The sequence below is a fragment of the Asaia bogorensis genome, from assembly GCF_900465345.1.
In the GTDB taxonomy this organism is placed as follows: Bacteria; Pseudomonadota; Alphaproteobacteria; order Acetobacterales; family Acetobacteraceae; genus Asaia; species Asaia bogorensis_A.
The window spans coordinates 172889-288231 of the sequence record NZ_UEGO01000012.1 but is presented as its reverse complement, the minus strand read 5'-3'; the positions used below and the strand labels follow the sequence as shown (position 1 = coordinate 288231).

The window sequence follows — 115343 nt, the reverse complement described above, 5'->3', positions numbered from 1 at the left end:
ATCGGGCAGAACCGTGGTGAGAAAGACATCCGTGCCGATCGGCACGCGTGTCGCTACCACCTGCAACACGACGGCGGCCAAGATGGCACCAATCGGGTCATTGATGATGGCTTCCCAGCGCAGATAGGCGGCAACACGAGGTTGCAGCTTGTTATGTCGCAGCAATGGCAGCACGACCGTCGGGCCGGTGACGGTGATGATGGCGCCAAACAGCGCCGCCACACCCCATTCCATATGCGCAATATAGTGCGCTGCCGACCAGCCCAGAACCCAGGAAATGGGGAGAGCCAGCATGGTCAGGCGCGTCACCCCCTCGCCTGCCTCGCGCAGCTGGCGGAAGTCGAGGAGCAAGCCGCCTTCGAACACGATGATGGCAACCAGAAGGGACACAAGCGGGCGGAAAATCCACCCGAGCGCCGCCGAGGGATGAAGTATTCCAAGCCCCGGCCCGAAAATGAGGCCAAGAGCAAAAAGGAGCACAATGGCGGGAAGGCGGAACTTCCACGCCACCCATTGCGCCCCGATCCCTGCTCCCAGTGTCAGAAGCAGCCCGATAAACATTGCTAGCGCCATGATAACCCGTTCATCCCTGCCCGGTCGTATGATGAGACGATCTGGAAAACCTTAGCCGGCCCTGCGCTGGAGCACGGCGGCAAAGAATCCGTCCGTCTCGTCACGCAAGGGGGTCAGGGCAAAACCGGATTCACCGCGCAGCTTTTCGGGAAGCATGTCACCCCCCGCAGCGACACGCTCGAACTGGTCATTGCGCGCCAGGAACGCAGCAACCTGCGCTTCGTTTTCCTCGGCCAGCAGCGAGCAGGTTGCATAGACCAGACGCCCGCCGGGTTTGACCAGTGTCGAAGCGCGATCGAGAATATCGGCCTGCTTGGCCTGCAATTCGATGATATCCTGCTCCACGAGCCGGATACGGGCGTCAGGGTTGCGGCGCCAAGTCCCTGTGCCCGAACAGGGGGCATCCACCAGCACACGATCAAAGGCGCCGGCACGGCGCTTGACCCATTTATCACCGCTGGTCAGCAGATGGCGCTCGACATTATGGACGCCCGCTCGACGCAGACGCTTGACCGCGCCTTCAAGCCGGGGTGCCGATACGTCACAGGCCACGATCTGGCCCTTGTTTTCCATGCCCATGGCGATGGCAAGCGTCTTGCCACCCGCACCCGCACAGAAATCGACAACGCGCTCACCCGGCTTTGCGTTGAGTGTTCCAACGATGAGCTGGCTCCCTTCATCCTGTATCTCGATGATGCCTTCACGGAAGCTCTGCGTGGCGGTCACGTTCTGACGCCCCGGCAGGCGAAGCCCCCAGGGAGAAAGCGGCGTGGGTGATGCCTGGATCTGCTCGTTTCTGAGCGCCCGGATGGCCTCGTCGCGATGTCCCTTAAGCAGGTTCACGCGCAGATCGAGAGGGGCCGCGTTGTCAAGCGCAGCCATTTCCGCCTCCAGCGTCTCACCGAAGGCGCGCTCGAGATAGGGCTGAAGCCAGTCAGGATATTCCAGACGCACCGGCTGGGGCATATCGGGATGATTAAGCTCCCGCCCGCCGAGGGCAGCAAGGGCGGCATCCTCACGTGATGTCAGATGTGACTGGGCAAAGCGCTCACCGTTGAACAGGTTGCGCACGGTGCCGATTTCCTCACCGCCCAGAATGAGCGACGCCGCACAGAGCGTGCGGGGTGAAGGGCCACCGGGAATGTCACGCAGATGCCAGTGCAGGCGGCGCCACTGTCGCAGCACATCCCATATGCGCGCAGAGATGACCCGGCGATCACCGCCACCAATGTAGCGGCGTTCGCGGAAATAGTTATTGGCCGTTGCATCGGCAGGACGGCGGGGAGCAGCCTCGATGGCGCAAAGCAGATCGATGGCAGCAGAAAGTCTGGCGGCGGGAGTCATGCTCCCGCGCTTACAAGTTTTTGTCAGTCCTGGCGATAGTTAGGTGCTTCACGCGTGATGGTCACGTCATGGACGTGGCTTTCGCGCAGACCAGCATTGGTGATGCGACGGAACCGTGTGCGCACCTGCAGATCGGCCACGGTTGCCGAGCCGGTATAGCCCATACCGGCCTTCAGGCCACCAACGAGCTGATGCACCACGGCCGCCATGCTTCCCTTGTAAGGCACCTGCCCCTCGATCCCTTCCGGCACGAGCTTGAGCGAGTCCTTGACCTCGGCCTGGAAATAGCGATCGGCCGACCCACGCGCCATGGCCCCCAGCGAGCCCATGCCACGATACGCCTTGTAGGAACGTCCCTGATGCAGGAACACCTCGCCTGGGCTTTCCTCACAACCGGCCAGCAGCGAACCGATCATGACCACATCCGCCCCGGCACCGATGGCCTTGACGATATCGCCCGAGGTGCGGATGCCACCATCGGCAATGGCGAAGATACCAGCTTCGTGACAGGCGGCTGACGTTTCCATGACGGCTGAGAATTGCGGCACACCTACACCAGCCACAACGCGCGTGGTGCAGATCGAGCCAGGACCGATACCGACCTTGACGCAATCGGCGCCGACATTGGCCAGGGCAAGGGCGGCCTCCGGTGTGGCCACATTGCCAGCAATGACCTGAATACCGGCATGGCGGGATTTCAGGGTGGCCACCGTGTCGAGCACGCCGCGCGAATGACCATGGGCGGTGTCAACAATCACGATATCCACGCCAGCCGAGACCAGCGCCTCGGCACGGGCCAGCCCGTCGGCACCAACACCGATAGCGGCGGCGCAACGCAGGCGGCCAAACTGATCCTTGATCGCAAGGGGATGGGCCTCAGCCTTGTCCATATCCTTGACCGTGATCAGACCGATGCAGCGGTTCTGGTCATCCACCACCAGCAGCTTTTCGATGCGATGGCGGTGCAGCAGATCCTGAGCCACAGCGGCGTCAGCTCCGTGACGGACGGTCACGAGGTTTTCGCGCGTCATCATGTCACGCACTGGCGTGTTCAGATCACTCGTGAAACGCATGTCGCGATTGGTGAGAATACCGACGAGTTCACCGCTGCCCGGCAGCACAACCGGCAGACCGCTGATGCCATGCTGGGCCATGATGGCATGCACATCGCGCAGGGTCTGCTCAGGCCCGACCGTGACAGGGTTTACAACCATGCCGGATTCGAAGCGCTTGACGCGGCGCACGTGCTCCGCCTGCTCCTCCACGGACAGGTTCTTGTGGATCACGCCCATGCCGCCCTGCTGCGCCATGGCAATGGCCATCGCATCCTCGGTCACGGTATCCATGGCAGAGGACAAAAGCGGAATATTCAGTTCGATCGACCGCGTAAGGCGGGTGCGTGTGGAAGCCTGAGCAGGCAGCACGTCCGATGCGGCAGGCTCAACCAGCACGTCATCGAAAGCGAGGGCTTCGCGGATACGGTCATGAGACACGCTGCGCGAGGCAAAGTCACCAACCCGTTCGCCAGCCATTCCGGTTGGTGTTTCATTGGTCGTGGTCATGTGCCGCAGCCTCCCCGCATATCAATCAGGAAAGCCCGCGGCTTTCCCACCGTTGGCGCGTCCTCATAGACCAAAGCGGTCCGTGTTGAAAACAGGAGAATGCGTGAGCCTTTGCAAATTTAACCTGTTTGCCATCCAGGACGAAGCATACCGGCAGCACTATCGACGGCGCACCAGCCCGGATTCAGCATGGTTGATCCATAGTCATGCGCCGGGCCAGGTTCAGGCGGCTGCGATGGCACCGACCGGCGAAGCCTCGCCACGAAGAAAGTCCCGGATCGTCTGTGCGGCTCGGAAAGAGGCGCCGCGTCGGGGCTGCGAGCCGAAAGTCTCCTGAATCACGCGTTCCTGACGCGCCTTGTAAAGCGCATGACGCGATTCCGCCTGTGCCAGCGCCTGATAGATATCCTCCGGACGCTCTACCACGTCCCCCAGTGTCCAGTGACGAAAATGGGGATTGTTCCGCCACGCCACCCCATGGGGATTAAGAAAAACACAGGGTCGCGGGGTGATCAGGAACTCGTAAACCTGGGAACTGACATCACCGATATAGAGTGACGCCCGCGCAGTGTGGGTCATGTCGAGCATTGAGGAGGAGGCTGTATCGAGACGTACCCTCCCCCCCACAACTTTCTCGAATTGCCGGCGGCGACGTCCGAAATCCTTGTGGAAAATCTTCACATGGGGCGCAACGAGCAGGTCGTATCGGTCAAGACGATTGATGGCCTCGACGAGCGGCGTGAGATAATCACGATACGACGAGAGGCCCTTTTTATAATGGGGATTATAAAGGGCCAATGGTCTCGTGCAGCTATCAGGGGCACGATGGACCCTATCACCGCTTACCGCATCGAATTTCGGATAGCCAATGATGCGGGTCTGGGCAGCCGTCGCGAGCTTCTTGGCCAGAAACGCTTTGGCAATCTTGGGTCCGGAAACGAGAGAGAGGTCAAACTGGCGTATGAGATGTTCATCATTGACCTCACGATCCCCCGCTCCATGCTGAATCAGGATCAGAGCAGGTCGTGCGAGACCCATCTCACGGAGTAGCCCGGCCGAATATTCTGTCGCCACAACGGCATCGAATGCTTCCAACTGGGCGACGTTGGCACGCATCACGAGTTCGCGCTCGGCATCAAGACGGCGCAAACGGCGCAGCAGCGTGGCCCGCGCGGGCATCCTGAGTGTCCCGCGCACAATATGACCACCCAGCTTATTCGTTTCACGGATACGGTCGAGATGCTTTGCTGTCTCGGGAAAGCTGACGAATTCCGTCACCTCGACATTCGGTAGCTGGGACAGGGCGGAGGAAACAGCGGCCACGTGATAGCATTGATAGGGCTCAGCCACGTATAGGAACGCTATCTTCATCCGGGGGCCCAACTCCTATGGCTTCGACAATAGAACACCGTCATACGACAGAATTTCATAACATTGAGTAACAATGTAATTCTCGAATTGACCAGATTATGGCGCCTGAAGGCAGACTGAGGCGAAACGCCGAAGATCAGACGTGAAACAAGAATAGAAATGTAATATATCTTGTGTTATTCACGGATTTTCAAATTCTTTACTTACCATCGCGCATTATCATACGTTATATCGTATAGTCACTTCACATTGTACGCCATATTGACAGCGTGGGACCGCTTCTGCATTAGGTCGACACGCAAGGTGGCAATGATACGCGTTTTTTTTGTTACATTTGTCGAATTGCGCACTTGCTGGAGCGGGTTGCCTTGAAACAAGGCCACGCTTCCTGTGTTACAATTCAGTGACAAAACAACCGGGGTATCAGGCGGTGAGACGGCCGGCGATTACGCTACGATGGTCCACACCCGCCCCCAGCGCCGCGAACTGCTCGCGATCCGTCCCGGTCAGGAACACCTCGAAGGCCTGATCGCTTAGATAACCCAGCAAGCCCTCCCGCCGCCGGGAGTCAAGATGAACAAGAGGTTCATCAAGCAGGATAAACGGGGCTCGGCCTGTCCGAGATGCTGTCAAACCGGCATGGTTAAGAATGACATGAACCAGCATGGCCTTTTGCTGACCACTGCTGGACAGGGCTGCAGATCGACCACTGGCCGCATCCTGAAGGCCAAAATCGGTCCTGTGCGCGCCGACACTCGTGGTACTGCGCTGCGCATCCTCGCCGCGCGCTGCAGCCAGTTTCCCCCGCAGGCCATCCTCAACCAGAAGCGCCGGCCTGCGATGCAGTTCAGCCGCAATCTCGCACTCCAGCGCCACCCGCGCGACGGGAAACCCCGTATCATCTGTAAGCGCAGTCGCGTTCATCGCATCGACAAGAGCCATGCGCGATGCGGTCAGCGCCACCGCATGGCGCGCGATGCTGTCCTCGAGGGCATCGAGCCAGCTTTTCTGATCCGGACGAGTCGCGAGAAGCCGGTTGCGTTGGGTTACGGCACGCTCATGCGCTGCGCTTTCGCGCGCATGATTGGGATCGAGGGCCAGTACAAGGCGGTCGAAGAACCGTCGTCTCCCGGAAGCCGGGTCGCTGAACAGGCGGTCCATCTGTGGGGTCAACCATGTGACTGCGCAGTAGGGCGCAATCTGCCCCTGATTGCGGATCACCTCGTTATTAAGGCGGAAAACACGTCTGACAGGGTTGGCCGGGTCGGTACCGGTGGCGAGGTCCATGCCCTCACCCGCCACATCATTCAGGCGGGCCACAACGCCCCATGGGCCACCATCCTGGCGCTGAATCTGGGCGTTGGAAGCTGCCCTCAATCCACGCCCTGGGGCAAGAAGCGAGAGCGCCTCAAGCAGATTGGTCTTGCCCGCCCCGTTCTCACCCGTGAGCACAACGAGGCGGCTTTGCGGCGTCCAGACCAGACGCTCGTAATTGCGAAAATTCGTGAGAACGAGCCTATTGATACGCAAGAAGGCGGCCCGCTCCCGAATCAGACGCGCATGGGCATCAGCACGTAAAGCGCTGTCGGCAGGTTGGTGTCGCGCACGAGGGTCGGTGCCGCACTATCGGCAAAGGCAAACTCGGCCTCGACATCAATCTGGTCCGTGATGTCATTGAGATAACGCGCCTGGAAGCCGATCTCCAGTGTTGGGCCATCATAGGAAACGCTTGTCTCGTCCAGCTCTTCCTTGGCCATGCCCTGATCCGGACTGATGGCGGAAAGGGTGAGCAGGTTGGTCTGCACGGCAAGCTTGACCGGGCGCGAGCGCTCCTGACTAATCGCCGCGACACGGGCCACAGCGTCTGCAAAGGCCTGCTTGTTCACCTTCAGGAAACGGTCATTGTTTTTGGGAATGACGCGCTCGTATTCCGGGAACGTTCCGTCAATCAGCTTCGAGGTCAGCATCACAGCGCCAACGCGGAACTGGATGCGGGTATCGGACAGGCTGACCTGCACCGTGCCAGCGCCCTCATCGAGAAGCTTGCGAAGTTCGGCCACGGTCTTGCGCGGAATAATGACGCCCGGCATATCGGCTGCCCCGGCAGGCAGATCGGTCTCGACGCGGGCCAGACGATGGCCATCCGTTGCGACAGCACGCAGCTTGCTCGTCTCGCCATCCTTCGCGACATGGAAATAGATGCCGTTGAGGTAGTAGCGCGTTTCTTCGGTCGAGATAGCGAAGCGGGTACGATCAACCAGCCCACGTAGCACCGCAGCCGGGATGGAAAATTCGCAAGGCAGATCGCCGGCGACCATTGAGGGAAAATCCTCAACGGGAAGCACATTCAGGCTGGTAGCATAACGTCCGGCGCGCAGCGCCAGCGGGGCATCACCGCCACCGTGATCAAGTTCGACCACCGAGCCGTCCGGCAGCTTGCGCACGATCTCGTAAAGGACACTGGCCGGGGCGGTCACTGCACCGTCACGGGCGCCTTCGGCAGCCACTTCCTCGACGACCGCAATTTCCATGTCGGTAGCGGTCAGACGCAGAAGATTGCCCTCGATGGAGAGCATGACATTGGCCAGGATGGGGATCGTGTTGCGCTTTTCCGCAACGCTCTGGATATGGGCAAGGGCACGGATCAGCGTTGTGCGGTCAGCCTGGAATTTCATATGATCGTAGACCCTCGAACACCCGAAAAACAAAAAAACAGTCTAGCAGAGCCGCTTGCCGCGGCAAAGATCAGCCCTCGAGCATACGACGCAGCAATTCCACGTCTTCTGCAAAGGCAACATCACGCTCCATCAGTTCCTGCACGCGCGAGACAGCATGCATGACCGTGGTATGGTCACGGTTGCCGAATTTACGGCCGATTTCCGGCAGGGAGCGGCTGGTAAGCTGCTTGGCAAGGAACATGGCGACCTGACGCGGTCTCGCCACGGCGCGTGCACGACGGGCCGACGACATATCGGTCAGGCGGATATTCCAGTGCTCCGACACCTTGCGCTGGATCTCCTCAATGGTCACACGACGATCATGCGCCTTGAGGATGTCATGAAGCACGTCCTGCGTGCTTTCCAGCGTGACAGGGCGGCCAAAAAGATTGGCGTGGGCGATCAGGCGATTGAGGGCCCCCTCAAGCTCGCGCACATTCGAGGTGATCTTGTGGGCCAGAAATTCGAGCACCTTGGCAGGGACGGCAACTCCGGAGGCAAGCGCTTTTGCTTCCAGAATGGAAATACGCAGCTCGAACGTCGTCGCGTGAATATCCGCCACCATGCCGCAACCAAGACGGGTACGCAGGCGATCCTCAAGCCCCGAAAGGTCGGAGGGCGACTTATCGGCACTGACCACAATCTGACGGCCTGCATCAACCAGGGCATTGAACGTGTGGAAGAACTCTTCCTGCGTATTGTCCTTGCCGATCAGGAACTGCAAATCGTCGATCATGAGCACATCGACCGAGCGCAGCTGCTCCTTGAATTCCATCGTCGATTGCGAGCGAATGGCCGCAATGAAGCGGTACATGAATTTCTCGGCCGACATATAGGCGACTGAGACACGCCCACCGCTCGTCAGCTCTGAACCAATGGCGTGCATCAGGTGCGTCTTGCCCAGACCGACACCGCCATAGAGAAAAAGCGGGTTGAAACCGGGGCTGGATGGCTTTTCAGCCACTCGGCGGGCGCAGGCATAGGCAAACTCGTTGGGCTTGCCCACAACGAAGCTGTCGAAGGTGAAGCGCGGATCGAGTGGCGCTGCCAGATCGTGTCGCGCGTCCTGCACAGTGACAGCCGGAGCCGCAGGGGCCTCGATCTCGACCACTGGGGCCGCAGCCTCGACGGCAACCGGCGTTGCAAGCCCATCGCCAACGCGCTGGACCTGCAGCTCGACGTGGTGAACGGCGCGGTTCTCGTTGCGCCATAACTCCTGCAGGCGGTCGCCATACTGGCCACGCACCCAGTCACGCAGAAAGCGCGTTGGCAGAAAGAGAGTTATTTCATCCTCTTCCAGCGGGCCGAGCACAATCTGCTGCAACCAGGTACGGTACTCGACGTCACCGACCTCGACACGCAGTCTTTCGCGCACCTTGACCCATTGGGAGGCAAGGACAGGATCGGTTCCGCTGGTGCAGGAAACCGTTTCCGTCACTGCAGGAAGATCCGTATGAGACCCTTCGTCTGCCATCACTCCCCCGAGTTGTAACAAAAGACACGACAGGAGCCATCACGTGCAATGAGGCATGACCTTCCTGATCCCCGGCTAAAGGGCGGACAGAATAGGGCAAACAGCGCGCGACAGGCAAGCTTAACCGGATGTCATAAAGCGGGACGACCGGCGAAAAAAAAGAACGGATATGGTCGCGTGACCACACCCGTTCTTCCTGTAGGCTCAGACCGGGGAGTGCCTCAGAAGAGGCACCACCCTGTTATCTGATCAGGCCGAAGCCAGAGCCTTGATGCGAGCCGAAAGGCGCGACAGCTTGCGGCTGACGGTGTTGGCGGCGAGAACGCCCTTGCCAACAGCGCGCTGCATTTCCGGCTGGGCAGCACGCAGAGCGTCGTTTGCTGCAGCCTTGTCACCCGAAAGGATGGCGCTCTCGACCTTCTTGACGAAGGTACGGACGCGGGACATGCGGGAAACGTTACGCTCACGGCGACGCTCGTTCTGACGGATGCGCTTGCGCGCAGAGGCGGTGTTAGCCATTTCTACTCTTCAGCCCTGTTCTGTTCGGCTTGTTAGGTCGTCTTGCAACGACAATAAAGCATACCGGCCAATCATCTCCAAAAGAGACGCAGAGCCAGCGGAGGGCTCGCCTTTAGTCCAGTTTCACGCTTCCAGTCAAGCGTCCTCTAAAGAAAGTGGCAGCTGACGCCGCGGACAGTAGAAGCTTGACCGTCCTGCCTGCACCAGACGACGGATTCCCCCGCACGCCGGAAAGCCCGGACATTCGGGACAAGGCTCCCCTTCGCGGCCATAAACCTGATGCAGATCCTGAAACGCCCCTTTTTTCCCATCGGCATCCACATAATCACGCAGCGTCGACCCCCCCGCGCTGATTGCCTCGCGCAGCACGGCGGGGGTGATCTCTGCGATACGGGCAATCTGCGTTTCATCCAGAGACGAGGCCAGACGCTCAGGGTGAATTCCGGCGCGGAAGAGGATCTCACACACATATATATTGCCGAGCCCGGCGACGACATGCTGGTCGAGCAAGGCTGTCTTGATGGGCGCGCGCTTGCGATGAAGCTTTTCATGGAGATAGGCAGCATCAAAGCCAGATTGAAGCGGATCAGCGCCAAGCTGTCGCAGTAAGGGATGCTCCCGCTCCCGCCCTGCATCGGCCAGCAAAAAGCAACCGAAACGCCGTGGGTCGACAAGGCCGATATGTGTCCCATTATCGAGCCTGAGCGTGACATGCTCATGGCGCAGGGGCTGATAGGGCTTACCCTTCGCTGATCCGGGCGTGATTCTTATCCGCCCGCTCATACCAAGGTGTATCAATATGGTCGGGCCACGCATGAGGGCAATCAGCATGTATTTGCCCAGGCGCGTTGCATCACGGATCTTCTTGCCATCCGCCCGGATCGAAAGATCATCGGGCACCGGCCAGCGCAGATCGTGACGCACCTCGGTGCTGATGATACGGCGACCGGCAAGCGCCGATCTTAATCCATTCAGGATGGTTTCAACTTCTGGTAGCTCTGGCATCTTGGGTGCCGACACTATATCCAGAGAGACATGACCGACAACGCATCATTTCCCCCTCCCGAATCAGCGCACGCCGACAGGGACGAAACCACCGATTTCGGCTACCGCTCTGTCCCGCGGGCTGAAAAGAAACCTCTGGTGCGCGCCGTGTTCGACAGCGTGGCGGGTCGCTATGACGTCATGAACGATGTGATGTCGCTTGGTATCCACCGCGTGTGGAAGCGCATTTTCATCAACACGCTCGCACCGCGCCGCGACCTGAAGCTGCTCGATCTGGCCGGAGGCACCGGCGATATCAGCTTTGGCTGGCTGCGCAGCAATGGCGGCCCTGTCCTGCTGACAGACATCAACGCCTCGATGCTCGAGGTCGGCCGGTCACGCGCTGCCAGCAAGGGATATCTGACAGATATCGAGTTCTCGGTTGTCGATGCCGAGGCCATTCCCCTGCCCGATCGCAGCGTCGATCGCGTTTCCATTGCTTTCGGGCTGCGAAACTGCACCGACAAGGATGCTGTCCTGCGCGAGGCCCGCCGCGTCCTGCGTCCGGGTGGCAAGTTCTGCTGCCTCGAATTTTCCCATGTGCAGGTGGCGGCTCTGGCCCCAATCTATGATGCCTGGTCGTTTGGCGTTCTGCCCAAGATGGGCCAGATCATCGCCAAGGACTCCGAGAGCTATCAGTATCTGGCGGAAAGCATCCGCACCTTCCCCGAGCAGGAGGTGCTTGCCGAGATGATGCGCAATGCGGGCCTTGAAAAGGTCAGCTACCAGAATCTCTCTGGCGGTATCGCAGCCATCCATTCCGGCTGGAAGCTCTAATTTTCCATGCGCGCCCGGGTCATCCTGATCATTGGCGGTGGTATTGCTGCCTATAAATCACTGGAACTGATCCGGCTGCTGCGCCGGAGCGACATCGCGGTCGAATGCGTATTGACGCAATCGGCCACGCATTTCGTAACGCCGCTCGCTGTGCAGGCTCTCTCGGGGGCACCGGTGCATACCGAGCTGCTTTCCCTGGCCGAGGACAGCCAGATGGATCACATCGCGCTATCCCGCAGCGCCGATCTGATTGTCGTCTGTCCTGCAACTGCCAATATGCTGGCCCGCATGGCGAACGGTCTGGCAGATGATCTCGCCACGACACTATTGCTTGCCACCGATACCCCGGTGCTGGTCGCTCCGGCGATGAATGTCCGCATGTGGCAACATCCGGCGACGCAGCACAATCTGGCCACCTTGGGTCAGCATGGTTGCCTCTTTGTCGGGCCGGATGACGGCGAGATGGCCTGTGGCGAGTTTGGTCCTGGTCGCCTGAGCACGCCGGAGACCATTCATGCGGCGATCGAGGCCGCTTTGTTTCCTCTTACGCTGCTCGCCGGCCGTCATGTGCTCGTCACGGCGGGGCCAACCCATGAGCCGATTGATCCCGTTCGGTTCATCGCCAATCACTCATCGGGCAAGCAGGGCTACGCCGTGGCAGAGGCCTGCGCGCGGCTTGGTGCGCGGGTCACGCTCGTCAGTGGGCCGACAAACCTGCCCTGCCCGGCCTCTGTGACGCGCATCGACGTGCAGACAGCACGCGAAATGCTGGCGGCCTGCGAAGCGGCCCTGCCAGCCGATGTCGCAATCTGCGCGGCTGCGGTGGGCGACTGGCGCATGGAAGACATCGCCACGCAAAAGCGCAAGAAAATACCCGGCCAGCCCCAGACACTCGCCCTCGTCGAAAACCCGGACATACTGGCGACACTCTCGGCGACCAGACCGGAACGCCCGGAACTTATTATTGGCTTCGCTGCCGAAACAGAACACCTTGAACACAATGCCATCAGCAAACGGGCGCGCAAGAACTGCGACTGGCTGCTGGCCAATGATGTTGGTGCGGATCACCGCATTTTCGGAGGGGATCGCAACAGGATCCTGTTTCTGTCCGATGCTGCGCCCGATTACTGGCCCGAAATGAGCAAGGGCGATGTCGCAGCGAAACTCGCCGCTCTGATCGCCGACCATTTTTCCTCTGCCTCAAGGTAAGGTTTCATGTCTCCGCTTCCCGTTGAACTCGTCAGGCTTCCTCATGCCGAGGGGCTCGACCTCCCCCATTATGCCAGCAGCGGGGCTGCGGGCATGGATCTGCTGGCCGCCATCGAATCGGATATGATTATCCGCGCCGGGGAACGCGCCCTCGTGCCGACAGGTCTCAAAATCGGCCTGCCCGCTGGCTATGAGCTGCAGATACGCCCGCGATCAGGTCTTGCGCTCAAACATGGCATTACCCTGCCCAACACACCCGGTACGATCGACGAGGATTATCGTGGCGAGATCGGGGTGATCATCCTGAACACTGGCCGCGAGGATTTCGTCGTGACACGTGGCATGCGCATTGCCCAGGCTGTTCTCGCTCCCGTCATTCGTTTGACATGGGTCGAGGTTTCCGAGTTGGATGAGACGGCACGTGGCACCGGGGGTTTTGGCAGCACAGGTATCCTGCGCGCACCCTGACATCACCAATACGCCTCTGACGCGAGGAAGGAGAGCATGTCGCCATTTCAGGCGCGACGCGGCACACGCGGGCCGGATCGTAAGGCAGGACTGACAGCATCGCTTGTCGGTATCCTCGTCGTGGTGGCGGCGCTGGCCCTCATCTCGCGCCTGGTTCCCGCGCAGCTGGCGGCCTTCCAGCATCACAGCATGACAACGCCCCATTTCCGCTCTCTGGCCGGACTCGGGGTATTACTGGGCGATCTGGGTCATACGACGCTGCGGATGATAGCGGCCACCGTAGTCGGCGCCCTGCTGGGTGCCTGCCTGGCCCTTGCCGCAGCAAAGACACCGCCTGTGCGCGGTGCAGTGCTTACCGCGCTGGGCGGTATGCATATGGTTCCGCTTCTCTGCCTCCTTCCCTTTCTGCATCTTCTCGGCTTCGAGGTTTCCGCTATCGGGATCACCGCGCTTTGCCTTGCTGCCCCCATTGCCAGTGCAGCCCTAGGCGCCTGGAGCACCATTCCCCGCGCCCTCGATGAAGCGGCCAGGGGGCTTGGTCTGACAAGCTGGCAACGTCTCTGGCGGCTCGAAGCCCCTTATGCCATCCCGGATTGTGTGACGGCCCTTGCCCGCACCATGCCGCTGGCCTGGTCGCTTCTGATGGCTGCCGAAATGCTGCCGGTAAACGGCACATTGCCGACACGCCCCGGGCTTGGAACCCACGCGGCGCAGGCCGCGGCTCTGGGGTCGTTCTGGGAGTGCCTGCTGGCGGCCGGGCTTATCGGTGTTCTTGCCTTCCTCTACGATAGCTGCCTTGTCTTTCCCTGGCAGATCTGGGCGGATCGTTATCGCCTGCGCCCGGTTTTTGAGCATGTTGCCGATCCCTGGATGCTCAAACTCTGGCGCCGTACCCGCCTGCTCAAGATCGCGGGGGAGCATATGCGGCGCTGTCTTGCATGGCTGGGCGATATGCCGATCGGCCGTCGTGGCTTCCGCCCTTCTGGCGCGACAAATCCGGCCTCACCGCTGATCGGACTCTCTTCGCTCGCTTTTGCCCTGCTGATCGTGATGGGCTTTTTCTACCGCCATCATGCGCTTGGGCTGCATGATCTCGTTGTCGTGGCCGAGCAGAGCCTTGTCTCGGCCCTGCGTATGACGCTCGCCCTCCTCCTTGCTCTTGCGCTGTGGCTACCGCTGGGTGTCTGGCTCGGCCTGACGGCACGGCGCGCCGAGATCGCGCGCGTGGTGACGCGTTTTCTGGCGCTCTATCCAAAAAATATCCTGTTCCCGCTGCTGTGCCTCGGCCTGACATTGCTTGGGTTATCACGCTTCGTCTGGCCGCTTGTTCTGTGCTTCTTCTTTATCCAGTGGCTCCTGCTGGCCCAGATCCTGCGCGGTATGAGAAGCTTTCCGGTGGATCTGCTGCAAGCCGCCCAGAACATGCAGATTCGCGGCTGGCTATGGTGGCGCAAGATCATTCTGCCCGGCATCGCCCCCATCCTGCTTGAGGCCGTCAGCGCAGCCTCGATGACGGGTTGGACCATTCTGATCCTTGCCGAACGTTCGTCATGGGCGTTGCACGGCGAAGATGGCGGCGGCATTGGGGCTTATGTGGCCAGAGCCATCGAGAATGGGGATCTGCCACGCGTCGTGCTCGGGGCGGCTGTCATCACCCTGTGCATTGCGCTTGGCGAATTCATGGTCTGGCATCCCATCCGCCTGCAGATCCGCCGCCGTATCCCGTCATCCCTGAGCCCGCCCGTCAAATGAGCATGGAGCCCGTCATGCAGGAAAGCCTGCTCTCGATCCGCAATTGCCTGCAGGTTTATCAGAAGGATAGCAGCACAGACCTTCCCGTGCTTGAGGATGTCAGCTTTGACCTCCATGCGGGTGAAATCGTCGGGCTCGTCGGGCGTTCAGGCTCGGGAAAATCCACGCTTTTGCGTATTGCCTCAGGACTGATCCCGCCCAGCGCTGGAGAAATTCTCTGGAAAAACCAGAAGCTGACCGGGCCGACACCCGACATCGCCATGGTCTTTCAGTCCTTTGCGCTGTTTCCCTGGCTCACGGTTCAGCAGAATATCGCGCTTGGGCTCGAAGCCAAGCGTCTGCCGCGTCTTGAATGTGAACAGCGCTGCGATGACATGATCGATCTCATCGGCCTCAATGGCTATGAGAACGCGTTGCCCAAGGAGCTTTCCGGGGCTATGCAGCAGCGCGTGGGGCTGGCCAGGGCTCTGGTCATGCAGCCAGACCTGCTGCTGATGGATGAGCCTTTTGCTTCGCTCGACATGCTCACCGCAGAAAACTTACGGACGGACCTGATCGAGCTCTGGTCGGAGAAAAGACTGCCGACACGCGCCATGATGCTCGTGACCCATAACGTGGAAGAAGCCGTGTTGATGTGTGACCGCATCCTGCTTTTTTCATCCAACCCGGGGCGAGTCTCGCATGAGCTGACGGTACCGTTTCCCCATCCGCGCAACCGTGACGACGCCGCATTCCGGCACTTCGTCGATCATATCTATACCCTCATGACACGCAGGGCGCCCCTCATCTCGGAAGCCAGTCTTGAAAGTGGCACCGCTGCGCCCCCCCCCCATCCCATGGCACTGGTCCTTCCGCCCATCCCCATCAATGTCCTTGTCGGCCTGCTCGAATCGCTGGCAGCCGCCCCGCTCAACGGACGAGCCGATCTGCCCCACCTTGCCGAGCGCCTTCAGATGGCGCTCGATGATCTGTTTCCGCTCGGTGAGTCCCTGCAGCTTCTCGAACTGGCCGAGCTCGAGGATGGTGACATTCTCATCACCGAAGCGGGCGCCCGTTTTGTCTTGGCCGATCAGGATGAGCGTCGGGAAATCATGCGCACGGCGCTGCTTCATCATATCCCGCTCATCCGTTCGATACGCGCCGTGCTCGATGAACGCTCCGGGCATCGCACCGGGGCGGATCGCTTCCGGGAAGAGCTGGAAACCACCATGTCGCCGGGCTACGCCGAGCAAACGCTCATGACGGCGACCAACTGGGCACGCTACACCGAGTTGTTTGATTTTGACGAGGAAGCCGATCAGTTCATGCTCGATCGGGAGGCCACCGGGTACTGAACGACCACCATCAGGTTGGTTCCGGCGACACCCGGCGCCGTGATGATTTACCGCTTGAGGCCCGCAGTACGAGGCGCCAGCCCGGCTCGCCATAATACGCGAGCCGGTTGAGTCAGATGACCCTGATCAGGCCTTCAGGCGATCGCGATACATCTTCCGGGCTTTTGCAACCTTCGGGGCAACCACAGCACTGCAATAAGCTGTCTCGGGATTGCGCGCGAAGTAGTCGTGATGCTTTTCCTCGGCTTCCCAGAACACGGCTGGGCCGGCAATTTCGGTCACGATCGAATCCGGCCAGATTCCTGAAGCCTCGATTTCCTGCGTAACGTCGCGGGCAATGGCGTCCTGTGCTTCATCCAGCGCAAAAATGACCGAGCGATACTGCGTCCCGATGTCATTGCCCTGACGGTTGAGCTGGGTTGGATCGTGGGTGGTATAAAACACGCGCAGGATGTCGCCATAGCTGATTTCCTGCGGGTCAAACACGACTTCCACCACTTCCGCATGGCCTGTCGCGCCCGAGCACACCTGCTCGTAACTCGGGTTCTCGCGTCGGCCGCCAGCATAGCCGGGCTGAGCGGACTTGACCCCGCGCAACCCGGTGAAGATCGCTTCGGTGCACCAGAAGCACCCGCCCCCGATCAGGGCTTTTTCCACAACTGCCTCGCTCATGCGCGCCTCACTGGTTTACAACTGGAAGATAGATGCTGCTGGCCTGAGCCCCACCGTGAGAGATGGTCTGCGTTGCAGTCTTGTAGTCTGCCGCCTTGGCATCGAAGATGTTCGAGACATAGGTTTGAGGGTTGCGATCGTAAAGGGGGAACCAGCTCGACTGGATCTGCACCATGATGCGATGGCCCGGCAGGAAGACATGGTTCACCGCAGGCAAGGTGAACTTGTATTCCTCAACCTTGTTCGCAGGGATCGCCTCGGGATGTGCGAAATCATGACGGTAGCGACCACGGAAGATATCCATGGAGACCGCCAGCTCGTAGCCGCCCATTTCGGGACGATCCGCCGTGACGCCGGGATAGACATCGATCACCTTCACCACCCAGTCGGCATCCGTCCCTGTTGTTGCAGCGAACAGATCCGCCGTCGGCACGCCTGATACACGCACCGGATGATCCAGAACCGGTGTCTGATAGGTCAGCACATCGGGGCGGGATTCCGCAAAACGCTGATCGCTGACCAGCCAGGGCTTCCAGCGCGCGCCATCGGCAAAGCTGTACGGCCGCGTCATGAATGGCACCGGGTGGGATGGATCGGACACATAGCTGTCGGTACCGGGCTTGGCACGCTCGAAGCTCAACCCGTTTGCCTCGCCCAGATAGAGGCGCTCACCCGTACCTGCGCAGCTCTCACCGCAATTTCCCAGCCAGCCACGCAGGTGATCCCAGCGGTTATCGCCCGTATTATAGATGATGGCGTCGTCGAAATTGACCTTGGCACTGCCGGGCTTGAGATACTGGTCAAAGAACGGACGCATCACATGGCTGCGATACCAGAGCGCCGTATCGCCGTTGAAATGCAGCGGGCCGAGCGTTGAGCCATCGTAATTTACGCCGCTATGACGCCACGGCCCCATGACGAGGATATTCGGCACCTTGGGATGGTCCTTGCGCAGCATCATCCAGCTATGGATGGCACCCCACATGTCCTCCTGGTCCCAAAGCCCCTGCTCCCAGATGGTCGGTACGGTGAGAGGGTGCTTTGCCAGAAGCTTGTCGAGCGCCTGGTCCTGCCAGAAGGCGTCATAAGCCGGATGAGCCTTGGTACGCTGCCACCACGGAAACTGGTCGAGCCCCGCCTTGGTGGCAAAGGCGCCGGCCGATCCGGCTTCGAGGAAGTTCGTGTAGTCATCGACGTTCTGGCGGGGAATACCGTCGCCCTCGCCCTTCTTCGTCATCTGCATGGTGAAGTAGTCGAAGCTACCCTGACGAAAGGCGCCGTAATGGAACCAGTCATCACCCATCCAGCCATCGACCATAGGGCTTTCCGGAGCCGCAACCTTAAGCGCCGGATGGGGGTTGAGGAGCGCCATCACCACGGTCCATCCTTCATAGGATGATCCGGTCATACCCACACGGCCATTGCTCTGCTTCACGTTCTTGATCAGCCAGTCGATCGTGTCCCATGCATCGGTGGTGTCGTCGGTCTTGCTGGGGTTGAGCGGGCCGATGGGCGGGCGCGTCATGACATAGTCGCCCTCCGACCCATATTTGCCACGCACGTCCTGAAAGACGCGAATATAGCCGCCATCGACAAAGACGCCGTCACCCTGTGGCAGCACGTTGCGCATCTCGGCAGCGCCCGAGACACGATCAGCGCGCTCGGAAGCATGATAGGGCGTGCGCGTCAGCAGGATCGGAGCTTCATGGTCCCTGGCTGCTTTCGGAATGACGATAACCGTGTGCAGCTTCACACCGTCACGCATCGGGATCATGACATCCTGCTTGATATAGTCGCGCGCCGTCTCTGGCATCTGGACATGGGCAGGAATATCCGAGCCGCGCTGCACCATATCAGGCGTGACAGGAAGACCGTTTCCTCCCTGGGCCAGGGCTTGCGAGGCCCCTAGCAGGCAGGAGGTCACAAGAAGCAGGGATCGGGTCAAATGGCCAACGCGCACGCGGTTTTTCCTCTGGTTCAATGACAAGCGGCGCGATGATTGAACAGACTTCCCCTTGCGGCAAGCGATTGGCCACGTTATTTCGCACAGGGTAATAAAAATACTCGTGCGGGCTCGTTGCTATTGCATTTCATGCGCAACACGCCCCCTCACTCCAGCTTTCCCGGATCAGTCTCATGCCTGCCTATCGTTCCCGCACCACCACCCACGGCCGCAACATGGCCGGTGCCCGCGCGCTCTGGCGTGCGACGGGCATGACGGACAAGGATTTCGGTAAGCCCATCATCGCGGTCGCCAACTCCTTTACGCAGTTCGTGCCCGGTCATGTGCATCTCAAGGATATGGGGTCGCTGGTCGGTGGGGCGATTGCTGAAGCCGGTGGCATTGCGCGCGAGTTCAACACCATCGCAGTGGATGACGGCATCGCCATGGGCCATGGGGGCATGTTGTACAGCCTGCCCTCGCGCGAACTGATCGCCGATTCAATCGAATACATGGTCAATGCCCATTGCGCCGATGCGCTGGTGTGCATCAGCAACTGCGACAAGATCACGCCGGGCATGCTCATGGCCTCGCTGCGTCTGAACATCCCTGTGGTGTTCGTCTCGGGCGGGCCTATGGAGGCCGGCAAGCTGGATGGCCCTGGTATCAACCGCAAGCTCGATCTCGTGGATTCCATGGTTGCCGCCGCCAACCCGAAAGTATCGGATGCGGAATCGGAAGCCATCGAGCGCTCTGCTTGCCCGACCTGCGGGTCGTGCTCAGGCATGTTCACCGCCAATTCCATGAACTGCCTGACCGAGGCACTCGGTCTTTCCCTGCCGGGCAATGGCAGCCTGCTGGCCACCCATGCTGATCGGCGTGAGCTCTTCCTTGAGGCCGGGCGTCTGGTCGTTTCGCTTGCCCGTCGCTGGTACGAGCAGGATGACGCAACCGCCCTGCCGCGCAGCATTGCTACCAAGGCAGCTTTCGAGAACGCCATGACACTCGATATCGCCATGGGCGGCTCGACCAATACGGTTCTGCATCTTCTGGCTGCCGCGCGAGAAGCTGGCGTGGATTTCCACATGGCCGATATCGACCGTCTGTCGCGCAAGGTGCCCAATCTGTGCAAGGTCGCGCCTGCGAAGAACGACGTGCATATGGAAGACGTCCATCGTGCAGGTGGCATCCCGGCCATTCTGGCTGAGCTTGATCGCTGTGGGCTGATAGAGACGAGCGCCCATACGGTGCACGCTCCGAGCATGAAAGACGCGCTCGCGAAATGGGATATCCTCGCGGGTGACGAACAGGCCAAAACCCGCTTCCTCGCTGCGCCAGGGGGTGTGCGCACCACGGAAGCCTTCTCGCAGTCCAGCCGTTATTACGAACTCGATACCGATCGCGAACACGGTGTGCTTCGTAACCGCGCTCATGCTTTCTCACAGGATGGCGGACTTGCGGTGCTGTATGGCAATCTTGCCGAGGCGGGCGCCATCGTGAAGACGGCGGGAGTGGTGGACAGCCTTCTCACATTCACGGGCCGCGCTCGGGTGTTCGAGAGTCAGGAGGATGCCGTTGCGGGTATTCTCGGCAATCAGATTGTGGACGGTGACGTGGTGGTAATCCGTTACGAGGGCCCCAAAGGCGGCCCCGGTATGCAGGAAATGCTGTACCCGACCAGCTATCTGAAATCGAAAGGCCTTGCCGAGACCTGTGCGCTGATCACAGATGGCCGGTTCTCGGGAGGCAGTTCGGGCCTCTCGATCGGTCATATCTCGCCGGAAGCGGCCGAGGGCGGCCTTATCGGTCTGCTTGAAGACGGCGATCAGATCGAGATTGATATCCCTAACCGAGTGCTGCGCGCACTCGTGGAGGACGCTGTCCTGGCCTCGCGTCGTGAGGCAATGGAGGCTCGCGGCGCTGAAGCCTGGCTCCCGGACCGTGTGCGCGAAGTGTCACCCGCCCTGCGCGCCTATGGTTTGCTGACCACAAGCGCCGCCAATGGTGCCGTGCGCGACATTGGTCAGATTTCACGTCGATCCTGACCGATGGCGGGAGGGGAGCCCCTCCCGCATGCGACATCTGTCCGTCTGGATGCCTCTCTCATGGCTTGCCTCTTGAAACCGTGCGTTATGTCATGGAGAATTCATGCCCGGATACATGTCATCGTGAGAAGAGGCATTTTGTACCGATACCCTGCCCGTACATTCTGATTGACATGACTCCGAGAGAAGACGATGCCCCTGAGACAGCCGGCGCGGCCCGGATCCTCCCCAGGCCGCCGAACAATCCTCGCCGGTGGTGCCGCCAGCCTTTGCGGTCTTCTGACGATGGAAGCCGCCGAGGCATCCCAGCCGGAAGACGATCAGCCATGTTCCCCGGGATCGGCCACGCGCGGGGGTGAGCGCCTCGGCAAGTTCGACGAGACCGGAAAAGTCAGCGTGTGGCCAGGGAATACGATAATCTGTCCGTTTCCGGTCGAGCATCCGCTGGCGCAGGCCATGCTCGCGATGAATCGCATGATTGCGAGCGATTATTCGACCTATATGACCACAACACCACCATCAAGCTATCACATGACAATTCTGGGTGGTGTCGATCCGGAGCAACGTCAGAAGAACAGACTTCCTATCGGCATCACGGCGGAGATGCCGCCCGAAACGGTTAATGAACGACTCACGGAGAGGCTTTCGAGGGCAGTCTTCGATATTCCCGATCCCATAGAGATGCAGATCGATCCGGACCGCTACCATGCGCCGATCACCGGTACGCCGCTCAGACCGGCAAACGCCGCCATCGCAAGCGGACTTTATGATCTGCGTCGTCAAATCGCCGAGGTCCTGCAGTTTCAGCCCGACGACCTCACGCATTACATGTTCCATGCGACATATGCCTACCGGTTCCGCAGCATCCCGTTTGGCGTGAAGTGGGGTCTTCGCAAGGCGGTGCATCAATGGCGTCGGAATGCTGCCGACAGATTGGGGAGTTTCACAATCCCTGGTCCCGTTTTCTGCAGCTTCGAGACAATGTTCGCTTTCAAGCCCCTATTACCTTTGCGCAGTCATGGTCCCCGGCCTCACACCTCATCGCAAGGACATGACATCAATTGCGAGGGGGAATGCCCCGGATAAGCCATGAGGATCATGTAACAGTGGCAGTATCGGGATGCAGGCTTTGCATCCCATGCCTGGTGTCCGCTCAATCACCCTGACGCTATGGAGGCGCAGCGGCATGCTGCGCCGTGAAGGCCTCGCAAGACTGGCGCAGTATTGTCTCGAAAATCTGAACCGCTTGCGTCGGCTGTGTCTCGGCAACGGCCATGGCTATGGTTGCACGCGGTACGGCTCCGTCGATTGGATGGAAGCTGACACCATCGGTATGGATCTGACTGAGGTAAGCCGGGATAATTGTCACCCCCATGCCTGCCGCGACCATCGGGATCGTTGCAACAACCTGCGGGGCAGACTGGCCCAGACGGGGCGAGAACCCCGCCTCAAGACAGGCTGAAATGATGGTGTCGTAAAAGCCTGGCCCCAGATGACGCTCGAAGAGGATCAGAGGATCATTGGCGATATCACGCAGATGGATACCCGCCGCGCCTGACAGACGATGAGATACCGGCAGGGCGACAACGGTCGGTTCGTCCAGGAGAGGCCTGACGACGATATGCGGGTCTGGTGCCGGCGGCCGCACAATCGCCACGTCCACCTGACCGCTGCGCAGAGCGGCGCAAAGTGCGGGGGTGTTGCTTTCCTCAAGCGTGACCATGATATCCGGGCGTGCCTGACGGAAAGCCTGTATCGCCGCCGGGATGAGTGGAAGCAGGGTAACGCCCCCCGCCATGCCGATGCGCAGGCTCCCTTCGAAACCATCGGCCAGCCCGCTGGCAAATGACTTGAATTCCGCCGAAAGCGCCAGAATGGTCCTTGCGCGATCGACCAGAAGCGATCCTGCGGATGTGAGCACAGCGCCCTGACGGGAACGATCGAACAGACGCACACCCAGTTCCTCTTCAAGACGGCGTATCTGCTGGCTGAGTGGAGGCTGGGCGATGTTCAGGCGTTCCGAAGCGCGGGTAAAGGTTCCACACTCCGCGATCGTCACCAGATAACGTAAATGACGCAAATCCATGATCATATCTTTCAGATATGGAAACTGCCCTGAACATATATTGGATGTCTTTCAAAGTCAGTCATAGGATCCGCTTCAGGGACTTCCCGTATCATGACAGGAGCTGATGACGATGACATTCACGGTAGGCCAGTATCTTGCCGAGCGTCTTTCACAGATTGGGATCAGGCAGCATTTTGCGGTTGCGGGTGATTACAATCTCGTGCTGCTGGACCAGCTTCTCACGCGGGAAGATACTGAGCAGATCTATTGCTGCAACGAACTCAACTGCGGGTTTGCCGCAGAGGGCTATGCACGTGCCCGTGGTGCAGGCGCCGCCGTGGTGACGTTTGGAGTTGGGGCCCTTTCAGCACTGAATGCCCTCGCTGGCGCCTATGCTGAAAACCTGCCTGTCATACTCATCTCAGGCGGCCCGAACGCGAATGATCGTGGAACAGGTCGTATCCTTCATCACACGCTTGGCAAGACCGATTACGATTTCCAGTTCAACATGGCGCGCGAGGTTACCTGCGCGGCAGAGAGCATCAATGAGGCCGCCAGTGCGCCAGCGAAGATAGACCATGTCATCCGGTCTGCCCTGCGCGAACAAAAGCCTGCCTATCTCGATATAGCCTGCAACGTGGCGAATGCGCCCTGCTCCAGACCGGGTCCCATCGCGGCTTTGCTGACTCCCGCATGCGACCAGTCCAGTCTCGACGCGGCCCTTGAGAGGACCGTGTCGTGGCTCAAGGGCAAGAAAGACATTGTCATCCTTGTGGGCAGCCGCATTCGTGCTGCCCAAGCCGGCCAGAAAGCGGCTGATCTGGCAAGCCATACAGGCTGGCCAGTCACCATCATGGCGGCGGCAAAGAGCTTCTTCCCCGAAACGCACCCATCATTCAGAGGTCTGTACTGGGGAGAAGTGAGTGACCCTGGCGTGCAGGACCTGGTGGAGAACGCCGACGCACTGCTATGTCTTGGTCCTGTCTTCAATGATTACAGCACAGTGGGATGGCATGCCTTGCCAGAAGGCCCCCGAGTACTCATCGCTGACCCCGATCAGGTGACTGTCGATGGCATGTCGTTCAGTGGCGTCACGCTGGGCGCTTTTCTGGATGGTCTCGCAAGAACACTACCCCGCGCAACGCCACCTGTCCCGAAGCTGGCAGTACATCGCTTCTCCCCTGCCCCAGCAGATCCTGCGCTTGCACTGACCAATGACGAGATGATGCGGCAGATACAGAAACTGGTTACGCCCGAAACAACACTTACTGCCGAGACGGGTGACTCGTGGTTCAATGCGTTGCGACTGGGCCTGCCCGATGGCGCGCGCATCGAGCTCGAAATGCAATGGGGACATATCGGCTGGTCGGTACCCAGTGCATTTGGGAACGCAATCGGGTCACCGGAGCGGCGTCATGTCATCCTGGTCGGCGACGGGTCGTTCCAGCTTACCGCGCAAGAAGTTTCCCAGATGATACGACACAATCTTCCGGTAATCATATTTCTTGCCAACAATAAAGGGTATACGATAGAAATAGCCATCCATGACGGCCCGTATAATTACATAAAAAACTGGAACTATGCCGGACTTATGGACGTATTCAACGCTGAGTCTGGGCACGGCCTGGGTTTACACGCTGGAACCGGCGCTGAGCTGGAAGATGCCATAGGAAAAGCCCTCGCGAATACTGATGGCCCAACATTGATCGAGTGCGCACTTGACCGCGAAGACTGCACCGAGACCTTGCGGCGATGGGGCAGGATTGTCGCAGCAACCAATTCCACGGCGCCTCGCACAGCATGATATCGCGGACGCCATTATTATGAGATCGACCGAACCAGACAGATGGTGAAGCCGATGCCCGGTCACGCAACCGGAAAGACTGGATAGCAAGACATGATCATATCTGCCCCGACTGATTACCGGAAAGCCGCGAAACGCGCTCTCCCCCGGTTTCTTTTCGACTATATAGACGGCGGTGCTGTTACCGAGAGCACCATGCATGCGAACCATCGCGCCCTTCAGCAGATCAGGTTTCGCCAAAGGGTGCTCTCGGGCGTCGGCACACCGGATTTTTCAACGGATATTCTCGGACATACATGGTCACTCCCCTTCGCTCTTGGTCCGGTCGGAGCGACCGGAATGTATGCCAGGCGCGGTGAGGTACAGGCGGCCAGGGCGGCCAGACGAGCAGGTGTTCCCTATACGCTTTCCACAGTCTCTGTCTGCTCCATCGAGGAAGTAGCCCGCGATGCAGGGGGGGATCTCTGGTCGCAGCTCTACGTCCTGAAAGACCGTGGTTATATGAAGAATTCACTGGAACGCGCGTGGCAGGCGGGGATGAAGACGCTGGTTTTCACCGTTGACATGCCTGTGCCCGGGTCACGGTATCGCGACCGTCACTCAGGTATGTCAGGTCCGCTTGCCTCGCTGCGTCAATATGCCCAGGCCGTTGCACATCCCCGCTGGGCATTCGAGGTCGGGCTTGGCGGTCGTCCCCTCTCATTCGGTAATATCGAGGCCTATACCGGACATCGCATGACCATGTCGGATTACATGGGCTTTATCGGTACAAATTTCGATCCGTCCATCCGGTGGCAGGATCTGGAATGGATACGCGAGAGCTGGAAGGGTTCCTTGATCATCAAGGGTATTCTTGACCCAGAGGATGCACGCGACGCGCTCCGTATGGGGGCGGACGGGGTGATCGTATCAAATCATGGCGGCAGACAGCTGGATGGAGCCGCTCCGACCGCCTGGGCCCTCCCGGCCGTCGCAGAGGCTGTCGGAGACCGGCTGACGGTTCTGGCGGATTCGGGTATACGCTCGGGCCTCGACGTTGCGCGCATGATTGCACTCGGGGCAAAGGGCGTCATGCTGGGGCGTGCCTACATCTATGCGCTGGCAGCCGATGGCGAACGCGGTGTGCGGCGTCTGATGAGCCTCATCGCAGCCGATCTGAAAGTAACGATGACTCTCATCGGAGCGGGTTCCGTGGCGGAAATCACTCGCGACAAGCTGGATGAACTGGTGCGCAGGGCATAGCGCAGATCCCTACTTCCGGGCAGCGGCTGCCAGATAATCGGAGGTTCTGACAGCCGTCTTCCACAAGACAAATCCCGACCATGATGCAAACCCGGTAAACAACACGTCCTGGCCGGGAGGGAGAGAGTGTTTCAGAAAACGTCACGCATGTGACTTTCCATTTCTATTCTGTCTCGATATGAGCCTATTGCGAATGATTATCATAATCGGAATGGAGCATCATAACCGTGCGACGCATGCTATCCAAGCGACGCCTCCTCCACAGCGGCGCTGCGTTGAGCGGGTGCCTTCTGTGCTTTGGACACGACCATCTGGTGCATGCAGCCCCAGTACCTGGCTTCGCCAATCAGCCCCAGTCCAGCCAGCCTTCAACAAAATCACACTCATCCGCCAAACGCGGTCGGGTGAAGCATACTCATGATGGGCAAACGGCGCGCGCAACCAGTTCATCAACACATCCCTCTCATGCCACGACGGCCCTCTCCGGCAATGATCCTGCCACACGACAGGATCACGCCCGCCTCAGACCGGGCGATCATGCCGGAAGCGAACAGATCAACGTCCATGCCCGTGCCTGGGAAAAAGGCAGCTATACGATTGGTGAGACGCGCACATCGACAGGCCTCCCTCTGAGTTTGCGCGAGACACCGCAAACCGTGACCGTCATCTCCCGTCAGCTGATGGACGACCAGCAGATCAACACGCTTGACGATGTGCTTGGTACGGCACCCGGCATTTCATCCTATTCCAACGATAATGCGGGCCGTACCACCTATCGGGCGCGCGGGTTCGACATTACCAATTATCGCATCGACGGCATGCAAATCGATGCATCAGCGAGTTTTGGCGGCGTCGGCTCCTCCATGAACATGGATCTCTACGAGAATGCGCAGATCGTGCGGGGTGCCAACGGTCTTCTCGGCGGCACGGGCGATCCATCGGCTACCATCTATCTGCAGCGCAAGGCACCCATGAAGGAATTCACGGTGAATGGCCTGCTCAGGCTGGGAAACTGGAACGAACACCGTGTGATGGCCGATGTGAATGCGCCTATGAACCACTCGGGCACCATACGCAGCCGATATGTCTTTTCATGGGACGACACCGATACATTCCGCGTACGCGAGCATGTCAATAGGTTGGGCGCGTTGGCCAACTATGCCGTCGATCTCTCGCCGCGGGATACACTGAATTACGGCTTCCAGTATGAGCGCACACGCAATGACGGTGCCTCATGGGGATCGAATGTCCCGATATGGTTCGCCGATGGCAAGACGGCCAATTTGCCGCGCAGCACCAACCCGGTCGCCAACTGGAGCACCGCATTGCGCGACCAGTACACGGCCTTCGCCAATTACGACCACAGTTTTGGCGGGGAATGGCACCTCAAGATCGGCTACATGCGTACCGAGGGAGGGTCTTACAACAATCTTGGTGTTGCCAAGATCAACAACGCTTCCAGGAAAACAGGCGGCTATGCCGGATTCTGGAACGAGGACGGGACCGGGGGCTATCTCAACGCGCTTCATGCCGAATATGCCGATTCACGCGATAATGCCGACGTGCATATCGGCGGGCCTTTCCGCGCTTTCGGTCATACCCATCAGCTCGTCTTTGGCTTCAATGGCTATAATGATACGCTGACGACCTGGAGCTTCAGCAATGCGCTTGGCAATTGTTCGATTGCCGGGGTCGTTCCCTATAATGCCTGTCAGTATCGCGCAACCGGATTGCCCATTGCCAATTGGCGTAGCTGGAACGGCGACTACCCCGATTTCCAGACCCATCGCACCCATGCACGGGAAGTCGATGTCACGCGCAATTATGGTGCCTATACTTCCGGGCGTTTTGTTCTCGCCAAGGGACTGTCACTGGTTCTGGGCGGCCGCGTCAGTACTTATGAGGCCTATAGCGGCACCTATACAATGGCCAATGTCTACTCAGGCCAGACCGGCACGGGGCGACAGAATGCCGTTCTTACACCTTATGCCGGCGCTGTCTGGGATTTTACACGGAACCTGTCCCTGTATGGCAGTTACACCAATGTCTATACGCCGCAATCCCAGCTGCGCGATGCAGACAACCAACCCCTGTCGCCGGTCATGGGCAAAAGCTATGAGACAGGCATAAAGGGCGCCTTTTATGGTGGGCGATTGAACACCACCCTCGCCTTCTATCTCAACCGTCAGAACAATCTTGCCCAGGCGACGGGCGCCACCAATCTGCAAACGGGTGAATCCGTTTACGAGTCAGTCAATGGGGTAAAGACCGAGGGGGTGGATTTCGATGCCTCGGGGGAGATACTTCCGGGCTGGAATGTGTTGTTTGGCTACAGCTACCTCAACGAAAAAGGGTTGAGCTACCGTCAGGACCCGCAACATCTCGTTCGTCTGACCACGAGCTATACCTTCCACGGCCGCCTGAAACACCTGACCATCGGTGGAGGGATTTCAAGCCAGACGAGCACACAATGGGCAACCAATCCGGGGCGGCCATTGGGGCATGGGAAATACGATGCCTCCAATCTGACGGTAAACGGTTATACGCTGGTCAATCTCATGGCACGTTATCGCCTGCTGAGATGGCTGGACCTGACTGGAAACATCACCAATCTGACCGACAAGACCTATGTCCGTCAGGCAGGGTTTTACGATGGTATGATCTATGGCCAGCCCAGAACCTTCAGCTTTACGCTAAGGGGCCATTACTGACGAAATCCCCTTCACAGGCTGACATCAGATCTGATGCCAGCCTGCTGTTCCGTCATCGCTCAGGCTGCGGAGAGGCGCGAGAGAGCCGCTTCGAGGCGCGTTTTGTCGTGGCTGAAGCTGCTCAATCTCTCACGGTTTTCCTCGACCACCTCCGGCTTGGCGCGTGCCACAAAATCGGCATTGCCCAGCTTGCGTTCGACCTTGTCGATTTCCTTGGCCAGACGATCGATTTCCTTTTCCAGACGCTGGATTTCAGCCCCGATGTCGATCAGTCCTTCCAGCGGAAGAACGAGTGTTGCCTCATCGATCACCGTCAGCGCGGCTGCCTTGGGGGGCTCGCCCGCCAGAGCGGAGACCGAAATTACGCGCGCCATGCGCCCGATCACCGTGGCCCAGCGCTCGGCACGTTCCAGCGTTTCCGGGGTGGCATCACGCAGCAACACAGGCACCATCTGCGCCGGCGGGATGTTCATTTCTGAGCGTAGTGTCCGAATCTCACTGATCAGACGGATCACCCAGTCCATCTCATGAGACGCGATTTCGGCTCCCTGCGGCGGAACGAGCGTCGGCCAGGCGGACTGTGCCACACTCCCGCCAAACCCGAAGGATTGCCAGAGCTCTTCCGTCACGAACGGGATGACGGGATGCATCATCTGCAGGATAGCGCCGAGAACATGAGCGGCGACCGCACGGATTTCATCCTGCTCCGGCGTGTTCTCGGCAGCAAAAGAAGGCTTCGCGAGTTCGAGGAACCAATCGCAGAACACGTTCCAGACAAAGCGATAGCAGGTGCCGGCGAACTCGTCGAAACGATAGGCGTCCAGCGCTGCCTTGGCACTCGCAACGGCCTTCGATGCCTCATCGAGGATCCAGCGCCCGAGCACGCTCTGCACGCTAACCGGGTCGAAACCGTTCACAGGCTTGACGCCGTTCATTTCGCAAAAGCGCGCTGCATTCCAGATCTTGGTGATGAAGGTGCGATAATCTTCCACCCGCTTGCGGCCGAACTTGATATCGCGTCCCGGACCCGTCAGGGCGCAGATTGCCATACGTGTCGCATCTGCGCCGAACTCGGCCACGAGATCGAGCGGATCGAGGCCATTGCCCTTGCTCTTGGACATCTTCTGGCCGCGCTCGTCACGCACCAACCCATGAATCAGGACCGTGTTGAATGGCACGTCATCCATGAAGTGCAGGCCCATCATCATCATCCGGGCAACCCAGAAGAAGATGATGTCAAATCCGGTGACAAGCACACTCGTCGGATAATAGCGCGCGAGTTCCGCCGTCTTGTCTGGCCAGCCGAGCGTTGTGAAAGGCCAGAGCGCCGAGCTGAACCAGGTGTCCAGCACGTCCTCGTCACGTGTCAGGCTGACATCATCGCCGAACTGCGCACGTGCCTGAGCAAGGGCTTCTTCCTCGCTACGCGCCACAAATACGCTTCCCTCCGGGCCGTACCACGCCGGGATACGATGCCCCCACCAGAGCTGACGGCTGATACACCAGGGCTGAATGTCACGCATCCACGCGAAATAGGTGTTCTCCCATTGCTGGGGCTCGAAGCGGATGCGCCCCTCCTCCACCGCCTTGATGGCAGGCTGGGCAAGGGTTGCCGCGTCGCAATACCACTGCTCGGTCAGGCGCGGCTCAACAATGGCACCGCCGCGTTCGGCGTAGGGCACCTGAAGCGTATGCGGCTCGATTTTCTCGATATGCTCGAGACGTTCCAGTTCCTCCACGATACGCTTGCGCGCCTCGAGACGGTCCATCCCTTCGAGCGACCGCACAAAGTCTATAGAGGAAAGTCCTTCGATCTCCTGCAGCTCTGACGCGATTTCATCCAGCCAGATTGCTGCCGCCTCGTCCAGGATGCTCGGCATAGGCAGATCATGCCGCTTGCCGACCTCAAAATCGTTAAAGTCATGTCCGGGCGTGATCTTGACCGCACCGCTCCCTTTCTCGGGATCGGAGTAGGTATCGGCCACGATAGGAATGCGACGGCCCGTGAGCGGCAGCGTCACGAACTTGCCGATCAGTGCGGTGTAACGCTCGTCTTCAGGATGGACGGCCACGGCGGTATCGCCAAGCATGGTCTCGGGGCGTGTGGTCCCCACGACAATGGTCCCGCCACCCTCGACCGGATAGCGCAGATACCACATGGAGCCCTTGGTCTCCTTGTTCTCGACCTCGAGATCGGAAATGGCGGAGCGGAACGCCGGGTCCCAGTTCACCAGACGCTTGGCACGGAAGATCAGGCCCTGCTGATGCAGGGTGACAAACACATCCCGAACAGCGCGTGACAGGCCCTCATCCATAGTGAAGCGCTCGCGCTCCCAGTCGGCCGAAGCACCGAGCGTACGCAACTGCTTGATGATCTGGCCACCAGATTGCTCTTTCCAGGCCCAGACGCGTTCAAGGAATTTTTCGCGCCCCATCTCCTTGCGGCTGACACCCTCCTTGTCCAGCACGCGCTCCACAACCATCTGCGTGGCGATGCCAGCGTGATCCGTACCCGGCTGCCAGAGGACATTACAGCCTTCGAGGCGCTTCCAGCGGATCAGAATGTCCTGGAGAACAAAGTCGAGCGCATGGCCGAAATGCAGCGTGCCGGTGACATTCGGCGGCGGAAACATGATCGAAAAAGCGTCGCCCCCTTTTTCGGGATGCGCCGCAAAAAGACCTGATGCCTCCCACTGGGCATAGAGGCGGGCTTCACATGCCGCGGGGTCAAAGGTCTTCTCGAGCATTGTCTTCCTGTCACCTGTCTTGCCATATCCGGGCTCCTGACGGGCCGGGTATGAATCGAACGTTCATGACAGCACTTTACAGTTTACACCGCGCCTCGCCAAACCCCTGTTTCGCAGACAACCATACCAACCGGATCGGTGATGAACACAGACCGGAGGTGAGCGTGCTTGCCCGGCGGCGCCGACAAGCACTCAGTGCTTCGACGAGCAAAGGCGCCAATGCCCTCACCCAATTCAGGTGGTCAGTGCAGGATCAGCGACCTGGCTGGCTGACTGCATAATCGTTGATCCCCCACAAGCGATCCTTGACGGCCTTGTAATAGGCTTTCTCATCATAGATCGGCACATCCAGTTTGAGGTCGGCTGCGGTCAGTCGACCCATGGCCGCGGCCACGGCGTAGGATGACTGGACCAGCCCCGCGAGATTCTGCACAAGCGCCGTTTGTGCCTGAAGCAGTGTCTGCTGCTGCTGAAGGACCTCCAGGGTCGAACTGGTGCCAACGATGGCCTGACGCTCAACGCCATCAAGCGCGATGACGTTGGCAGCGATAGCAGTCCGGTTGCTGGTGATGGAATCGTTATAGGCGCGAAATTGCTGCCAGTTGGAAGATGCATCCTGCGCCGCGGCACGACGGGCAATCTCGGTGGCCCGACGCGCAGCAAGATACTGCTGTCTGGCCTGACGCACTGCTGCATACTCCGACCCGCCCTGATAAATCGGCACATCAAAATTGATCATGCCATATTTATTGTCAGTGACCATTTTGCCGTAACCCTGGTTCTTGACATAGGAGTAGCCAAGGGTAGCGGAAATTTTGGGCAGGATCTGGGCTAGCTGAACCGAAAAATTATCCTTTTGCTGCGCCTCGACGAAAAGCGCGTTGATGATTTGCGGATTATTGCACGTCGCTTCCGCGACTACATCCTTCTCCGCTTTTACAGGGAGAGCGAGTGGCTGAGGCGCAACAAGATTTGGGGCCGGAGGAACACCGACGATCTGTTGATAGGTTGCCTGGGCGGCACGCAGGGTTCCTTCGCTTTGCTGGCGGGTCGCCTTGGCCGTAGCCAACGCAGCCTGAGCCTGCGCCACATCAGTACGCGTGATTTCACCCTGCTGGAAACGATCCTGGGTTGCCTTGAGCTGCTCCTCAAGAACATGTTCGTTATTGATGTTGATCTGAAGCAACTGCTCGCTCCGGATCACCCCGAGATAAACATTCACGACATCGTTGAATACCTGCTGCTCGGTCTCGATCAACTGAGCACGCTCGGCCATGACAGTGTTGACTGCCTGATGCGTCTGCGCAGTCGTCTTGCCACCCGTATAAAGGTTTTCGGTGATAGTGACGCCGCCTTGGTAGCCCGGGGTGGAATAGGTGCGGCTATAGGCAGGGGTTCCGAAATTGGAGCCAGGCTCCGGCCCCTGAGCGCCGTACATATTGGCCCCTCTGTAATAGGTCAGGCCGGCCTGACCACGTATCTGAGGGCGCCAGCCAGCGAGCGCCGAAGGAACCTGCTCGTCAGTGGCACGCAATCTGGCCCGCTCCTGGCGCAGGGTCGGATTGGTCAGATACGCCGTTGCCAGTGCTTCTTGCAACGTATGGGGAATGAATTCGGGAGAGCCTTTGCCGTCATAAGTCTGTCCCAGCGCCGTCGTGCTGTTCAGGAATGCAATCAGACCGACGCTGAGCGAAGTATAGGCTTTTATTTGATCCGTTTTCATGGATGCCCTTTCGATTGACGGCAACGCTGCAACGACATGCTGACATATTCATACGCTGGTGTTGAGGTGCTCTTGACCGCTCCTATGCCATAACTCGAACCATTCGGAAATTTCTTCTTATTTCTCGATGTGGTGCCTTACCCCCTTGACCAGCGCGTCTCCAAGAGAGATATAGCCCACACACCAGCCGGTCCGGTGGCAGAATGGTGATGCAGCGGACTGCAAATCCGCGTACGTGGGTTCGATTCCCGCCCGGACCTCCATATTTCACAAAACCTGACAATATGGCGCTCTTCGAGCAACTTGGTAGTTCTCTCTGATCCTGCTTGAAGTGCCTCGTATCCCGGCATCTCGTTGCTTAATGCTCGACTGTATTGTTACATATTGCAGGTGCAGTGATGAGCATTAATCGTGACACCCTGATGTCGTGCGCAGCCTACCCCGGAAATCCCTCGAGCATTTGACGTTGGTCTGCGCCAGGCCTTTCAGATGTCCTGTTCCAGATCCTGATAGGTTGTGGGTTGAGTGTTGACTGGCAGCTTGAGACAACAAGACATGTCCTTCATGTCCACTTGCAGTCCATCGGTGCAAAAATGGGATCATCGGGAGGATTTGGATCGATCGTGCATGGGCCTTGCGAAGAAAATTCCGCCTGATCTGATAATCAACGGTGCTATCTGGGCTTTTCCCTTGGGCAAGAAGTGAAAAGCCGGATGGCTGAGCCTCATACGCCTCGTCACTGATGCCCGCCCCTGATCACGGAGCCATACGGACTGATCAGAGCCATGACAGCCGCACTCTCTGCCAGGATTTTCCGATCCGCGATATCCTTCAGGTTCGCTCACTAAGCAGAGGCCACAATGACAGCATGAAACAGACTGAAGACTGACGGCGTCACTCGGGCAACAACCGCATCGCGGATCCGAGCATCGTTGCCATCAGCTCAAGCAGTACCTGCCTATCTCAGTCCGAGAGGACCAAGCCGCCTCTTCCTTTCCAAGCTCCCTCAACCGCATCGACAAGGCTCTTGATACAGTCTTTTGTCCGAGCCGGGGGAAAGGCACTCAAAAAGCCGGAATGACACCCTAGGGAACAGGTCTGTGCCAATCGACCCGAACACTCGAAACAAAACTTTCGGACAAAAATGACTCAGTTCGTGACTTACCCGAGCGGGCAGCCGTACAAATTTGATAATTGTCTTTCATCTCTCCATCGTCACTAGACTGGAGATTCTGGATTTCACAGGGCTTCATCTCCATGAAGATGAAGCCCTGTGAACGGCATTTACCTCTCGGCGCGTAACAACGCTCAGACCATCTCCTCATCCGAAGTCTCTGACAAAACCTTGGCGCGGGTCAGAGGATCGAGGAGAGCCAGCCAACCGGCAGGCCACATCGAAGTCCAATACTGATCTATGAGCGATTCCCCACCGTGATCAGGCTGGGACACCAGAAGTTCTGTCGCGCCATGGCCGCTTGCATCCATGCGGTGCGGGAAACCGGCCAAAAGCCTTGCCTCTTCCTGGCTGGGGCTCGACAGAATACGGTTCCAAACCTGTGCCAGTAACGGTGCGAAGTTCCAGCTTTGTAGATCATCTGGCAGTAATGGAATGGCATCCTGCGCAAATTCGAGTGCAGACGAATGAGCCAGGTTGAGAAAATGACGCTGATCTGCATCGTAGGCGTCGGTTCCACGCACAACCTGGGGTGTCTGATCGTGAGAGTCGCGTTGCAGCCTGATCGCCGATGGGCAGTTCTCACTGAGCAATATCTCCATGAGGGACAGTGAAGCCCCATAGATAACATGCGGCTGCTTGGCCGAAGGAATGCCGTTAGGCGCCGCACAACGCGGCCATTTATCTTCAAAAGAATAAGCGCGATGCGAGATATTGGCAGGAATGATCTCGTTGGCCTTGGGGGTAAGGCCGAAGAAATATGAGAGTACTTCTGCGCCAGGTGATATCTCGGTAATGATTTTGTGCAAAGGCTCGACGATCGTACCGGACCAACCCAGATCCACAACGCCCACGCGTCTCTTATATGCGAGCGCTCCAGCATCCTCGTAATACTGCGATTTCAATCGAGCCGCCTCTTGAGACTTGCTGAGGATCATCGGGGCAAGCTCGCGAATCACATCATTGAGCAATCGTCTCGCTTCATGGAAATCGCCCGTCGGTGAGAACTGCCATAGGAGCGGGCGATCCAGATGGGTGATGCCCGCTCTGGATGCTGCCTCGGCGATTTCATCAGCTGAGAGCAGGAATATGTCGAAATACTCAGTGATCGTCGTGCTCTTTGAGAAGCCGATGCTGCGTGAAGCAACATCAATCAACGATTCCGCATCTGAAAACATGCGATTGTAGAGCATTCGTCGCGACGCCGCCACATACCGGGATTCGGGCAGGAACGACTTCGTGTCTCTCAGCTTCCGATATATCTCATCAACCAGAAAACCGTCGCGCGCCAGAAAGAGGACACGATCAAGATTATCAGCCTGCGCTCTGGAAGCCACCCACCCGGCAAAGGCCAGCATTGTCGGCCCTATTACCTCGTAACCGAGATGCCTTGCGAAACGCTCATTGAACGAAATCTCCTTTGCCTCGACCTTGAGGCGGTGAGCATGAGCAAGCCCACATCCCACGGAGACCGCTACATTAGAGATATCCAGTCCGGCAGAGGCGGAAAGCTGCACCGCGTAAGGCTGGTCGTTGGCGCCTTCTAGAAACTGAAGTCCACGCCAACCTGCCTGATCCGCATTACGCTTGTCAGAGTGAGCATTGTCACCGACATGCAATATGCGTTCCGGGTTTGTCTTGAGGTCTTGTGCGACGATTCCGAAAAGCCTGCAATCCCACTTGCCCGCCTTGAACTCATTCGAAACGTAAACCTCAGGGTCCTCGAAGCCAGAATCAGCCAGAACCGAGGCAAGAAATTCACTCGGCAGATACATATCGCTGACGAAAACAACTTTCTTGCCGATCGAACGAGCATAGCGATACCAGCGCAACACGTGAGGATTAGCGACAAGGACCTCACGCTCTATCGCAAGTTCCATCTCGTAGAGTTTGAGGCGAAGTTCATCTTCGAGTTGAAGGTCAGCCTGGATCTCATCATAGATTGATGACAGGCTGATTTCGGTTGTGGTGCCTGCCTCATCCGATTTTCTCCGCGCTACGCGCTCGGCCCAGAAGCGGATATCGGCCAGATGCGATAGTCGGATATCTAGCTGTCTGGCCCGATCTTCCAGAATGTCGAAAACAGAAGTCGGATGCGTCACGCGCCGCAGAAGCGCAGTATCGAAAATATCGAAAGACAGCACATCGGATTTTTCCAGTAGCGCGTAAAACTGATGCTCGCTTGTCGACGGAAAATGCGCTCGCCCTGGCGGTGTGTACAAAGTCGGCATCATCGTCGGCACATCACCGAATGTCACCGACGAGCGATACCAGTTACGGGGAACGTTGCTATCAATGATCGGTGAGCCAACATCCCCGGATGCGAAAACTTCCAGTGGGCTGGCACCGCTTTCGACGAGCCACGGGTTGTTCTGAACAACCCAATCCGTGCTGAAGAGAGGATGCGGGTCATATCCTTCACGCCATCCTTGACTGGCGTAGTGCTCAAATGGATCTATCCCGCTATCAGCCAGCCATGGCAATTGCGAGGAATAGTAATCGGGATCGAACCAGCCCTGAAACACTGCGTCTGGGGCAGAGCATTTTTCGATGTTTGCAGGCGCTGGAATGGAAGGCGGGAGTGCTGTCGGGGCAGCCGGGGAAATGACAACCGGTAAGGGAGACAGATTTTCGCTCTCGCTGATTGCGGCCCTGCGTGCACGGATAAACTGTATGCGCTGGGGAATACGATGTGGTGTCATGAGCCACCACATGGCTTTGGCCGACCGTCTGAAATGCCTCCTGCTAGACGCTGGGATCTTGCTTACCATCCCCCTTAGTGGCGCAGTTACACGCCAGAACGTGCTCCCCTCGAGCGCCTGGATTTTTGAGGTCGCATGATGGTACAGCAGCCCCAGATTATAATGCGCAGTCATTTCGCTACGGAGCCGCGCTTCAGTGTTCGACAAGGCACTCTGCAAAGCAGCAATATTTGCGTGCAGGGAGGCAAGTTTTTCTTCCGACAGAAGGTCTGCCTGAGTGTTAGCCGGCGGGATCTTCTGGTTTGGCAATTCGGCTCTGAGCGCCAGTTGTGCCCGTAGTTCCTCGGTCTCTGAACGCGCATCTTCGAGGAGAGCTACCGCGGAATCAGCACGAACGTTCGAGTGCCGCAATGCAGAAGTCAAGCGCTCGATCTCTGCTGCTTGTTTGTTGGAAGCCTCGATCCTCGAAGCCTGCTCCGACGCTCTCTCTGCCTCTATACGGCTTATTTCGCCCTGTTGGACTCTATAAGCACTGCATATCCTGGAATACTCCCCATTCAGCTTTTCGAGTGCCTCGCCTTGCGCCGCAAACTCCCCTTGCAATTTCTCAAAATTATTCTGAAGAACAGCTTTTACTTGGTCATTAGCATCCTTTGAGAGTTGGAGTTCTGCCAACTTACCGTGCAAATGACCGACTTCAGCAGCTTTTGTGGCTGCCTCTGTCTGCATGGCTTCCTTCAGGAAACGGACCGTAATCGCGCCCCCCAGAGCAGCATAAGCCAATTGAAGGCTCTGTACGCTCTCTACCTCCCCACTGAGAAACCTGATGACAGGCTCGGGCGCATTAGGACCGACACAAAGTACGCCAAGCCCGTTACCATGCGGAAATTCGATGGACGGGTATTGCGGGGAAAGCTCCTTCCACAGTTTCCAGACACCAAAATCATCGCGCCGCACGTTGGTGTCGTGAAATAAGACAACACCCCTGCCTGAAAGTTTCGGGAGCCATTGCGTATAGTCTGCGAGAACGTCCTCGTAGGTATGGTGACCGTCAATATGGAGAAGATCTACCTCACCATCCTCAAAGAATGGCAGAGCCTGGTCAAACCTGCTTCTGATAAGCGTGGAAAACCCTCTGTAGTTCTCTTCATTGGTTATTCTGAGAGATTCGTATACATCATTACTGTAGAATCCAGCCTGATCGTCACCCTCCCACGTATCTACCGCGTAGCACCGTGTGCTTAGACCGCAATTCTGCACAGCCTGGCAGAACGCCAGATATGAAAATCCATGATGCGTTCCGAGTTCGACCAAAGTTCGAGGCTGGAGCATCTGAACGATGCTAAATGCAAATGGCGCATGCTCAAGCCAGGCGGAAATACATATATGCTTCGGCACCCAAAAAGCCGCAACAGGGAGCTTTCCTAGAGAATCACGGTACAAAGGATCTGTTTCCATTTAGCAGATGACCATGGTAATCTATCGTAACATTAGTGAATTCAAAAGTCCCATATTTTGGCGGGAAGTTTTCGTATGAGAGTCGAAGTTATGCAAGACGTTGCGCTGACAGCCGATCAGGTCAGCCCTCACCCCCTTCTCGACCTCACCTGGATCAGACAGGCCACAGGAAAACCTGAACTATCGCTTAAGGAATGTATGCAGGCGCAGGATCGAGTTGGTCCCAATGCGCTACTGGACGTTGAATTTTATCGAAAATCCTATGGAGGCGAAATTCCCCAGGGAATGAGTTGTCTCGAGCATTTCTGCCGCCAACGTCGTGACAGACCGTACGATCCCAATCCGCTCTTCTCCATGAGACAGTGGCATGAGACTCTCGGTTGGCGCGTACCTGCGGACAAATCCTGGCGCTCCGAACTCTTCTCAGGCCTTGGAGCGGAGGCACGTTTCGCCCGGGTCGAAATGAATCGCCAGACAAGCAGGGAGGTTATTCTCAACCGCTCCATATTGTCGTCCCCCCCTGCTGAAAACGAGGATATCTGTCTATTCGTTCACTACGATGCGCAGGATAATGTACAGGACTATGTGTATGACTATCTTCGCGCATTAAAAGATCAAGATGTGCGTACTATCTTCATGACGAATAGCCATAATCTATCTTCCGAGGCCATCGGGCGACTTAGGGACTATGTGTGGCAGATAGTATATTGCGATAATAGGGCTTATGATTGGGGACTATACGCCATTGGCGTCCAATTGCTGAAGGATACGGGCTTCACAGATCACTCAATCCTTCTCGCTAACGATAGCGTGATCGGCACCATGAATGACCTGACCCCACTCTTCCAACAGGCTCGCAGCGGTCCGTTCCAGATCACAGGTGCGGTCGATAGTCTCCTCCATGACTGGCACCTGCAGTCATTCTTCATCTATTGCCGTAAAGACCTTGTTTCCAGCCCGGCCTGGGATGGCTTCTGGAAGGCGTACCGACCCGCTTCAGACCGCTGGTTTGTCGTGAATGGCCAGGAAATGGGATTCTCCAGATGGATGACCCGGAGTGGTGTCACGATTGGTGCCGCATGGGAGTACGAGACCCTCCTTGACCGTGGAGATAACGGGTCTGGTTCGGAGTGGCGGCGTGAGATCTTCAAGAGGCGACAAGTTACCAACCCCACTATCGAGCTATGGGATGTTCTACTTGAAGCCGGATTCCCATTCCTCAAAAAAGCGCTTCTGACGACGCCTCTCATGGCCGGTAATATCTCTCGACTCTCCAACCTCATAAGGCCGCAAGTCAACCGCGCCAGTTGATAAGTCAATAGATTACCGAAATGTCGCACGTAATAACGCGAAAAGAAGGCATCTCAGGATGCCGTCAGATGTCTGAGGACAAGTCGCGACCATTATCATCAGGAAGACATCAGATTCTGCTCAGAAAAGAGGCCTCTACTCTGGGCAGCAATCCGATTTCGAGCTCAGAAAAATAAAACCAAACATCGCGAGATGGAAACTGCACCAGATGTGTGACGCCGTGTCGTACAGCGTCGTCGTTATGAACGATCTGAGGCGCATCATTATCCTGGAGCCGGATCTTCCGATACAGGTTGCGATCAGTGCCCGCCAAGCACACTAAAGATCTCCCGTACGCGATTGATGCGGCGCAACGTCTCTCTAACGAGCAGCCGATCCTACCGGGGATAAGTCCAGGCGTAGGGCAACGCAGGGCCGCCAAGACGTCCTAGCGCGATGGCGGGGATTTGTTTCAAGGCATGGCTCTAGCTCAGCCTCCAGAAAAAAAATGGGCTTCCGCGATGAAATCCGGGTTTCGACGCACTTACTACGCCATTACGGGCATTGCGCCTCCATGAGCATCGTCAAAAGCCTTTCGCTGCGCGAGTCACTCTTATCTGAGCGGCTATATGGCTCGGTCGGCGATCGTCATTTTCAGCCATGAGCCAGACGCCTTTTCATATCAGGCAAAAGCCGCGGCAAAGCCGTCGTCCAGGACAAATCTATCTTGCGAGAGAGAGATAAAAGCGGGCAATTGGCAAGCATTCCGGAGTGAGCCGAGAGATCCCGGTGCCGTATGATCTGGACTGCAACCCGGGCAATATGACCCATCGAAGGTCGACACCCATCTCCATCATGTTATCGAATGCGTCCGCAATAGACCCTGCACAAGAGACGCGAATTTCGTTGATTTTGTCGGGTCGGAAGGATGCACCAGCTATACAGGAAGAAGACCAAGTTGAGCGGAGATAGCCTTACCAAGAACCGCCTCACCACACGGGTAAAGTTTCGTTGTATTTTGGAAAAATGGCGGAGGGGATGGGATTCGAACCCACGGTACGGCTTGACACCGTACAACGGTTTAGCAAACCGCCGCCTTCAGCCTCTCGGCCACCCCTCCGCCTAGAGGGACGCAGTTTTCACGGCGTTTGCAGAACTGCTTCTAGGGGGATTTGCGCGTCGCGTCAAACCCCCCTTTGGCAGATTTTTTACTCTGCGAGCAGCTTGACCAGCAGCTCGTTCACCATGGCCGGATTGGCCTTGCCCTTCATGGCTTTCATGGTCTGCCCGACAAAGAATCCGAACAGCTTGTCCTTGCCGCTCTTGTACTCTGCGAGCTTGTCGGCATGGGTCTGAAGGATGCCGCGAATCTCGGCTTCGATAGCCCCGGTGTCGGTAACCTGACGCAGCCCCTTGCGCTCGACGATGACCGAAGCCGAATCACCGGTCTCGAACATGTCCTCAAGCACTTCCTTCGCGATCTTGCCGTTGATCGTCGAATCCGTGATCAGCGCCAGCAGCTCCATGAGTCCCTCAGCCTTGACCGGGCTTGTTTCGATCGTCGCACCCGTCCGGTTTAGTGCTGCGAAGAAATCACCCAGCATCCAGGTGACCGCCAGGCGCGGGTCACTGCCCTTGGCCACGGTCTCGTAAAAATCGGCAATCCCCTGCTCTACCGTCAGGACGCCCGATTCATAGCGTGAAATACCGTAGGTTCTTTCCAGGCGCTCGCGCTTGGCCTCGGGCAGTTCCGGAAGAGCGGCGCGCAGGCTTTCAACCCAGTCGCGCTCGATAAGAAGCGGCAGAAGATCCGGATCGGGGAAGTAGCGATAATCATGCGCGTCTTCCTTTGAACGAAGCGAGCGCGTCTCACTACGCACGTGATCAAACAGTCGTGTTTCCTGATCGACTGTGCCACTGGCTTCCCAGATCTCGACCTGTCGTGCTGCCTCGACTTCAATCGCCTGCATGACATAGCGGATCGAGTTCACGTTCTTGATCTCGCAACGCGTGCGATATTCCTCGCCCGCCTTGCGTACCGAGACGTTCACATCGGCACGCATTGAGCCTTCTTCCATGTTGCCATCACAGGTGCCGAGATAACGCAGGATCTGGCGCAGCTTGCGCAGATACGCCCCTGCCTCTTCCGGCGAACGGATATCGGGCTCGCTCACAATTTCCATGAGCGCCACGCCGGCACGGTTCAGGTCGATGAAAGAGCGCGTAGGGTCCTGATCGTGCATCGACTTGCCAGCGTCCTGCTCGAGATGCAGGCGCGTGACACCGATATGGCGCACAGAGCCATCGGCAAGTTCGATCTCGACCTTCCCCTCACCCACGATCGGATGAGCGAACTGGCTGATCTGATAACCCTGCGGCAGATCGGCATAGAAATAGTTCTTGCGATCAAACCGGCTCATCAGATGAATCTGTGCATTCAGCCCCAACCCTGTCCGTACGGCCTGAGCCACACATTCCTGATTGATGACCGGCAGCATGCCGGGAAAGCCTGCGTCGATCAGGCTGACTTGGGTGTTGGGCTCTCCGCCATATTCGGCCGAGGCACCAGAGAACAGTTTCGCGTGGCTGATGACCTGAGCATGGACTTCGAGCCCGACCACGATCTCCCAGGGGCCTGTTGTGCCTTCAATGATATAGCCGCTCATGCGATTGCTCCCGCATGCAAAGCAGGCCTGTGCGTGAAGCCCGCTGCCTTTTCCATGACACGTCCGGCGGCGAACAATGTCTCTTCCTCGAAATAGCGGCCAATCAACTGCAAGCCGAGCGGCAGACCGTCATGGTCCAGCCCGGCTGGCAGAGACAGCGCAGGCACGCCTGCCATGCTGGCTGGGACGGTGAAGATATCGTTCAGATAAATCTGCACCGGATCGGTCGGACGTTCAGAATGGGCAAAGGCTGCCGAAGGCGCGGTTGGTGTCAACAGCACATCAACGTTCTCGAACGCGTTGAGGAAGTCACGCTGGATGAGCGTACGCACCTTCTGCGCACGCAGGTAATACGCGTCGTAATAGCCCGAGGAGAGCACATAGGTGCCCATCAGGATACGACGGCGAACCTCCTCACCAAAGCCAGCATGACGCGTGGCTTCGTAAAGTTCATCGAGTGTACCAGCGTCAACGCGCTCGCCGAAACGGACGCCATCATAGCGTGCCAGGTTCGAGGACGCTTCGGCCAGCGCCACGATATAATAGGTCGGCAGGCCGTATTTCGTGTGAGGAAGCGAGACATCGACAATCTCGGCGCCGGCGTCACGCAGCCAGGCGATACCCTGATCCCACAGGGCCTGAATGTCCGCTGGCAGCGTATCCGGGCGATACTCGCGCGGAATACCAACCCTGAGACCCTTCACCCCACGCTCGAGCGCATCCTCATAACGCGGCACCGCGCGATCGACGGAGGTGCTGTCTTTCGCATCGAACCCGGCCATGGATTCCAGCATGATGGCGCAATCTTCCATCGTGCGCGCCATCGGCCCGGCCTGATCGAGCGAGCTGGCAAAGGCAATCGTGCCAAAGCGCGAGCAGCGGCCATAGGTCGGCTTGATGCCCGTAATACCGCAATAGGCTGCGGGCTGACGAATGGAGCCACCCGTATCCGTGCCCGTCGTGCCGAGCACAAGGCCAGCGGCAACGGCAGCAGCAGACCCGCCGGAAGACCCACCGGGAACCAGCTTGTCATCAGAGCCCTCGCGGCGCCACGGATTAACCACCGGACCGAAAGCCGACGTCATGTTGGTCGACCCCATCGCGAACTCGTCGAGATTGGTCTTGCCAACGAAGATCGCCCCGTCGGCCAGCAGGTTTGACGTGACCGTGCTTTCATAGGGTGGCACGAAATTGCGCAGGATATTGCTTGAAGCCGTTGTGCGCACACCATTGGTGCAGAACAGGTCCTTGATACCCAGCGGCAGGCCGCAAAGCGAGGGCGCATTGCCCGTGGCCAGCAAGGCATCAGCCGCACGGGCCGACGCGCGGGCCTGATCTGCTGTCACGGTAACAAAGCTGTTGACTTCACCGTCAAGCTTGTCGATCGCGTTCAGGAAATGATCGGTCAGTTCGACGGCAGACAGGCGACGCTCCCTGAGGGCCTTTCGCGCAGAGGCGAGGGTCAGATCATGCATCACTCAACAACCTTGGGAACAGTGAAATAGGGACCAACAGAGTCGGGCGCGTTGGACAGCACAGCGTCGCGCTTGTCGCCATCGGTCACAGCGTCTTCACGCAGGCGCGGCATGGCCAGACCGGTGCCGATCATTGGGGGCACATCGGTAATGTCGACTTCGTTCAGTTGCTCGACCCAGCCCAGGATGCCACTCAGCTCCTGGCGCATGGCTTCACATTCCTGGTCACTCAGGCCAATTCTGGCCAGTTTTGCTATGCGCCTGACTGTGCGCGTTTCCAACGACATAAAGGATCGACTTTCCTGAAAGTGAGCGGATAATCCCGACGGTCCAGAATTTTGCGAGATCATAACGCCTTCCCATGAGTCTGTTCAATCCATACGCCCTGCGCGATGCCCTCCCCCCCGGCTCCCGGCTACTCGGGCTCGATCCCGGCCAGAAGACAATCGGGCTGGCCCTGAGCGATGTGACGCTCATGCTCGCCTCGCCCTATCTGAGCCTGAAGCGCCGCAAATTTGGCGAGACCGCCGAAGAGATCGGCCGCATTGTGCGCAAGGAAGGCATCAGGGGGCTGATATGCGGGCTGCCGCTTTCGCTCGATGGGTCGTTCGGCCCAGCGGCCCGCTCCGCACAGGACTGGATGACAGAGCTCTCAACCCGGCTCGATTTGCCGGGCTGCTGCTGGGATGAGCGGCTTTCTTCCAGCGCGGTCAATCGCTTCCTTATTCAGGAGGCCGATATGACACGCAAACGCCGGGCGGAAGTGGTGGATAAAATGGCCGCAGCCTACACGCTGCAATCCTGGCTGGATGCTACGTCACCACAACCTGAGTTCGACTGACTGGGGGCAGAGGCGTGCCTTGCACAAAGGCACGCCCGGGGCACATTCTTGCTTCAGATCCCAAGCACACGTCCCGTCTGTTCGCGTATCCGGCGGCAGGCGGATTCATCCTTGCGCAAATCAAGACCATAACTCGGTATGATGGCCTCCAGGCGCGTGCGCCATTCCGGTAGGCGGGAAGCGAAATTCTGCTGGACCACCTTCAGGGCCACGGAAGCCGCAATGGAGGCGCCGGGAGAGGCTCCAAGAACTGCGGCGAGGCTGTGGTCCTGCGTGCTCAACACTTCCGTTCCGAATTTCAGTGTCCCACGCCCGTTCTCGCGCTTGATGATCTGTACACGCTGCCCAGCCACGGCGACGCGCCAGTCATGCTGTCGGGCTGACGGGTAGAAATCCTGCAGTGCTGCGAAGCGCGAAGAGGGTTTTTGCAGAACCTGCCCGATGAGATACCGCACGAGGTCGCGGTTATCGACCATCACGTCGAACATGGCGCGTGCATTGTCAGTCGTGATCGAGCGCGGCAGATCCGTCCAGCGGCCGGATTTGAGGAATTTCGTCGTGAACCCGGCATAGGGACCAAACAGCAGATAGGGCCGCCCGCCAATGATGCGCGTATCCAGATGCGGCACAGACATGGGGGGAGAGCCCACGGCGGCCTTGCCATAAACCTTGGCCGTGTGACGCTGGCACAGATCGAGATTATCAGCATGCAGGAACAGCCCGCTTACCGGGAAGCCCGCATAACCATGCGCCTCGGGCAGATCGGCACCCTTGAGCAGTTCGAGCGCAGCCCCCCCTGCCCCGACAAAGACGAATCCGGCCGAGACCGTGCGCGTCTCGCCCGTCTCGGTATTCTGCACGCTGACACGCCAGCGCGGGTTGCTGCCTGTCCCGCGGCCCTCGCGGTCAAGCGCGGTCACCTTGTGGCGGTAATGAACATCGATGCCGGGCTCGTTGCGCAAATTATCGAAGAGGGTGCGCGTCAGTGTGCCAAAATCGACATCGGTACCCTGTTCGACGCGTGTGGCTGCCAGCGTCTCGCCGGGACGGCGGCGCGTCATCATCAGCGGCGCCCACTTCGCTATCTGGGCCGCATCCTCGCTATAGGCCATGGTGTCGAAGCAGTGATGGCGCACCATGGTCTCGTACCGCGCGCGCAGAAAGGCAACATTCTCCGCACCGCGCACAAAGCTCATATGCGGACAACGACGGATGAACGACGACGGATCAGTGATCCAGCCTTTCTCAACCAGATGCGTCCAGAGCTGGCGGGACAGATCGAACTCCGTGTTCACGTCCAGCGCCTTGGCCATGTCAATGCTGCCATCGGGGCGACGCGTGGTGTAGTTCAGCTCGCAATAGGCAGCATGACCCGTACCCGCATTATTCCACGCTTCGGAACTCTCCTTGGCGCAGGAATCGAGCGCTTCGAAAACGCTGATCGTCAGGCTTGGGTCAAGCGACCGGATGAGGGCTGCGAAGCTCGCGCTCATGACACCGGCACCGATAAGGACGATATCGGGGCGCTCTTGGCAGGTCTGGGACATGAGGCAGCTCTTCCAGTCTTGTGAGGACGTATCGGGCGCATCCAGGCGAGCCCGCGAGGCCAGCAAGGAGTGCGAACGCTCTTCAAACACAGCTTGATAGCATCAATCGAGCCCCCAGGGGCCGGATCAGCCGGAGTTGATCATCCGATACAACGATTATCACATGGTTTGCGATACGTCCTGAACGCGCTGACAAGCTCTATGATCCCCGAGAGTGCATTTTCCAACCGGGTTCTGAGCGACGCGAAGTCCGGGGATGGACGTATTGTGGGCTCATCAAGATAGAGCCGACGGCTGATTTCGACCTGGATCACGTGGACCTGCCGATCAGGTGTGCCATAGCGCTCAGTAATGTACCCTCCGGCATAAGGCCGGTTCCGGCCAACCGAAAACCCCTGCGCACCCAGCAGATGCGCGAACCCCTCGACAATTTCAGGTGCACAACTCGTGCCATGCAGGTCGCCCAGAATAATGTCCGGCAGACGGAGGTGGGGAATGGTCGGCATCGAGTGAAGGTCCAGCAGGACGCAGGTCCCGAACCGGCTTTTGCATCTTTCGATCATGCCCTCCAGCGCCTCGTGGTAGGGCAACCAGCACGACGCGATTCGCTGCGACGCCTCAGACACCGGCAACTGATAACGGTAGATCCCCCGCCCTGGCCCCGCGATACGCGCCATCATACCGAGCCCACTGCGCACCTTGGCTGTGTTTGTCAGACTTCCCTCGGGCAGACGCTCGCGAAACATGCCGGGATCGAGCTCCCAAGCGTAGCGGTTTACATCGCAATAGGCCCGGGGAAACTGGGCACAGAGCAGCGGTATCCCCCGTGAGGGGGAGGCCTCGAACAGCAGATCGACATACGCATCCTCACTGCGGCGCAGGGATATAAGATCTAGGCGGGACTGCCTGAGAAAGCTCTGAGGATAAGCACGACCGGAATGGGGCGACGCCAGAATGAGTGGCGCCACGGGTTCGGCCACATCATGAAGCAAAAAACTGTTGGAAAGACAGAGCTCTGGCTCCCACGACGCGCTCTGGATCATTTTTTTTCCGCTACGGTGATTTTTTTAGAAAACCCATCTTGCCAGCCCCGTCAACGCCCGCTAAAACGCCGCTCACGGACCGGATGGGCGCATAGCTCAGCGGTAGAGCACTACCTTGACATGGTAGGGGTCACAGGTTCAATCCCTGTTGCGCCCACCACCCGGTCCGTCGAATTCCCCGAAAAATTAGCGATTTTCGTATGAAGAGTGATAGCGCTCTCCTCGAGGCAAGCCCCCAGATCGCTCGATCACTGCGCGACCTCTGCAAAGAGGCCAAAAGATCCAATATGTCATTCCCGGTTAAAGCGCCTTGACGATGGCGAGCGAGGCAATGCGCCTTCAGTCCCGGCTGCACTGGAGATCATGACCTGATCTCAACAGAGGAAATTTCACGCAAGATCAGGGTGATGCCGGGAAGCCCGAGGCCTCATCAGGCCAGCAAACAGCGTCGACGCAGATATCATACCCCTTATCAGCAATTTTATCGCAATGTACTGAGGTCCGGTTCGCGTATTGCTTGCCGCTCCATCAATCGCGCATCTGATCCGGCTCAAGGCTGGGGAATGGCATGGGATCACCTGCCATTCCCCTAACATGGTCGACAACCCCGCATCAGTCCTTCGTGTTGCGACCGGTGATCAGAGCGGCTTCCCGGTTGTCGGCCACCCACTACCGCCATGCGGCCTGATCATGCCGACCCGCCGGAAGAGAGACCATAGAGCCTCTCCCCGATGCAAGATAGCAGGTGCGCGACGCGCGTATTCCGTGACATGCAACATGAAGTGTCCAGCAGCACTGGTGCTGTTCATTGCCTGTAGTTCTGAGGATAGCCGCGCCGATTTCTGTTCCTGTGCTCCGGCGCAATGAGCAAGAAAGCTGAGGCTGACAGGTATCGCCCGGGTGTTCCCGCTGCGAGCCAGTCGTTCATCATATATTTTCCAGCCAACGCGCATAACACGACGACAGACCTCAGGCAGTAGCGCTAACGCCCCCCCAAATTACGCAGCGACGTGGCCCCACATCCGATCCTTACGTCAAATTAACAAAGATATGTCCCTTAATTAATCATCGCAGGCAATTTTCGCATTGAACAAGGCAGTTACGAATCCGTTACTCCGGAAATGACCAGACATAGTTCGCCGGCAGCTCATTGGGGGAGACAAGGAACGCGCTACGCCTTCGCGGCAGGTGCACTCATCCTGACCAGTTGTCCAACGGCTCAGCCGTCAGATTAGTGTTAACATTTCGATGTCATAATCGTTTGCAAGATGACGCGCAGTAAAAGCTGCACCGAACATCGAGGGCTATATGACGAGAAATAATCGAGACGGAAATAGAGCAATATCGCGCAGGCAAAGCGTTGCCGCAAAAATTTAATCTTTACTCGATCGAAAAGACTTGCATATCCATCGTCAAAATCCGTTAAATACGAAAGGCGCCGCAGTGTTAAGAAAAATAACGATCCCAAGGCAGGTCCCATGTTGAAAAGTTCATTCGCCATTCTGGCCGCGCTCGTCGCGTGGGCTGCGTCATCTCTCATCGTTATTCTGGGTATGCCAAATCTGGCTTCCGTGACTGATGGGCTCGATCTCCTTGGTGAGGTCCTGTTTACGTTGGGTATCCTGTTGATGTTCGTGCGTATGGGACTCAGTGCCTATCGCAACGGCGATACTTCACGCAGCGCAGTCGGTTCGACAAAGCAGGGCTGATCCCTGCTGGCTCGGCGAAAGCCTTGCGCGCATGGCAGTATGGACGCTGTGCTCTCTCCTGCACCGTGTCGAAATGCTGACGACCGTCTCAAAAGCCGCATCTGACCTGGCAGGGTTCCTGAAGCCTCATGCGTCGATGCAGCCGGTAACCCTGTACTCAAGAAAACCTGATCCCCTCCGAGGTCACGCTCACGCTATGTCGCGAGCCAGCGCGGGTTAGATGCGCTAGATTCTTGCCATGCCTCGCGCGACGACCGTGGGTGATCACCGGGCATGGTTAATATGGATGCCCCGCATTGTCCCCCGTTACTCAAACGAGGCCACACCGCACTTCCGCGATGACGCCCCTCTGGCGCGTCAGTCACGTGATGCAGGCGGTCTTGAATGAGAACGGAGTTCGAACGGCCCATGTCCAGCTACGCCCGCTATAATCAAGATAAAAACACGAAAACACCGCTCGAAAGCGTTTTTCCGGATCACCACGGCTTGATGCGCGCGCTCGTCGCAAAGGCATCAGAACTCGGTCCCGTGCCTTATGCTGTCGTCTGGCCATGCAGCGCCCATGCGCTTGGAGGAGCGGTCGAGGCCGCACGTCATGGGATCATCATACCACTCCTGGTTGGCGACCGTGTTGAGATCGAGCGAACGGCACAGGCAGCGGGGCTCGAGATTTCAGGGATGCACATCGAACAGGCCGATGACCCCGAAAGCGCCGTGAAGAGAGCCATAGCCCTCGTTCACGCAGGCGAAGCACAGGGGCTGACAAAAGGCAGTCTTCACACTGATACCTTCATGGCGGGCGTGATCAAGCAGGAGAGCGGGCTGCGTACGAAGCGACGCATGAGCCACGTATTCTGTATCAACGTGCCTGATTATCCTGAACTTCTGCTCGTATCCGATGCTGCGATCAACATTGCGCCGGATCTGGTGACCAAGCGTGATATCGTTCAGAACGCCATTGATCTGCACCATGCGCTTGGCCTGGGTATACCGCGCGTGGCGCTGCTCTCTGCCGTCGAGACCATCAACACCAAGATCCAAGGCACATTGGATGCCGCAACTCTGTGCAAGATGGCTGACCGCAAGGAGATAACAGGTGGAGTCCTCGATGGCCCACTGGCCATGGATGTTGCTGTGAGCAACGATTCGGCCAGGATAAAGGGGGTTACCTCCGATGTGGCCGGGCGTGCGCAAGTTCTCATCGCGCCCGACCTGGAGTCAGGAAACATCCTCGTGAAAAGTCTCGCTTTTCTGGGCAAGTCAGCGACTTCGGGCATTGTAATGGGAGCCAAGGTGCCGGTTCTGCTGACAAGCCGGGCAGACGATGCCACTGCCCGCCTGGCCTCCGCCGCCATCGGTGCCCTTTACGCTCGCTATCTGGACGCAGCCCGCGAGAAATAGAACGGCTCCTATAAGATCCTCCCCCGGCTCCTAACGCAGGGCCGGGGGCATTCTTCATAGCTTGTGAGCCAGCCAGTTTTCCTGCGGCAGGCTGAACCCGTGCCAAGCGGCGGCACCCATTTCCATGCTGTTATGGGGCACGTATTTCATGACCATCAATTTGCTCCCCTTAGGCAACAGCTTTGCCAGCACATCGCGCAGATCGGCGATGATCAGGTTTGAGGCGATAAGCCAGAAATTATCGATTTCGTGAAATCCCTCGCTGAAGCTCGCCAGCTTCTGTTCAAGCGCTGCGTAATCCTGACCCGGCAAACGCTCATAGGCGACGATATAAGTAGTCAATCTGCTGGTGTCCTTGCCTTGTGGACCGGGCGAAATCCGGTCTCAACGTCACTTTTTGCGGGACGGTAACGTTTCCCTCACAAAAACATGACAGTTACGTGAAACATTTGCCACAACCCTGCCGTGTTCGACGTATGTGTGCAGCATCGAGGAGTGAGTTCAATGACGATTTTCGAGTATTACTGGCAGAGCGTTAAAGCGTGGCTACAGGGCCTTTTCATGACAGGTCTGCGCCTCCCCGGGGCGTGACGCTGCCAGGCCCCATATATGAGCCCGGTGGTGGGCGGTCGATGGGTGGCGATATGGCATCGGCGCTGGGCCAGGCCTCCTCACCCGGACGCGGCGGCACCATCGCAAAGCGCGAGCGAGGCAGCGCCTCGGGGCACTCCGCTCTCATGCGCAGAATGATCTTTTCGCGGATATCGCAACGCAGATCCCAGCTCTGCAGCGCATTGCGTGCACTGGCGATGATACGAATCTTCAATGTCTGCGCATCGCAATCCGCGACCTGACAATCGAACACCTTCCCGTCCCACAGCGGACACGTCTTGATGATCTCGGCCAGGAAGCCCCTGATTGTCTCGATGGGCGCTTCGTAATCTACATAGAGAAAAACCACACCGATGATGGCAGCAGAGTTGTGGGTCCAGTTCTCGAAGCGGTTCTCGAGAAAATAGGAGATGGGCACGATATGTCGCCGCCAGTCCCATACACGCAGCACGACATAGGTCGAGGTAATTTCCTCCACCCATGCCCAGTCGCCATTGATGATAATCAGATCTTCCATTCGAATGGGCTGGGTGATGGCAATCTGCACACCGGCAAGAAGATTCGTCAGAAGGCCACGCGCTGACAGGCCGACGATCAGCGATGCTGCACCGGCCGAGGCAAACAGAGAGACGCCATACTGACGGACCGAATCGAAAGTCATCAGTGCTGTGGCGACCGTTACAATACCCACCAGAATTTCGGTCAGGCGCCGCAGGACCCTGATCTGCGTCTGGTGGGTACGGATCATGATGTCATCGACATGATCCCGCGCCGTGATTTTCTGAAGATAGGCCTCGGTCATGATGCGGAAGGCAACGATGGCCGCATAACCCACCATCAGGATGCCAATAAAGAGAAGCAGCTTTTGCAGAAGCTGTGTCGTCTCCCAGGTGAATCCCGAGGCCGCAGGCAGAGCCGAGAGCAGAACCGCCAGCACAACCATCACGCGCACCGGGCGACGCATGGCCAGAATGATCTTACGGAGTACCGCCTCTTCACGGTGGCCAAAGATACGCAGAATGATGACCGAGACGAGCTTGCTGGCATAAAACGCCACGGTAGCCAGCACGACAAGCATGAGAATGGAGACAAGCTGTGCAGGCAGCCAGTCGAAATAAGCGCGCAGGGCGAAAAGAGAGCTTAGAAACTGCTGCTTCAAAGTGGATATCCAGATCCTTGAGAGGGATGAGGAGCGCCGAGCCAGCCGCCCCGGCACCGTGGGGCAACCCGTCGATGCACCATGCCACAGACTGCCCATCGGGTAAAAACACGATCGGCGCAAAAACCTCCCGGCAGAGTGTTGACACATCCGCCCAACCCTTTTAATTCCACGCCCACCGGTCGCGATGGCGGCGTAGCTCAGCGGTAGAGCAGGGGAATCATAATCCCTTGGTCGGCGGTTCAAATCCGTCCGCCGCTACCATCCGACCGGTGATTCCCAACATGGACTTCCATCAGCTTCCTGCCTAAATGACGCTTATGAAAGCGCCACTCGCAGCGGTTACGATGGTTTATAACGAGCCGGTTTTTCTGCCGGTCTGGCTGCGCCATTATGGCACTATGGTTGGCCCGCAGTGCTGCTACGTGATCGATCATGGGTCGGATGATGGCTCTACAACCTCGATAGGTGCCAATCGCCTGCAAATCCCGCGTTCTGCGCAGGATGATGCCAGACGTGCGCGCGCCATCAGCGCTATCTGCGCCGGGCTGCTCGAATGGTATGATGCGGTTCTGTATTGCGATGTCGACGAGATAATCGTAGCAGATCCCGCTTGTTTCGGCTCTCTTATGGACCTGTCAGAAGCCCGTCAGGCCCCATGTCTGACCGCAACGGGGTTCGATGTCCTGCACAAGGCCGAGAGTGAGCCTGCGGCCGACTTTACGCGCCCCATCTCGGCGCAACGCCGTCTGCTGCGCTTCTCAGCTGCGATGTGCAAACCTTGTCTGATCAGATCCCCCGTGACATGGTCTGCGGGCTTTCACAGCGTAAAAGAAACCCTCCCCAAGCCCGATCCGGCCCTGATGCTGTTTCATCTGCGCTATAGTGATCTGGATGCCGGGCTGGACCGACTGCGTCGAACCCGCGCCCAACCGTGGTGCAGCGATGATGCGGGGAGCCATCAACGTATGGAAGATGACGCCTGGAAGGCAATGCTGGCCTCCATGGCGGGCCTGACAGAAGAAGCGGCGACACTCGATAGCAATGATGCCGCCTTGCGTGCATGGCAGGAGAGGATCAGCCACGAGGCGTTTGAACGGGCCAATGACCCCTACCCTATAGACCTGAGTCTGTCGGGCGATCATTTATGGCCCCTGCCAGAAAGGTTCAGGGGCCTGTTCTAAACGGATCGAGCCAGGATTACTCAGCCGTTTCCTCGACTACTTCTTCACTCTCGCCCTCGGCACCCGAATCATCGCCCTGACGACGGTCGTCATGATCCTGCTGGGCGCGGGCGCGCTGCTGGTGACGCTCCTGGCGTTCCATCTGACTTTGCTGCGCTGCCTGGGTCATGGCGTTGAGAATACGGAAATAATGCTCGGCATGCTGGAAATAGGCTTCTGCGAGAATACGGTCACCCGTGCCCGTCGCATCGCGGCCAAGCTGAAGATACTTCTCGAAAAGCTGCTGGGCCGTACCGCGCACACGCATATCGGGGCCATTGCTGTCGAACACGTGGTTACGGTTCAGGGGCGTCTGGCCATTTGAATGACGCGACCCGCCACCGCTCGGACGGTGGTGACGGCTTCTCATACGTTTCATATTCATGGGTCCGCGTAGCACTTTCGTATTCGCAATCCCGACCCGGCAGAGCTCGGATACGGCGCGATTGCAGGGAATGAATGACCCTTGGTTTGTCTCTTGCAGGCCGGATTACAGGATCAGGCCCCTACTCCGCACAGCCTGATCACAAGGATCATTGCGAAATCGCGGAAAACGGTATGTTCTGCCGATGAATACACCGGTGAGCTTAACAGACCGATCAACGCAAGTTAGCAAGTTTGGAGCGCACTGCCAATGGTTTTTCCTGCAAGGCCGCTAGAGTAATCAGACATGCTCGAAGCAAAGGGCACGAATGATCCCGCCGAGGTCTCGTCTCGCCTCACGCAGCGACAGGCCCTGCTCTGCCCCAAGCGCCGTAACGTCATCCTCCTGCCCTTGCCCGATTTCCAGAACGAGCAACCCACCCGGTGCAAGATGACGCGACATCTGAAGCATGATCGCCCGATACGCCTCCAGCCCATCATCGCCCCCCACCAAAGCGCGCACAGGTTCATGATCACGCACTTCTGGCATCAATCCGGCAATATCAGCCGCCGGAATATAAGGCGGATTGCTGAGGATGATATCGAAACGGCCCGTCAGTGCATCGGTCCAGCTGCCAGCCAGAAAGGCGCTGCGTTGCACCAACCCGTTCCTGCTGGCGTTGCGCTGTGCCAGGGCGGCAGCATCGGGCGACAAATCCACCCCGACGCCAAAAGAGGCTGTGTATTCACTCAGTGCCGCCAGAAGCAGACATCCGGTACCTGTGCCTAGGTCCAGCAAGTGCTGCGGCTTGTCCCGGTCGGGTCTCAGATCGAGCAAGGCCTCGATCAACGTCTCGCTGTCACCGCGCGGGATGAGCGTGTGGGACGACACCTCCAGCGTCAGGTTCCAGAACCCGGTCTCTCCCTCGATCAGCGCCATCGGCACCCGTGCGCAACGGCGCATGACGCCCGATTCTAGTCTGGCCATAGCGGATGGCGGCACGAGGTCTCGTGTCAGGAGCGCAGAGGCGTCACAGCCAAGCGCCCAGCATACGAGCCGACGCGCCTCCATCCGTGCCGACTCGATCCCGGCGCTGTCCAGCCGCCTGGCGGTCTCATCGAGAACTTGTTTGAGAGGGGATGGATTACCGCTCACTGCCTACTCCTGAAACAGCTTATGATACGGGGATGAAAAAGATCATGCCCCTGCTGACCGTCTTCGTCATGCTTAGCCCAACCATCGCACTGGCCGAGAGCTTCACTGTTACCGATGACCGCGCGCCCATAGAGGTGTCTGAAGTTTCACGCCTCTATATCGACGGGTCACTCGCCGCGACCTTCCGCCTCGATGACAAGACGCCCAGCCTGACAAAGAAAATCGAAATCCCTCTGGGCCGCGTCAATCACGACTATGCGCTTTGCGGCCAGATCACGGTCATCAATGCCGAAGGCCGATCGGAAACCCATCAGGTCAGTAGTCAGGGGACGCTTCATCACCCCGAGGGGCATCACCTGCTTGCCCTGGGCGATGAAAACTTCACTGATTTTTTCTTGCGAGAGCCGAATGATCCCGAGATTGCCAAGCATCACCCCGGTCATGCCGATATCTGCGCTTCGCCTGTAAGCTGAGGCTGCAACCAGCGCCTTTCTTTTCGCGTCAGTTGAGCCCTTCCGCCGCCAGAAGGGCCGTCTGCTCCTCCTGCGTCAGCGCATCAACAATTTCGTCAAACTCGCCCAGCATGACCCGATCTATCTTGTGCAGGGTCAGGTTGATGCGATGATCCGTCACCCGTCCCTGGGGAAAATTATAGGTCCGAATGCGCTCCGAGCGATCGCCGGTGCCAACCTGGGATTTGCGATCGGCCGCACGGCTGGCATGCGCCTGGGCGCGCTGCATTTCGTATAGGCGTGCCCGCAGGATCTTCATGGCCTTGGCCTTGTTTTTGTGCTGGCTCTTCTCTTCCTGCATGGCCACCACAATACCGCTGGGCATGTGGGTGATACGCACCGCGCTCTCGGTCTTGTTGACGTGCTGTCCACCGGCACCTGAAGCTCGATAGACATCGATACGCAGATCACCTTCATCAATGGCCACGTCAACCTCTTCCGCCTCGGGCATGATCGCCACAGTCACGGTAGAAGTATGAATACGGCCCTGACTTTCCGTAGCCGGAACACGCTGCACACGATGCACGCCGGACTCGTATTTCAGGCGGGCAAATACCGATCGCCCCGAGATGGTGGCGACGCCTTCACGCAGCCCTGACAGGTCGCTCTCGTCATACTCCATGACCTCAAAGCGCCAGCCATGCAGATCCGAAAACCGTTTATAGGCTCCGAAAAGCTCGGCCGCGAAAAGCGCCGCCTCGTCTCCACCCGCCGCCGGGCGTATTTCGAGAATGGCACTGCGTTCATCGGCCTCGTCACGCGGCAGCAGCGCAAGCCGTACCTGCTGGTGCAGCCCCTCCAGTTGCCCCTCGATCTCCATGATCTCGCCTTGCGCAAGTTCACGCATCTCGGGGTCGTCCAGCATGGCCTGAGCGTCCTTATGGGCGCTTTCCGCACGACGATAGGCAAGGATGGATGACACGACGGGCTCGAGCTCGGCAAACTCACGCGAGGCCCGCACGAATTCCTCACCCTGTATCTCGCCACTCGACATGAGGGCCTGTAGTTCATCCGACCGGGCGACAATACGCTCCAGCCTGTCATCCAGTGCCACGATTACTGTGCTTTCAGGAAATGATCCGCGAGGGCGTCCAGCGCAATCTCGGTCTGTTCACGCTTGCCCAGATCGCGCACGGTCACGGCACCACGTGCTAGCTCGTCCTCACCCACCAATACCATATGGGCCGCGCCAGACTTGACCACACGCTCCATGCGCTTTTTCAGCGAGGAACGGGTCTCGATCTCGGCAGCAAAACCGGCATTGCGGAGAGTTTGCGCGGCTGTGATGGCGGCAGCAAGCGTCGCCTCACCGGTGGGGAGCACCGCGACAGGACGCGGATGTACGGGGGCGTCCTCGATCAGCAGCGCCAGACGTTCGATTCCGCCTGCCCAGCCGATAGCGGGCGTGGCAGGACCACCCATCTGCGCGACCAGCCCCTCATAGCGCCCGCCGGCCAGAACAGTGCCCTGCGCGCCCAGACGATCGGTGACGAACTCGAACGCCGTATGGCTGTAATAATCGAGTCCGCGCACAATATGCGGGTTCTCGACAAAACCGACGCCAAACAGATCGAGCTTGCGACGCAGATCGTCCCAGAAAACCCGCGATGCCTCGTTCAGATAGGTGCCGAATTTCGGGGCATTTTCAAGAAGCGCCCGATCCTGCGCTGATTTGCTGTCGAGAATACGCAGCGGGTTGGCTTCAAGGCGGGCGCGGCTCTCATCCGAAAGCGCGCTCTCATGAGCCTTGAAATAGGCCACAAGGGCTTCACGCCAGGCCTGTCGGCTATTGAGATCACCCAGCGTATTGATTTCAAGCGTCACGGCATCGCCCAGACCCAGCGCCTTGAGTATGGCGTGCGCCATAGCGATGGTTTCGGCATCCATCAGCGGATCAGTGGCGCCGAGAAGCTCGGCCCCTATCTGATGGAACTGGCGGAAGCGCCCCTTCTGCGGGCGCTCATAGCGAAACATCGGCCCGTTATAAAAGACGCGCTGCGGCAGGGCCTGCGTCAGACCATTGGTCACGAAGGCACGGCAGATTGCCGCTGTTCCTTCAGGGCGCAGGGTCAGGCTGTCGCCGCCGCGATCCTCAAAAGTATACATTTCCTTGGTGACGACATCCGAGGTATCGCCAAGCGTGCGGGAAAACACGCGCGTATCCTCGAATATCGGCGTCGACCACTCTTCGTAGCCATAGCGACGCGTGATCTCACGCGCCGTATCCACCACATGGGCGTGGCGGCGCGCGGTATCACCAATCAGGTCATGCGTGCCGCGAACCGGCTGCAACTGGCTCATGATCTCAGGCGCCCGCCAGCGCGGCCTCGGCCTTTTCGGCCTCTTCCTGCGCGGCCTTTTCAGCTTCGATCTTGGCCACGCGTTCTTCCACGAGGTCGACGATATGCTCGATCATGTCCTGACCCTCGTTCAGGCGATGATCCTGCTTGCCCGCCGAATAGACCATGTGACGGCCAGCGCCACCACCGGTCACGCCCAGATCGGTCATCAGCGCCTCACCGGGACCGTTCACGACACAGCCAATGATGGAGAGCGTCAGAGGCGTCTTGATGTGCTGCAAGCGGTCTTCGAGGGTCTGCACCGTCTCGACCACGTTGAAACCCTGACGCGCACAGGACGGGCAGGAAATGATTTTCACACCACGATGACGCAGGCCGAGCGACTTGAGAATATCCCAGCCAACAAGCACTTCTTCTTCCGGAGGCGCAGAAAGCGAGACGCGCATCGTGTCACCCACGCCCGCCCAGAGCAGATTGCCTAGACCGATGGAAGATTTCACGGTACCAGCGCGCTTCGATCCGGCTTCCGTGATGCCGATATGCAGCGGGTGATCGCAGACTTCGGCAAGCTGCTGATAGGCAGCAACCGCCATGAACACATCAGACGCCTTCACGCTGATCTTGAACTCATGAAAGTCATGATCCTGAAGGATCTTGGCATGCTCGAGCGCGCTCTCGACCAGTGCGTCGGGGTTGGGCTCACCGTATTTCTCGAGAAGGTGCTTCTCAAGCGACCCGGCATTGACGCCGATACGGATGGAACAGCCATAGTCGCGTGCGGCGTTCACGACTTCACGCACACGCTCTGCGCTACCGATATTACCCGGATTGATACGCAGGCAGGCCGCGCCCGCCTTGGCTGCTTCAATCGCACGCTTATAATGGAAGTGAATATCTGCCACGATCGGCACGTTCACCTCACGCACGATCTCGGCCAGAGCGGCGGTGCTCTCCTCATCGGGGCACGACACACGAACAATGTCCACGCCGGCAATTTCCGACAGACGGATCTGCTCGATCGTCGCCTTGGCGTCCGATGTGAGCGTGTTGGTCATTGTCTGGACCGATATCGGCGCATCACCGCCGACAGCGACCTTGCCAACATGAATCTGACGGGACTTGCGACGTTCGATATACTGGTAAGGGCGATATCCGCTCATAATCTCGTCTCCGTATCGGTTGATGGACCCCATTGGGCGGCGTCAACCGGGGGCTTCGCCGGAACCCTGTTCCAGAGCGCAGCCCCGTGTCTGTGTCATGTTGGCCAGAACAAGACGCCCTGAGGCATCGGCTTCTGCCCGTCTCCTGTGAGCACCATCCGCCTTTTGCGGCGTCAGGCCTCGTTAGTCGTCCATAGTCTTCTGCAGCAATGCGCGTCGGGAAAGAGGCGAACCCCACGCCCGACAGGCATTGGTGGTGGTGCTTTAACGCGGCTGCGCCGTCTGTTCCAGTTGTCGTGCGTTGAGGCGGTCAGTTTCCGACTCATGCGACGTGCTGGCGGGCGGGCTCGCGCGATGCACCGGTGCCGTAACCTTTGGGGTCGCGACAGTGTTTTTCAAGTCTGCCGGAGCACTGCCGGCATCGTTGGCATCAATGTGCGTTACCGGGGCCACAGGCGCAGCGCTCGCGGCAGTGCCACTGCTATCCTGCCCGAGCTGCCCATTACGGATCGCATCGGCGGTCACGACAAGATTACGCCGCACCGCCCCAACACGCCCAAGGGCCGACGTTGTGACATCACCAGCCGAAAGCGTAAGGCCACCCGCATTGCCGAGTGTCATGTGATAAGGTCCGGCATCGGCAGGGCCCTGCCAGGTTTCACCGGATTTGAGAACCCGGCTGAAAACGGTCGCACCATTCCTGTCACGTATCGACACCCAGGCGTCCGCAGCGGCATGAAGCCCGATCATGTTGGCAGCCACGACGGAACTCGGCGCCGTTGCACCGCCTGGCAGAGGAACTGCGGTCGATGCAGCGTTCTGCGTCGGGTTACCATGCCCTGTCGTGCCTTGATCAGGTGCGGTCTGGGGGCTTGCGTTCGACCCAGAGCCGATCTGGCCCGGCATGGGAGCGGGAGCAGTCGAAGCGGGCTGCGTCTCGGCGCCCGAGGCGGACGGCACTTGACCGGTCATGGTCACGTTGGCAACAGGGGTCTGGCCGTTTACCCCCTGCTGTACACCAGTACCGACGGGCGGTTGCGACGTCGCGGCTGAAGATGCTGTTGGCGCAGCGCCTGTCACCTGGGATGACGAAGTCTGGGGTGATGGCGCAAGCCCCTGCTCTGGCATGACCGCTGCGATCTGCGGCGACGTCGTACCATGCTGCGTCACACCGGGCATGATCTCTGCCACAGGTGGCATCTGGTGCGCCGGCGCGGGCTCCGAACCAAAGAAATGATAATAGCCGATATAGGTGCCGACCAGAACGGCCAGCCCTGCCCCCACCCAGAGACCCACAGGCACCCCGCGCTCCGAGACTGGCTCGGGGAAACTCAGTTCGGTCTTGCGGTCGAAGGCACCGCGGGTGTCGTGGCGAAACCGTGCGACGGCCTGATCGGGGTCCATGCCCACGGCCTGGGCGTAGGTCCGCAGAAAGCCCAGGGCGTAGGCGCTGCCCGGGAATACCGCCATGTTCCCTTCCTCAAGGGCCAGCAGATAACTCTCGCGGATACGCAACCACCCGGCTACGTCAGGCAGAGCCCATCCGAGTTCCTCACGGCGGGCACGCAGATCGAGCCCGACGCCGCGTGCACCCTCACCCGCGCTACCCTGCCATCCGGGAATACGGTCTGTGGTCTTATCTGGCATGATTACCCGACTGCAAACTCTGAGGGTGCAGGATGCCCTGTACGGGCGTCTCTTGCAACCAGCGCGTCGACCGCCTGCTCAACCAGATCATGCAGGATCTCGGCAACCGGGCGAATGGCCTTGACCATGCCAACGGACTGACCGGCCATCACCGAGCCTTCCTCCACATCCCCCTCGATCACGGCGCGGCGCAGTGCGCCAGCCCAGAAATGCTCGATTTCGAGCTGGGCTTCTTCCTTGGTCAGTTCGCCCGAGGTGAAGCGGCTCAGCGTCGCCGCCTGATGGGCCATGAAACGGCGCGTGCCAGCATTATTCAGCCCGCGCACCGGAATGACCGGGAAGCGTTCGTCAATCTGGTTGGATGTTACGGCATCACGTGCCGCCGCTCGCACAAAGGCTTTCTTGAAGGCCTCATGCGCGATGCTCTCGCTGCTGGCGGCAAAAAGCGTGCCCAGCTGCGCACCGGATGCGCCTTGCTCCAGATAACCCAGAACGGCATCCCCGCGCGCCAGGCCACCTGCGACGAAAACAGGCACGTCTTGGATATGGGGTAGGATCTCCTGAGCCAGAACATTCAGGGACACCGGCCCGACATGACCGCCCGCCTCTGAACCCTCAATGACCAGCGCCTCGATCCCCTGCTTGACCAAACGCTTACCCAGCGCCAGAGCCGGCGCAAAACCGATTGCCCGTGCACCACCATCCCGCACCTGCTTGATGGTGGCCCCGCTCGGTACGCCACCAGCCAGCACGACATGACCGACCTTCGCTGCGATGCAGACATCGACCAGCTTATCGAGCTCGGGGTGCATCGTGATGAGGTTCACACCAAACGGCTTGTCTGTCAGAGCCTGCGTGGCCGCAATTTCCTCGGCCAGACGGTCGGGCGTCATGGCCCCGCAGGCAATCACGCCAAACCCGCCAGCATTGGAAATAGCCGAAACGAGATTGCGCTCACTCACCCAGGACATCGCACCGCCCAGAATGGCGGTTGGCGTGCCGAGGAACTGGCAACCCGGGGCCCAAAGCCGGTCAAGCGTGGCGCGAGCCTTCTGGCGGACTGGATCGATGCTGGTGTCGGTCATGCTCATTCCCCGTCCAGACCATAGGCCGTGTGCAGTGCGCGCATGGCGAGTTCCATATATTCGGCGTCAATCAGCACAGAGATCTTGATTTCGCTGGTGGAGATGACCTGCACGTTGATCCCGCGATCCGCGAGGGTCTGGAACATCGTGCTGGCCATACCCGAATGTGAGCGCATGCCGATGCCCACAACGCTGATCTTGACCACGTCATTGGCTGTATGGATCTCGCCATACTGGATGTCGGCCCGTGCGGCCTCAAGTGCGGCGAGCGCGCGCGCCTGATCACCCTTGGGCACGGTGAAGGTCATGTTGGTCGAGCCGTCAGAGCCGACGCTCTGCACGATCATGTCCACATTCACCCGCGCCGCGGTCAGCGGGCTGAAAATGGCAGCGGCGATACCCGGACGGTCCGGGATTCGGCTCACCGAGATCTTTGCCTCGTCCAGAGAATAGGCGATCCCCGTGACCAGTTCCTTTTCCATCATCTCGTCCTCATCCACCACCAGCGATCCCGAAAGCTCTGTTTCGGGTTCAAAACTCGACAACACGCGCACGCGCACTTTTTCTTTCATAGCCAGCCCGACAGAGCGGGTCTGGAGTACCTTGGCCCCTACCGAAGCGAGCTCAAGCATCTCCTCAAAGGTGATGCGATCCAGCTTCTTGGCCTTTTTCACGATACGCGGGTCGGTGGTGTAGATACCATCGACATCGGTATAGATATCACAGCGATCGGCCTTGATGGCAGCCGCCACAGCCACCGCCGAGGTGTCAGAGCCACCACGACCCAGCGTGCTGATCCGCTCTCCCGGCGCGACGCCCTGGAACCCGGCAATGACCGGCACTTCGCCCTGCTCCATGCAGGCAATCAGCGCAGCGCCTTCAACATCGCCAATACGCGCCTTGCCGTGGGCATCGTCAGTACGGAACGGAATCTGCCAGCCCTGCCACGACCGTGCTGGCACACCGAGCGCCTGTAGCGCGATGGCTGTCAGCCCGCTCGTGACCTGCTCGCCACTGGCCACCACAGCATCATATTCGCGTGCGTCGGCCATGGGATCGAGCGCACTGACATACCCGACCATCTGATTGGTCACGCCAGCCATGGCCGAAACCACGACGGCAACCTGATGGCCTTTTCCCCGTTCCTTACGCACACGCTCGGCCACCGCGCGAATACGATCGAGATCGGCCACTGAGGTTCCGCCGAACTTCATGACGATCCGGGTTGGGCACTGGTCTGAAGACGTCATAATTGTGCACCTGGCTCCGTACGTAGCAGAAAGCGTTCAATCACAGCGTGCCGGGAACGGATTTTCCAGCCTGCGATGTTGCGCAAGGAAAGGCGGGTCACATACTAAGTCCAGATCGCGCCGTCCAGATACTCTGGAACAACGGACCCATTTCTGTATGCCTGGAAACAACATGCCGGATCACGCAGCCTCTTCCGTCTCAGATCGCGAGATCGCCCATTTCGACCAGCTTGCCGCGACCTGGTGGGACCCGAAGGGGCCCATGAAGCCCCTGCACGACATGAACCCCATGCGTACCGAATGGGTCAATGCGCATCTCAAACGCCTGCAAGGATTGCGTGGCGGCAGGCTCTCCCTTCTCGATATCGGCTGCGGAGCCGGACTTGCGAGCGAGGCCTATGCCCGTATGGGCCATGACGTTCTGGGCCTCGACGCCTCGCCCGAAGGCATACGTGCGGCGCAGGCCCATCTGGCAGATCATCCCTTGCCGGACGATGCTGGCCCTCTGATCTATCGCAACGGCAGTGCTGAGACGCTTGTCCGCGAAGGGCAGAGCTTCGATGCCATCTCTGCACTGGAGGTGATCGAGCATGTCAATGACCCACAGGAATTCCTAGCGCTGCTCCATTCGCTGACCAAGCCGGGTGGCCTTGTTGCGGTATCAACACTCAACCGCACGCTACTGTCGCTGGCTGTCGCGAAGATCGGTGCCGAATATATTGCCCGCCTGCTGCCTGTCGGTACGCATGACTGGCAGAAATTCATCAAGCCCGAGGAACTACACAAAATGGGTCGCGCCGTTGGCATGCGCATGATCGATGTTGCCGGAATGAGCTACCGGCCGATGCACTGGCGCATCACGCGCGACACGAGCATCAACTATATCACGATGTTCGTACGAGACTGATAGCAAAGGCCTGACAGATTATAGGCTGTCAGGCTCTTCGCCCTGTTGAGTGGGCGTGTCGTACCCCGGACCCAAGCCGGAGGTACGGCAGGCCAGAAAGGCACGAAATTCATCGGTGCCGTAACTTTCAAGCGTCTGAACGAGGCTTTATCAGCCCTGTGGCAGCCAAAGGCGCTTCGCCCGCGAGCGCCCCCTCATCTCCGCCCCGGCCCCTCTCTGGTCCGAGGGCAGAGAAACTCTGCATCCGCCGGTTTGGATCAGACTTCCGTATCCATGAAGGCGAAAGTGGTGGGGCTTCCGACCGGGGTAAAGTTTTCGGTAAAGCCGAGCTGTCCGCTCGCCTTGTCGATCCTGAATGACGTCACGGCATCGCTGCGCTGGTTGGCACAGAACAGGAAGCTACCCGACGGGTCAAACATCATGGCGCGACCGTAATCGGCATGCATCCAGGCCTCATCCTGCAGGGTCAGGGTGCCATCATCACCCACCTTGAACACGGCAAGGGAATCACCCAGACGGTTCGAGGCATAGACAAAGCGGTCATCAGCCGAAATCAGGATTTCAGCTGCAAGCGTGCTGCCACGGAAATGCGATGTGACGGTGCTGACCGATTGCAGATTGTTGATCGCCCCTGTCTGCGGGTCAAAAGCACTGACGACAATTTTTGAATCCTGCTCACACAGATTGTACATGAGCTTGCCGGAGCGATTGAACTGGAAATGACGTGGCGCGCTGCCTGGCGTCATGTCGTAATAAGGCGTCTTGGCCGGGACCAGCTTGCCTGTTTGCAAATTGAGCGTCCAGACATAGACGCGATCAAGACCGGCATCATCCGCAATCACGAACTTGCCGCTCGGATCGCTCTGGATCATGTGCGGATGCGACCCTGAGTGATCGGATACCGCGAAATTTCCCTGGGGGTTGTCTGCCGCACGCTCAGGCTGGCGTGGCCCGGTATTGTGCACGACATCCGTCGCCGGACCGAGCGACCCGTCTGGCCGGATGGGCAGCACAGCCACAGAGCCCCCCATGTAGTTGGCTACGAGAACATAACGCCCTGAATGATGCACACTCAGATGCGCAGGCACAGCCCCGCCGGAGCTGACGGCGTTGAGCTTCTTGAGCGAGCCGGTCTTGCGATCCACCGCAAAAGCGGTCACCGAGCCGTCGCCATCCTTGTTGAAATCGTCGATTTCGCTTAGCGCATACAGAAAGCGCTTGTCATGCGACAGCGTGATGAAGGACGGGCTGGCGATATCGGTAAAGGTCGTGACAGGCGTCAGGACGCCGCTCTGACGGTCCATTTCGAAAACGGCAATACCCTCACCATTACCGGCACCACCCGGGGGTGCATGCTTGGTATACCCCCCGACAAAACAGATGGTCTTGGAGACCGCCTTGGGCGGGGGTGGCGGCGCAGCCGGGGCCTGATCTGCAGCATCCTGCGCCATGGCCGTGCCGCAACCCAGCAGGCCAAGGGTACCCAACGCAAAGCTGCGGCGGGAAATCGTCGTCTTCATGTTATGCTCTCAAGCTCCTCAAGCGACCATTCGGCTCAAGGCAGTTTGCATTCAGGACCGATCTTGCCGCGATAACGGGTCCATGTCTGCGTCTTGCCGAAAAGGGGGATACCCAGAATGAAACCGCGCAGCTTCAGCACCTCGGGTGATTCGGCATGGATACGGGCGTCGTAGGTACGCCCTGTCTCCGGGTCGAGGATATGCCCCCGCCACACGTTCTCATCACTGATTAATCGGAAATCGGTCAGCATGACCAGCCCACATTGTGAACGTCCCCACACATCCTTGGGAACAGGGCCGTCATACTGCATACCGATCAGCCTGCCGCAGAGCGTATCGCCGCAATGACCGATCAGGAACACGCCATCGTGATCCTGCGCAAGCCACAATCCCTCCTCGGGAGCAGGTGGATTACCGCGTGTCTGTGCCTGCCCCGGCTCGCTCGCGAGGAGCATGACGGCAAGGGCCGCGAGCATGGCAGCTGCACGCGGGATAAAGCAGCCGCCTCGCCTGGGGCCTGTGGCACGCAGCACCCCGGCGCTCTTACGACTCTGTTTGGTCAAGCCAGGGTATCGGGGAAAAATCCACGCCTTCATCTTCAAGCCTTTCCCTGTCAGAGTCGCTCATCGTGCCGTAAATGCCACGACCGGTCTGGCTGTTCTCATTGTAGCGTTCATCATGACGCCTCAGCGCCTCTTCGGCAAACCGGTCACCCACATCGTCACATTGCGCCTCGACTTCACGCCTCAGCGAATGGAGCACCATTCTCAACTGGTCGTGCTGCGTGATGTGCATCGTGGGAACAGGCGACGCCGAATGACCTTTGCTCGTGCTCTGACGCGCGATGGCCGGGGCCATTAGGCTTTTCTCAACCGCACTCACACCACATTGCGGACAGGAGACAAGGTTATGAGATTTCTGGCGCTCGAACTCCGCACCGTCGGGGAACCAGCCCTCGAATTCATGCCCCGCCTTGCAATGCAAACGAAAGCAGATCATGCCTGCGCGAGCAACGCGTCCAGCTTGCCAGAAGCATCAAGCTGCATGAGATCGGTGCAGCCGCCCAGACACTGCTCCCCAACAAAGATCTGAGGAACGGTCCGTCCACCGCCCGAGCGCCTGATCGCATCTTCGCGCGCCTGCGTGCCGTGTGGGGCATTGATCTCTTGAAACGGTACGTTCTTCGATTGCAGGATCTGCACGGCGCGCACGCAGTAAGGGCAGCCAGGCTGGGTATAGATTTCTATGTTGGACATATTCACTCCTGAGTGCCGCCTTGGTGATCATGATCGCCGGCAAGTTTGACGGTACGCGTGGCCACCAGAAGGTCGACACACTGCGCTCCCGCGCCGAGCAGTTGTTTTGCGCAGATGGAGGCGGTTGCGCCGGTGGTCAAGATGTCATCAACCAGAACGACATGCTGACCCTCGATTGATCGCTTTATCCGGTCCCGCACATGAAAGGCCGCATCCAGCGCTTGTTCGCGCGCCTCGGGGGCCAACCGAGCCAGCGTGGCTGTGGAGCGATGACGCACGAGCGCATCGGGCAGAAGACGCCAGTGTGGGGAGGAGCGGACGATATGACCCGCCAGCAGGGCCGCCTGATTGAAACGCCTCTTCCAGAAACGCTGTCGGTGCAAGGGGACAGGAACGAGCAACCGGCGTTCAGCGCTTTCATCGCGCATCATGCCCGCCATAACGCGGCCCATAAAAGGCGCGATATCTGGTCGGTCCCCATATTTGCATTGAAGGACCAGCCGGCGCGCCGTGCCGTCATAAAGATAAGCAGCGCGTGCTGCCCTCCAGGGGTATGGAGCAACGGCGCATTTGGCACAGCTTCCATCTGATCCCAGATAGGCTGCCGATGGTAACGGAAGCGCGCAATGACTGCAGGCGAGCCCGATTGGTGTCAGCGAACAGAAGCACGAGGTGCAGAGGAGACCGCTTGTCATGGTCTCAGCGCCGCATGAGAGACATGTCGGCGGCAATACGAGATCAAGAGCTCGAGGGAGGAAAGCTGCGATCTTCAGCGCAACACCATCATGCTGGAACCATCATTCCACAAGGCATTCATTCGATAACAACCAGCTCGATGAGTGCCGTGTTCACCAGAACTTTTCCCTGATGCTCGAAATTGATCGTCACGCGCTGACCGACAACACTCTGTATCTGCCCAACGCCCCACTCCGGACATTGGGGATGAGTGACAAACTGACCCGGCTCGTAGAAGCTGTAATTCGGGGTCACGCCTTCCCTCCGCCCGCTCCATGATCGGTGTTGCCCCCGATATCCTGTTTCAACCCTTCAGGGACAGCGACACCTGAGTGCAGAAGCAGACCTGCCAAGGTCTCCATCATGGCGCGACATGCCACCTCATCATTCCCCTCCGCACGCGCAACGAGGGCTGGCTGGGTGTTTGAGGCACGCAGAAGCCACCAGCCTGTGGCCTCATCCACCCTGACGCCATCAATGAGCGTCATTCCCATATCTCTCTCGCGGATTTGGGCGATAACAGCGTTGATTACATTGAATTTTTGATCATCCGGACAATCGAACCGTATCTCGGGCGTCGAGACAGCATGGGGGAGCGACGCAACGAGTGCTGATAAAGGGGCCGTCTGCTGCGACAGCAAGTCGATCATGCGTATCGCGGCGTATAGCCCGTCATCAAAACCGGGCCAATTATCGGCAAAAAAGAAATGTCCGGACATTTCACCTGCGAAGACGGCACCCGTCTCTCGCAATGCATTCTTGACGTGTGAGTGCCCGCTTGGACACATAAGGCCCTTACCCCCTGCCCTTTCGATGCCCTCGAAAAAGATACGGGACATTTTGACGTCGCCGAGAACCGTCGCTCCGGGCGTGTTACGCAGGATGGATTGCGCCAGAAGCAAGCTCAAACGATCCGCAGCGATTACTGTGCCCTGCTCATCCACCACACCAAGCCGGTCCGCGTCGCCATCAAAAGCAACGCCCAGATCAGCACCATGCTGGCACACGGCAGTCTGTAGCTGCACCATGGCCTCCGGCAGGCTCGGGTCCGGATGATGAGCCGGGAAGCGCCCATCGATTTCGCCGTTCAGAACGATATGCCGCCCTGGCAGAGTCCGGATGAGCGCTGCGAGGATATCACCCGCTGAGGAGTGGCTATTATCCCACACTACCTTGAGTGGCCGCCTGCCAGTGCGCAGGCCGGCACGCAGGGCGTCAACATAACCTGCTGCGCTCTCCAGCCTGTCCTGTTCTCCCTTGGCACCGTCATTCAGGGTAATGCCCGCTCGCAGCAAATTCGCGAGGTCGAGAAGACCCTGTCCGAAAACGGGGCGGTTCCGCTGAACGATCTTGAAGCCATTATAATCCAGCGGATTATGGCTGCCAGTGATCATGATCGCCCCGTCCGCCTCATGACGGCATGACGCATGGTAGAGCTGCGGGGTGGGGCAACAGCCAATGCGACGTACTGTCGCACCCCCAGTGATCAATCCTTCGACCAGCGCCGTCTCGAGTGCGGGAGAGGTGAGCCGCCCGTCATGACCGACCAGGATCGTGGCCGAACGACCGTTACACAGGCCAGATGCAAAAACGACGCCCAAAGCCCGGGCGTCGTCCTCACCAAGCGTCTTTCCCACGATCCCGCGTATGTCGTACTCACGCAGGATCGTGGGATGGAACTCATGTCGAAACAGAATATCCATCAGGCATTGGCATATTTCTTGATGAAGCCGCGCATCGCCTCGCGCAGGTCCGGGCGCTCGAGAGCAAAAGCAATCTGCGCTTCCAGATATCCGGCCTTGTCGCCGCAATCATAGCGTATGCCTTCATAGCGCAGCCCATGGAATGGTGCATTACCGATCATCTTTGCCATTGCATCGGTCAGCTGAACCTCGCCGCCAGCGCCACGCTCAAGCTTGGAGAGATGCGTCATGATCTCGGGAAGGAGGACATAACGACCGATGATCGACAGGTTCGACGGGGCATCTTCCGGCTTGGGCTTCTCGACAAGGCCCTTGACCTCGACCAGCTTGCCATCATCCTTGCCAACATCGAGGATACCGTAGCGGTTGGTGTGCTCCTTGGGCACTTCCGAGACTGCAACCACATTTCCGCCAGTCTGGTTGTAAACTTCAACCAGCTGGGCGACGCAGCCCTTCTCGCCCTGAACGATATCGTCAGGCAGAAGGATCGCAAACGGGTCATCACCAATGAAGGAGCGTGCACACCAGATGGCGTGACCGAGCCCCATCGGCTCCTGCTGACGCACCGCTGCGAGCGAGCCTGCCTCGATCGAGCTGGGCTGAAGCGTCTTGAGCAGATCGTTCTTGCCGCGCTCGCGCAGCGTTGTCTCGAGCTCGAAAGCCACATCGAAATAATCGATCAGGCTGTCCTTGCCACGACCCGTGATCAGGCAGAACTGATCGATTCCTGCCTTACGTGCCTCGTCGATCGCATACTGGATGAGCGGACGGTCAACGACAGGAAGCATCTCCTTGGGCATCGCCTTGGTGGCAGGAAGAAAGCGCGTTCCCATACCTGCGACGGGCAGTACAGCTTTTCTGAGAGGCTTGATCACGTTATCCGACCTTTAGATCTATTTGAGTACGCAGCGTGTCCTGAGGGTATTCACACAATCTACGTCCCCAGAACTGCCATGCAGCCTACACGATGACTGGCTGCCTGAAACCGGGTGATACACGGCAAGTTCGGCAAAGTGATGGCGCGCGCACAAAATTTCACAAATGACACCAGAGATTAATTCGGATCATTAATGAAAGTTCACTCCGTTACCGAAGATTTTTCAATGTTCTTGCAAAGGGGATTTTTGTGGAACTGGCATCCCCCGAAGGGGATGCTACCAGTTCATCTGGTGCGGTCGAGAAGACTCGAACTTCCACGGGGTTGCCCCCACAAGCACCTCAAGCTTGCGCGTCTACCATTCCGCCACGACCGCATCGTGACAAGCGGGCCGCTCTGGGCGATACCGCTCGTGTGAAGGGGGCTATAGCCGATGACTGATGACCAGGCAATCGTCCATGAGACGATTTTTGAGAAAATCTCGACGAAATTCGAGAAAGGGCTGGTTTCGTATGAAACCGCGCTTGAGACCATGCAGCAGAGAGCCACTGCCATACGAACCGGAGAGGCAAGCGAACTGCTGTGGTTCCTCGAGCATCCACGCCTTTACACGGCCGGCACCTCGGCCAAGACGACCGACCTTATCAACCCCGAGGGCCTGCCAACCTTTGAAGCCGGTCGCGGCGGACAATGGACCTATCATGGCCCCGGCCAGCGAATCATCTACACCATGCTGGATCTGCAACAGCCACACGGCCCCACCCCGCCGCGCGATCTTCGCGCATTCGTTCAGGGTCTTGAACGCTGGATAATCGCGAGCCTTGCCCAGCTTGGCATAAAGAGCCGAACCGAGTGCGGTCGAATCGGGGTATGGACCAATGACCCCATCACAGGTGAGGAAACGAAGATTGCGGCACTCGGCATCAGGGTGAGCCGCTGGGTATCGTGGCATGGGGTTGCCATCAATTTCGACCCTGACCTCGATGATTTTTCGGGCATCGTGCCATGCGGCATTCGTGAGTTTGGCGTTACGAGCATCAGACGCTTCAACCCGGACCTGACCATGGGGGATCTCGATCAGGCCCTGCTCACCTGCTGGCCTCAGTTCTTCGGCGCCACACCAATGCTGGCTGACTGACCGGTGACGTCGCTACCCTGAGAAACATCAGAAAGCTGGATCAGGATCCGGTTGCCGCGCGCATCGACACCATCGAGCGATGAAAGCTGCAGCCGGTTGCCCTGATCGAGAAAGCGCAGGGTCAGCAACCCCTGGGAGGGATTATCCGCCTGGGCGAGCGAAATCTGGCTCGCCCCCGGTGCAGTCTGGATATCGGTGACACGTATCTTGCCATCGAAGCGCACGGGGACATGGAGCAGCAAACCGAGCGGGTTGCGTGCGAGGTTGAGACGCGTCACCGCACCCGTCTGCGAATCGTCGAGGACGAGATGGGCGCCACTTGCACGCAAGGTCATGGCGTGGGGAATAGTGTAGTCCAGCCCAAGCGAGCCCGGGGCGTAGCGAAAATGCCCTGCCCCGCCATTCTGTTGTGGCCCATGCTGGATGAAACTGCCCTCAACCGGGGTCGGATCATTCAGACAGACCTCAACACGCTTCACCTGCGCCTTTTGCTGCGCCGTCAGGCCATCAGTCCCGCTGACGGCGCATCCGGCCAGAGCCATGGCAAGGCCTGTTGCCGCGAGGCTGCGCCGCACCGTCATACCTCCTCCGGCGCGTGCAGCTTGAGCGAGAGTGCGTGCAAGCCGCTCTCGAATTCCGGCTTGAGCATATCATTGATGAGGCGATGCCGTGCTACGCGGTTCATGCCAGCAAAGCGGGGGCTGACAATCGTCATGGTGAAATGGGTCTCGTCACCCTCGACTCCATTGCGTCCGGCGTGATGGGCGTGGCGCTTGCTGTCGTCACGAATGGTCAACTCTGCGGGTGCCAAAGCGTCCTGCAACTGCCGGCTCATGCGGGCTGCGCGTTCCTTCAACTCGGTCATCTCCACTCCCTCCTTGCATCAATGTGCCTTACAACGCACATAAACCCGATCATGCAGCGCAAATCCACACGACACAGGGCCTTCGACCCGGACCCCGACGCGCCCGAGCGTTACTGCGACATGCCCGGCTGCACCGAGCATGCGGGATATCGTGCGCCCAAGGACCGTACGCAACTCAGGCAATATTTCTGGTTCTGCCTAGAGCACGTCCGTCAATACAATGCGCGATGGGACTTCTATAAAGGCATGACACCGGGCCAGATCGAGGCGCAGCTTCGAGCCGACATCTCATGGCAGCGCCCCTCATGGAAACTGGGCACACGAGGTGGACAGAATTTCGACGAGGAAGAGGTTCTCGATCCGCTGGATATTCTTTCTTCCACACGCGCGCGGCGTGCTCAGGCCGCCCGGCAGCGGCACAATGCCGCCCGCGAGGCCGCGCCCCCGCCCCTGCGCGACCATCTCCGTGCGCTCGCGCTCGATTGGCCCGTAACGATCGAGGCTCTCAAGACGCGGTACAAGGAACTGGCTCGCAAGCATCATCCCGATACCAATGCCGGAGACCCCGCCGCAGAGGACAGATTCAAGACGGTGAGCGTGGCCTATAGTACGATTCGCGCCCATCTGATCAGCCTGTAGGACCGATTATTGCGCGTTTCCCTCTGGCCTTGTGAGGAAACATGACCATATCCTTGGCCGGAACCTGACATGACTGAGTGAAAGACGGATTGAAACCATGAGCGATCTCGCCTCCATCGATGCACCGGAAACGGTTGTCACTGCCGAACAGAACGCGGTGCCGACTCATGTTCTTGGCGCGCCGGACCGGATCGTCTCAGCGCGTGACGTGTTCAAGATCGAATGCGACATGGAAGTGCCTGCTTTCTCGATCCGGACCGAGCATGTGCCCGATATCGATCCGAGCTACCAGTTCGACTGCGACACGACGCGGGCCATTCTGGCGGGCTTTGCCAATAACCGTCGCGTCATGGTGCAGGGCTTCCATGGTACAGGTAAATCATCCCATATCGAGCAGATTGCGGCTCGGCTGAACTGGCCCACAGTCCGTATCAATCTGGATAGCCATATTTCGCGTATCGACCTGATCGGCAAGGATGCCATCGTCCTACGTGATGGCAAGCAGATCACCGAATTCCGCGAGGGTCTCCTGCCGTGGTGTCTGCAGCACCCTGTCGCCTTGATTTTTGATGAGTACGATGCCGGTCGTCCGGACGTCATGTTCGTCATCCAGCGTGTGCTTGAAGCCGAAGGCCACCTGACCCTGCTCGACCAGAATCGCGTGATACGCCCCCATGCCGGGTTCCGGCTCTTTGCCACCGCAAACACGGTGGGTCTGGGTGACACGACCGGGCTGTATCATGGCACACAGCAGATCAATCAGGGGCAGATGGATCGCTGGAATATTGTTGCCTCGCTCAACTACCTGCCGCTTGATCAGGAAGTCGGGATCGTGCGCGCCAAACTGGGCCTTGGTAATGAGCCCGCCATCACAACGCGTCTCGAAAGCATGGTCGCGCTCGCGAACCTGACCCGTGCCGGTTTCATGGCGGGTGATATCTCCACAGTCATGTCACCCCGTGCAGTCATCACCTGGGCCGAGAACGAGCGTATTTTTGGCGATCTGGCTTTTGCATTCCGCCTGACCTTCCTCAATAAATGTGATGAGGCTGAGCGCGGCATTGTCGCAGAATACTATCAGCGCTGCTTCAACCAGTCTCCGCTGAACGCCTGACGGGGGCGAGCGCATGGCCACCTCCAGAGCCAAGGCACCGGACAGGAACCAGAACGACCTTGCCCTGCCGGGCAGTGAGCGCACGGACGCCTTCCGCCGCGCCACGAGCGCTGCGCTGCGGGCAATGTCAGGCGAGCCCGAGACCGAAATCAGCTTTGCGGCGTCGGCCAGTGCCAAACCGGGTACGGGCGTCCAGCTTCCCTATGTCTCCCGGGCGCTCACGCCTCAGGAAATGACCCGCGTTCGTGGCGCTGCCGACGCAGCTGCCTTGCGACTGAAGCACCACAATTCAGAGCTGTCCCCCCTGCCCCAGCAGGCCGACAGCGCCGAGACCCGCCCCTTGTATGACGCGCTGGAGCAGGTGCGTTGCGAGGTCTATGGCTCGCGTCACATGGCGGGTGTGCGGGCCAATCTGAACCAGAAGCTGGCCCTCGATTGCAGCGAGAACGGCTACGCCCGCATGAGCGCGCGCGACGATATGCCTGCCAATGTCGCCCTGCCCCTTCTTGTGCGCGAGGCCCTGTCAGGACTGCCTTCTCCCTCTCAGGCGGGTCCAGCGCTCAAGGCATGGCGCGAAACGCTTTCGCCCGAAGCAAAGCGGGCGCTCTCGGGCCTTGCCTCGACACAGATGGATCAGCAGCGCTTTGCCGAAGCCTGCTCGGGGCTTTTCAAGGCATTCGACCTGACCGAGGAGCCCGAGCCGGACGATCAGAGCCAGGCAGATGACCCGGATCAGGATGATGACAGTCAGACCGAATCCGATCAGCCCGAGGATGATCCTTCGCCGCAGGATCAGGATGACAGCGAGACGCATGGCTTCCAGCCGGAACCGACCGAGCAGCCCGACAGTCGCGATGCCAGCGATTCCGAGCTTCAGGATGAGGGCGCGGAACAGCCCGCCGGTGCCCTGGAAGATGATAATGGCAAGGAAGCCGAGGCCAGCGCAGCGCCCCCAGCCTACAAGGTCTTTACCAACGCCTTTGATGAGGAAGCCGATGCTGCCGATCTCTGCGACCCGGATGAGCTGGCCCGACTGAGACATCAGCTGGACCAGCAACTCAGCAGCTTGCAAGGCGTAGTGTCGCGTCTGGCGCATCGACTACAGCGCAAGCTGATGGCGCAGCAGCAGCGTTCCTGGGCGTTCGATCAGGAGGAAGGCATACTGGACGCGGCACGGCTGGCGCGCGTCGTGGCCAATCCCACCCTGTCGCTGTCCTACAAGACGGAACGCCAGGCGGAGTTTCGCGACACGGTCGTTACCCTGCTGATCGATAATTCCGGGTCGATGCGTGGTCGTCCGATCTCGGTTGCCGCCATGTGTGGTGACATTCTTGCCCGCACGCTCGAACGCTGCGGCGTCAAGACGGAAGTACTCGGCTTCACCACGCGTGCATGGAAAGGCGGCCAGAGCCGGGAGCGCTGGGTAGCGGCGGGCCGTCCACCTGATCCGGGCCGCCTGAATGACCTGCGTCACATTATCTACAAGGATGCCGATACCCCCTTGCGCCGGGCCCGCAACAATCTCGGGCTGATGCTGCGCGAAGGGTTGCTCAAGGAGAATATCGACGGTGAGGCGTTGCTCTGGGCATGGAAGCGCCTACGCCGCCGCCCTGAGCACAGGCGTATCCTGATGGTGATTTCAGATGGCGCACCTGTTGATGACAGTACGTTCTCGACCAATCCGAGCTCTTATCTGGAAGACCATCTGCGCTCGGTTATTGCGCGTATCGAAGCCTCACCCGAGACGGAGCTTCTCGCCATTGGGATCGGCCATGACGTGACCCGCTATTACCGTAACTCGGTTACGCTCACCAATGCGGAAGAGCTTGGCGGAACCATGATCAAGCAGCTTTCCGACCTGTTCGTGGCACGATAACCTGATCATCCGTCCCGGCGTGGACCGCCCTTTATGGGCGGCCTCGCTCACGACGGCGGGGCCGATGCCTCATATCCGCGGTCATCACTCCGCCAGCTCGAGGATTTTGGCAAGCATAGTATCGATCGTAGCGCGTGTTGTGCGGTGGTTGACGATTGCCGCACGTATGACAAGCTGTTCGCCGATACGCGTTGTGGAGGGTGCAGCTACGCCGCTCTCGTGCAGGTCTTTGACCAGCGTATCGATCGCATCGTCATCGAGACCATCCACTGTAAAGCAGACGATGTTCAGGGCAACAGGGGCCATAAGCAGAAAGCGGTCATCCGCCTCCACGGCCTCAGCCAGATAACGGGCGACGGCGCAGCATTCCTCCACCATTTCCCCCAGGCGGTCGGCACCATAATGAGCGATCGTCATCCAGACCTTGAGCGCCCGAAACCCGCGTGACAGATCCGGCCCGAAATCGCAGGGCCAGGGGGCATTACCCGCCAGCCCGCGATCCGCCCGGGTGAGATAGCTCAGTGACTGGGCGAATGCCTGCGCATGCAAGGCAGGATCCCGCACCAGAATACAACCTGCGTCGTAAGGAACCTGGCCCCATTTATGGAAATCGAGGGCAAGACTGTCGGCTCTTTCGACGCCATCAAGCATGATAGCGTGCTCAGGAGAGAGCCGGGCAAACGCCCCGAAAGCACCATCGACGTGAAACCAGCATTTTTCTTTTGCTGCGATATCAGCGAGGGCCTCCAATGGATCGACCGCGCCGCAATCCACACTGCCCGCCGTGCCGATGATGATGAAGGGATGATACCCTGCCGCACGATCCTCGGCGATACGCTGTGACAGAGCCACGTCATCCATGCGGTACAGCTCATCAACCGGGATGAGGCGCAGGGCGTCGCTTCCAAGCCCCGCCATATCGAAAGCGCGGCTCACACAGCCATGAGCGGTTTCGGCGGCATAACCAACGAGCTTTGCGCCCGATACCCCGGTCTGACGTAGCCCCGGTATTGCAGCGCGGCTGGCGGTGATGATTCCGATGAAGTTTGCGAGCGATGACCCTGTGACGAGACAACCAGACGAAGCGGTCGGCATACCCACCATCTCGGCGGCCCAGCGTATCACCTGACGCTCCACTTCAATGGCAGCATGATCGCGGCCGCCACAATTATCGTTCAGGCTGGCAGCCAGCATCTCGGCAAGAATACCGATTGGCGTACCCGCGCCCTGAACCCACCCCATGAAACCAGGATGCGGATTGCCATTCGAATAAGGGCGGATATCACTCAGGAAACGATCATAAAGCGCCTGCGCCTCCTGCCCCTTGCGCGGCAATTCGGCCCGGAACCCGGCGCGCAGCGCAGCCGGCATAGGCTGCCAGACAGGCCCCTCGCCCATCTGCTCGGCCCGATCGAAAACATCATCGAGCATACGATGGGCAAGGGTACGCAGCCCGGTCCAGTCCTGCGGGTCCAGTCCACTCATCGCCATTCCTCATCCATGTTTGCATTGCGCCTGTCAGGCAGGTGATCTCTTCTAGCGGGCTACGAGCCTGCGCCCAACTCCTGCCGTAAAATTCAGGTTGTAAGAGGGCATGAACAGCCCCATCCTCGCCCCCATGAAACATGCCGCAGCCTCCCTTCTCGCCCTCCTCGCTCTGGGAGGGGCCGCCCGTCACGCGCATGCTGATGCCATCCCGGCATCCTGCATGGCCTCTCAGGCCGCATCGCGCACGATGGGCGCGGCGAGCCTCACAATGTCTGGCTACAGCGCCGCGCTTTCAGGTGGAGGCGCCACACTCGGCGTTGGTCAGGTAATGGCGCAGGACCGGCAAGGCCATTTGACCCTGCCCAACCTGCGTGATGCCAATGCCCTGATCTCCTTTGGTCTGCTCAAGCTGGTCCATAACGGATCTCCCGCCGGGTGCCGTGGCGTCGATGGGAGGCCAGCCCTCAAGAGCCTGCGCGACGCCTTGCATCAGGGAGCCGTGGCTGAACTCGTCTGGACGGGCATTGCGTTATCTGATGGCAAGAACCGCTATACGGCTGATCGGGTGAATGTCACGTTGCGGTCAGGCCAGACACCGGGGAGTGTGGATATCAACTTTGCAGCCTCCGGTGTCAGTGCGCCGGGCGGCTCCGCTCTCCCGGGAAAACTGAGCACCACCCTGACCATTCCTGAGCAGATGCTCGACAGCACAAAATCACCCGAAGGGAGGATCACGATCTCCTCCCTTCAGGCCTTGTGGGAGAAAGGACGTCTCGACGGCCATGGCTGGATCACCCCCGGTCGGACTACGGCCACAAGTGCAGGCGAACTGCATGTCGCCATCACGGACCTGAGCGATCTGCTGGCGACCATCCGCCCCGTCCTGCCAAGTGGCGTATCGACCGCGCTCGCTGTGGCCCAGTTCATGGGGCATCGCGATGGCAATCAGGTTCTGTGGGACCTGACGCTTGGCGGCGGCGTGCTCAAGGTTAATTCAATCCCGATCCCCGTGAACTGAGGAAGAATCTCCGCCCCGCGAGGGAAGAGCTCATTGCCAGGTCGACCGGAGGCACAAGACGGCCAGTGTGACCGTCTTCAAATCTGTGGGCCACTGTTTGTCACTATCCGTCTGACAGACAGATGCCATGCCGCGAGGTCATGAGGGGCAGCATCTCTGAGCGATACTCTACCTTGCTTACGGAGAGGCCATCCGGGACGATAACCCGGTCAGAACTGGCCTTCCCGCCTCACCGGACACGAAAGGAAAAGCAATCAGCCGGGGTGACGCAGCAGGCCACCTTCGACACGCAGCGCTGCACCCGACGTTGCTGACGCGAGCGGAGAGCAGATATAGGCTACCATATTGGCGACTTCCTGCGGATCAGCCAGGCGATTGATCAACGTCGTCGGTCGGTTTTCCTTCAGGAAAGATGCCTCGACTTCCTGCGCCGACCGCCCCGATTTCTCGGCAGCCTTGTCGATCATGCTCATCACCCCCTCCGTACGAGTGGGGCCCGGCAGCACACTGTTGATTGTCACGCCGGCCCCGGCCAGGCTCTCGGCAAGGCCGCGGGCAATGGCAATCTGGGCCGCCTTGCTGAACCCGTAATGGATCATCTCTGCCGGGATATTGAGGCCCGACTCACTCGAGATAAAGACAATCCGGCCATCCTTGCGCTCGACCATTTTCGGCAGATACGCGCGGGAAAGCCGTACCCCGCTCATGACATTGATATCGAAAAACCGCTGCCATTCCGCGTCGCTGATCTCGGCAAACGGGACTTCCTCGAAAATACCCAGATTGTTGACCAGCACATCGACTTCAGGATGCGCTACAATCAACTGGGCGACAATTTCAGGCTGCGCCACGTCGCCCGCAAATCCGCTCACAGAGGCATCGCTGACCTCCTGACGGATCGCCTCTATGGCCGCGGTTGTGCGTGCCTCGCCACGCCCATTCACGATCACATGGGCGCCGGCCTCTGCCAGACGCTTTGCAATCGCAAGACCGATACCGCCGGTCGACCCGGTCACCAGCGCCTTTTTTCCCGAGAGATCAAGTGCAAGCATGATATGTCTCCATTCATTCGATACAAATCGAACAAACCAGAGCATATTAAGTTGCGTCCACCCCGCTCATCGTCCCCCGCTCTGGGGGGGATAGAGGGGAAGAGACGAGCCCTCCCCCCAGAACTCAATATTCTCTTCGGCTTTTACCTCGCAGCGCGACTCAGGCGTCAGCCTTGTCAGCCAGCTTCTTCAACGCCCCCATTACCTTGCGGGCCATGGTGATTCTCTGCGCGTTGGTCATTTCGCGCACGACGGCAAGCTTCTGGTCGGGACGCAGCTTTACGCCCTGATCCTTGTGTCGTTCCACCCATTTCAGCAGACCCATCGGGTTGCGGAACTTCCGATTACGGAACTGGATGACCATGCCCTTGGGGCCGGCCTCAAGCCGATCCACGCCAGCCGCACTGCACAGACGCTTGATGACAACCACATCAAGCAGGTTCTCCACTTCCTGCGGCAGCGAACCAAAACGATCGACCAGCTCGGCGCGCATTGCGTCGAGCTCCGCCTCGCCTTCCAGCCCGGCGATACGGCGATAGAGACCCAGCCGAACAGGAAGGTCGCGCACATAGGTTTCGGGGATAAGCACGGGCAGACCCAGAATGATGTTGGGGGTCCAGTCCTTGTCCTCAGCGCGTTTCTGATCCTTCTGCAGGCGCATAGTGGTGACGGCATCTTCCAGCATCTGCTGGTAGAGCTCGATCCCGACCTCCTTGATATGACCCGACTGTTCATCGCCCAGCAGGTTCCCCGCGCCGCGCAGATCCAGGTCATGTGACGCAAGGGTGAAGCCCGCCCCGAGCGTGTCGAGCGTCTGCATGATTTCGAGACGCTTTTCGGAGGCCGGAGAAAGACGATGGCTCTGCGGCCAGGTGAGATAGGCATAGCCGCGCTGCTTGCCGCGTCCCACGCGTCCGCGAAGCTGGTAGAGCTGGCCCAGGCCGAACATGTCAGCACGATGGATGATCAGCGTATTCACCGCAGGCATGTCCAGACCGCTCTCCACAATATTGGTGGAAAGCAGGATATCGTAGCGCCCGTCGGAAAATTCCGTCATGACGCGTTCGAGTTCTGCCGGGGTCAGACGACCATGCGCCTGAACGGTTTTTGCATCGGGCACGATGTCACGCAGGCGGTCTGCCATGCGGTCCATATCCTCAATACGCGGCACGACGCAGAAAACCTGCCCGCCACGAAAACGCTCGCGCTGAATCGCCTCGCGGATCATCACACTGTCAAACGGTGTGATGAAGGTCCGTACGGCAAGCCGGTCCGTCGGCGGTGTCGCGATAAGACTCATCTCGCGCACGCCTGTCAGCGAGAGCTGCAAGGTGCGCGGCAAGGGCGTGGCAGAAAGTGTAAGCACATGCACATCCTCGCGCATGGACTTGAGACGCTCCTTATGCGCCACGCCAAAATGCTGCTCCTCATCAATGATCAGCAGGCCCAGATTGGCAAAATTGACCGATTTGGCGATCAGCGCGTGCGTGCCGACCACAATATCGACCTGTCCTTCTTCCAGCGCGCGTCGCGTCTCGGCAGCCTCCTTGGCCGTCACGAGGCGGGACAACTGGGCAATACGGACAGGAAAACCCTCGAACCGGGTCGAGAAACTGCGGAAATGCTGACGTGCGAGCAGCGTGGTGGGAACGACCACGGCCACCTGCACACCCGACAACGCCGCCACGAAAGCCGCACGCAGGGCCACCTCCGTCTTGCCAAAGCCGACATCGCCACAGACCAGACGATCCATGGGGCGCCCGGAGGTCAGGTCCTCCAGCACATCGGCAATGGCGCGTGACTGGTCCTCTGTCTCGACGAAGGGGAAGCGGGCACAGAATTCATCCCACATCCCTTCGGCAGGGATGAGCGACGGCGCTTCCTTCATGGCGCGACCGGCGGCGGTGCGTATCAGCTCGCCCGCCATGTCGCGAATGCGCTCCTTCATCTTGGCCTTGCGGGCTTGCCAGGCCTGGCCGCCCAGCTTGTCCAGCGCCACACCGCCCTGCTCCGAACCAAAGCGGCTCAGAAGCTCGATATTCTCGACCGGCAGGAAAAGCTTTTGGGCCCCGTCATAGAGCAGACGCAAGCAATCATGAGGCGCCACGCCATCGCTGACCGTTTCCAGCCCCTCATAGCGCCCGATGCCGTAATCAGCATGAACGACCAGATCTCCTTCAGCAATTTCAGACGCCTCGGTAATGAACTGCTCGGCCCGGCGCTTGCGACGGGGCGGACGGGCGATCCGCTCACCCAGCAGGTCCTGCTCGGAGATGAACGCCATGCGGTCCGCCACAAAGCCGCGTTCAAGCCCGAGCACAATGAGCCCGACCGTTCCCGGCGAGATCCCCGCCGCCGAAGCCCAGCTATCATGGGACTCGGTGGTGAATTTGTGCTCCTTAAGCAGCGAGGCAATGCGCTCGCGCGAGCCCTTGGTCCATGCCGTCACGTAGCAGCGCCGTCCGGCTTTCTCCCATGCCTCAAGCTGGGTGCGCAGGGCATCGAAAGCCCCTTCACGCGTACCATCCTTGCCACGGACGAAAATGGGGCCCGGCCTGCCCCCGGCATCCATGCCCTGGACCGTATCGGGCTTGGCAAAAGGATTGAGGGCAATGCTCGGCACACGGGCCAGCATGGCGTCCCAGCCCGAGCGATTGAGATAAAGCAGGTGCGAAGGCAATGCCCGATAGATGGCCTCTCCCTCACGCGCAGGAGCCTTTCTGGCCTCGAAGTGATCGGCAATCATTTCCAGACGGGCCGAGAGAATATCCGGCACCTGATGGTCCATGCTGATCGATGCATCGGGCAGATAATCGACCAGCGTATCCATATGCTCATGGAAAAGCGGAATGTAGTGTTCTAGCCCCGGAAAACGCCTTCCCTCGGAAACGTTTTCGTACAGCACATCCGAAGCCGAGGATGGCCCGAAAAGATCGCGCCAGGCGGAGCGGAAGCGGCTTATGGCTTCGGGGCTCAACGCATATTCGGAGACGGGGCGGAGGTTGAAAGCGTCCAGCGTGTCGGTCGAGCGCTGGCTCGACACATCGAAGCGCCTGATATGATCGACCTCATCGCCGAACAGATCGAGGCGGATCGGCTCGCTCTCGCCGGCGGGGAACAGATCGAAAATGCCCCCGCGTGTGGCAAACTCGCCGGCCTCCATCACCGTATCGGTTCGCGTGTAACCGCTCGCGACCAGCAGATCGATCAGCATGGCCTGATCGAGGGCCTCGCCCTTCTTGACGGAAATAGCCTGGTTACGGAACGCATCGCGTGGCGGTACGCGCTGAACAAGGGCATGGACCGTGGTCAGCACGATGCGTCGCGTCGCCCCAGCGGGTTCCAGCAGACGCGTCAGCGTTGCAGCACGCTCCGCTGTCAGGGCCGGATTGGGCGAGACACGGTCATAGGGAAGGCAATCCCAGGCGGGGAAGCGCAATACGCTCACGCCGGGCTCGACATAGGCCAGCATGTCAGCCAGCGCGGCAACAGCGGCATCGTCGCGCGCCACATGGATGAGCGGGCCGTCATGCTCGCTCAGGCGTCGACGCAGGAGAAAGGCCGTATAGGCCTCCGGCACGCCCCAGAGGGTCGGCCGGTTGGGGGTATCGGTCATACAGAAATCCAAAGCACGCGCGCCACAATGCAGGCGTGCTGCCAGGCGATGGTTTCGTTTTGTTCCATGACGGTTCTATCCTATAGCCTGTGAAACTCCCGATGTCAGCCCATGTTCCATGAAGGTCATGTCTCCAGAGCTATCGCCGATCACCCCGCTTCTGGCGCCCCTCGCCACCCTGCCCGGCATTGGCCCCCGTTATGACGGGCTGCTGCGCAAGGTTGCCGGTGGCAACAGGGTCATGGACCTTCTTTTCACCCTGCCCAGCAGCTACGTCGACCGACGCACGATCATGACCCTGCGTGAGGCCCGCGAGCAGCTGATGCCCGGCGCGACACTGACCGCCCGGCTGCGTGTGCTCGACATCGTCCAGCCCAGCCGCGCCCGCCAGCCCTTTCGCATCCGTGCGACCGATGACACCGATGAGGTGGAGATTCTGTTCTTTCATCAGGCATTCGTCCGCTCCGTTGCACCGGGTGACGAACTCGCCGTCTCGGGCAAGCTTGAGCGCTACGGTCTGTCGCTTACGATGCCGCACCCGGATTACATGGTGAACTGGCTGCGCCATGACACCATCCCCGCCATCGACCCGGTCTGGCCGCTGACCGCTGGCCTGTTTCCATCCGTCATGCGTCGCGCCATGCACAAGGCGCTCGATCTTCTGCCGCCATTGCCGGAGTGGATTCCCACGGAAGTTCTCGCGCGCCATGACTGGCCGCCCTTTCACGAGGCGCTCGAAATTCTGCACCGCCCCAGAGCCGAGCCAGACCGTCACTGGTCGCGCCTGGCCCTGATGGCGCGCGAACGGCTGGCATTCGATGAATGTCTCGCCGATCAGCTTTCCCTTGCGCTCGCGCGTCAGGAAGCGCGTATTCTCCCGGGACGGGCCCTGACAGGTGACGGTACCCTACGCGAGGCCGCTCTGGCCCGGTTCGGCCATGTCATGACCGGCGCGCAGACACGGGCTCTGGCCGAGATTGATGCGGATATGACCGCACCTGTGCCCATGATGCGCCTGCTGCAAGGCGACGTTGGCGCAGGCAAGACGCTCGTCGCGCTGATGGCCATGCTTCGTGCCGTTGAGGCCGGGGCGCAGGCGGCCCTCATGGCCCCAACCGAGATTCTGGCGAGCCAGCATTATGAGACCCTGTCGCGCCTGTCGGGTGTCGCCTGCGTCTATCTGTCCGGCAGCGTGAAGGGTAAGGCGCGCTCAATTGCGCTCAAGGCCATTGCCGATGGCACGGCACGACTCGTCATCGGCACCCATGCCCTGTTTCAGGAGGCCGTGGTGTTTCACGATCTGGGCCTTGCCGTCATCGATGAGCAGCATCGCTTTGGGGTGCAGCAGCGCGCCATGCTGGGGGGAAAGGGTGACCGTACGGATATCCTTGTTATGACGGCCACCCCCATCCCGCGCACGCTGCTTCTCACTCAATGGGGGGATCTCAGCGTAAGCCGCCTGGACGAGAAGCCACCGGGACGCAAACCCATACAGACATCGCTGCATCCTCTCTCAACGCTCGATGACGTCATTGGCGGGATCCGACGGATTGTCGAACGAGGGGCACAGATCTTCTGGGTCTGTCCGCTGGTGGAAGAAAGCGAGGTGCTCGACGTGGCCGCGGCCGAAGCACGATGGGCCGATCTTTCACAACGCCTGACCGCACCGGTCGGACTGGCTCATGGCAGGCAGGAAATCACGCAGAGACAGGCTGAACTCGACCGTTTTCGACTGGGCGAGACGCGGGTGCTGGTGGCAACGACGGTTATCGAGGTGGGTGTCGATATCCCCAATGCCTCCGTCATGGTCATCGAGCATGCCGAGCGGTTCGGGCTTGCCCAGTTGCATCAGCTGCGCGGCCGCGTCGGGCGTGGCGCGGCATCCTCGTTCTGTCTGCTGATCTATGATGATGGCGCAACCGGTGCCACCGGCAAGGAACGCCTCGCCCTGCTGCGGGAAACGGAGGACGGCTTCATTATAGCTGAACGTGATTTCAGATTGCGCGGCGGCGGCGACCTGACCGGCAGCAGACAGTCAGGCCTGCCCCTTTTCAGGTTGACCGAAGGGGTCGATGCAGAGTCACTGCTGAATGAGGCGCATCGGGGAGCCAAGACGATCACATTTAAATTATCTGAACCCGGCAAAACAGCTCCAGAATTACAGAGGCTTCTCAAGATATTTGATCGAGATGATTCGAACAGGATAAATCGAGCCGGATAGTGACGACACTAGTCACCCGTCGAAATACTTGTTTAACGTTTTGAAATGTTACCAAGTCCATTTTGACTATTGAACAATGCCAGACTTGCCCAAATCGTCATTGTATTTCATAACCATCTTTATCCCGTCAAAGAGAGGCGATATGTCACCGATCCATCAGCCCGAACCACACCTCGCGATACTTGAAATCGCGCGCAGGCTGCTGGGCGCATCGTCTGTCTGCATATGTGGTTTCGACAGAGCCGGAGACCTGATCGAGATTGCCAGTGACGGCAGTATCGCCTCGGAAGTCACGGCTGAGTGTGTAAGGGCCGTTTGCAACGCTACGGGCTCGCTCCATCTCAAGAGAACCGATACAATGATCGAGTTGGGTATCGCGCTCGAGAATGATCTGACGCTCCTGGCCCATGTTCCACTTGCGGGATCCGAAAGAGAACTCCGCGAGCTTGCCCCTTATCTGGCGGTCTGTGCAAGAACAATCCTTGCCAATCAGACCCTTCAGACACGTCGCCGCGACCTGCCCGACCGCAGCCTCTGCGCGGCACATATCGGCAGGCTGATCGACATCTTGTCCGCTGAACGCCGCAAGACCAGCTTCTCGGTGCTGGAGATTGATCTTGACCATCTCAATGCGCTTAATCTGCGCTATGGCTGGGAAACATCCAACCGGGTCATTGACGAGAGCATCGAGCGCATCCAGGCTATTTTGCCCGGCCAGGCCTATCTTGCCTATGCAGGAGGCGGCAACATCCTTGTCGTTTCACCACCTGGCCTTTCCCTGGTCACGACACGTACGCTCATCACCAGTATCCGTCAGGCCCTCTCACCGACGATCCTGATTGACCGCGGAGAAGTCCAGCCTTCCTTCTCGATCGGATGGGCCTTGTTCCCGGATGATGGCAGTAATGCTGCCGCCCTGTTGCAGGCAGTAGATGCTGCCATAAGCGACATACGACAGAATGGCGGCGCACATGAAAGACGCGCGACGTCATCAGGCACTGCGGCGCTTCTTGGCACATCGGGCCTCGAACGAGATCTGATGAACGCTGTGGAGCGCGGCGAACTCTCCCTGAACTGGATGCCGATCATTGCTCCCGGCAGCCAGACCGTTGTGGCCCTCGAGGCGCTACTGCGTTGGGAGCGCCCTGGCGTTGGCCAGATCCCACCCGATATTTTCATCCAATGCGCCGAAAACGGCGGCATGATTGAAAAGATCGACCAATGGAGCCTGAAAAAGGCCTGCGAGGCGGCAGTATCCTGGAGCCACCCGCTTCGCGTATGCGTCAATATTTCCCCGACATGGCTTGCACGCCGTCTGCTCTCGGGGATGGTGGAAACGATCCTGCAGGAAACTGGCCTCCCTCCCGAACGTCTGCAGATCGAGCTATCCGAGAAGCGTTCTTTTGGCCCACGTGACATTGCCTATCAGGAGCTCTCCCGCCTCCGGGCACTCGGTGTCCATGTCGCTTTGGACGATTTCGGGGCTGGCTATTCATCGCTCGAAAGGCTGGCAAATTTTCCGGTCGATCAGATCAAGTTCGACCGCTCTTTCATGCTTCGCCTCAACGACGATCGCCGGGTCAATGAGGTGATGGGGCAGACAATCCAGATGGCCCGTCGACTCGGGATTTCATGCTGTGCCAAGGGCGTGGAGACCGAGCGTCAGATGGCCTTTCTAGACTCGTATGGATGTGAGGAAGTCCAGGGTTATCTGCTTGGCATCCCGACGCCAGATTATCTCTGATCCAGGCGCGTTCGGGATGCATGACCCGCAAACGGACTGACAGCGCAGACGTCAGGTATTGAAAAAGCCCATATCGGCGACAGACCGGTACGGGCTTTTTCAATCAGGCAGGCACAACCCGGCAAAAGCCAGAGCGCCTCTGTTGGCTCGGGCTCAGAACTTGACCGAGAGCTTGAGCGATCCATAGTTGAACAGGCCCGCCTTTGCCGTCTTGAACTGGGCAGTCTGCCAGTTCTGGCTGTAGGACAGGCGCACACCGTGCCACATTACGGCGAGGCCAGCATGGATCATGCCAACATCCCAGGTCTTGCTCACATGAGGCGAGTTGTCGCGCAGCGTATTGCCCTGCAATGTCGAGTCATAGGCAACCGCCTGCCCCTCCACACCACCATACAGGTACCATGCGACAGGACGTGTCGCGACAAAGGCATCCGTGCCATCAAGGCCCGGCCCGATCGTCGCATTGCCGAAATCGCTGTCCAGTCCCTGACCGATACGGAATGTTCCGGCTGCATCGGCGTAGGTACGATAGTCACCAGCGGCCCCTGAAATGGCCGGCAGCACATCAGCACTGATTCCATAGAGATTCACAACCGGTAGACGCCAGATACGCCCAGCCTGGATCTGAAAGATCGGCTGGTTCTGGAGCTGGGTATGCCAGCCGAGATTTTTCGTATCACCAATGGCGCCGTGGAAACCGTTCTGCAACTGACGCCCAAGGCCTGCCGGGCCCATCACACCGAACTGGATGCCAGCAACGCTACGCGAAAGGTCGGTGTCGTTGATGAAGTTGACTGTGCCAAGCAGCAGGCTCGAATAGGGACGATCGCCCGAAGCCGGCTGAGCAGTCTGTGTATCGCGCGGGGTGAAGATGAGCTGCTGCACACCAAGGCTTACGCGCTGTACGCCATCACCAAGCAGGAAGCGGTTCACGTCAGCGAAAGGCTTAGGCAGATTATCCGTGCCCGATGTCCAGTTGAAACGCAGCCCCGACGTATAATACTGGTCAGAGGTTCCCTTCAAAGTGGAAACCGCGTCATTCTCGCCCTGGAGTGTCCAGGTGCCATAAGGGTCCTGTTTGGGGGTGGCGTGAGCCGTTGCACCCATCACAGCGAGCCCGAGAACCGAGAGCGATCCAGCCCGGACCTGTCTGGCGCCCGGCCAGCGCGACTTTGAACAGCGCAAATCCATCCCCTTCCGAAATAACAGGCGACCACCATAGCCGATTTCACGTAACAGGAAACAGTGACAGCCGGTAACGCGAAGACTATCCCCTCATAAAAACGCGATATAAAGAAGATCGTGGTAATCAGGCCACGTTTTCTGGTGGCATAACCGGAAAAAACCGTGTTAGGGTCTACCCGAAACCCCTTGTGGACATCGCCCGCTTCGCACCAGCCGGCAGGCCCGTGCACACCGTTTCGACTTACTCCACTGGTGATTCTCAGTATGATGGATCACCGCACAGATCTCGGGATTAGACCGTTGAGAAGCAACCGTACCGACCGCAGCCCACGTTCCCCGCGCCGCGGCGGATTCGACGACGATTTCATGACCCCCTCCTTCGGTGACCGTGGCGGGATGCAAAATCGTCGTCCCCCTTCGGGCGGCCCACAGGTTCTGGCGTCAGGCCCGGAAGTGGGCGCCAGTGTTAAATGGTTCAATAGCGAGAAGGGCTTCGGCTTTGTTGAGCTCGCTGATGGATCAGGCGACGTTTTCCTCCATGCAAATGCCCTCTCCACGGCTGGCCACACGAGCGTCAACCCGGGCACGACGCTGAACGTCCGCATCGGCCAGGGCCCGAAAGGCCGTCAGGTCGCTGAGGTGCTCAACGTCGACACCAGCACGGCAGAAGCACCGCGCCCGCGCGCTGCTTTCAACCCCGCTGGCCCGCGTCCGGCTTTCGGTGGCGGTCGTCCTGCTCGCCCGGCTCCCGACCTGTCACACGCTCAGGATCTGCGCGGTATCGTGAAGTGGTACAACGCCACGAAGGGCTTCGGCTTCATCACGCCGGAAAACGGTGGCAAGGACATCTTCATCCACGCCTCGGCTCTCGAGCGCTCGGGCCTTTCCGGCCTCAATGAGGGCCAGGCAGTCGATGTGAAGGTTGTGCAGGGCCAGAAGGGTCCGGAAGCAGCCGATATCAACATCGCCTGAGTGATCATCTGATCCAGAAAAAACCCGGCCTTGTGCCGGGTTTTTTTTGGCCTTGAGAGATGGAAATTCGTGGCAGATATCCCGGCGCTCGCCTCGAGCCTCCCCTAGAACCACATAATGGGCTTTATAGCTGCACTCAATATTGTCGGCTGAGTGTATCGACAAACAAAAAAGGGCTGCCTGGATGCAGCCCTTTCCCTGATTTCCTGTCTATGCCCACCATCCGGGCATGCCTGAGCCACATCGCGTCAGCAAGGGCTAGCCCGCAAGGAACTTATTCAGTAATCCTTGCCCTTGCTTCGAAGCAAACGGGCCTTGTCACGCTGCCAGTCCCGCTCGGCAATAGCGTGGCGCTTGTCCTCTTTCTTACGCCCCTGACCGAGGCCAAGTGTCAGCTTGGCACGTCCACGGGCATTGAAATGAACGTCCAGCGGAACGAGCGAAGCCCCTGCCCGCGAGACGGCACCAAGCAAATGGGCAACCTGCTTCTTGTGCAAGAGCAGCTTGCGCGGTGCGCGCGTGTCAAAACGGGAGAGCACCCCGCCCTGATATTCAGGGATATAGGAATTGAACAGCCAGATCTCGCCGTCCCGCTCTCCGGCATAGGCTTCGTTGATCGCTGCGCGACCCATACGAAGGCTCTTCACCTCTGGTCCCTTGAGAACGAGACCCGCCTCGACGGTTTCGAGGATTGTATAATTGAACCGGCCTTTTCTGTTCTGCGCAGCAATGCCGTGCGAGATCAGACCGGATTTCTTTTTTTCAGCCACAATTTATCCTGACAGGCCGGTTTTTTCCAAAGCCGCGTCAATCACAGCGCGGGAGGCCGCGCTGGGTTCACACAGGGGCAAACGTACGGTCGGGGTGCATAGCCCCAAACGTGACGCTGCGTATTTTACTGGCCCCGGATTGCTCTCGCAGAACATCGCGTCGTGAAGGGGGGTCAGACGCTGCTGGATCTGCATCGCCTTTGCCACGTCACCCGCCTGCCATGCTTGGTGCATATCCGCACAGAGTCGGGGTGCGATATTGGCTGTGACGCTGATGCAGCCCGTACCACCCGCGGCAAGGAAGGAAACCGTCGTGCCGTCATCACCCGTCAGCTGGGTAAATGGCGCATCGCCAAGCAGCGCTCGGAGCTGAAGCGGACGCGACAGATTGGCCGTCGCATCCTTTGTCCCGACAATATTCGGGTGCTGCGCCAAGCGCGCCATCGTCTCCGGCAGAACTTCGACCACGGAGCGACCAGGCACATTATAGACATAGAGCGGCAGATCGGTCGCATCGGCAACCAGCATGAAATGCTGGTACAGGCCTTCCTGGGTCGGCTTGTTGTAATAGGGTGCCACCACGAGCAGGGCGTCAGCACCGACGGCCTTCGCATGGCGTGCCATGCCGATCGCCTCATGCGTGCTGTTCGACCCCGCACCGGCCATGACCGGCACGCGCCCCCCCGACACCTTGACGGTATGGGCGACAACAAGCGCATGCTCATCATGGGTCAGAGTCGGGCTCTCGCCCGTTGTGCCGGCGGGGATAAGTCCCGCCGTCCCTTCATCAATCTGCCAGTCGATAAAGCGACCGAGAGCCGCAAGATCAACCGTGCCATCTTCACGAAACGGGGTCAGCAGCGCGGTCAGAGACCCTTTGAAATCCTTGTTCCGTGCCATGCCTGTTCACCTGCCCCGTTTTTAGAACCTGCTGCTAAATAGAACTCCTGCCGCCCCTGTCAAATGGATATCGCGTGGAAGCCCTGCCCCTGTGCGCTACCCCGGATAACGGGAGGGACTCGCGGGATAAACGCCAAGTATGGCAATTTTCTCGCTGCATCCCCGCAATACCGCCAAAGCCCTGCCCAACGCCTCCTGCTCGGGATGCCCTTCCACATCCAGCAGAAAGCCTGTCGCCGTCAGTGTGCCGGGGCTCATATAGCTTTCGAGACGCGTCATGTTGACACCATTTGCGGCGAACCCACCCAGAGCCTCATAAAGCGCACCAGCCCGGTTGAGCACACGAAACACAAGCGTCGTGATCACGCGTTCATCCTGCGGCGAGGGCCAGGCAGCCTGTCGCGCCACCAGATAGAACCGCGTCGTGTTATGCGCAGCGTCCTCGACATTGGCCCGTAAGACCTCAAGGCCGTTGAGTTCGGCAGCCAGTGATGACGCGATGGCGGCGTCCTCGCGGGACTGCCATTTGACGACCATCTCTGCCGCCCCCGCCGTATCGAAGGCCGAGCAGGCCTCGACACCAAGCTCACGGATCAGGTTCCTGATCTGCCCCAGCGCCACCGGGTGGGTATGAACCCGCTTCACTTCCTCGATCCTGGTGCCGGGCAAGGCAATCAGGCAGTGTTCCACGCGCTGGAAATGCTCGCCAATGATCGGCAGACCGGCTTCGGGCAAAAGTGCATGAATCTCGGGAACACGGCCCGCGAGCGAATTTTCGCAAGCCAGCATGCCAAGCGTTGCCCGTCCCTCGCGCACGGCATCGATCGCCGCCTGAAAGCTGGGGCATGGCAGGGTTTTCCAGCCCGGTCGCGCCGTGCGGCAGGCAAGATCGGAATAAGCGCCGGGACGCCCCTGAAAAGCAATTATGTGGGTCATGCTGAAAGCACCTTACGTATGCGCACAAGATCCTCGGGCGTATCGACCCCGAGCGGTGCCTCGGCAATAGAAGCGCAGCCAATGCTCATACCCGCCTCAAGCGCCCGCAATTGCTCAAGCGACTCACGGCGCTCGAGAGGCGAAGGCGCCAGCCCCACGAACCGCGCCAGCGCCTCACGCCGCCAGGCATAGACCCCGACATGATGCCAGAGCGGGCCGTCACCCCAGGGGATCGGCTGCCGGGAGAAATAAAGCGCACGCGCTACGCTTGCACCCGGCGCGAAAGCGCAGGCAGCCTTGACGACGGAGGCCCGTCGCGCCTCTTCCTCTGTCTCCACCGGTGCAACCAGCGTACCAATATCGAAACCTTCAGCCACCGGGTGCAAGGCGGCGGACAGGCTGTGCGGCGCAATCAGAGGCAGATCACCCTGCAGATTGATCACCACATCATGACGCCCCTCCGGATCATGGCTTTGCAGGGCAGCATGAACGCGGTCAGACCCGCTGGGCAGGGCCGGATCGGTCAGGACGCCTGCCACATCATGGCCAGACAGGGCATCGAGAATGGCCTGATCGCCAGAGGCAACAAGCACAGGGCCAAGGCCTGATGCGAGCGCCCGTAACGCCACCTGTAGGATCATGGGCTTGCCGTCGATCTCTGCCAGCGGCTTGTTTGGCAAGCGCGTCGAGGCGAGACGCGATGGAATGACGATGATGGGATTCATGGGAATGAGGCAGGCTTTCCGCTTGTCTTGTGAGGGGCCGCAGCGCGAGGCCAGACATGCCGCACCCCCCATGACGCGTCAATCTTTCCTTGCAGGCTGCGCGTTTTCATTGCGTCAGCCCGTACCGATTCATCGCCATCATGGCTGAAAATTCTGTTTTTCGGTCCGATACTGTCGTTCGGGCCCCATGTGCCCTTGCGATCGGGGCCACACTGCCGGATATGCCTTCTGATTGCACGACGCTGCCCCGCCCGCCCGGGGCTGATTTACGGATTGTGAGTTACAGCCATGACGCTTCCGCCCGATCTCGATGCCTGCCTGCAAACAGCACGGCTCTGTGCCGATCGTGCGGGTCGGGCGGTCACACCCCATTTCCGCGCTGGTCTGGATGTGGATGACAAGAGCGATGAATCTCCCGTCACACGCGCAGATCGCGAGGCAGAATCTGCCATGCGCGATCTCATCAGGCAGGCCCATCCCGACCATGCCATTCTAGGCGAGGAGTATGGGTTTTCCGGTGATGAGGGGGATTACATATGGGTGCTGGACCCCATTGATGGCACGCGCGCCTTCATCACCGGCAGGCCGAGTTTTGCGACACTCATTGCCCTGTTCCACAAGGGCACGCCTGTGCTGGGTGTGATCGATCAGCCCTTCACCCGTGAGCGCTGGATTGGCGTTGCCGGGCGCGAAACCCTCTTTGAATCCGCTACGCTTCCCGGCATTGCAGGCACCCGGAATTGCCCGACGCTTGGTGCGGCCGAACTGTCCTGCACCTCGCCCGATATGCTCATCGCCCCTTATGACCAGCGTTTCGCACAGCTCAAGAGAGCCACACGGCGCACAAGCTGGGGTGGCGATGCCTATGGTTATGGCCTGCTGGCACTCGGGCAGATTGACCTGATTGCGGAATGTACCATGAAACCGTGGGACTGGGCTGCTCTGGTTCCCGTTGTGAACGGCGCAGGCGGCATTGTGACGGACTGGCAGGGCGCGCCCCTCACGCTTGAGAGCGACGGCACCGTTCTGGCCTGTGGTGACAGGGCTCTTCTGCCCGAGGTCATCGCGAGCCTTCGCCCTTCCCCCTGAACCACGTATGAGCTAGCACCGCGTTTCGGATTTGCGCTGCTGACAGGAGCCGACATGGAAGCCTCGTTTTCTCTCCCCAAAGACCGCATTCGCATCCTTCTGCTCGAAGGTATTCATGAAAGCGCTGCCCAGCATCTCGCCGCGCAGGGCTACAAGCAGGTAACGTGCCTCAAGACCGCGCTCGAGGGCGAGGCCCTGGCAGAAGCGCTCAAGGGTGTGCATATGGTGGGCATCCGCTCACGGACACAGCTCACTGCCCCCGTGATCGAGGCGGCCGACCGCCTCATGGCAATCGGCTGCTTCTGCATTGGCACCAACCAGGTCGATCTCAACGCGGCACGCATGGCAGGTATTCCGGTTTTCAACGCTCCTTTCAGCAACACGCGCTCTGTAGCCGAACTCGTCATGGGCGAGATCGTCATGCTGCTGCGTCGTATCCCCTCACGCTCCGAGCAATGCCACGCAGGCGGCTGGGACAAATCGGCTGTGAACGCGTGGGAAGTGCGCGGCAAGACGCTCGGCATCGTGGGCTACGGCTCAATCGGCTCGCAGCTTTCAGTGCTGGCAGAGGCTTTTGGCCTGCGCGTGATTTATTACGATACGGTGGACAAGCTTCCGCATGGCAATGCCACACCGGTTGCCACGCTCAATGAGCTTCTCGCCCAGTCGGATATCGTGAGCCTGCATGTTCCGCAGACGGAGCAGACGAAGGACATGATTGGCGAGGCTGAAATCCGCGCCATGAAGCCCAATTCCATCCTGCTCAACAATGCGCGCGGCACTGTGGTCGATATCGATGCCCTCGCTGCTGCGCTGCGTGACGGGCACCTCATGGGTGCCGGTGTGGACGTATTTCCCAAGGAGCCGAAAGGCGCAGGCGAGAGCTTCGTCTCACCCCTTCAGGGACTGCCCAACGTCATTCTCACACCGCATATTGGTGGCTCGACCATGGAAGCACAGGAGCGTATCGGCGTGGAAGTCGCCAAGCGCTTCGTGGAATATTCCGATGTCGGCTCGACGCTGGGCGCTGTCAATTTTCCTCCGGTGCAGTTGCCCGAACGTCCGCGTGGCACGCGCTTCATGCATGTGCATGAAAACCGCCCCGGCATCATGCGCCAGATCAACGAGATCTTCTCCAGCGAAGACTGCAACATCGTTGCGCAATACCTGCAGACCGATGGCGAGGTCGGGTATGTTGTGGTCGAAACCGATGCGAGCCCCGACTCGGAACTCGATAACCGCCTGCTCAACAGCCTTCGCGAGCTCAAAGGCACGATGCGCGCACGCCTGATCTATCAGCGTTGAAGTAATTTGATGAATTATTAACACTGCACTAATAATGATCAGGAACAGATTCACCTGTTCCTGATCATTCGTTGGTGCCGGTGACCGCTTCATCCTCCTCCATTGCCCGTATCCAGAGTTTTGCCTTTGCGGGCATCGATGCCATCCCGGTCACGGTCGAAATCCAGATCGCCTCTGGCCTGCCCGCCTTCATCATCGTTGGCCTGCCCGACAAGACAGTCGGTGAAGCACGCGAGCGCGTCCGCGCTGCCCTGGCAGCACTCGGTCTCGCCCTGCCTCCCAAGCGTATCCTGATCAATCTGGTCCCGGCCGATCTGCCCAAGGAAGGCTCGCATTTCGACCTGCCGATTGCTCTGGCCATCATGACGGCCATGGGTATTCTGTCGCATGAGGCCTTGGCGGCTTACAGCGCCATTGGCGAACTTTCGCTTGACGGTCGCCTGCAGGCGACAGGCGGTGTGCTTTCTGCCGCACTCGAGACAGTCCGGCATCAGCTTGGCCTGATCTGCCCCCGCCCCCAGGCACAGGAGGCACGATGGGCGAGCGACACGCTCGATATCCTTGCCCCCGATACGTTGCGCGCCCTCCTGTCGCACTTCAACGGCGAGCATGTATTGCCCTCCCCCGAACTCGAACCTGTGGCGCGCTCAGCGCCGCTGAACGATCTTGCTTTGGTCAAAGGCATGGACATAGGGCGACGCGCCCTCGAGATCGCAGCCTGCGGGGCCCATTCCCTGCTGATGTCAGGGCCGCCGGGTGCTGGCAAATCCATGCTTGCGCAGTGCCTGCCCTCAATCCTTCCCGATCTGACGCATGAGCAGATACTTGAATGCAGCCGGATTCACAGTCTGGGCGGTCAGGCCAGCGGGAGTACCCTGATTACCCAACCGCCTTTCAGGGCGCCGCATCACTCGACCACCCTGCCCGCGCTTGTTGGCGGGGGCTCACGATCCCGCCCGGGCGAAGTCAGCCTTGCCCATAATGGCGTTCTTTTTCTCGACGAACTGCCGGAGTTTTCACGAAGCTGCCTCGAATCCCTGCGCCAGCCTCTGGAAACGGGCGCGATCACTGTGGCACGGGCCAGACAGACGGTGCTCTATCCCTCGCGTTTTCAGTTCATCGCGGCCATGAATCCCTGTCGATGCGGCTATCTGGGCGATGCTGAGCGCGCCTGCCGAAAGGCCCCTCAATGCGGCGAGGAGTATCTCTCCCGCCTGTCCGGCCCCATGCTCGACCGGATCGATCTTTCCCTGTTCGTCACCCCGGTCTCGCCGCTCGACATGATTACTGCACCGGCAGGCGAGAACAGTGCCGCCGTGCGAGCCCGCGTCGTGAAGGCACGACATTTTCAGATTGCGCGCCAAGGGGTCCCCAACGCGCAGGTGGCAGCTCAGGATATCGTTTTGACGCCGGACGCACGCCATCTTGTGAGTCAGGCGGGTACCAGGCTTCGCCTTTCAGCGCGCGGGCTCACGCGCCTGCTGCGCGTAGCGCGCAGTATTGCCGATCTCGACCACGTACCAGATGTCGGCGCCCCGCATCTGCGCGAGGCGCTCGGTTTCAGAATGCGCTAGAGCCGCGCCTCACCCCGCCAGTGAAGCGCGGAGCACTTCGAGCCCCCCTTCAAGATCCGCAATGAGGTCGTTGGGGTCTTCAAGCCCGATATGCAGCCTGAAGCTTGGCCCCTCAGGCATGGCATTGGGCAGCGAGCGACGCACCCCCCCCGTGGTTGGCAAAACGAGGCTTTCATACCCACCCCAGGACGCGCCGATGCCGAACAGGGCCAGCGCATCAATCATGTCCCGCATGGCCGCGACAGACAGATCGGCGCGCAGCTCCACACCGAAAAGCGAACTTGCCCCCTCAAAATCGCGCAGCCAGAATTCATGGCCGGGACATTCCTCGAACGCCGGATGCAGCACACGCGCCACTTCCGGTCGGCCACGCAGCCATTGCGCCACCAGCAAAGCCGAGGCCGATTGGCGCTCAAGCCGCACCGCCATCGTGCGGAGCCCGCGCAAGGTCAGCCAGCATTCATCCGGTCCGGCCAGCTGGCCAATCTGAATGGCGGAATCGCGCAGTGTCTTCCAGAGCGCGCCATCTGCCACCGTGATCGCGCCGGCAATCACATCGGAATGTCCGGCGGGATACTTTGTCAGCGCCTGGATGGAGACATCCACCCCGTGGCGGAAAGGCTGGAAAATGCCGACTCCCCAGGTATTGTCGAGCATAAGCAGCGCACCACGCTCATGGGCCACACGCGCCAGCATGGGAACGTCCTGCACCTCGAATGTGTGGCTGCCCGGACTCTCGGCAAACACGACCCGCGTATTCTCTCGCATCAGCCCGATCAGGGTCTCTTCATCCGCAAGGGGCGCATAATAGGTCGTCTCGATCCCCATACGCGCCAGCATGGTGCCGGCAAAACGGCGTGTGGGCCCATAGACCGAGTCGGGCAGCAGCAGGTGATCACCAGAACTCAGGAAAGCGAGCAGAGGCAGGGTGCAGGCCGCCAGCCCCGAGGAAACGACCTGCGTATGGGTCCCTCCCTCAATCAGCGCGAGCAGCTTTTCGAGCTCATGCTGAACGGGTGAGCCCATCGCCCCATAGATCAGTTCATGCTCATGGCTGCGCAGCCCCTGTTCCCGCATCGCATCCAGCGAGGGGAAAAGGACGGTCGAGCCCCTCGTCACCGGCGCATTGACATAGGCCCCCTCAGGCGGGGTGGGCTCCGGTCGCCCTCCCTGTACCAGCAGGGAGGACAGACGCTTCCAGCCGGAAGTGACCTGCTTGGCGGTGTTTTCCACTCTCTCGTTTCTCCTGTCAGGCCTCGATGGGGGTCGCAGGATCGCTTCCCCACTCGGCCCATGACCCATCATAAAGCTGCCCCGGCGCCAGCCCGGCCACACGCAAGGCCATGGTCAGCGTTGCGGCGGTCAGACCCGACCCGCAACTGGTAATGACCCGACGCGAGCCTATGGCACAGCCAGCGAAACGCTCGACCAGCGCCTGGGGCTGCAGAAAGCAGCCTTGGGGGTTCAGCACCTCGGTGAAGGGCAGATTCACCGCGCCCCTCATATGCCCACCGCGCATATTGGGCCGTGGCTCGGCGGCTTGGGCATGAAACCGCGCTGCACTGCGTGCATCGAGAATCACGCGGTCAGGATCATCCAGCGCATCGAGCATATCGCCCTTGCCTGCCAGGAGCGCATAGCGGGTGCGCGGCCGATAAGGCTGCTCGCAGGGTGCGGCCGGGGCCGGCGCAGCGTCGGGCGTAAGACCGAGGGCCTCAAGCGCTGCCAGGCCACCATCAAGAACATGCACAGGGTCGTGCCCGAACAATGAGGCCATCCAGTGCGCCCGACAGGCGCCAATACTCCCCTTGCGGTCATAGAACACCAGTCCCGTATCAGAGCCTATGCCCAGTGCCATCATGGCCTGCGCAAATGTGGCCGCACCGGGCACGGTGTGAGGGAGTGGGTCCGAGCGATCACATATGTCGTTGATACGGAAACGATTTGCCCCGGGAAGCGCTAATTTGTGGAAATCTGCTTCCGGGTCACCGTCCTGCCCGGGGAGGAGAGTGGAGGCATCGAGATAGCGATACCGGCCGGGAGGAAGCGACATAAGGGTCTGTGCATCGATCAGGGGGAATATCGTCATGGATGGCACGCTCCGGCACATGATGGATCAGGCATGGCCCGGCCTGAAGGGGATCGCAAAAACGGATCAGGAACCGCACGATAGCAGCCGGAATGACCCTGTGGTCAACTGGCGGCAGCCGCAGCCGGGGGAGATTAGGTGACAACTGAACGCATCATGCTGGGAATGCTCCTCTTGGGGGTCGCTTATGGTTGCGGCGTGGTGCTGTGGCCCTTCCTTTCCGCCATCCTGTGGGGCGCGATTCTGACCTTCACGACATGGCCCCTGTTCAAGCGCCTGCGCCGTCACATGCGCCCGCCTCTCGCCGCGGTCGTCATGATGGTCGGCAGCGCCATTGCCATTGTCATGCCGCTCGCGCTGCTCACCTCAACCGGCATTGCGGATCTCCCGCTGATCATCGGCGGTATCAACACCGAAATCGAAGCCCTCGGTCGCACGCATCCGGCGCCGGACTGGCTGGCCACGATACCCGGCATCGGCCCACAACTCACCAATGCGTATCAGCACTGGAGCCATGATGTCCGCGGCCTAGGCGAGGCCCTCCACCCATACGCCGGACAGATCGCCCGTTACACCCTCAAGGCCCTGATGCAGATGGCGAGCGGCCTGGCTGAGCTGGTCATGGCGCTCTTCATCGCCCTGTTTTTCTGGATCAGTGGTGATTCGCTGGGGCGTGTCATCACGGCTGTCCTGACCCGCATTACCGGCACCTATGCCGATCGTCTGATCACCATCATAGGCAGCGTGATACGGGGTACGGTCTACGGCATTCTAGGTACTGCCATCGTTCAGGGTGTGCTCACCTCCATCGGCCTGTTCATTTCAGGCGTACCTGCCCCGGTGTTACTCGGCGGTGTCGCGGCCTTCGTAGCAGTCTTTCCTGTCGGTGCCCCGCTGGTATGGGCGCCCGCCGCCATCTGGCTGGCCCTTCATCATCACCTCGGCTGGGGCCTGTTTCTCGCGGGTTACGGCATCGTGTTCATCTCGGGGGCCGATCACATCATCAGGCCCGCTTTCATCGCCAGAGGGGCGCAGCTTCCCTATCTGCTGACCGTACTGGGGGTGCTGGGCGGCGTCGTCACATTGGGCGGATTGGGTATTTTTCTGGGTCCGGTCCTGCTGGGCGTCGGCTATACTCTGACCACTGAGTTCGCGCGTGGCGCCTATCAGACAGAAAAGAAAATGCTTCAATGAACCCGTCTTTGACCCACGACGCCCTGCCTGCCCATTTAGCTGATCGTACTGTCCCCGGTATCGGCCAGAATTTTACCATCCTGAGCTGGAACCTGCTTCGCGCCGTGGGGGCACCGCTCGATGAGGTCGTCGAGCTAGCCCGCACCTTCCAGCCTGATATCTTCCTGATGCAGGAAGCCGTGAGCAGTTTCGACAGGCTGCCCACCATACTGGGCGGACATTATGCGCGAATTCCACTGCCAGACCGCATCCACGGCACAGCGTGCTGGAGCCGCTTCCCCTTCGCTCGATCGCCAGTCTCCTGCGCCCTGCCCTCGGGGTTGATGGTCAAGCGCACGGCGCAGCTCATCGATTTCGGGTCGTTCTCGATCGCAAACGTGCATCTGTCTCACGGGCAGATCCTGAATCGTCGTCAGCTTCGTCGTATCGCACCGATCCTTCGCCATCATGCGCTCGTCATGGGCGACTTCAATCTTGTCGGTCCGACCTTGCTCCCCGGTTTTCGCGATGTTGGCCCGAGGGCACCCACGCATCGCATGGCCGACATGCTGCCGATACGGATCGACCGCTGCCTCGTGCGTGGCATGACACCCCTCAATGCCGGTGTTCTGCCCAATCGCAGTTCGGACCATCACCCTATCACGGTAACGCTGCGGCTGGATGCGCCCGACAGGCACCGCGCCTTCTTTCAGCGACTGGCAGATCGCCGGCAGGTCAAGGCGCTCACAGATAGGGCATGAACAGCCTGACGGCAGCATTACGCGTCTTGCGCCAGGCGCTCAGGCTGTCGAGCGCATGATGCGTAAGCCGCCCCGCCTTATGCCGTTCCATGAAACTATTGAGCGACTGCGCCACTGACGCACTGTAGATTTCGAGATTGATCTCGAAATTCAGACGCAGGCTGCGCGCATCGATATTGCTGCTGCCGACAAAAGACCATTCTTCGTCAATGACAAGCAGCTTGGCGTGATTGAAAGGCGGCCTGTTCATCCAGACATGGCACCCTGCCTTCAGGAACGGTGCGAGACTGGCATCGCGGGCATAATCGATCAGCCTATGATTGCTGCGACGTGGCAGGATGATATCGATCTGCACACCACGCAGGGCGGCGAGGCAGAGCTCCGACACCAGACGCTCATTGGGCAGAAAATACGGCGTCATCAGGCGAACCGAGCGGCGTGACAGGGCGATCGCCTGCAACATGGAGAATTCGATCTTCTCGAGATCGTTATCCGGCCCCGACGTCACGATACGCATTGGGATATCACCGGCCCGGTCAAGCTCGGGAAACCAGATCTTTCCGTCAAGCTCTTCACCGCAGGTGAAGGACCAGTCACGCGCGAAGGCTTCGGTCAGTTGATGAACAATCGGCCCCTGAAGCCGGAAATGCGTGTCCGCCACCGGATGCTTGATGCGCAGGCGCCGCAGGTTCTCTTCACCGATATTCAGCCCGCCCATAAACCCGGTACGCCCATCGATAACCAGAATCTTGCGATGATTGCGCAGATTGATGAACGGCATCTTCCATGGAAGAAGCGAGTGCATGAACCGCTCACAAGGGATGCCACGCGTGCGCAAGGCCTTGTGAATACCGCTGCGGAAATACCCGCCCCCGATACCGTCAACAAGTACACGCACCGCAACACCCCGCGCCTGCGCTGCCGCCAGGGCATCCACAAACTGCTCTCCAATCCTGTCCGCCCTGAAGATGTAGGAACACAGCAGAATCGAGACCTGTGCCGAGGCAATGTCCTGCAGCATGCGCGGATAGATGTTGTCGCCATCATGGAGGCAATCGACGGAATTGCCGCCCAGCAGGGGCCGCTCGGTCAGCTTGCCGATCATCCGCGCGAGGGGGGCAAAATCCCCCTCCATACGGTGGCGCGTATGAAAGGCCGGGCCCCGCCCTCGCCAGTGATGGTCACTCACCAGACGTCGCGCCAGACGCCTGACACGATTGATACCGAACATCAGATAGAGCAGCGCACCGAAAATCGGCATAAGCCAGCTCACACCGATCCAGCCGGCACAGGCTGCCGTGTTCTGTTTCGTCCGCAGAACATGCAGAGTGACTGCAACAGAAAGACCGAGCCGAAGCAGGATCAGGAAGACGTCAAGGAGGGTAATGGGCCAGCTCATTTCTCATAACGTTAGCGTATTCGTCCGGAATTCAAAGAGAGACATCTTGCAACCGGAAAAATCATCGTAAAATATGAGAGAATGATCGCAAGTCGGATCCGGCCGGACTCGGTGTGCAGGGCTTGATGTCTGCCGCAGGGAGTATTGCTGATACGCTCGGACAATCGTGCAGCGCTTTCACGGACCCTCTCCCTGCCGGGTCAGGATACCGGCTGGACAAGGGTCTGAGGCAAGTCCATTGCAGCCCTCTGCGCATGGGACAGAAACGCCCTGTGGCATTGAACCGGCACTGCGGGGGCTGCAGGGAGCAACCGGCGGTCAGGCAAGTCAGGCTTACACAATCGATGGCCCTCCCGTGAAAGGGCGTCACCATGAAGCGTTTTCAGGCAGAGGAGAGAAAGGATGGTTATGTCAGCTCATCGTCCCCAGCTCTTCTACACGACAGAACCGTCGCCCTGCCCGTATCTCCCCGGCAGGACAGAGCGCAAGGTCATGACCGAGCTGACCGGCAGTGATGTCGACCAGCTTCACGATCGCCTGTCCCGCGCCGGTTTCAGGCGCAGCCACGGCATTGTCTATGCCCCTGTCTGCCATGGTTGCCAGTCCTGTATCCCGATCCGGCTTCCTGTCGCGGAATTCGTGCCGGATCGCACCATGCGCCGGGTGCGCCGGGACCACGCCGATCTTGTTGTGACTGAGCGCCCCATTGTCGCAACCGAGGAACAATATGCCCTGTTCCGGGCCTATCAGGCGCATCGTCATGGCGATGGTGATATGGCCCTCATGGGGCTCGATGATTATCAGTCGATGGTCGAGACCAGCCCGGTCGAAACCAGCCTGTTCGAGTTCCGCTCACGCGATGGTCGTCTGGTCTGCGTGTCTCTTGTCGATATGCTCTCTGACGGTCTCTCTGCAGTCTATACATTCTATGACCCGGCAGAGACCCATCGCTCCTACGGTACGGCATCCATTCTATGGCTGATTGCCGAGACGGCCCGACGCAACAAGCCCTATCTCTATCTCGGCTACTGGGTACCAGGCAGCACGAAGATGGGCTATAAATCACGCTTCAATCCGGCGGAAATTCTTCGCAACGGGCACTGGCACCGACTGGCGGGCGCGCCCTCTGCGGTTTCCCCCACAACGGCAGTCGCGGTATCGAGCCCGAAAGCCGACACCCCTCCCGCCGGGGCCGCCTGAGAACTCAGCTTCTGGTCACGGGCTTGCGGGTCATCCATTGCGGGGCAGCCTTGCCCTGATCCGCTCGTTTGCCGACGATCGACGCGAGATCGGCGTCACTGCGCGGCTTTTGCCCCTCATGCCAGACCAGACCTGTTTCCGAGGCAAAGACCCGCAGATCGACAAGGCGCTGACCCGGCGGGAGTTTCTGGATCGTGACACCCATGCCCTTTGTCATTTCGGGCAGGGCATCGAGAGCAAAGGACAGCGCCTTGCGGTTGCTGCCCATGGTGATGATCTGATCACCAGTGACAGCCGCGCAGAACCCGGCGCGGTCACCGTCACGCAGCGTCAGGACCTGTTTGCCCGTCCGTTTTTCAGCGGCCATATCGGCGTCACGCACAATCATGCCGCGTCCGCTTTCGCTGGCCAGAACGTGACGGCCGGACTCATCGATCACGAAGAAAGAGACGATATCCTCATCCTGAGGCAGATCGACCAGAACGCGAATGGGCTGCCCAAAGCCACGCCCACGCGGCAGGTCAGCCGCCTTGAGCGTGAAGGCCCGACCGCCACTCACCAGGATACAGAGGCGATCGGTGCTCTGACACTCGAGCGACAGCCCGAACGCGTCACCTTCCTTGAACTTATGGCTCTCTGGGTCGATCCCATGTCCCTTCACGGCCCTCACCCAGCCTTCACGTGAAAGAAGCACGGTCAGGGGCTCACGATCGACCTGTATGGCGGCACTCAAATCGATCGGTGCGGGCGGTGCCGCAATCTGGGTGCGTCGGGTGCCAAGAGCGCCCTCGCCAAAGCTGGCGGCTGTCGCGTCGAGTTCCTTGCCGATACGGGTCCAGCGTTTGCGCTCACTACCCAGCAATCCTTCGAGCCTGGATTTCTCCTTGAGAAGCGCATCACGCTCCTTGCGTATCTCGATCTCCTCAAGACGACGCAGCGAGCGCAGGCGCATATTCAGCACATATTCGGCCTGCAGATCCGTCAGGCTGAACACACGCATCAATTCGGGCTTCGGCTCGTCGCTTTCACGGATGATGCGGATAACTTCATCAAGGTTGAGATAAACGGCCAGAAACCCTTCGAGGATTTCCAGACGGCGCTCAACTGCGTTCAGACGATGCTGAGAACGGCGAACGAGAACGATCTCGCGATGGTCCAGCCATGACTGGATGACTTCACGCAGTCCCATCACCCGCGGCACGCGATTGGCGTCCAGCACGTTCATGTTCAGGCTGAAACGGCTCTCCAGCGGCGTGACACGAAAGAGCGTTTCCATCAGCACTTCCGGCTCGATCCCCTTGGTCTTGGGTTCGAGGACAAGGCGGATATCGGTCGTGCTTTCATCGCGTATATCGGCAAGGAGCGGCAGCTTCTTCTGCTCCATCAACTCCGCGATCTGCTCGATCAGGCGCGATTTCTGCACCTGATAGGGAATCTCGGTTACGATCACGGTCCAGGTACCAAAACGTCCCTGTTCGACTTCCCATCGCGCGCGGGTACGGAAACTGCCGCGTCCGGTCTCGTAAGCCGTGACCATGCTGGCAGGGTCCTCAATCAGCACGCCACCTGTAGGGAAGTCAGGTCCCGGCATGAACTGCATCAGCGCCTCGACAGGCGCCTGCGGGTTCTCGATCAGATGACGTGCGGCGCGACAGATCTCGGCGGCGTTATGCGGGGGAATACTGGTGGCCATGCCAACCGCAATCCCGGCAGCGCCATTGGCCAGCAGGTTCGGAAAAGCGCCGGGCAGGACCACGGGCTCGGCATCCTCATTGTCATAGGTCGGACGGAAATCGACCGCGTCATCCTCGATGCCTTCCAGCAGGGCCTTGGCCACAGCGGTCAGCCGGGACTCCGTGTAACGCATGGCGGCTGCGTTATCGCCGTCAATGGAACCGAAATTGCCCTGGCCTTCGACAAGCGGATAACGCACCGCGAAGTCCTGGGCGAGGCGGACCAGCGCCTCGTACACGGCGGCATCGCCATGGGGATGGAACTTACCGATCACGTCACCCACGACACGGGCACATTTCTTGAAACCCGCCGTCGGGTCCAGCTTGAGCTGCTGCATGGCGTAGAGGATGCGCCTATGCACAGGCTTCATACCATCGCGCACATCGGGCAACGAACGCGCCATGATGGTAGACATGGCATAGGCAATGTAGCGCTCGCTCAGCGCGTCTGCGAGTTTGGTATCCTCGATATGTCCTGCCAGATCCTGACTCATGCCACGCCCTTTCGTTTCAGGGCAGATAAGGCGGCGCGGCGCGGCCTGTCCAGTGCAAATACCCCGTTTTTGTTCCCGGTCCCTCTTGGCACGCTTCAGCGGATGGCCACCCCTGCGTCATCGGCCCAGAGAAAGGCCTAGGCGCGATCAGGTCCGATAAATATGGCTGTCAAGGCAGATGAATTACAACTTTATGTGTCAGGCACCGTTCATCGCTCTCCTCATCTCGTGAAAGACAGCGATAATGACCCTGACAGTTCTCTGGCTGACAGCCCTGATCATGTTTGCCGGTGGAACGGCGCTGCTGCTGCTTGGCAAACGTCGTACCGAAACCGAAGGGGTTATGAGCCTTGCCCACGGTATCGTCCCCATCATCGCAGGTTGTTTGTATGTCGCCATGGCGACTGGCCAGGGCGCAGTGTTCCTGCCGACGGACGCCACACTCGCAGGCGCCGCCAGCACGACCCGTATCTTCTGGTTTGGCCGCTATATCGACTGGGTGTTTACGACCCCGCTTCTGCTTGTCGGTCTCGGGTTTCTTGGCATGTTCCGTGGCCGCAAGCGAGCCGATCTGCTGCTTGGTGCCGTCACAGCCGATGTGATCATGGTCATCACTGCCTTTGCCTTCAGTGCCTCGGAAAACGTGTTGAGCCGCTGGATCTGGTTCGTACTTTCCTGCGTGGCGTTTCTCGGTGTGTATTATGTCATCTGGGTCTCACAGCTTCAGGCCAACCGCCTCGAACGGCCCGAAGTCCAGGCGGCCTATATCCGCAGCGCCACCATCCTTTCGGTGCTCTGGATGGTGTACCCGATCATTCTCGCTCTCTCGCCTGACGGGTTTGGCATCGTTCCGGACTCGGCAAGCGTGCTCATTATCGCCATCACGGATGTTCTGGCGAAGGTCGGGTTTGGCTTCCTCAGCCTGTCCGATGACCGTAAACTGACCACGGTCTGATGATGTCTGGCCCGGCATGACATTCATGACATTGACCGGGCCACGCGATTTCTTCGCCCCGCTCTATTGGGGCGGCGCGGGAATTTGCGCCGCTGCCGCGATCCTCACCGATAATGTGCTGATCAGTCTCGCCACCATCATCATCTTTGGTCTCCCACATGGTGCGCTTGATGGAGAGATGGCACGACAAGCGCTGCGGCCCCGTCTCGGGTATCTCTGGTTTCCTGTTTTTGCGCTGCCTTATCTCGCGCTCGTCGGGCTCGTGCTCATCACCTGGCATATCAAGCCGTTGATCACGCTCAATCTGTTTCTGGCTCTGTCCGTCTGGCATTTTGGCGGTGAGATGCGCGACAATGGTTCGTCGCTGCTTGCCGGGTTTGTCCTTGGGGGGGCACCATTGATCCTCCCCTGCGTATTCCAGCCAGAAGCCACGGCAGCGCTGCTGAGTGCCATGGCGCCGCCTGTTCATCTCATCATGCCACCATTATGGCTGATCGTTCCGTTTCCCGTCTGGGCCCTCTGCGTCAGCGCGTGGTTAGGCGTCAGTCCTCCCGCGACACGCATGAGGCGCTTATGGTCGCTGTTCGGGCTGATTGTCCCGTTCGCGTTGTTGCCGCCGCTGCAAGCGTTCATGATCTATTTTGTGGCCCAGCACGCGCCGGCGCATATCGAATCGCTCATAGCTGACTGTCGCTGGTGCCGTCTCAGTTCAGCGGGTCACGCATTCTATCGCAGCCTGCCGCTCACATTTGCCTCGCTAGGCATCGGGGCCGTCATGGTGCCGTTCTACGCAGGGCCGCTGGCACCGCGAATGATCGCTGTCACGTTCCAGCTTCTGGCCGCTCTGACGCTGCCCCACATGATATTCGATTATCTGATTGGAAGGGCCCCGGCGCTTCGCGAAGCACGAACATCTATGCCGAAGGCTTTTCCTGCACGGTCTCACGCGCATCCGCCAGCGCCCTGACACGCATTTCCAGACGCTCACGCGCACCGGGGACTGGTTTGTGCTGGGAGCCGAAAAGATGGCGCGAGAGGAAATGTCCCGTCAATGCCAGCCCCTCAGCCCAGAGGGCGGGATCATCGCCGTCATCCTCAACCCCTTGCGGGGTCAGATAATGAGGCAGTGGCAGGAGACGATCGACCCACTGCCCGGCAGAATCGCGGCTTACAGCGCGTCCTGTTCGCGGAGAGACAAAGGCGAGATCAGTCGTCGCGCCTGAAATGGCACAACAATCGAGCGTGAGCCCATAACCCAGCGTCGCCAGCAACGCGGTTTCCCAGCGCACATAATCCACCACCGGGGCGGGATCGGACAGCACACAGAAGGCCGCGAGATCGCGCACGGTCTGAAGAAAGAAATCGGGATGAGGCTCGCGGTCCGGCAAGGCAGCATCGGCCAGTTCGGCCGCTGACTGAACCAGAGCGAGTTGCAGAGGGCGGTCCAGTAGCCTGACGGCTGTTTCCTGAACCATTTCACCGCTCAGATGCCCGAGCTGATCGGACAGGCGGGAGGCATAACGGGCGAGTATCAGATTACCCGGCTGCCAGAGCGCGGCCTGACGTCGTGACGAGCCGCCACGCACCAGACCGGCAATGCGTCCATGCTCTTCCGTGAAGAGATGGACCACAGCTCCGCCCTCGCCGTAGCGCCGGGCGGAGAGGACGATTGCAGCACATTCGAAATTCATGCGCTGCAACCAATCCCGTGATCGTTTGACCGATCAGGCGCCAGCGGCAGCGGCCACTTCGGCAGCAAAGTCGCTGGTTTCCTTCTCGATGCCTTCGCCGAGCTGGAAGCGCTCGAAAGCGATCAGCTTGGCGCCGGCCTTCTCGACAACCTTGGACACGCGGGTCTCGCCGTCATGCACCCAGACCTGCTCCAGAAGAACCACTTCTTCGTAGAACTTGCGGATACGGCCTTCGATCATCTTCTCGATGATGGCTTCCGGCTTGCCGGACTCACGTGCCTGCTCGATCAGAACCTGGCGCTCACGCTCCAGAGCTTCCGGATCGACGCTGGCAACTTCCAGAGCAGCCGGACGCGTTGCGGCAACATGCATGCCGATCTGGCGGCCCAGTGTCAGCAGGGCTTCGGATTCCGACGGGGCTTCAACAGCAGCGAGAACGCCGATCTTGCCAACGCCCGGACGCAGCGCGCCGTGCACGTAGGAAGCAACGATGCCCGAAGGAACGGTCAGAACCTTGGCGCGACGCAGCGACATGTTCTCGCCGATCGTGGCGATCAGGTGGGTCAGTTCTTCGGCAACCGTGCGGCCCGTGGGCAGCTTGGCCTGCGACAGGGTGTCGAGATCGTCACCGGCATCAAGTGCAGCATGAGCCACGGACTCGACGAATGCCTGGAAGGCTTCGTTACGGCCCACGAAATCGGTCTCGGCATTGACTTCGACCATGGCGGCCTTGTTCTTGCCCGAAGCGACGGCCACGAGGCCTTCAGCCGTGGTGCGGCCCGACTTCTTGGCAGCCTGCGACAGACCCTTGGCGCGCAGCCAGTCAATGGCGGCATCCATGTCGCCAGCAGCTTCCGTAAGAGCCTTCTTGCAGTCCATCATGCCGGCGCCAGTCTTCTCGCGCAGGTCACGAACGAGGGCAGCAGTGATTTCCGCCATGTTCAAAACTCCTCTTGAGCATTGTCCCGTCAGACCCGATCGGCTGACCGGATGACAATACTCGCCACAATAAAGAACCTGAGCCCCTTCCCGCATCCCGAAAGCGCAGGACAGGCTCTAGGAACGAAACGGCGCGCCGCAGCTTTTCAGCCGGGCACGCCAGAAATTCCGAATGCTTGGGGAGACCTCACGATCTCCCGCACGCATCTCAGGCTTCAGCCGGAGCTTCTGCCGTGGTCTCTTCAACAACCGTCTCGACCGGCAGTTCTTCAGACGCACCGAAATCGGCACCCGAAGCAGCCATTTCAGCCGAGATACCATCGAGCACGGCCTGCGATACGAGGTCGCAATAGGTGGTGATGGCGCGGATGGCGTCGTCATTGCCCGGAATCGGGTAGGTCACGCCAGCCGGGTTGGAGTTGCTGTCGAGAACGGCAACAACCGGAATGCCAAGCTTGTTGGCTTCCTCAACCGCCAGCTTCTCCTTGTTCGTGTCGATCACGAACAGGATGTCCGGCAGGCCGCCCATTTCCTTGATGCCGCCGAGCGAACGCTCAAGCTTCTCGCGGTCACGGGTGATGTCGAGGATTTCCTTCTTCGTCAGACCATGCGTGTCACCGGAGAGCATCTCGTCGATCTGGCGCAGGCGCTTGATCGAACCCGTGATGGTCTTCCAGTTGGTCAGCATGCCGCCGAGCCAGCGATGGTTGACGTAGTACTGGCCGCAGCGGGTTGCTGCCTCAGCCACATGCTCGGCAGCAGCGCGCTTGGTGCCGACGAACAGCACGCGACCGCCACCGGCCACCGTGTTGCGAACGGCCTGTAGGGCGCGATCGAGCATCGGAACTGTCTGCTGCAGGTCGATGATGTGAACCTGGTTGCGGACACCGAACAGATACGGTGCCATCGCCGGGTTCCAGCGACGCGTGTGGTGACCAAAGTGAACGCCGGCTTCGAGCAGCTGACGCATGGTGAATTCAGGCATCGCCATGATGCAAATTCCTGTTCTTCTGGTTGTGCCTCCGTATGACATTGCGCGTTTTCACGGGCACCAGAGAGTCTGTCGTCATACGTGCGAATTGCCTCACTTCCCTGCCGACAGCGCCGTCAGAAAAGCCAGACGGGCGCGGTATCGCCTTTTTTGCGAAAAAAGGCAAGGCGCAAGCGCAATCGGATCCGATTGCGCAGATTTCTCATCCATAGATGATCTGAGAGGTTCGAAAGTCTCGGCTCTGTGGGAGGTTTGCTATTCCCTTTATCCGACGATGGCGAGGGCAGCTTAGAACGAAGCCCATACTCGGGTGATGAAGAGAGCCCCACTCAACGTAACGAGTAGCGAAATCAGTCACAGACGTGTTTCGTTCCGAGAATTCTGCGCCCTCCTGCCGTGATCCGAATCAGGCTCTGGCCTCTCTGGAAGGCGGCCAGTGCTGACAGATGTAACTTCATCCCGTCTTGATACTACCGGAAGAGCTGTCATCTGTCCGGCGGGGGGGCTATGTGGCGCGGCCGTACGCCCAGATCGTGCTGCTGCAATCAAAGGGACCCGACACGGCAACACATCATCACCGTTGAATGACACGTTACGGCCGAATTACTGCTCAGATTCACGCGACGTCACCGGATATTCCTGACCGAATAATACCCGATAATCTGCATAGGATATCGACAATGCACCGACCTGATGCAATGCCAGACCAATCGGGCCAGGATGTGTCTATGAGACCAGTAGTCGCCTATTTCGGAACACCGATTTCCTGAAAGATGGAAACCGAAACCTTTCCATCGTCAGCTTCGCAGTTTATCCGGGTTGCCGACTGGAATTTATCGGGAAGCTCGATGGTACAGGCGCCACGCGTCGGCCAATTGATACCAGGTTTCGACACAGAACCAGGCAGATCCCTGTGCAGTTGGGCCATCTTGTAGATGGGGAAAACACCATTTTCTCCTGTAGGGTTCCGGGGAAGATCTTTCTGACTGAAAAACGTGAAAATGTACTTGTCGAGCACGAAAGTGAATTCACTCCCGGAAGGGCTGTCAGAAATTAGATAGGATTTCTCACATTTCATGGAGTTATCCTCCATGTTCCGAGACGTAATCTTGATATGAACATCACAGGATCTGGCCAGATTTTTTTGCCAGATAAGCCCTTTGGTGGTTCTGGTGGCCTTCAGATACTCTTCGAAGCCTGCTTCCGGATTCGACTTGCCAGCGTTGAGGTGATTCAGAACATCACCCATCGTCGGAGCGGCTTGTACCTGGGCCAGCAGCAGAGGATAGGCAAGACATAAAGCAAAAAAGCGGCGCATGAAACAACTACCCTGGTCTCTGGGGAGATTTTGCCCCATTATTGCAAAAATAATAATCTATATCATGCATATTAGTAAATATCTACAATATATACTCCTGCGTCCGGCAGTAAGCTGATGCTGCTTGATATTGGGACACAAAAGTATTTTTTACAGATTATCCATATAATGGGCACATACGAGGCGCCAGATGCCGGAACAGGGGCAAGGCTCCTTATAGCAAGGTCAATGACGAGATCGACTAACGTGGAAAAGTACTGCTGTTTCCTCGGATTATGGCACAAACGCGCGCATGACCGTTTGCGGCGATGCCTCCGGACTCGTTACCGGAGACGTGTGAAGGGGTGAATAGGCATCATCACCCAACACAAAAATGACCACGCCGCTTGTGTTCAGTGCTTAAATCCCATCCGCCGGATCATGGATGCGGTCCGGAAGTGCTGTGGTCTCCGATGAAGTCAAACAAACAGGAACGATGACATCCGCGAGACACGGCGCCCGCTTGTGCGATCGAGATATAGGCAAGCGACCAGAGACGGCTCTACAAATGGTCGATACGTGACACACCCTGGATAGTGCGCAACTGCTCGCCCAATCGAGGCGTGACCGGGAAGTAACCGGTCAGGGTCACTTCCACAGCCTTGGTCTCGTCCACGGCGGGTACCAGCACAATCTTGCCGCGCCCCCTGCCCTGGCTGCTGAGAAGATCGCGCACCTTCGTCACCGCTGACGCTTCGCTGATCCATACGCGCATCTCCGAGCTTTCCTGAGCGGCTGCTTTTTCCAGATCCGTCACATCATTGGCCGTAATGCGTAATGCATCGCCCTCCAGCTTGAGATCGGCCGTGACCATCACGGCCTGACCAGCCACCAGCAGGTCGCGGCAACGCGACAGCACTTCCGAGAATAGCGTTACTTCGCAACCACCCGTTGCATCGGACAGGCGTACCCATGCCATTTTGCTACCGCTCTTGGTAGGGCGCTCCTTCTTGTCGACCACACAGCCCGCAATACGCACGCGATAGGACCCGTTTTCGGCAGCGGTCATGAGATTCTGGGATGTCAGCACATTGGCCCGCTTGAGGACCGAGCGATAGGCATCCAGCGGATGCGCCGACATGTGAAATCCGATCGCCTCGGCCTCGGCGGCCAGACGCTCGAACTCGGGCCAGTACTTGGCTTCGGCCAAACGCAGCTCCTCGGGCTCGGCCGAGGCACCGAACAGGCCGATCTGGCCGGAAGCCGCCTCCTGCGCATCGGATTGCGCACGGCGCATGATGATTTCCGAGCTGGCAAAAACGATATGACGCGGCTTGTCGAGGGAATCAAAAGCTCCCGCCTTCGCCAGATTTTCGATCTGGATCTTGTTGAGCTGCTTGGCATCACAACGTGCAGCCAGATCGGCAAGACTGGCAAAGGGCTTGTCGCCACGTGCCTCCACAATGGCCTGCATGGCCGAAAACCCGACGCGCTTGACCGCCGCCAAAGCATAGCGGATGGCCCAGCTTCCGTCCTCCTGCTTTTCGAGCGAGAAATCAGCCTTCGAACGGTTGATATCGACGGGAAGCACCTTGATTTTCATCCGGCGCGCTTCCTGACAGAGCGAGGCCAGCTTGTCCGTCTTTTCGCGGGCGAGCGACATGCATCCGGCAAGAAACGCCACCGGATGGTTCGCCTTCATCCAGGCCGTCTGATACGAGACAAGCGCATAGGCGGCGGCGTGGGATTTGTTGAATCCGTAATCGGCAAAACGCGCCATGAGGTCGAACACCTCGGCAGCCTTTTCAGGGGTGATCCCGCGTCCGGTCGCGCCTTTGACAAAGATCTCTCGCTGCGTGTCCATCTCGGCGCGGATCTTCTTGCCCATCGCACGACGCAAGAGATCGGCGCCGCCAAGGCTGTACCCGGCCATTTTCTGCGCGATCTGCATGACCTGTTCCTGATAGACCATGATGCCATAGGTCTCGGACAGGATATCGCGAATTTCCTCATGGGGCGGCTCCCATGAGGCACCGTGCTTGCGCGCGCAGTAATCGGGGATATTGGCCATCGGCCCCGGACGATAGAGCGCCACTGCCGCAATCAGGTCCTCAAGCCGCGTCGGGCGCATCTGCTTGAGAACGTCGCGCATGCCCGCGCCTTCGAACTGGAAGACGCCGCCCGCATCGCCACGGGCCAGCATGTCATAGGTGGGCGCGTCGTCCAGAGGCAGTGTGGCCAGATCGACCTCGATGCCCTGTTGCGCGATAAAATTGATCCCTCGCTTGAGAATGGTGAGCGTGGTCAGGCCGAGGAAGTCGAACTTTACCAGCCCGGCCTGCTCCACGAATTTCATGTTGTACTGTGTGACGAGCATATCGCTCTTGGGATCGCGATAGAGCGGCACAAGCTCGACCAGTTCCCGATCGCCGATCACAACACCTGCCGCGTGAGTTGACGCGTGGCGATAGAGCCCTTCGAGCTGCAACGCGATTTCCATCAGGCGGCGCAGTGCCTCGTCGTTCTCGCGCATTTCCTGCAGGCGCGGCTCGCCATCGATCGCCTGTTTAAGCGTGACAGGCTTGGCCGGATTGTTCGGGATCAGCTCCGCCACGCGGTTGACCATGCCAAAAGGCAGGCCGAGCACGCGCCCGACATCGCGCACGGCGGCGCGCGCCTGAAGCTTACCAAAGGTGATGATCTGCGCCACGCGCTCGCCACCATATTCGGTGCGCACGTATCGGATCACCTCGTCGCGCCGGTCCTGACAGAAATCGATATCGAAGTCAGGCATAGAGACGCGTTCGGGATTCAGGAATCGTTCGAACAGAAGGTTGAACGGCAGCGGATCGATATCGGTGATGGTGAGCGCCCAGGCCACGAGAGAGCCTGCCCCCGACCCACGCCCCGGCCCGACCGGAATATCATGTTCCTTCGCCCATTGGATGAAGTCGGCCACGATCAGGAAGTAACCGGGAAAGCCCATACGCCCGATGATGCCGAGTTCCATTTCCAGACGCTCCTCATAGCGTCTGCGTGTGTCGTCATCGGCCTTCATGCGGGACAGGCGCTGGCGTAACCCCTCTTCCGACATGGCCCGCAATGTCTCTTCCTCGGTCGCGCCCTCATTCACCTTGGGACAGACAGGCAGGAGCGGCGGACGGGTCGAGACCTTCACCGCGCAGCGCTGCGCGATCATGAGCGTGTTGTCACAGGCCTCCGGCAGATCGGCAAAAAGCGCACGCATGGCATCGGGAGATTTGAACCAGTGCTCCGGCGTGACCCGCCAGCGCTCCTGCTCGGCCATGGTGCGTCCCTGCGCAATGCAGAGCAACGCATCATGGGCTTCATGCATGGCCGGTTTGGAGAAGAAGCACTCGTTGGTGGCGACCAAAGGCAGGCCAAGGCGGTCAGCAGCGGCGATCATGCCGGGCTCAACGGCTTTCTCTTCAGGTAGACCATGGCGATGCAACTCGACAGCCATATGGGCGCCAAAGCTCTCCTGCAAACGGCGCAGCAGCGTCATGGCCTGATCTTCCTGCCCCTCGGCCAGCAGGCGGAACAATGGCCCACGCGTCCCGCCAGTCAGCAGAAAGAGCCCGTCCGCATGAGCGCAGAAAGTCTCAAGCAGAATGGCCGGGTCGGAAGGATCGCCCTTGAGGAATCCCTCGGAAGAGAGGAACTGCAGATTGGCAAGCCCCGCCTCATTACGGGCCAGCGCCACCATGGGCTCTGACGGGGCACCGGGCTTGTCGCTGCGCGATGGCAATGCGAGCTGGCAACCGATGATGGGCTGCACGCCTTTGCCCGTGCAGTACTGCGAGAATTCAAGCGCCCCGAAGAGATTGCCTGTATCGGTCAACGCCACGGCAGGCATGGCGGATTCAGCAGCCAGCGCCACCAGATCGGGTATGCGTATCGCCCCCTGGCTCAGCGAATAGGCAGAGTGATTACGAAGATGAACGAAGGAGGCATGGGACATGGGTCATGGTCTACCAGACCCGAACGCCCCCTTCATCTCTTTCTTGCGTTCACCATGAACCGAAATCGGCATTGTCGGACATGCTGTTCGATACGGCGTCTTTCCGTGCTGTACCGATGGCCCGCTCGACGATGCGCCCATCACGCAGGGTCACGACGCGATCCATACGCGATGCAAGCTCCTCGTTATGAGTTGCGATCAACGCGCCCACATTCTCGCTACGAACCGCATGCAGCAACTCGTCAAACACGGCATCGGAAGTATGCACATCCAGATTGCCAGTCGGTTCGTCAGCCAGAAGAAGCTTCGGTCGGTTGGCCAGAGCGCGGGCAATAGCCACGCGCTGCTTCTCTCCACCCGAGAGCTTGCCCGGCAGATTATGCAACCGATGCGCCAGCCCGAAACGCGTCAGAAGATCGGTCGCGCGTGATGTCGCATCGCGAGGGGAAACGCCCGCAATATGCTGGGGGAGCACCACATTCTCCAGTGCCGTGAACTCGGCGAGAAGGTGATGAAACTGATAAACGAAACCCACCTCGTCGC

The 115343-nt window shown here is 59.3% G+C and carries 91 protein-coding genes, 5 tRNA genes and 1 pseudogene (2 of these 97 running past the window's edge); 36 read left to right on the top strand and 61 right to left on the bottom strand.

What is annotated here, in order from left to right; translation table 11 throughout:
* The 9 genes from ED655_RS06950 to mutM all read right to left on the bottom strand — a co-directional run.
* Positions 1 to 573, bottom strand: the start of a protein-coding gene (locus ED655_RS06950) for a cation:proton antiporter (protein WP_122049514.1). 1281 nt of this gene lie to the left of the window's left edge; the window shows 573 of its 1854 coding nt (coding positions 1-573); it begins with the start codon at positions 571 to 573; the stop codon falls past the left edge of the window.
* Between the two features lie 51 nt (positions 574 to 624).
* Entirely contained in the window at positions 625 to 1917 is a 1293-nt protein-coding gene (locus tag ED655_RS06945; RefSeq protein ID WP_122049513.1) for an RsmB/NOP family class I SAM-dependent RNA methyltransferase, read from the bottom strand.
* Between the two features lie 23 nt (positions 1918 to 1940).
* Positions 1941 to 3449: an IMP dehydrogenase gene (gene guaB, locus ED655_RS06940; RefSeq protein WP_051395765.1), complete on the bottom strand. Its 1509-nt coding sequence runs from the start codon at positions 3447 to 3449 to the stop codon at positions 1941 to 1943.
* Positions 3450 to 3701: 252 nt separating this feature from the next.
* Positions 3702 to 4850, bottom strand: coding sequence for a hypothetical protein (locus tag ED655_RS06935; RefSeq protein ID WP_122049512.1), 1149 nt, complete (start codon positions 4848 to 4850; stop codon positions 3702 to 3704).
* Positions 4851 to 5273: 423 nt separating this feature from the next.
* A complete protein-coding gene (gene recF, locus ED655_RS06930; protein ID WP_122049511.1) occupies positions 5274 to 6380 on the bottom strand; it encodes a DNA replication/repair protein RecF in 1107 nt (368 codons plus the stop codon).
* A 20-nt stretch (positions 6381 to 6400) separates the two neighbouring features.
* Complete coding sequence (dnaN, locus tag ED655_RS06925; RefSeq protein WP_023977400.1) at positions 6401 to 7525, bottom strand: DNA polymerase III subunit beta; 1125 nt, start codon at positions 7523 to 7525, stop codon at positions 6401 to 6403.
* A 70-nt stretch (positions 7526 to 7595) separates the two neighbouring features.
* The gene (gene dnaA, locus ED655_RS06920) at positions 7596 to 9041 is read right to left on the bottom strand and encodes a chromosomal replication initiator protein DnaA (RefSeq protein WP_122049510.1); all 1446 of its coding nucleotides are present in this window, start codon (positions 9039 to 9041) and stop codon (positions 7596 to 7598) included.
* Between the two features lie 249 nt (positions 9042 to 9290).
* Positions 9291 to 9560 (bottom strand): 30S ribosomal protein S20, encoded by a 270-nt coding sequence (gene rpsT / locus ED655_RS06915; RefSeq protein ID WP_023977402.1) that lies wholly within the window; start codon positions 9558 to 9560, stop codon positions 9291 to 9293.
* A gap of 135 nt (positions 9561 to 9695) precedes the next feature.
* On the bottom strand, positions 9696 to 10565 hold the full coding sequence (mutM, locus tag ED655_RS06910; protein ID WP_122049596.1) for a bifunctional DNA-formamidopyrimidine glycosylase/DNA-(apurinic or apyrimidinic site) lyase: 870 nt from the start codon (positions 10563 to 10565) through the stop codon (positions 9696 to 9698).
* Between the two features lie 30 nt (positions 10566 to 10595).
* On the opposite strand from mutM, the gene ED655_RS06905 reads away from it, so the two are divergent.
* The 5 genes from ED655_RS06905 to ED655_RS06885 are packed head-to-tail and all read left to right on the top strand — an operon-like array spanning position 10596 to position 16144.
* Positions 10596 to 11381, top strand: a complete 786-nt coding sequence (locus tag ED655_RS06905; protein WP_122049509.1) for a class I SAM-dependent methyltransferase — start codon at positions 10596 to 10598, stop codon at positions 11379 to 11381.
* Between the two features lie 6 nt (positions 11382 to 11387).
* Positions 11388 to 12590: a bifunctional phosphopantothenoylcysteine decarboxylase/phosphopantothenate--cysteine ligase CoaBC gene (gene coaBC / locus ED655_RS06900; protein WP_122049508.1), complete on the top strand. Its 1203-nt coding sequence runs from the start codon at positions 11388 to 11390 to the stop codon at positions 12588 to 12590.
* A gap of 6 nt (positions 12591 to 12596) precedes the next feature.
* On the top strand, positions 12597 to 13058 hold the full coding sequence (gene dut / locus ED655_RS06895) for a dUTP diphosphatase (RefSeq protein WP_122049507.1): 462 nt from the start codon (positions 12597 to 12599) through the stop codon (positions 13056 to 13058).
* Between the two features lie 36 nt (positions 13059 to 13094).
* A complete protein-coding gene (locus tag ED655_RS06890) occupies positions 13095 to 14810 on the top strand; it encodes an ABC transporter permease subunit (protein ID WP_122049506.1) in 1716 nt (571 codons plus the stop codon).
* The gene (locus ED655_RS06885; protein WP_408735655.1) at positions 14807 to 16144 is read left to right on the top strand and encodes an ABC transporter ATP-binding protein; all 1338 of its coding nucleotides are present in this window, start codon (positions 14807 to 14809) and stop codon (positions 16142 to 16144) included. Before ED655_RS06890 ends, ED655_RS06885 begins: the two co-directional genes overlap by 4 nt.
* Before the next feature lie 126 nt (positions 16145 to 16270).
* Here ED655_RS06885 and msrA read toward each other — a convergent pair whose 3' ends face one another.
* Together msrA and ED655_RS06875 are read right to left on the bottom strand one after the other, a co-directional pair.
* On the bottom strand, positions 16271 to 16816 hold the full coding sequence (msrA, locus tag ED655_RS06880) for a peptide-methionine (S)-S-oxide reductase MsrA (RefSeq protein WP_122049505.1): 546 nt from the start codon (positions 16814 to 16816) through the stop codon (positions 16271 to 16273).
* Positions 16817 to 16823: 7 nt separating this feature from the next.
* The gene (locus ED655_RS06875) at positions 16824 to 18707 is read right to left on the bottom strand and encodes a CocE/NonD family hydrolase (RefSeq protein ID WP_240993553.1); all 1884 of its coding nucleotides are present in this window, start codon (positions 18705 to 18707) and stop codon (positions 16824 to 16826) included.
* A 245-nt stretch (positions 18708 to 18952) separates the two neighbouring features.
* Here ED655_RS06875 and ilvD point away from each other — a divergent pair, with 245 nt between their 5' ends.
* Positions 18953 to 20803, top strand: coding sequence for a dihydroxy-acid dehydratase (gene ilvD / locus ED655_RS06870; protein ID WP_122049504.1), 1851 nt, complete (start codon positions 18953 to 18955; stop codon positions 20801 to 20803).
* 285 nt (positions 20804 to 21088) lie between these two features.
* Positions 21089 to 21889, top strand: a complete 801-nt coding sequence (locus tag ED655_RS06865) for a DUF1868 domain-containing protein (protein WP_162993419.1) — start codon at positions 21089 to 21091, stop codon at positions 21887 to 21889.
* A gap of 82 nt (positions 21890 to 21971) precedes the next feature.
* On the opposite strand, the gene ED655_RS06860 is transcribed toward ED655_RS06865, so the two are convergent.
* Complete coding sequence (locus ED655_RS06860) at positions 21972 to 22889, bottom strand: LysR family transcriptional regulator (RefSeq protein ID WP_122049593.1); 918 nt, start codon at positions 22887 to 22889, stop codon at positions 21972 to 21974.
* Positions 22890 to 23001: 112 nt separating this feature from the next.
* On the opposite strand from ED655_RS06860, the gene ED655_RS06855 reads away from it, so the two are divergent.
* The 3 genes from ED655_RS06855 (at position 23002) to ED655_RS06845 (ending at position 28628) form a co-directional block, all read left to right on the top strand.
* Positions 23002 to 24675, top strand: coding sequence for an alpha-keto acid decarboxylase family protein (locus tag ED655_RS06855; RefSeq protein ID WP_122049592.1), 1674 nt, complete (start codon positions 23002 to 23004; stop codon positions 24673 to 24675).
* A 93-nt stretch (positions 24676 to 24768) separates the two neighbouring features.
* The gene (lldD, locus tag ED655_RS06850; protein WP_122049502.1) at positions 24769 to 25917 is read left to right on the top strand and encodes an FMN-dependent L-lactate dehydrogenase LldD; all 1149 of its coding nucleotides are present in this window, start codon (positions 24769 to 24771) and stop codon (positions 25915 to 25917) included.
* Positions 25918 to 26321: 404 nt separating this feature from the next.
* Positions 26322 to 28628 carry a TonB-dependent siderophore receptor gene (locus tag ED655_RS06845; RefSeq protein WP_240993541.1) on the top strand — a complete coding sequence of 769 codons (2307 nt, stop codon included), beginning with the start codon at positions 26322 to 26324 and terminating at the stop codon, positions 28626 to 28628.
* Positions 28629 to 28687: 59 nt separating this feature from the next.
* Here the strand turns inward: ED655_RS06845 and ED655_RS06840 are convergent, their stop codons facing one another.
* Together ED655_RS06840 and ED655_RS06835 are read right to left on the bottom strand one after the other, a co-directional pair.
* Positions 28688 to 31375, bottom strand: coding sequence for a valine--tRNA ligase (locus ED655_RS06840; RefSeq protein WP_122049501.1), 2688 nt, complete (start codon positions 31373 to 31375; stop codon positions 28688 to 28690).
* Between the two features lie 253 nt (positions 31376 to 31628).
* Positions 31629 to 33083, bottom strand: coding sequence for a TolC family outer membrane protein (locus ED655_RS06835; protein ID WP_408735659.1), 1455 nt, complete (start codon positions 33081 to 33083; stop codon positions 31629 to 31631).
* A gap of 204 nt (positions 33084 to 33287) precedes the next feature.
* Here ED655_RS06835 and ED655_RS06830 point away from each other — a divergent pair.
* Positions 33288 to 33361, top strand: a tRNA-Cys gene (locus ED655_RS06830).
* 1045 nt (positions 33362 to 34406) lie between these two features.
* On the opposite strand, the gene ED655_RS06825 is transcribed toward ED655_RS06830, so the two are convergent.
* On the bottom strand, positions 34407 to 38432 hold the full coding sequence (locus ED655_RS06825) for a class I SAM-dependent methyltransferase (RefSeq protein ID WP_122049499.1): 4026 nt from the start codon (positions 38430 to 38432) through the stop codon (positions 34407 to 34409).
* Positions 38433 to 38507: 75 nt separating this feature from the next.
* Between ED655_RS06825 and ED655_RS06820 the strand changes: the two genes are divergently transcribed.
* Complete coding sequence (locus ED655_RS06820) at positions 38508 to 39743, top strand: rhamnan synthesis F family protein (protein ID WP_122049498.1); 1236 nt, start codon at positions 38508 to 38510, stop codon at positions 39741 to 39743.
* Positions 39744 to 40749: 1006 nt separating this feature from the next.
* On the opposite strand, the gene ED655_RS06815 is transcribed toward ED655_RS06820, so the two are convergent.
* The 4 genes from ED655_RS06815 to gatC all read right to left on the bottom strand — a co-directional run bounded on the left by ED655_RS06815 (position 40750) and on the right by gatC (position 44150).
* Positions 40750 to 40842, bottom strand: a tRNA-Ser gene (locus tag ED655_RS06815).
* Between the two features lie 88 nt (positions 40843 to 40930).
* Positions 40931 to 42388 carry an Asp-tRNA(Asn)/Glu-tRNA(Gln) amidotransferase subunit GatB gene (gene gatB / locus ED655_RS06810; RefSeq protein ID WP_122049497.1) on the bottom strand — a complete coding sequence of 486 codons (1458 nt, stop codon included), beginning with the start codon at positions 42386 to 42388 and terminating at the stop codon, positions 40931 to 40933.
* Complete coding sequence (gene gatA / locus ED655_RS06805) at positions 42385 to 43863, bottom strand: Asp-tRNA(Asn)/Glu-tRNA(Gln) amidotransferase subunit GatA (RefSeq protein ID WP_122049496.1); 1479 nt, start codon at positions 43861 to 43863, stop codon at positions 42385 to 42387. The genes gatB and gatA overlap by 4 nt, the downstream gene beginning before the upstream one ends.
* Entirely contained in the window at positions 43863 to 44150 is a 288-nt protein-coding gene (gene gatC, locus ED655_RS06800) for an Asp-tRNA(Asn)/Glu-tRNA(Gln) amidotransferase subunit GatC (RefSeq protein ID WP_023977422.1), read from the bottom strand. The genes gatA and gatC overlap by 1 nt, the downstream gene beginning before the upstream one ends.
* Before the next feature lie 74 nt (positions 44151 to 44224).
* Between gatC and ruvX the strand changes: the two genes are divergently transcribed.
* Positions 44225 to 44704 (top strand): Holliday junction resolvase RuvX, encoded by a 480-nt coding sequence (gene ruvX, locus ED655_RS06795; RefSeq protein WP_122049495.1) that lies wholly within the window; start codon positions 44225 to 44227, stop codon positions 44702 to 44704.
* 53 nt (positions 44705 to 44757) lie between these two features.
* On the opposite strand, the gene mqo is transcribed toward ruvX, so the two are convergent.
* Together mqo and ED655_RS06785 are read right to left on the bottom strand one after the other, a co-directional pair.
* Positions 44758 to 46251 (bottom strand): malate dehydrogenase (quinone), encoded by a 1494-nt coding sequence (gene mqo, locus ED655_RS06790; RefSeq protein ID WP_122049494.1) that lies wholly within the window; start codon positions 46249 to 46251, stop codon positions 44758 to 44760.
* Positions 46252 to 46391: 140 nt separating this feature from the next.
* Positions 46392 to 47294, bottom strand: coding sequence for an N-formylglutamate amidohydrolase (locus ED655_RS06785; RefSeq protein ID WP_122049493.1), 903 nt, complete (start codon positions 47292 to 47294; stop codon positions 46392 to 46394).
* 85 nt (positions 47295 to 47379) lie between these two features.
* On the opposite strand from ED655_RS06785, the gene ED655_RS06780 reads away from it, so the two are divergent.
* The 3 genes from ED655_RS06780 to ED655_RS06770 all read left to right on the top strand — a co-directional run bounded on the left by ED655_RS06780 (position 47380) and on the right by ED655_RS06770 (position 50404).
* A tRNA-Val gene (locus ED655_RS06780) sits at positions 47380 to 47454 on the top strand.
* 1318 nt (positions 47455 to 48772) lie between these two features.
* Positions 48773 to 49003 (top strand): hypothetical protein, encoded by a 231-nt coding sequence (locus tag ED655_RS06775; protein WP_122049492.1) that lies wholly within the window; start codon positions 48773 to 48775, stop codon positions 49001 to 49003.
* Positions 49004 to 49411: 408 nt separating this feature from the next.
* Positions 49412 to 50404 (top strand): bifunctional enoyl-CoA hydratase/phosphate acetyltransferase, encoded by a 993-nt coding sequence (locus ED655_RS06770; RefSeq protein ID WP_122049491.1) that lies wholly within the window; start codon positions 49412 to 49414, stop codon positions 50402 to 50404.
* Positions 50405 to 50458: 54 nt separating this feature from the next.
* On the opposite strand, the gene ED655_RS06765 is transcribed toward ED655_RS06770, so the two are convergent.
* Positions 50459 to 50746, bottom strand: a complete 288-nt coding sequence (locus tag ED655_RS06765) for a hypothetical protein (RefSeq protein WP_122049490.1) — start codon at positions 50744 to 50746, stop codon at positions 50459 to 50461.
* 217 nt (positions 50747 to 50963) lie between these two features.
* Positions 50964 to 52175, bottom strand: a complete 1212-nt coding sequence (locus ED655_RS06760) for a mechanosensitive ion channel family protein (protein WP_023977429.1) — start codon at positions 52173 to 52175, stop codon at positions 50964 to 50966.
* 189 nt (positions 52176 to 52364) lie between these two features.
* Between ED655_RS06760 and ED655_RS06755 the strand changes: the two genes are divergently transcribed.
* Positions 52365 to 52439, top strand: a tRNA-Met gene (locus ED655_RS06755).
* 47 nt (positions 52440 to 52486) lie between these two features.
* Positions 52487 to 53359, top strand: coding sequence for a glycosyltransferase family 2 protein (locus ED655_RS06750; RefSeq protein WP_122049489.1), 873 nt, complete (start codon positions 52487 to 52489; stop codon positions 53357 to 53359).
* Positions 53360 to 53375: 16 nt separating this feature from the next.
* Here ED655_RS06750 and ED655_RS06745 read toward each other — a convergent pair whose 3' ends face one another.
* On the bottom strand, positions 53376 to 53777 hold the full coding sequence (locus ED655_RS06745; protein ID WP_240993540.1) for a DUF4167 domain-containing protein: 402 nt from the start codon (positions 53775 to 53777) through the stop codon (positions 53376 to 53378).
* Between the two features lie 285 nt (positions 53778 to 54062).
* A complete protein-coding gene (gene prmC / locus ED655_RS06740) occupies positions 54063 to 54917 on the bottom strand; it encodes a peptide chain release factor N(5)-glutamine methyltransferase (RefSeq protein ID WP_162993418.1) in 855 nt (284 codons plus the stop codon).
* Between the two features lie 44 nt (positions 54918 to 54961).
* Here prmC and ED655_RS06735 point away from each other — a divergent pair, with 44 nt between their 5' ends.
* On the top strand, positions 54962 to 55390 hold the full coding sequence (locus ED655_RS06735; RefSeq protein ID WP_240993539.1) for a hypothetical protein: 429 nt from the start codon (positions 54962 to 54964) through the stop codon (positions 55388 to 55390).
* A 28-nt stretch (positions 55391 to 55418) separates the two neighbouring features.
* On the opposite strand, the gene prfA is transcribed toward ED655_RS06735, so the two are convergent.
* The 6 genes from prfA to ED655_RS06705 form a co-directional block, all read right to left on the bottom strand.
* The gene (prfA, locus tag ED655_RS06730; protein ID WP_023977434.1) at positions 55419 to 56483 is read right to left on the bottom strand and encodes a peptide chain release factor 1; all 1065 of its coding nucleotides are present in this window, start codon (positions 56481 to 56483) and stop codon (positions 55419 to 55421) included.
* A 2-nt stretch (positions 56484 to 56485) separates the two neighbouring features.
* The gene (hisS, locus tag ED655_RS06725) at positions 56486 to 57730 is read right to left on the bottom strand and encodes a histidine--tRNA ligase (protein WP_122049487.1); all 1245 of its coding nucleotides are present in this window, start codon (positions 57728 to 57730) and stop codon (positions 56486 to 56488) included.
* A gap of 4 nt (positions 57731 to 57734) precedes the next feature.
* Positions 57735 to 58889 (bottom strand): flavodoxin-dependent (E)-4-hydroxy-3-methylbut-2-enyl-diphosphate synthase, encoded by a 1155-nt coding sequence (ispG, locus tag ED655_RS06720; RefSeq protein WP_023977436.1) that lies wholly within the window; start codon positions 58887 to 58889, stop codon positions 57735 to 57737.
* A gap of 264 nt (positions 58890 to 59153) precedes the next feature.
* On the bottom strand, positions 59154 to 60536 hold the full coding sequence (locus tag ED655_RS06715; protein WP_122049486.1) for a helix-turn-helix domain-containing protein: 1383 nt from the start codon (positions 60534 to 60536) through the stop codon (positions 59154 to 59156).
* Between the two features lie 2 nt (positions 60537 to 60538).
* Positions 60539 to 61621, bottom strand: coding sequence for an NAD(P)H-dependent flavin oxidoreductase (locus ED655_RS06710; protein WP_408735654.1), 1083 nt, complete (start codon positions 61619 to 61621; stop codon positions 60539 to 60541).
* A 2-nt stretch (positions 61622 to 61623) separates the two neighbouring features.
* A complete protein-coding gene (locus ED655_RS06705) occupies positions 61624 to 62871 on the bottom strand; it encodes an aspartate kinase (RefSeq protein WP_122049484.1) in 1248 nt (415 codons plus the stop codon).
* Between the two features lie 157 nt (positions 62872 to 63028).
* Between ED655_RS06705 and ubiG the strand changes: the two genes are divergently transcribed.
* On the top strand, positions 63029 to 63778 hold the full coding sequence (ubiG, locus tag ED655_RS06700; RefSeq protein ID WP_122049483.1) for a bifunctional 2-polyprenyl-6-hydroxyphenol methylase/3-demethylubiquinol 3-O-methyltransferase UbiG: 750 nt from the start codon (positions 63029 to 63031) through the stop codon (positions 63776 to 63778).
* Between the two features lie 257 nt (positions 63779 to 64035).
* Here the strand turns inward: ubiG and ED655_RS06695 are convergent, their stop codons facing one another.
* The 10 genes and pseudogenes from ED655_RS06695 to ED655_RS06655 all read right to left on the bottom strand — a co-directional run bounded on the left by ED655_RS06695 (position 64036) and on the right by ED655_RS06655 (position 70245).
* Positions 64036 to 65298 (bottom strand): lactonase family protein, encoded by a 1263-nt coding sequence (locus ED655_RS06695; RefSeq protein ID WP_023977441.1) that lies wholly within the window; start codon positions 65296 to 65298, stop codon positions 64036 to 64038.
* A 35-nt stretch (positions 65299 to 65333) separates the two neighbouring features.
* The gene (locus ED655_RS06690) at positions 65334 to 65861 is read right to left on the bottom strand and encodes a DUF2147 domain-containing protein (RefSeq protein WP_408735653.1); all 528 of its coding nucleotides are present in this window, start codon (positions 65859 to 65861) and stop codon (positions 65334 to 65336) included.
* The gene (locus ED655_RS06685) at positions 65842 to 66297 is read right to left on the bottom strand and encodes a DUF1178 family protein (protein ID WP_122049482.1); all 456 of its coding nucleotides are present in this window, start codon (positions 66295 to 66297) and stop codon (positions 65842 to 65844) included. Before ED655_RS06685 ends, ED655_RS06690 begins: the two co-directional genes overlap by 20 nt.
* Positions 66294 to 66554 carry a glutaredoxin 3 gene (grxC, locus tag ED655_RS06680; RefSeq protein ID WP_122049481.1) on the bottom strand — a complete coding sequence of 87 codons (261 nt, stop codon included), beginning with the start codon at positions 66552 to 66554 and terminating at the stop codon, positions 66294 to 66296. The genes ED655_RS06685 and grxC overlap by 4 nt, the downstream gene beginning before the upstream one ends.
* A gap of 2 nt (positions 66555 to 66556) precedes the next feature.
* On the bottom strand, positions 66557 to 67006 hold the full coding sequence (locus ED655_RS06675) for a ComF family protein (RefSeq protein ID WP_122049480.1): 450 nt from the start codon (positions 67004 to 67006) through the stop codon (positions 66557 to 66559).
* Between the two features lie 126 nt (positions 67007 to 67132).
* A pseudogene (locus ED655_RS16050) lies at positions 67133 to 67321 on the bottom strand (double zinc ribbon domain-containing protein); the annotation flags it as partial.
* Between the two features lie 46 nt (positions 67322 to 67367).
* On the bottom strand, positions 67368 to 67544 hold the full coding sequence (locus ED655_RS06670; RefSeq protein WP_083510729.1) for a DUF3553 domain-containing protein: 177 nt from the start codon (positions 67542 to 67544) through the stop codon (positions 67368 to 67370).
* Positions 67541 to 68986, bottom strand: a complete 1446-nt coding sequence (locus ED655_RS06665; protein WP_408735658.1) for a phosphomannomutase/phosphoglucomutase — start codon at positions 68984 to 68986, stop codon at positions 67541 to 67543. Before ED655_RS06665 ends, ED655_RS06670 begins: the two co-directional genes overlap by 4 nt.
* 5 nt (positions 68987 to 68991) lie before the next feature.
* Complete coding sequence (galU, locus tag ED655_RS06660; protein WP_122049478.1) at positions 68992 to 69867, bottom strand: UTP--glucose-1-phosphate uridylyltransferase GalU; 876 nt, start codon at positions 69865 to 69867, stop codon at positions 68992 to 68994.
* A 292-nt stretch (positions 69868 to 70159) separates the two neighbouring features.
* A tRNA-Leu gene (locus ED655_RS06655) sits at positions 70160 to 70245 on the bottom strand.
* A gap of 57 nt (positions 70246 to 70302) precedes the next feature.
* Between ED655_RS06655 and lipB the strand changes: the two genes are divergently transcribed.
* Positions 70303 to 71007, top strand: coding sequence for a lipoyl(octanoyl) transferase LipB (gene lipB, locus ED655_RS06650; RefSeq protein ID WP_122049477.1), 705 nt, complete (start codon positions 70303 to 70305; stop codon positions 71005 to 71007).
* On the opposite strand, the gene ED655_RS06645 is transcribed toward lipB, so the two are convergent.
* On the bottom strand, positions 70971 to 71588 hold the full coding sequence (locus ED655_RS06645) for a LolA family protein (RefSeq protein ID WP_240993538.1): 618 nt from the start codon (positions 71586 to 71588) through the stop codon (positions 70971 to 70973). The genes lipB and ED655_RS06645 overlap by 37 nt on opposite strands.
* A complete protein-coding gene (locus tag ED655_RS06640; protein ID WP_122049476.1) occupies positions 71585 to 71872 on the bottom strand; it encodes a BolA family protein in 288 nt (95 codons plus the stop codon). Before ED655_RS06640 ends, ED655_RS06645 begins: the two co-directional genes overlap by 4 nt.
* Before the next feature lie 51 nt (positions 71873 to 71923).
* Here ED655_RS06640 and ED655_RS06635 point away from each other — a divergent pair, with 51 nt between their 5' ends.
* From ED655_RS06635 to ED655_RS06625, 3 genes are all read left to right on the top strand, one after another.
* Complete coding sequence (locus ED655_RS06635) at positions 71924 to 72511, top strand: J domain-containing protein (RefSeq protein ID WP_122049475.1); 588 nt, start codon at positions 71924 to 71926, stop codon at positions 72509 to 72511.
* A 97-nt stretch (positions 72512 to 72608) separates the two neighbouring features.
* Positions 72609 to 73625 carry an AAA family ATPase gene (locus tag ED655_RS06630; protein WP_122049474.1) on the top strand — a complete coding sequence of 339 codons (1017 nt, stop codon included), beginning with the start codon at positions 72609 to 72611 and terminating at the stop codon, positions 73623 to 73625.
* Positions 73626 to 73638: 13 nt separating this feature from the next.
* Positions 73639 to 75501 carry a cobaltochelatase CobT-related protein gene (locus ED655_RS06625; protein ID WP_122049473.1) on the top strand — a complete coding sequence of 621 codons (1863 nt, stop codon included), beginning with the start codon at positions 73639 to 73641 and terminating at the stop codon, positions 75499 to 75501.
* An 84-nt stretch (positions 75502 to 75585) separates the two neighbouring features.
* Here the strand turns inward: ED655_RS06625 and ED655_RS06620 are convergent, their stop codons facing one another.
* Complete coding sequence (locus tag ED655_RS06620) at positions 75586 to 76986, bottom strand: pyridoxal phosphate-dependent decarboxylase family protein (RefSeq protein WP_122049586.1); 1401 nt, start codon at positions 76984 to 76986, stop codon at positions 75586 to 75588.
* A 109-nt stretch (positions 76987 to 77095) separates the two neighbouring features.
* Between ED655_RS06620 and ED655_RS06615 the strand changes: the two genes are divergently transcribed.
* Positions 77096 to 78007, top strand: a complete 912-nt coding sequence (locus ED655_RS06615; RefSeq protein WP_162993417.1) for a DUF2125 domain-containing protein — start codon at positions 77096 to 77098, stop codon at positions 78005 to 78007.
* Between the two features lie 254 nt (positions 78008 to 78261).
* Here ED655_RS06615 and ED655_RS06610 read toward each other — a convergent pair whose 3' ends face one another.
* A complete protein-coding gene (locus ED655_RS06610; RefSeq protein WP_122049471.1) occupies positions 78262 to 79059 on the bottom strand; it encodes an SDR family NAD(P)-dependent oxidoreductase in 798 nt (265 codons plus the stop codon).
* A 160-nt stretch (positions 79060 to 79219) separates the two neighbouring features.
* A complete protein-coding gene (gene mfd / locus ED655_RS06605; RefSeq protein ID WP_122049585.1) occupies positions 79220 to 82675 on the bottom strand; it encodes a transcription-repair coupling factor in 3456 nt (1151 codons plus the stop codon).
* A 118-nt stretch (positions 82676 to 82793) separates the two neighbouring features.
* On the opposite strand from mfd, the gene recG reads away from it, so the two are divergent.
* Positions 82794 to 84896, top strand: coding sequence for an ATP-dependent DNA helicase RecG (gene recG, locus ED655_RS06600; protein WP_122049470.1), 2103 nt, complete (start codon positions 82794 to 82796; stop codon positions 84894 to 84896).
* 142 nt (positions 84897 to 85038) lie between these two features.
* The gene (locus ED655_RS06595) at positions 85039 to 86640 is read left to right on the top strand and encodes a GGDEF domain-containing phosphodiesterase (protein ID WP_162993416.1); all 1602 of its coding nucleotides are present in this window, start codon (positions 85039 to 85041) and stop codon (positions 86638 to 86640) included.
* A gap of 153 nt (positions 86641 to 86793) precedes the next feature.
* On the opposite strand, the gene ED655_RS06590 is transcribed toward ED655_RS06595, so the two are convergent.
* On the bottom strand, positions 86794 to 87747 hold the full coding sequence (locus ED655_RS06590; RefSeq protein ID WP_240993551.1) for a lipid A deacylase LpxR family protein: 954 nt from the start codon (positions 87745 to 87747) through the stop codon (positions 86794 to 86796).
* A gap of 378 nt (positions 87748 to 88125) precedes the next feature.
* Here ED655_RS06590 and ED655_RS15975 point away from each other — a divergent pair, with 378 nt between their 5' ends.
* Positions 88126 to 88797, top strand: coding sequence for a cold-shock protein (locus tag ED655_RS15975; RefSeq protein ID WP_277302605.1), 672 nt, complete (start codon positions 88126 to 88128; stop codon positions 88795 to 88797).
* Positions 88798 to 89075: 278 nt separating this feature from the next.
* Here ED655_RS15975 and smpB read toward each other — a convergent pair whose 3' ends face one another.
* From smpB to ED655_RS06565, 4 genes are all read right to left on the bottom strand, one after another.
* Positions 89076 to 89570 (bottom strand): SsrA-binding protein SmpB, encoded by a 495-nt coding sequence (smpB, locus tag ED655_RS06580; RefSeq protein WP_062164382.1) that lies wholly within the window; start codon positions 89568 to 89570, stop codon positions 89076 to 89078.
* Entirely contained in the window at positions 89571 to 90467 is an 897-nt protein-coding gene (gene dapA, locus ED655_RS06575) for a 4-hydroxy-tetrahydrodipicolinate synthase (RefSeq protein ID WP_122049467.1), read from the bottom strand.
* Positions 90468 to 90563: 96 nt separating this feature from the next.
* A complete protein-coding gene (locus ED655_RS06570) occupies positions 90564 to 91403 on the bottom strand; it encodes a prephenate dehydratase (protein WP_122049466.1) in 840 nt (279 codons plus the stop codon).
* A complete protein-coding gene (locus tag ED655_RS06565) occupies positions 91400 to 92128 on the bottom strand; it encodes a 3-deoxy-manno-octulosonate cytidylyltransferase (RefSeq protein WP_122049465.1) in 729 nt (242 codons plus the stop codon). The genes ED655_RS06570 and ED655_RS06565 overlap by 4 nt, the downstream gene beginning before the upstream one ends.
* Positions 92129 to 92416: 288 nt before the next feature.
* On the opposite strand from ED655_RS06565, the gene ED655_RS06560 reads away from it, so the two are divergent.
* The 3 genes from ED655_RS06560 (at position 92417) to ED655_RS06550 (ending at position 96096) form a co-directional block, all read left to right on the top strand.
* Positions 92417 to 93217, top strand: coding sequence for an inositol monophosphatase family protein (locus ED655_RS06560; protein ID WP_122049464.1), 801 nt, complete (start codon positions 92417 to 92419; stop codon positions 93215 to 93217).
* A 54-nt stretch (positions 93218 to 93271) separates the two neighbouring features.
* A complete protein-coding gene (gene serA / locus ED655_RS06555; protein WP_122049463.1) occupies positions 93272 to 94522 on the top strand; it encodes a phosphoglycerate dehydrogenase in 1251 nt (416 codons plus the stop codon).
* Between the two features lie 71 nt (positions 94523 to 94593).
* Positions 94594 to 96096, top strand: coding sequence for a YifB family Mg chelatase-like AAA ATPase (locus ED655_RS06550; protein ID WP_408735652.1), 1503 nt, complete (start codon positions 94594 to 94596; stop codon positions 96094 to 96096).
* A gap of 9 nt (positions 96097 to 96105) precedes the next feature.
* On the opposite strand, the gene metC is transcribed toward ED655_RS06550, so the two are convergent.
* Entirely contained in the window at positions 96106 to 97329 is a 1224-nt protein-coding gene (metC, locus tag ED655_RS06545) for a cystathionine beta-lyase (RefSeq protein ID WP_240993536.1), read from the bottom strand.
* Between the two features lie 16 nt (positions 97330 to 97345).
* Positions 97346 to 98185, bottom strand: a complete 840-nt coding sequence (locus tag ED655_RS06540) for a sulfurtransferase (RefSeq protein WP_122049462.1) — start codon at positions 98183 to 98185, stop codon at positions 97346 to 97348.
* A gap of 156 nt (positions 98186 to 98341) precedes the next feature.
* Here ED655_RS06540 and ED655_RS06535 point away from each other — a divergent pair, with 156 nt between their 5' ends.
* Both ED655_RS06535 and ED655_RS06530 read left to right on the top strand, forming a co-directional pair.
* On the top strand, positions 98342 to 99379 hold the full coding sequence (locus ED655_RS06535) for an AI-2E family transporter (protein ID WP_346773212.1): 1038 nt from the start codon (positions 98342 to 98344) through the stop codon (positions 99377 to 99379).
* An 8-nt stretch (positions 99380 to 99387) separates the two neighbouring features.
* Positions 99388 to 100119: an endonuclease/exonuclease/phosphatase family protein gene (locus ED655_RS06530; RefSeq protein ID WP_240993535.1), complete on the top strand. Its 732-nt coding sequence runs from the start codon at positions 99388 to 99390 to the stop codon at positions 100117 to 100119.
* Here the strand turns inward: ED655_RS06530 and cls are convergent.
* Positions 100103 to 101518 (bottom strand): cardiolipin synthase, encoded by a 1416-nt coding sequence (cls, locus tag ED655_RS06525; protein ID WP_122049459.1) that lies wholly within the window; start codon positions 101516 to 101518, stop codon positions 100103 to 100105. The genes ED655_RS06530 and cls overlap by 17 nt on opposite strands.
* Positions 101519 to 101920: 402 nt before the next feature.
* On the opposite strand from cls, the gene ED655_RS06520 reads away from it, so the two are divergent.
* On the top strand, positions 101921 to 102718 hold the full coding sequence (locus tag ED655_RS06520; protein WP_240993534.1) for an arginyltransferase: 798 nt from the start codon (positions 101921 to 101923) through the stop codon (positions 102716 to 102718).
* 4 nt (positions 102719 to 102722) lie between these two features.
* On the opposite strand, the gene parC is transcribed toward ED655_RS06520, so the two are convergent.
* Positions 102723 to 104945: a DNA topoisomerase IV subunit A gene (parC, locus tag ED655_RS06515; protein WP_122049457.1), complete on the bottom strand. Its 2223-nt coding sequence runs from the start codon at positions 104943 to 104945 to the stop codon at positions 102723 to 102725.
* A 244-nt stretch (positions 104946 to 105189) separates the two neighbouring features.
* On the opposite strand from parC, the gene ED655_RS06510 reads away from it, so the two are divergent.
* Positions 105190 to 105900: a bacteriorhodopsin gene (locus ED655_RS06510; protein ID WP_122049456.1), complete on the top strand. Its 711-nt coding sequence runs from the start codon at positions 105190 to 105192 to the stop codon at positions 105898 to 105900.
* Positions 105901 to 105916: 16 nt separating this feature from the next.
* Positions 105917 to 106867 (top strand): Brp/Blh family beta-carotene 15,15'-dioxygenase, encoded by a 951-nt coding sequence (locus tag ED655_RS06505; RefSeq protein WP_122049455.1) that lies wholly within the window; start codon positions 105917 to 105919, stop codon positions 106865 to 106867.
* Here ED655_RS06505 and recO read toward each other — a convergent pair.
* From recO to ED655_RS06475, 6 genes are all read right to left on the bottom strand, one after another.
* Positions 106815 to 107591 (bottom strand): DNA repair protein RecO, encoded by a 777-nt coding sequence (recO, locus tag ED655_RS06500; RefSeq protein ID WP_122049454.1) that lies wholly within the window; start codon positions 107589 to 107591, stop codon positions 106815 to 106817. The genes ED655_RS06505 and recO overlap by 53 nt on opposite strands.
* Positions 107592 to 107624: 33 nt before the next feature.
* A complete protein-coding gene (gene tsf, locus ED655_RS06495) occupies positions 107625 to 108530 on the bottom strand; it encodes a translation elongation factor Ts (protein WP_023977481.1) in 906 nt (301 codons plus the stop codon).
* 208 nt (positions 108531 to 108738) lie between these two features.
* Positions 108739 to 109521, bottom strand: coding sequence for a 30S ribosomal protein S2 (rpsB, locus tag ED655_RS06490; RefSeq protein WP_035439212.1), 783 nt, complete (start codon positions 109519 to 109521; stop codon positions 108739 to 108741).
* A gap of 745 nt (positions 109522 to 110266) precedes the next feature.
* Positions 110267 to 110839: a hypothetical protein gene (locus ED655_RS06485; RefSeq protein WP_122049453.1), complete on the bottom strand. Its 573-nt coding sequence runs from the start codon at positions 110837 to 110839 to the stop codon at positions 110267 to 110269.
* A gap of 541 nt (positions 110840 to 111380) precedes the next feature.
* Positions 111381 to 114800, bottom strand: coding sequence for a DNA polymerase III subunit alpha (gene dnaE / locus ED655_RS06480; protein ID WP_122049452.1), 3420 nt, complete (start codon positions 114798 to 114800; stop codon positions 111381 to 111383).
* 49 nt (positions 114801 to 114849) lie between these two features.
* A protein-coding gene (locus ED655_RS06475) for an ABC transporter ATP-binding protein (RefSeq protein WP_122049451.1) crosses the window boundary here: on the bottom strand, positions 114850 to 115343 show its 3' portion. The gene runs 274 nt beyond the window's last position; 494 of the gene's 768 nt are visible here — the last part of the coding sequence; the start codon falls outside the window, past its right edge; it ends in the stop codon at positions 114850 to 114852.

Excerpts from the sequence above, each read along its gene's own strand:
- mfd (WP_122049585.1), bottom strand. The coding sequence starts at position 82,675 with ATGACCGATACCCCCAACCGGCCGACCCTCTGGGGCGTGCCGGAGGCC.
- ED655_RS06590 (WP_240993551.1), bottom strand. The coding sequence starts at position 87,747 with ATGGGTGCAACGGCTCACGCCACCCCCAAACAGGACCCTTATGGCACC.
- cls (WP_122049459.1), bottom strand. The coding sequence starts at position 101,518 with ATGAGCTGGCCCATTACCCTCCTTGACGTCTTCCTGATCCTGCTTCGG.
- rpsB (WP_035439212.1), bottom strand. The coding sequence starts at position 109,521 with ATGGCGATGCCTGAATTCACCATGCGTCAGCTGCTCGAAGCCGGCGTT.
- gatB (WP_122049497.1), bottom strand. The coding sequence starts at position 42,388 with ATGAGCGGCTATATCATTGAAGGCACAACAGGCCCCTGGGAGATCGTG.
- grxC (WP_122049481.1), bottom strand. The coding sequence starts at position 66,554 with ATGTCCAACATAGAAATCTATACCCAGCCTGGCTGCCCTTACTGCGTG.
- serA (WP_122049463.1), top strand. The coding sequence starts at position 93,272 with ATGGAAGCCTCGTTTTCTCTCCCCAAAGACCGCATTCGCATCCTTCTG.
- lipB (WP_122049477.1), top strand. The coding sequence starts at position 70,303 with ATGACTGATGACCAGGCAATCGTCCATGAGACGATTTTTGAGAAAATC.
- ED655_RS06540 (WP_122049462.1), bottom strand. The coding sequence starts at position 98,185 with ATGACGATATTCCCCCTGATCGATGCACAGACCCTTATGTCGCTTCCT.
- ED655_RS06855 (WP_122049592.1), top strand. The coding sequence starts at position 23,002 with ATGACATTCACGGTAGGCCAGTATCTTGCCGAGCGTCTTTCACAGATT.
- parC (WP_122049457.1), bottom strand. The coding sequence starts at position 104,945 with ATGAGTCAGGATCTGGCAGGACATATCGAGGATACCAAACTCGCAGAC.
- ED655_RS06570 (WP_122049466.1), bottom strand. The coding sequence starts at position 91,403 with ATGACCCACATAATTGCTTTTCAGGGGCGTCCCGGCGCTTATTCCGAT.
- dut (WP_122049507.1), top strand. The coding sequence starts at position 12,597 with ATGTCTCCGCTTCCCGTTGAACTCGTCAGGCTTCCTCATGCCGAGGGG.
- guaB (WP_051395765.1), bottom strand. The coding sequence starts at position 3,449 with ATGGCTGGCGAACGGGTTGGTGACTTTGCCTCGCGCAGCGTGTCTCAT.
- recO (WP_122049454.1), bottom strand. The coding sequence starts at position 107,591 with ATGAATTTCGAATGTGCTGCAATCGTCCTCTCCGCCCGGCGCTACGGC.
- mqo (WP_122049494.1), bottom strand. The coding sequence starts at position 46,251 with ATGTCCCAGACCTGCCAAGAGCGCCCCGATATCGTCCTTATCGGTGCC.
- ED655_RS06825 (WP_122049499.1), bottom strand. The coding sequence starts at position 38,432 with ATGGAAACAGATCCTTTGTACCGTGATTCTCTAGGAAAGCTCCCTGTT.
- ED655_RS06630 (WP_122049474.1), top strand. The coding sequence starts at position 72,609 with ATGAGCGATCTCGCCTCCATCGATGCACCGGAAACGGTTGTCACTGCC.
- ED655_RS06510 (WP_122049456.1), top strand. The coding sequence starts at position 105,190 with ATGACCCTGACAGTTCTCTGGCTGACAGCCCTGATCATGTTTGCCGGT.
- ED655_RS06610 (WP_122049471.1), bottom strand. The coding sequence starts at position 79,059 with ATGCTTGCACTTGATCTCTCGGGAAAAAAGGCGCTGGTGACCGGGTCG.
- dnaE (WP_122049452.1), bottom strand. The coding sequence starts at position 114,800 with ATGTCCCATGCCTCCTTCGTTCATCTTCGTAATCACTCTGCCTATTCG.
- rpsT (WP_023977402.1), bottom strand. The coding sequence starts at position 9,560 with ATGGCTAACACCGCCTCTGCGCGCAAGCGCATCCGTCAGAACGAGCGT.
- ED655_RS06745 (WP_240993540.1), bottom strand. The coding sequence starts at position 53,777 with ATGAAACGTATGAGAAGCCGTCACCACCGTCCGAGCGGTGGCGGGTCG.
- tsf (WP_023977481.1), bottom strand. The coding sequence starts at position 108,530 with ATGGCGGAAATCACTGCTGCCCTCGTTCGTGACCTGCGCGAGAAGACT.
- ED655_RS06715 (WP_122049486.1), bottom strand. The coding sequence starts at position 60,536 with ATGCCAGATAAGACCACAGACCGTATTCCCGGATGGCAGGGTAGCGCG.
- ED655_RS06735 (WP_240993539.1), top strand. The coding sequence starts at position 54,962 with ATGCCCCTGCTGACCGTCTTCGTCATGCTTAGCCCAACCATCGCACTG.
- ED655_RS06640 (WP_122049476.1), bottom strand. The coding sequence starts at position 71,872 with ATGACCGAGTTGAAGGAACGCGCAGCCCGCATGAGCCGGCAGTTGCAG.
- ED655_RS06595 (WP_162993416.1), top strand. The coding sequence starts at position 85,039 with ATGTCACCGATCCATCAGCCCGAACCACACCTCGCGATACTTGAAATC.
- ED655_RS06935 (WP_122049512.1), bottom strand. The coding sequence starts at position 4,850 with ATGAAGATAGCGTTCCTATACGTGGCTGAGCCCTATCAATGCTATCAC.
- ED655_RS06785 (WP_122049493.1), bottom strand. The coding sequence starts at position 47,294 with ATGATCCAGAGCGCGTCGTGGGAGCCAGAGCTCTGTCTTTCCAACAGT.
- ED655_RS06485 (WP_122049453.1), bottom strand. The coding sequence starts at position 110,839 with ATGCGCCGCTTTTTTGCTTTATGTCTTGCCTATCCTCTGCTGCTGGCC.
- dapA (WP_122049467.1), bottom strand. The coding sequence starts at position 90,467 with ATGGCACGGAACAAGGATTTCAAAGGGTCTCTGACCGCGCTGCTGACC.
- lldD (WP_122049502.1), top strand. The coding sequence starts at position 24,769 with ATGATCATATCTGCCCCGACTGATTACCGGAAAGCCGCGAAACGCGCT.
- ED655_RS06625 (WP_122049473.1), top strand. The coding sequence starts at position 73,639 with ATGGCCACCTCCAGAGCCAAGGCACCGGACAGGAACCAGAACGACCTT.
- mutM (WP_122049596.1), bottom strand. The coding sequence starts at position 10,565 with ATGCCAGAGCTACCAGAAGTTGAAACCATCCTGAATGGATTAAGATCG.
- ubiG (WP_122049483.1), top strand. The coding sequence starts at position 63,029 with ATGCCTGGAAACAACATGCCGGATCACGCAGCCTCTTCCGTCTCAGAT.
- ED655_RS06865 (WP_162993419.1), top strand. The coding sequence starts at position 21,089 with ATGGAAGCCGCCGAGGCATCCCAGCCGGAAGACGATCAGCCATGTTCC.
- dnaA (WP_122049510.1), bottom strand. The coding sequence starts at position 9,041 with ATGGCAGACGAAGGGTCTCATACGGATCTTCCTGCAGTGACGGAAACG.
- gatA (WP_122049496.1), bottom strand. The coding sequence starts at position 43,863 with ATGCATGATCTGACCCTCGCCTCTGCGCGAAAGGCCCTCAGGGAGCGT.
- ED655_RS06695 (WP_023977441.1), bottom strand. The coding sequence starts at position 65,298 with ATGAAGACGACGATTTCCCGCCGCAGCTTTGCGTTGGGTACCCTTGGC.
- ED655_RS06615 (WP_162993417.1), top strand. The coding sequence starts at position 77,096 with ATGAACAGCCCCATCCTCGCCCCCATGAAACATGCCGCAGCCTCCCTT.
- ED655_RS06750 (WP_122049489.1), top strand. The coding sequence starts at position 52,487 with ATGACGCTTATGAAAGCGCCACTCGCAGCGGTTACGATGGTTTATAAC.
- ED655_RS06635 (WP_122049475.1), top strand. The coding sequence starts at position 71,924 with ATGCAGCGCAAATCCACACGACACAGGGCCTTCGACCCGGACCCCGAC.
- ED655_RS06860 (WP_122049593.1), bottom strand. The coding sequence starts at position 22,889 with ATGGATTTGCGTCATTTACGTTATCTGGTGACGATCGCGGAGTGTGGA.
- ED655_RS06560 (WP_122049464.1), top strand. The coding sequence starts at position 92,417 with ATGACGCTTCCGCCCGATCTCGATGCCTGCCTGCAAACAGCACGGCTC.
- ED655_RS06565 (WP_122049465.1), bottom strand. The coding sequence starts at position 92,128 with ATGAATCCCATCATCGTCATTCCATCGCGTCTCGCCTCGACGCGCTTG.
- ED655_RS06945 (WP_122049513.1), bottom strand. The coding sequence starts at position 1,917 with ATGACTCCCGCCGCCAGACTTTCTGCTGCCATCGATCTGCTTTGCGCC.
- ED655_RS06520 (WP_240993534.1), top strand. The coding sequence starts at position 101,921 with ATGGTTATGTCAGCTCATCGTCCCCAGCTCTTCTACACGACAGAACCG.
- ED655_RS06770 (WP_122049491.1), top strand. The coding sequence starts at position 49,412 with ATGTCCAGCTACGCCCGCTATAATCAAGATAAAAACACGAAAACACCG.
- hisS (WP_122049487.1), bottom strand. The coding sequence starts at position 57,730 with ATGAGCCAGTTGCAGCCGGTTCGCGGCACGCATGACCTGATTGGTGAT.
- ED655_RS06890 (WP_122049506.1), top strand. The coding sequence starts at position 13,095 with ATGTCGCCATTTCAGGCGCGACGCGGCACACGCGGGCCGGATCGTAAG.
- ED655_RS06885 (WP_408735655.1), top strand. The coding sequence starts at position 14,807 with ATGAGCATGGAGCCCGTCATGCAGGAAAGCCTGCTCTCGATCCGCAAT.
- dnaN (WP_023977400.1), bottom strand. The coding sequence starts at position 7,525 with ATGAAATTCCAGGCTGACCGCACAACGCTGATCCGTGCCCTTGCCCAT.
- ED655_RS06710 (WP_408735654.1), bottom strand. The coding sequence starts at position 61,621 with ATGACCGACACCAGCATCGATCCAGTCCGCCAGAAGGCTCGCGCCACG.
- ilvD (WP_122049504.1), top strand. The coding sequence starts at position 18,953 with ATGCCTGCCTATCGTTCCCGCACCACCACCCACGGCCGCAACATGGCC.
- ED655_RS06535 (WP_346773212.1), top strand. The coding sequence starts at position 98,342 with ATGCTGGGAATGCTCCTCTTGGGGGTCGCTTATGGTTGCGGCGTGGTG.
- recG (WP_122049470.1), top strand. The coding sequence starts at position 82,794 with ATGAAGGTCATGTCTCCAGAGCTATCGCCGATCACCCCGCTTCTGGCG.
- gatC (WP_023977422.1), bottom strand. The coding sequence starts at position 44,150 with ATGTCGTTGGAAACGCGCACAGTCAGGCGCATAGCAAAACTGGCCAGA.
- ispG (WP_023977436.1), bottom strand. The coding sequence starts at position 58,889 with ATGAGCGGATATCGCCCTTACCAGTATATCGAACGTCGCAAGTCCCGT.
- coaBC (WP_122049508.1), top strand. The coding sequence starts at position 11,388 with ATGCGCGCCCGGGTCATCCTGATCATTGGCGGTGGTATTGCTGCCTAT.
- ED655_RS06505 (WP_122049455.1), top strand. The coding sequence starts at position 105,917 with ATGACATTCATGACATTGACCGGGCCACGCGATTTCTTCGCCCCGCTC.
- ED655_RS06685 (WP_122049482.1), bottom strand. The coding sequence starts at position 66,297 with ATGATCTGCTTTCGTTTGCATTGCAAGGCGGGGCATGAATTCGAGGGC.
- ED655_RS06905 (WP_122049509.1), top strand. The coding sequence starts at position 10,596 with ATGACCGACAACGCATCATTTCCCCCTCCCGAATCAGCGCACGCCGAC.
- ED655_RS06705 (WP_122049484.1), bottom strand. The coding sequence starts at position 62,871 with ATGACGTCTTCAGACCAGTGCCCAACCCGGATCGTCATGAAGTTCGGC.
- msrA (WP_122049505.1), bottom strand. The coding sequence starts at position 16,816 with ATGAGCGAGGCAGTTGTGGAAAAAGCCCTGATCGGGGGCGGGTGCTTC.
- ED655_RS06840 (WP_122049501.1), bottom strand. The coding sequence starts at position 31,375 with ATGCTCGAGAAGACCTTTGACCCCGCGGCATGTGAAGCCCGCCTCTAT.
- ED655_RS06645 (WP_240993538.1), bottom strand. The coding sequence starts at position 71,588 with ATGACGGTGCGGCGCAGCCTCGCGGCAACAGGCCTTGCCATGGCTCTG.
- ruvX (WP_122049495.1), top strand. The coding sequence starts at position 44,225 with ATGAGTCTGTTCAATCCATACGCCCTGCGCGATGCCCTCCCCCCCGGC.
- ED655_RS06775 (WP_122049492.1), top strand. The coding sequence starts at position 48,773 with ATGTTGAAAAGTTCATTCGCCATTCTGGCCGCGCTCGTCGCGTGGGCT.
- ED655_RS06820 (WP_122049498.1), top strand. The coding sequence starts at position 38,508 with ATGAGAGTCGAAGTTATGCAAGACGTTGCGCTGACAGCCGATCAGGTC.
- ED655_RS06620 (WP_122049586.1), bottom strand. The coding sequence starts at position 76,986 with ATGAGTGGACTGGACCCGCAGGACTGGACCGGGCTGCGTACCCTTGCC.
- ED655_RS06675 (WP_122049480.1), bottom strand. The coding sequence starts at position 67,006 with ATGGGCCGCGTTATGGCGGGCATGATGCGCGATGAAAGCGCTGAACGC.